General features: G+C 72.5%; 108 protein-coding genes, 3 tRNA genes and 2 pseudogenes (2 of these 113 only partly in view). 72 read left to right on the top strand and 41 right to left on the bottom strand.

The features are described 5' to 3' along the window. Positions 1–170, top strand: the 3' portion of a protein-coding gene (locus CLV56_RS05885) for an NCS2 family permease (RefSeq protein ID WP_039367968.1). Its footprint begins 1282 nt before the window's first position; 170 of the gene's 1452 nt are visible here — the last part of the coding sequence; its start codon lies off the left edge, out of view; its stop codon occupies positions 168–170. 133 nt (positions 171–303) lie between these two features. Here the strand turns inward: CLV56_RS05885 and CLV56_RS05880 are convergent, their stop codons facing one another. From CLV56_RS05880 to CLV56_RS05840, 9 genes are read right to left on the bottom strand one after another with little or no spacing between them, the layout of a single operon-like run. Then, a complete protein-coding gene (locus CLV56_RS05880) occupies positions 304–1203 on the bottom strand; it encodes an alpha/beta hydrolase (RefSeq protein ID WP_039367991.1) in 900 nt (299 codons plus the stop codon). Continuing rightward, positions 1200–1973, bottom strand: coding sequence for a 3-hydroxybutyrate dehydrogenase (locus tag CLV56_RS05875; protein ID WP_100414532.1), 774 nt, complete (start codon positions 1971–1973; stop codon positions 1200–1202). Before CLV56_RS05875 ends, CLV56_RS05880 begins: the two co-directional genes overlap by 4 nt. Further along, the gene (locus CLV56_RS05870; RefSeq protein WP_100414531.1) at positions 1973–2641 is read right to left on the bottom strand and encodes a TetR/AcrR family transcriptional regulator; all 669 of its coding nucleotides are present in this window, start codon (positions 2639–2641) and stop codon (positions 1973–1975) included. Before CLV56_RS05870 ends, CLV56_RS05875 begins: the two co-directional genes overlap by 1 nt. Next, on the bottom strand, positions 2628–4241 hold the full coding sequence (locus CLV56_RS05865) for a class I adenylate-forming enzyme family protein (RefSeq protein WP_039367971.1): 1614 nt from the start codon (positions 4239–4241) through the stop codon (positions 2628–2630). The genes CLV56_RS05870 and CLV56_RS05865 overlap by 14 nt, the downstream gene beginning before the upstream one ends. Next, positions 4238–5377: a branched-chain amino acid ABC transporter permease gene (locus CLV56_RS05860; RefSeq protein WP_100414530.1), complete on the bottom strand. Its 1140-nt coding sequence runs from the start codon at positions 5375–5377 to the stop codon at positions 4238–4240. Before CLV56_RS05860 ends, CLV56_RS05865 begins: the two co-directional genes overlap by 4 nt. Beyond that, on the bottom strand, positions 5374–6249 hold the full coding sequence (locus CLV56_RS05855) for a branched-chain amino acid ABC transporter permease (RefSeq protein ID WP_039367974.1): 876 nt from the start codon (positions 6247–6249) through the stop codon (positions 5374–5376). The genes CLV56_RS05860 and CLV56_RS05855 overlap by 4 nt, the downstream gene beginning before the upstream one ends. Then, positions 6246–7022 carry an ABC transporter ATP-binding protein gene (locus CLV56_RS05850; RefSeq protein ID WP_100414529.1) on the bottom strand — a complete coding sequence of 259 codons (777 nt, stop codon included), beginning with the start codon at positions 7020–7022 and terminating at the stop codon, positions 6246–6248. Before CLV56_RS05850 ends, CLV56_RS05855 begins: the two co-directional genes overlap by 4 nt. Next, entirely contained in the window at positions 7019–7780 is a 762-nt protein-coding gene (locus CLV56_RS05845) for an ABC transporter ATP-binding protein (RefSeq protein WP_100414528.1), read from the bottom strand. Before CLV56_RS05845 ends, CLV56_RS05850 begins: the two co-directional genes overlap by 4 nt. Positions 7781–7806: 26 nt before the next feature. Then, positions 7807–8997 (bottom strand): substrate-binding domain-containing protein, encoded by a 1191-nt coding sequence (locus CLV56_RS05840; protein ID WP_039343059.1) that lies wholly within the window; start codon positions 8995–8997, stop codon positions 7807–7809. 247 nt (positions 8998–9244) lie between these two features. Here CLV56_RS05840 and CLV56_RS05835 point away from each other — a divergent pair, with 247 nt between their 5' ends. From CLV56_RS05835 to CLV56_RS05815, 4 genes are all read left to right on the top strand, one after another. After that, on the top strand, positions 9245–9658 hold the full coding sequence (locus tag CLV56_RS05835) for a MarR family winged helix-turn-helix transcriptional regulator (RefSeq protein ID WP_039343056.1): 414 nt from the start codon (positions 9245–9247) through the stop codon (positions 9656–9658). Between the two features lie 5 nt (positions 9659–9663). Next, positions 9664–11121, top strand: a complete 1458-nt coding sequence (locus CLV56_RS05830; protein WP_245857863.1) for an MFS transporter — start codon at positions 9664–9666, stop codon at positions 11119–11121. Positions 11122–11167: 46 nt separating this feature from the next. Next, complete coding sequence (locus CLV56_RS05825; protein ID WP_039343043.1) at positions 11168–11401, top strand: ribbon-helix-helix protein, CopG family; 234 nt, start codon at positions 11168–11170, stop codon at positions 11399–11401. 482 nt (positions 11402–11883) lie between these two features. Continuing rightward, the gene (locus CLV56_RS05815; protein WP_100414526.1) at positions 11884–12789 is read left to right on the top strand and encodes a hypothetical protein; all 906 of its coding nucleotides are present in this window, start codon (positions 11884–11886) and stop codon (positions 12787–12789) included. Positions 12790–12843: 54 nt separating this feature from the next. Here the strand turns inward: CLV56_RS05815 and serC are convergent, their stop codons facing one another. Both serC and CLV56_RS20965 read right to left on the bottom strand, forming a co-directional pair. Continuing rightward, positions 12844–13956, bottom strand: a complete 1113-nt coding sequence (gene serC, locus CLV56_RS05810; RefSeq protein WP_039343040.1) for a phosphoserine transaminase — start codon at positions 13954–13956, stop codon at positions 12844–12846. Positions 13957–14063: 107 nt separating this feature from the next. Beyond that, on the bottom strand, positions 14064–14954 hold the full coding sequence (locus CLV56_RS20965) for a TetR/AcrR family transcriptional regulator (RefSeq protein WP_211287987.1): 891 nt from the start codon (positions 14952–14954) through the stop codon (positions 14064–14066). Positions 14955–15012: 58 nt separating this feature from the next. On the opposite strand from CLV56_RS20965, the gene CLV56_RS05800 reads away from it, so the two are divergent. Together CLV56_RS05800 and CLV56_RS05795 are read left to right on the top strand one after the other, a co-directional pair. Continuing rightward, on the top strand, positions 15013–16032 hold the full coding sequence (locus CLV56_RS05800) for an ATP-binding cassette domain-containing protein (protein WP_245857640.1): 1020 nt from the start codon (positions 15013–15015) through the stop codon (positions 16030–16032). Next, entirely contained in the window at positions 16029–16859 is an 831-nt protein-coding gene (locus tag CLV56_RS05795; protein ID WP_100414524.1) for an ABC transporter permease, read from the top strand. Before CLV56_RS05800 ends, CLV56_RS05795 begins: the two co-directional genes overlap by 4 nt. A gap of 99 nt (positions 16860–16958) precedes the next feature. Here CLV56_RS05795 and CLV56_RS05790 read toward each other — a convergent pair whose 3' ends face one another. Beyond that, positions 16959–17792 (bottom strand): ETEC_3214 domain-containing protein, encoded by an 834-nt coding sequence (locus CLV56_RS05790; RefSeq protein WP_157805078.1) that lies wholly within the window; start codon positions 17790–17792, stop codon positions 16959–16961. Positions 17793–18019: 227 nt separating this feature from the next. Between CLV56_RS05790 and CLV56_RS05785 the strand changes: the two genes are divergently transcribed. From CLV56_RS05785 to meaB, 3 genes are read left to right on the top strand one after another with little or no spacing between them, the layout of a single operon-like run. Further along, positions 18020–19840, top strand: coding sequence for a methylmalonyl-CoA mutase subunit beta (locus tag CLV56_RS05785; protein WP_039343030.1), 1821 nt, complete (start codon positions 18020–18022; stop codon positions 19838–19840). After that, on the top strand, positions 19837–22020 hold the full coding sequence (gene scpA, locus CLV56_RS05780) for a methylmalonyl-CoA mutase (RefSeq protein ID WP_039343027.1): 2184 nt from the start codon (positions 19837–19839) through the stop codon (positions 22018–22020). The genes CLV56_RS05785 and scpA overlap by 4 nt, the downstream gene beginning before the upstream one ends. A gap of 16 nt (positions 22021–22036) precedes the next feature. Then, positions 22037–23035, top strand: coding sequence for a methylmalonyl Co-A mutase-associated GTPase MeaB (meaB, locus tag CLV56_RS05775; RefSeq protein ID WP_100414523.1), 999 nt, complete (start codon positions 22037–22039; stop codon positions 23033–23035). Between the two features lie 69 nt (positions 23036–23104). Here the strand turns inward: meaB and CLV56_RS05770 are convergent, their stop codons facing one another. Then, positions 23105–24058, bottom strand: coding sequence for a DUF559 domain-containing protein (locus tag CLV56_RS05770; RefSeq protein ID WP_157805077.1), 954 nt, complete (start codon positions 24056–24058; stop codon positions 23105–23107). A 139-nt stretch (positions 24059–24197) separates the two neighbouring features. After that, positions 24198–25307, bottom strand: a complete 1110-nt coding sequence (locus CLV56_RS05765) for a citrate synthase 2 (RefSeq protein ID WP_039343022.1) — start codon at positions 25305–25307, stop codon at positions 24198–24200. 36 nt (positions 25308–25343) lie between these two features. Between CLV56_RS05765 and pdxH the strand changes: the two genes are divergently transcribed. Further along, on the top strand, positions 25344–25994 hold the full coding sequence (pdxH, locus tag CLV56_RS05760) for a pyridoxamine 5'-phosphate oxidase (protein ID WP_039343020.1): 651 nt from the start codon (positions 25344–25346) through the stop codon (positions 25992–25994). Between the two features lie 5 nt (positions 25995–25999). Here pdxH and map read toward each other — a convergent pair whose 3' ends face one another. Next, positions 26000–26758: a type I methionyl aminopeptidase gene (gene map, locus CLV56_RS05755; RefSeq protein ID WP_039343110.1), complete on the bottom strand. Its 759-nt coding sequence runs from the start codon at positions 26756–26758 to the stop codon at positions 26000–26002. A gap of 285 nt (positions 26759–27043) precedes the next feature. On the opposite strand from map, the gene CLV56_RS05750 reads away from it, so the two are divergent. Then, positions 27044–28303 carry an MFS transporter gene (locus CLV56_RS05750; RefSeq protein WP_039343017.1) on the top strand — a complete coding sequence of 420 codons (1260 nt, stop codon included), beginning with the start codon at positions 27044–27046 and terminating at the stop codon, positions 28301–28303. Positions 28304–28307: 4 nt separating this feature from the next. Here the strand turns inward: CLV56_RS05750 and CLV56_RS05745 are convergent, their stop codons facing one another. The 3 genes from CLV56_RS05745 to CLV56_RS05735 all read right to left on the bottom strand — a co-directional run bounded on the left by CLV56_RS05745 (position 28308) and on the right by CLV56_RS05735 (position 31468). Next, a complete protein-coding gene (locus CLV56_RS05745) occupies positions 28308–28928 on the bottom strand; it encodes a PadR family transcriptional regulator (protein ID WP_100414522.1) in 621 nt (206 codons plus the stop codon). Positions 28929–29076: 148 nt separating this feature from the next. Beyond that, positions 29077–30666 (bottom strand): glycoside hydrolase family 13 protein, encoded by a 1590-nt coding sequence (locus tag CLV56_RS05740; protein WP_211287986.1) that lies wholly within the window; start codon positions 30664–30666, stop codon positions 29077–29079. An 85-nt stretch (positions 30667–30751) separates the two neighbouring features. Then, positions 30752–31468 carry a hypothetical protein gene (locus CLV56_RS05735; protein WP_039343015.1) on the bottom strand — a complete coding sequence of 239 codons (717 nt, stop codon included), beginning with the start codon at positions 31466–31468 and terminating at the stop codon, positions 30752–30754. 71 nt (positions 31469–31539) lie between these two features. On the opposite strand from CLV56_RS05735, the gene CLV56_RS05730 reads away from it, so the two are divergent. From CLV56_RS05730 to CLV56_RS05715, 5 genes and pseudogenes are all read left to right on the top strand, one after another. Then, positions 31540–32241 (top strand): iron-dependent transcriptional repressor DtxR, encoded by a 702-nt coding sequence (locus tag CLV56_RS05730; protein ID WP_039343012.1) that lies wholly within the window; start codon positions 31540–31542, stop codon positions 32239–32241. Between the two features lie 189 nt (positions 32242–32430). Then, on the top strand, positions 32431–34626 hold the full coding sequence (locus tag CLV56_RS05725; RefSeq protein WP_100414521.1) for a putative bifunctional diguanylate cyclase/phosphodiesterase: 2196 nt from the start codon (positions 32431–32433) through the stop codon (positions 34624–34626). A gap of 41 nt (positions 34627–34667) precedes the next feature. Beyond that, positions 34668–34841: pseudogene (locus CLV56_RS21350) on the top strand (PGPGW domain-containing protein); the annotation flags it as partial. A gap of 3 nt (positions 34842–34844) precedes the next feature. Then, positions 34845–35534: a hypothetical protein gene (locus tag CLV56_RS05720; RefSeq protein ID WP_245857917.1), complete on the top strand. Its 690-nt coding sequence runs from the start codon at positions 34845–34847 to the stop codon at positions 35532–35534. Between the two features lie 65 nt (positions 35535–35599). Further along, positions 35600–36268 (top strand): protein-L-isoaspartate O-methyltransferase family protein, encoded by a 669-nt coding sequence (locus CLV56_RS05715; RefSeq protein ID WP_039343009.1) that lies wholly within the window; start codon positions 35600–35602, stop codon positions 36266–36268. Here the strand turns inward: CLV56_RS05715 and CLV56_RS05710 are convergent. Further along, positions 36222–37685, bottom strand: coding sequence for an HNH endonuclease signature motif containing protein (locus CLV56_RS05710; RefSeq protein ID WP_157805076.1), 1464 nt, complete (start codon positions 37683–37685; stop codon positions 36222–36224). The genes CLV56_RS05715 and CLV56_RS05710 overlap by 47 nt on opposite strands. A 170-nt stretch (positions 37686–37855) precedes the next feature. Here CLV56_RS05710 and CLV56_RS05705 point away from each other — a divergent pair, with 170 nt between their 5' ends. Beyond that, entirely contained in the window at positions 37856–38122 is a 267-nt protein-coding gene (locus CLV56_RS05705) for a lipopolysaccharide assembly protein LapA domain-containing protein (protein ID WP_039343006.1), read from the top strand. 3 nt (positions 38123–38125) lie between these two features. On the opposite strand, the gene CLV56_RS05700 is transcribed toward CLV56_RS05705, so the two are convergent. Then, positions 38126–38746: a TetR/AcrR family transcriptional regulator C-terminal domain-containing protein gene (locus tag CLV56_RS05700; protein WP_100414519.1), complete on the bottom strand. Its 621-nt coding sequence runs from the start codon at positions 38744–38746 to the stop codon at positions 38126–38128. 95 nt (positions 38747–38841) lie between these two features. On the opposite strand from CLV56_RS05700, the gene CLV56_RS05695 reads away from it, so the two are divergent. Beyond that, the gene (locus CLV56_RS05695) at positions 38842–39144 is read left to right on the top strand and encodes a putative quinol monooxygenase (RefSeq protein ID WP_039343090.1); all 303 of its coding nucleotides are present in this window, start codon (positions 38842–38844) and stop codon (positions 39142–39144) included. A gap of 60 nt (positions 39145–39204) precedes the next feature. On the opposite strand, the gene CLV56_RS05690 is transcribed toward CLV56_RS05695, so the two are convergent. Continuing rightward, complete coding sequence (locus tag CLV56_RS05690) at positions 39205–39651, bottom strand: DUF3237 domain-containing protein (protein ID WP_100414518.1); 447 nt, start codon at positions 39649–39651, stop codon at positions 39205–39207. Continuing rightward, a complete protein-coding gene (locus tag CLV56_RS05685; RefSeq protein WP_100414517.1) occupies positions 39648–40103 on the bottom strand; it encodes an ester cyclase in 456 nt (151 codons plus the stop codon). Before CLV56_RS05685 ends, CLV56_RS05690 begins: the two co-directional genes overlap by 4 nt. 73 nt (positions 40104–40176) lie before the next feature. Here CLV56_RS05685 and CLV56_RS05680 point away from each other — a divergent pair, with 73 nt between their 5' ends. Together CLV56_RS05680 and CLV56_RS05675 are read left to right on the top strand one after the other, a co-directional pair. Further along, positions 40177–40824 (top strand): TetR/AcrR family transcriptional regulator, encoded by a 648-nt coding sequence (locus CLV56_RS05680; RefSeq protein WP_039343004.1) that lies wholly within the window; start codon positions 40177–40179, stop codon positions 40822–40824. Between the two features lie 96 nt (positions 40825–40920). Beyond that, positions 40921–40993, top strand: a tRNA-Arg gene (locus CLV56_RS05675). A 36-nt stretch (positions 40994–41029) separates the two neighbouring features. Here the strand turns inward: CLV56_RS05675 and CLV56_RS05670 are convergent. The 5 genes from CLV56_RS05670 to CLV56_RS05650 all read right to left on the bottom strand — a co-directional run bounded on the left by CLV56_RS05670 (position 41030) and on the right by CLV56_RS05650 (position 44467). Continuing rightward, a complete protein-coding gene (locus CLV56_RS05670) occupies positions 41030–41893 on the bottom strand; it encodes an SCO6745 family protein (RefSeq protein WP_039343001.1) in 864 nt (287 codons plus the stop codon). 56 nt (positions 41894–41949) lie between these two features. Beyond that, positions 41950–42159, bottom strand: coding sequence for a DUF6186 family protein (locus tag CLV56_RS05665; RefSeq protein ID WP_157805075.1), 210 nt, complete (start codon positions 42157–42159; stop codon positions 41950–41952). Further along, the gene (locus tag CLV56_RS05660) at positions 42156–42803 is read right to left on the bottom strand and encodes a hypothetical protein (protein ID WP_039342996.1); all 648 of its coding nucleotides are present in this window, start codon (positions 42801–42803) and stop codon (positions 42156–42158) included. Before CLV56_RS05660 ends, CLV56_RS05665 begins: the two co-directional genes overlap by 4 nt. 108 nt (positions 42804–42911) lie before the next feature. Continuing rightward, a complete protein-coding gene (locus CLV56_RS05655) occupies positions 42912–43424 on the bottom strand; it encodes a GNAT family N-acetyltransferase (protein ID WP_039342994.1) in 513 nt (170 codons plus the stop codon). A 5-nt stretch (positions 43425–43429) separates the two neighbouring features. Beyond that, a complete protein-coding gene (locus tag CLV56_RS05650; protein ID WP_245857637.1) occupies positions 43430–44467 on the bottom strand; it encodes an LLM class flavin-dependent oxidoreductase in 1038 nt (345 codons plus the stop codon). 49 nt (positions 44468–44516) lie between these two features. On the opposite strand from CLV56_RS05650, the gene CLV56_RS05645 reads away from it, so the two are divergent. The 5 genes from CLV56_RS05645 (at position 44517) to CLV56_RS20820 (ending at position 48071) form a co-directional block, all read left to right on the top strand. Next, positions 44517–45317, top strand: coding sequence for an HAD-IIA family hydrolase (locus CLV56_RS05645; RefSeq protein ID WP_039342989.1), 801 nt, complete (start codon positions 44517–44519; stop codon positions 45315–45317). A 131-nt stretch (positions 45318–45448) separates the two neighbouring features. Further along, positions 45449–45823, top strand: a complete 375-nt coding sequence (locus CLV56_RS05640; protein ID WP_039342987.1) for a hypothetical protein — start codon at positions 45449–45451, stop codon at positions 45821–45823. Between the two features lie 9 nt (positions 45824–45832). Next, on the top strand, positions 45833–46867 hold the full coding sequence (gene mgrA, locus CLV56_RS05635; RefSeq protein ID WP_039342985.1) for an L-glyceraldehyde 3-phosphate reductase: 1035 nt from the start codon (positions 45833–45835) through the stop codon (positions 46865–46867). Between the two features lie 111 nt (positions 46868–46978). Continuing rightward, entirely contained in the window at positions 46979–47908 is a 930-nt protein-coding gene (locus CLV56_RS05630) for an NAD-dependent epimerase/dehydratase family protein (RefSeq protein WP_039342982.1), read from the top strand. Next, positions 47898–48071: a hypothetical protein gene (locus tag CLV56_RS20820; RefSeq protein ID WP_170224757.1), complete on the top strand. Its 174-nt coding sequence runs from the start codon at positions 47898–47900 to the stop codon at positions 48069–48071. The genes CLV56_RS05630 and CLV56_RS20820 overlap by 11 nt, the downstream gene beginning before the upstream one ends. A gap of 68 nt (positions 48072–48139) precedes the next feature. On the opposite strand, the gene mscL is transcribed toward CLV56_RS20820, so the two are convergent. The 3 genes from mscL to CLV56_RS05615 form a co-directional block, all read right to left on the bottom strand. Further along, complete coding sequence (mscL, locus tag CLV56_RS05625; RefSeq protein ID WP_039342981.1) at positions 48140–48532, bottom strand: large conductance mechanosensitive channel protein MscL; 393 nt, start codon at positions 48530–48532, stop codon at positions 48140–48142. Between the two features lie 50 nt (positions 48533–48582). Beyond that, positions 48583–49224, bottom strand: coding sequence for an SAF domain-containing protein (locus CLV56_RS05620; RefSeq protein ID WP_157805074.1), 642 nt, complete (start codon positions 49222–49224; stop codon positions 48583–48585). A gap of 82 nt (positions 49225–49306) precedes the next feature. After that, positions 49307–49684 carry an FmdB family zinc ribbon protein gene (locus CLV56_RS05615; RefSeq protein WP_039342980.1) on the bottom strand — a complete coding sequence of 126 codons (378 nt, stop codon included), beginning with the start codon at positions 49682–49684 and terminating at the stop codon, positions 49307–49309. 137 nt (positions 49685–49821) lie between these two features. On the opposite strand from CLV56_RS05615, the gene CLV56_RS05610 reads away from it, so the two are divergent. The 4 genes and pseudogenes from CLV56_RS05610 to CLV56_RS21200 form a co-directional block, all read left to right on the top strand. Beyond that, positions 49822–51174: a hemolysin family protein gene (locus CLV56_RS05610; RefSeq protein WP_039342979.1), complete on the top strand. Its 1353-nt coding sequence runs from the start codon at positions 49822–49824 to the stop codon at positions 51172–51174. After that, entirely contained in the window at positions 51171–52220 is a 1050-nt protein-coding gene (locus CLV56_RS05605) for a hemolysin family protein (RefSeq protein WP_039342977.1), read from the top strand. The genes CLV56_RS05610 and CLV56_RS05605 overlap by 4 nt, the downstream gene beginning before the upstream one ends. Positions 52221–52236: 16 nt before the next feature. Next, entirely contained in the window at positions 52237–54846 is a 2610-nt protein-coding gene (locus tag CLV56_RS05600) for a penicillin acylase family protein (protein ID WP_245857634.1), read from the top strand. A 249-nt stretch (positions 54847–55095) separates the two neighbouring features. Continuing rightward, a pseudogene (locus CLV56_RS21200) lies at positions 55096–55299 on the top strand (GIY-YIG nuclease family protein); the annotation flags it as partial. 189 nt (positions 55300–55488) lie between these two features. Here CLV56_RS21200 and CLV56_RS20810 read toward each other — a convergent pair. Then, complete coding sequence (locus tag CLV56_RS20810; RefSeq protein WP_039342976.1) at positions 55489–56052, bottom strand: 5-formyltetrahydrofolate cyclo-ligase; 564 nt, start codon at positions 56050–56052, stop codon at positions 55489–55491. Positions 56053–56082: 30 nt separating this feature from the next. Between CLV56_RS20810 and CLV56_RS20805 the strand changes: the two genes are divergently transcribed. The 7 genes from CLV56_RS20805 to CLV56_RS05565 all read left to right on the top strand — a co-directional run bounded on the left by CLV56_RS20805 (position 56083) and on the right by CLV56_RS05565 (position 61549). Continuing rightward, positions 56083–57468, top strand: coding sequence for a UTP--glucose-1-phosphate uridylyltransferase (locus CLV56_RS20805; protein WP_039342975.1), 1386 nt, complete (start codon positions 56083–56085; stop codon positions 57466–57468). Between the two features lie 10 nt (positions 57469–57478). Beyond that, positions 57479–58699, top strand: a complete 1221-nt coding sequence (gene glp / locus CLV56_RS05590; RefSeq protein WP_039342974.1) for a molybdotransferase-like divisome protein Glp — start codon at positions 57479–57481, stop codon at positions 58697–58699. Continuing rightward, positions 58699–59190 carry a cyclic pyranopterin monophosphate synthase MoaC gene (gene moaC / locus CLV56_RS05585; protein WP_039342972.1) on the top strand — a complete coding sequence of 164 codons (492 nt, stop codon included), beginning with the start codon at positions 58699–58701 and terminating at the stop codon, positions 59188–59190. The genes glp and moaC overlap by 1 nt, the downstream gene beginning before the upstream one ends. Further along, positions 59187–59681 carry a MogA/MoaB family molybdenum cofactor biosynthesis protein gene (locus CLV56_RS05580; RefSeq protein ID WP_039342970.1) on the top strand — a complete coding sequence of 165 codons (495 nt, stop codon included), beginning with the start codon at positions 59187–59189 and terminating at the stop codon, positions 59679–59681. The genes moaC and CLV56_RS05580 overlap by 4 nt, the downstream gene beginning before the upstream one ends. Positions 59682–59722: 41 nt before the next feature. Continuing rightward, positions 59723–60283 (top strand): GNAT family N-acetyltransferase, encoded by a 561-nt coding sequence (locus CLV56_RS05575; RefSeq protein WP_245857631.1) that lies wholly within the window; start codon positions 59723–59725, stop codon positions 60281–60283. 81 nt (positions 60284–60364) lie between these two features. Beyond that, complete coding sequence (gene sepX, locus CLV56_RS05570) at positions 60365–61420, top strand: divisome protein SepX/GlpR (protein WP_039342966.1); 1056 nt, start codon at positions 60365–60367, stop codon at positions 61418–61420. Positions 61421–61476: 56 nt separating this feature from the next. Continuing rightward, positions 61477–61549 (top strand) — tRNA-Ala (locus CLV56_RS05565). Positions 61550–61611: 62 nt separating this feature from the next. Here CLV56_RS05565 and CLV56_RS05560 read toward each other — a convergent pair. Further along, positions 61612–61833: a hypothetical protein gene (locus CLV56_RS05560; RefSeq protein ID WP_039342964.1), complete on the bottom strand. Its 222-nt coding sequence runs from the start codon at positions 61831–61833 to the stop codon at positions 61612–61614. 25 nt (positions 61834–61858) lie between these two features. On the opposite strand from CLV56_RS05560, the gene CLV56_RS05555 reads away from it, so the two are divergent. Genes CLV56_RS05555 through CLV56_RS05545 form a run of 3 tightly spaced genes read left to right on the top strand, consistent with a single transcriptional unit; the run spans position 61859 to position 63748 of the window. After that, positions 61859–62404, top strand: a complete 546-nt coding sequence (locus tag CLV56_RS05555) for a CGNR zinc finger domain-containing protein (protein WP_039342961.1) — start codon at positions 61859–61861, stop codon at positions 62402–62404. A 9-nt stretch (positions 62405–62413) separates the two neighbouring features. Further along, the gene (locus tag CLV56_RS05550) at positions 62414–62878 is read left to right on the top strand and encodes an SRPBCC family protein (protein WP_039342959.1); all 465 of its coding nucleotides are present in this window, start codon (positions 62414–62416) and stop codon (positions 62876–62878) included. A 42-nt stretch (positions 62879–62920) separates the two neighbouring features. After that, the gene (locus CLV56_RS05545) at positions 62921–63748 is read left to right on the top strand and encodes an aldo/keto reductase (RefSeq protein ID WP_039342957.1); all 828 of its coding nucleotides are present in this window, start codon (positions 62921–62923) and stop codon (positions 63746–63748) included. 92 nt (positions 63749–63840) lie between these two features. Here CLV56_RS05545 and CLV56_RS05540 read toward each other — a convergent pair whose 3' ends face one another. Both CLV56_RS05540 and CLV56_RS05535 read right to left on the bottom strand, forming a co-directional pair. Continuing rightward, a complete protein-coding gene (locus tag CLV56_RS05540; RefSeq protein WP_039342956.1) occupies positions 63841–65505 on the bottom strand; it encodes a dolichyl-phosphate-mannose--protein mannosyltransferase in 1665 nt (554 codons plus the stop codon). Positions 65506–65547: 42 nt separating this feature from the next. After that, the gene (locus tag CLV56_RS05535) at positions 65548–66810 is read right to left on the bottom strand and encodes a YncE family protein (RefSeq protein ID WP_039342954.1); all 1263 of its coding nucleotides are present in this window, start codon (positions 66808–66810) and stop codon (positions 65548–65550) included. Positions 66811–66989: 179 nt separating this feature from the next. On the opposite strand from CLV56_RS05535, the gene rsmI reads away from it, so the two are divergent. The 13 genes from rsmI to CLV56_RS05470 all read left to right on the top strand — a co-directional run bounded on the left by rsmI (position 66990) and on the right by CLV56_RS05470 (position 83990). Further along, the gene (rsmI, locus tag CLV56_RS05530; protein WP_245857628.1) at positions 66990–67823 is read left to right on the top strand and encodes a 16S rRNA (cytidine(1402)-2'-O)-methyltransferase; all 834 of its coding nucleotides are present in this window, start codon (positions 66990–66992) and stop codon (positions 67821–67823) included. A 37-nt stretch (positions 67824–67860) separates the two neighbouring features. Further along, positions 67861–69003: a hypothetical protein gene (locus CLV56_RS05525; RefSeq protein WP_039342950.1), complete on the top strand. Its 1143-nt coding sequence runs from the start codon at positions 67861–67863 to the stop codon at positions 69001–69003. A 99-nt stretch (positions 69004–69102) separates the two neighbouring features. After that, positions 69103–70254: a hypothetical protein gene (locus CLV56_RS05520; protein ID WP_100414513.1), complete on the top strand. Its 1152-nt coding sequence runs from the start codon at positions 69103–69105 to the stop codon at positions 70252–70254. Continuing rightward, complete coding sequence (locus CLV56_RS05515; RefSeq protein ID WP_100414512.1) at positions 70251–71426, top strand: hypothetical protein; 1176 nt, start codon at positions 70251–70253, stop codon at positions 71424–71426. The genes CLV56_RS05520 and CLV56_RS05515 overlap by 4 nt, the downstream gene beginning before the upstream one ends. A 120-nt stretch (positions 71427–71546) precedes the next feature. After that, positions 71547–72713, top strand: a complete 1167-nt coding sequence (locus CLV56_RS05510; protein WP_100414511.1) for a sulfotransferase family protein — start codon at positions 71547–71549, stop codon at positions 72711–72713. Further along, a complete protein-coding gene (locus CLV56_RS05505) occupies positions 72710–73852 on the top strand; it encodes a hypothetical protein (protein ID WP_100414510.1) in 1143 nt (380 codons plus the stop codon). The genes CLV56_RS05510 and CLV56_RS05505 overlap by 4 nt, the downstream gene beginning before the upstream one ends. Before the next feature lie 10 nt (positions 73853–73862). Continuing rightward, positions 73863–75704, top strand: a complete 1842-nt coding sequence (gene metG / locus CLV56_RS05500) for a methionine--tRNA ligase (RefSeq protein ID WP_039343067.1) — start codon at positions 73863–73865, stop codon at positions 75702–75704. Continuing rightward, positions 75701–76540, top strand: coding sequence for a TatD family hydrolase (locus CLV56_RS05495; protein ID WP_039342948.1), 840 nt, complete (start codon positions 75701–75703; stop codon positions 76538–76540). The genes metG and CLV56_RS05495 overlap by 4 nt, the downstream gene beginning before the upstream one ends. A gap of 109 nt (positions 76541–76649) precedes the next feature. Continuing rightward, positions 76650–77762: a resuscitation-promoting factor gene (locus CLV56_RS21345; protein WP_211287985.1), complete on the top strand. Its 1113-nt coding sequence runs from the start codon at positions 76650–76652 to the stop codon at positions 77760–77762. Beyond that, entirely contained in the window at positions 77723–78607 is an 885-nt protein-coding gene (rsmA, locus tag CLV56_RS05485) for a 16S rRNA (adenine(1518)-N(6)/adenine(1519)-N(6))-dimethyltransferase RsmA (protein ID WP_170224740.1), read from the top strand. Before CLV56_RS21345 ends, rsmA begins: the two co-directional genes overlap by 40 nt. Before the next feature lie 23 nt (positions 78608–78630). Then, the gene (locus tag CLV56_RS05480; protein ID WP_039342946.1) at positions 78631–79545 is read left to right on the top strand and encodes a 4-(cytidine 5'-diphospho)-2-C-methyl-D-erythritol kinase; all 915 of its coding nucleotides are present in this window, start codon (positions 78631–78633) and stop codon (positions 79543–79545) included. A 32-nt stretch (positions 79546–79577) separates the two neighbouring features. Next, entirely contained in the window at positions 79578–81494 is a 1917-nt protein-coding gene (locus tag CLV56_RS05475; protein ID WP_039342945.1) for an ATP-binding cassette domain-containing protein, read from the top strand. Positions 81495–81914: 420 nt separating this feature from the next. Continuing rightward, positions 81915–83990 carry an MMPL family transporter gene (locus tag CLV56_RS05470; RefSeq protein WP_039342943.1) on the top strand — a complete coding sequence of 692 codons (2076 nt, stop codon included), beginning with the start codon at positions 81915–81917 and terminating at the stop codon, positions 83988–83990. A 6-nt stretch (positions 83991–83996) separates the two neighbouring features. Here the strand turns inward: CLV56_RS05470 and CLV56_RS05465 are convergent, their stop codons facing one another. The 5 genes from CLV56_RS05465 to CLV56_RS05445 all read right to left on the bottom strand — a co-directional run bounded on the left by CLV56_RS05465 (position 83997) and on the right by CLV56_RS05445 (position 87249). After that, the gene (locus CLV56_RS05465; protein ID WP_039342940.1) at positions 83997–84500 is read right to left on the bottom strand and encodes a MarR family winged helix-turn-helix transcriptional regulator; all 504 of its coding nucleotides are present in this window, start codon (positions 84498–84500) and stop codon (positions 83997–83999) included. Between the two features lie 93 nt (positions 84501–84593). After that, the gene (locus CLV56_RS05460) at positions 84594–85202 is read right to left on the bottom strand and encodes a TetR/AcrR family transcriptional regulator (RefSeq protein ID WP_039342938.1); all 609 of its coding nucleotides are present in this window, start codon (positions 85200–85202) and stop codon (positions 84594–84596) included. A gap of 78 nt (positions 85203–85280) precedes the next feature. Continuing rightward, entirely contained in the window at positions 85281–85655 is a 375-nt protein-coding gene (locus CLV56_RS05455; protein WP_039342929.1) for a hypothetical protein, read from the bottom strand. Beyond that, entirely contained in the window at positions 85652–86686 is a 1035-nt protein-coding gene (locus CLV56_RS05450; RefSeq protein ID WP_039342926.1) for a serine hydrolase domain-containing protein, read from the bottom strand. Before CLV56_RS05450 ends, CLV56_RS05455 begins: the two co-directional genes overlap by 4 nt. Next, a complete protein-coding gene (locus tag CLV56_RS05445) occupies positions 86683–87249 on the bottom strand; it encodes an ArsR/SmtB family transcription factor (RefSeq protein ID WP_039342924.1) in 567 nt (188 codons plus the stop codon). Before CLV56_RS05445 ends, CLV56_RS05450 begins: the two co-directional genes overlap by 4 nt. A 134-nt stretch (positions 87250–87383) precedes the next feature. Here CLV56_RS05445 and CLV56_RS05440 point away from each other — a divergent pair, with 134 nt between their 5' ends. Further along, the gene (locus CLV56_RS05440) at positions 87384–87608 is read left to right on the top strand and encodes a hypothetical protein (RefSeq protein ID WP_039342922.1); all 225 of its coding nucleotides are present in this window, start codon (positions 87384–87386) and stop codon (positions 87606–87608) included. Between the two features lie 285 nt (positions 87609–87893). Here the strand turns inward: CLV56_RS05440 and CLV56_RS05435 are convergent, their stop codons facing one another. Then, on the bottom strand, positions 87894–88853 hold the full coding sequence (locus CLV56_RS05435) for an acyl-CoA desaturase (protein ID WP_039364393.1): 960 nt from the start codon (positions 88851–88853) through the stop codon (positions 87894–87896). A gap of 165 nt (positions 88854–89018) precedes the next feature. Here CLV56_RS05435 and CLV56_RS05430 point away from each other — a divergent pair. From CLV56_RS05430 to CLV56_RS05420, 3 genes are all read left to right on the top strand, one after another. Continuing rightward, positions 89019–89098: transfer RNA gene (locus tag CLV56_RS05430), tRNA-Gln, on the top strand. A gap of 35 nt (positions 89099–89133) precedes the next feature. Then, positions 89134–90606, top strand: coding sequence for a bifunctional UDP-N-acetylglucosamine diphosphorylase/glucosamine-1-phosphate N-acetyltransferase GlmU (gene glmU, locus CLV56_RS05425; protein ID WP_039364396.1), 1473 nt, complete (start codon positions 89134–89136; stop codon positions 90604–90606). After that, the gene (locus CLV56_RS05420; protein ID WP_039364398.1) at positions 90603–91583 is read left to right on the top strand and encodes a ribose-phosphate diphosphokinase; all 981 of its coding nucleotides are present in this window, start codon (positions 90603–90605) and stop codon (positions 91581–91583) included. Before glmU ends, CLV56_RS05420 begins: the two co-directional genes overlap by 4 nt. A gap of 18 nt (positions 91584–91601) precedes the next feature. On the opposite strand, the gene CLV56_RS05415 is transcribed toward CLV56_RS05420, so the two are convergent. Continuing rightward, on the bottom strand, positions 91602–93077 hold the full coding sequence (locus CLV56_RS05415; protein ID WP_100414507.1) for a glycosyltransferase family 39 protein: 1476 nt from the start codon (positions 93075–93077) through the stop codon (positions 91602–91604). A 239-nt stretch (positions 93078–93316) separates the two neighbouring features. On the opposite strand from CLV56_RS05415, the gene CLV56_RS05410 reads away from it, so the two are divergent. The 15 genes from CLV56_RS05410 to CLV56_RS05340 all read left to right on the top strand — a co-directional run. Continuing rightward, a complete protein-coding gene (locus CLV56_RS05410) occupies positions 93317–94024 on the top strand; it encodes a class I SAM-dependent methyltransferase (protein ID WP_039364401.1) in 708 nt (235 codons plus the stop codon). Between the two features lie 235 nt (positions 94025–94259). Next, positions 94260–94910, top strand: coding sequence for a 50S ribosomal protein L25/general stress protein Ctc (locus tag CLV56_RS05405; protein WP_039364403.1), 651 nt, complete (start codon positions 94260–94262; stop codon positions 94908–94910). Between the two features lie 50 nt (positions 94911–94960). Further along, positions 94961–95545 carry an aminoacyl-tRNA hydrolase gene (gene pth, locus CLV56_RS05400; RefSeq protein WP_039364435.1) on the top strand — a complete coding sequence of 195 codons (585 nt, stop codon included), beginning with the start codon at positions 94961–94963 and terminating at the stop codon, positions 95543–95545. A 129-nt stretch (positions 95546–95674) separates the two neighbouring features. Further along, complete coding sequence (locus tag CLV56_RS05395; protein ID WP_157805073.1) at positions 95675–97099, top strand: sugar transferase; 1425 nt, start codon at positions 95675–95677, stop codon at positions 97097–97099. A gap of 59 nt (positions 97100–97158) precedes the next feature. Then, entirely contained in the window at positions 97159–97935 is a 777-nt protein-coding gene (locus CLV56_RS05390; RefSeq protein ID WP_039364407.1) for a 3'(2'),5'-bisphosphate nucleotidase CysQ, read from the top strand. A 155-nt stretch (positions 97936–98090) separates the two neighbouring features. Then, positions 98091–99413, top strand: a complete 1323-nt coding sequence (locus CLV56_RS05385) for a nucleotide sugar dehydrogenase (RefSeq protein WP_100414505.1) — start codon at positions 98091–98093, stop codon at positions 99411–99413. Continuing rightward, complete coding sequence (locus tag CLV56_RS05380; RefSeq protein WP_211287984.1) at positions 99410–100669, top strand: glycosyltransferase family 4 protein; 1260 nt, start codon at positions 99410–99412, stop codon at positions 100667–100669. The genes CLV56_RS05385 and CLV56_RS05380 overlap by 4 nt, the downstream gene beginning before the upstream one ends. 3 nt (positions 100670–100672) lie before the next feature. Further along, on the top strand, positions 100673–102586 hold the full coding sequence (gene asnB, locus CLV56_RS05375) for an asparagine synthase (glutamine-hydrolyzing) (RefSeq protein ID WP_039364410.1): 1914 nt from the start codon (positions 100673–100675) through the stop codon (positions 102584–102586). A gap of 38 nt (positions 102587–102624) precedes the next feature. After that, positions 102625–104802, top strand: coding sequence for a bi-domain-containing oxidoreductase (locus CLV56_RS05370; protein ID WP_039364413.1), 2178 nt, complete (start codon positions 102625–102627; stop codon positions 104800–104802). Beyond that, positions 104799–106868, top strand: coding sequence for an alginate lyase family protein (locus CLV56_RS05365; protein ID WP_211287983.1), 2070 nt, complete (start codon positions 104799–104801; stop codon positions 106866–106868). Before CLV56_RS05370 ends, CLV56_RS05365 begins: the two co-directional genes overlap by 4 nt. Further along, positions 106861–108426 (top strand): GumC domain-containing protein, encoded by a 1566-nt coding sequence (locus CLV56_RS05360; RefSeq protein WP_039364416.1) that lies wholly within the window; start codon positions 106861–106863, stop codon positions 108424–108426. The genes CLV56_RS05365 and CLV56_RS05360 overlap by 8 nt, the downstream gene beginning before the upstream one ends. After that, positions 108423–110213 (top strand): YveK family protein, encoded by a 1791-nt coding sequence (locus CLV56_RS05355; protein ID WP_039364419.1) that lies wholly within the window; start codon positions 108423–108425, stop codon positions 110211–110213. The genes CLV56_RS05360 and CLV56_RS05355 overlap by 4 nt, the downstream gene beginning before the upstream one ends. Further along, complete coding sequence (locus CLV56_RS05350; RefSeq protein WP_100414503.1) at positions 110210–111424, top strand: hypothetical protein; 1215 nt, start codon at positions 110210–110212, stop codon at positions 111422–111424. The genes CLV56_RS05355 and CLV56_RS05350 overlap by 4 nt, the downstream gene beginning before the upstream one ends. Then, complete coding sequence (locus CLV56_RS05345; protein WP_039364421.1) at positions 111421–112641, top strand: glycosyltransferase; 1221 nt, start codon at positions 111421–111423, stop codon at positions 112639–112641. Before CLV56_RS05350 ends, CLV56_RS05345 begins: the two co-directional genes overlap by 4 nt. Continuing rightward, positions 112638–113398, top strand: the 5' portion of a protein-coding gene (locus CLV56_RS05340) for an MATE family efflux transporter (RefSeq protein WP_100414502.1). 562 nt of this gene lie beyond the right edge of the window; 761 of the gene's 1323 nt are visible here — the first part of the coding sequence; the start codon lies at positions 112638–112640; the stop codon falls past the right edge of the window. Before CLV56_RS05345 ends, CLV56_RS05340 begins: the two co-directional genes overlap by 4 nt.

Raw genomic sequence — 113398 nt, 5'->3', positions numbered from 1 at the left:
TGCCGTTCACCTACTCGATCAGCGTCGGCATCGGCGCCGGGTTCCTCGCGTACGTGGTGATCAAGGTCGTGCGGGGCAAGTCCGCGCAGGTCCACCCGTTGATGTGGGTCGTGGCGGCGCTGTTCGCGGTGTACTTCGCGATCGACCCGATCACCGACTGGCTCAGCTGAGGTCCGGCACATCCTGATCCGCTGGTCGAGGCGCGAGCGGAGCGAGCGATCGAGACCCGGTCGGGGCCTGCAGGGTCCCGATCGCCTCCTCGTTCCTCGTCGGCGCCTCGACCAGCGGAGTGTGCGGCACCGCTCAGGCGGGGACGGCGGCGAGCTCGCGTTCGATCCGCCCCGCGATCGCGACCGCGCCCGGAACCGACATCACCAGCGTGTAGTGGTTGAGCTCCGCGAGGTGCTCGTGGCGGACGCCGTCGCGCCCCGCGAGCAGGGCGGCGGTCCGCTCCGGCGCGTACAGCCCGGGCGCCTCGTCCAGCAGCCCGCGCCCGGCCGTGACGAGCAGCGTCGGCAGCCGCAGGGCCGCGAGCGCGTCGACCAGGGCGTTCCCGCGGTGCAGGTCGATCGTGTCCTCCGCCGTGGTCGCATAGGTCGTCGACGGACGCAGCGCGCCCGCCTCGCCGACCAGGTCGTAGCGGAAGTAGTCCTCCAGCGCCGCGTCCCAGTCCGAGGCGAAAGCCGGGTGGCGCCGCCAGAACGCGAGGTAGTCCTCGGTGCTCGCGAAGGTCATCGCGAGCCGCTCCGCCGTCGGCCCGAGCACCGTCGCGATCACCTGGTCGGCGTCGAGCCCCTCCGGCACGTCGAGTGGGAACCCGCCGTCGAGGAAGACCTGGCGCGCGACCCGGTCGGGATGCCGGTGGCCCAGCACAGCGGTCACGAAGGCGCCCATCGAGTGCCCGACCACGACCGTACGATCGACTCCGAACGCCTCGAGGACCCGCGCGAGGTCGTCGGCGTGGGCCGCCATCCCGGCGGGTCCGCGGACGCTGTTGCTGCGACCGCGCCCGCGGAGGTCGGGGGCGATCAGCCGGACGCCGGGCAGCTGCCCGGCGAGCCACGTCCAGGAGCGGTGCGAGGCCGTGACGCCGTGCACGAGCAGCGCGGTCGGCGCGTCCACCGGCAGCTCGGCGCCCCACTCGCCGACGTGCAGCGCGCCGCCGTCGACACCGACCAGGTGCGTACGGTAGGTGCCGGTCATCGCGCGGTCCACCCGCCGTCCATGGTGTACGCGGCGCCGGTGACCATCCCGGCCTCGTCGGACGCGAGCCAGCACACCAGCGCCGCGACCTCCTCCGGCTCCACGAGGCGCTTCACCGCGGTCTCGGTCAGCATGATCTTCGCGACCACCTCGTCCTCGTCGATCCCGTGCACACGCGCCTGGTCCGCGATCTGCTTCTCCACCAGCGGCGTGCGGACGTACGCGGGGTTGACGCAGTTGCTCGTCACGCCGTGCTCGCCGCCCTCCAGGGCGACGACCTTCGAGAGCCCCTCGAGGGCGTGCTTCGCGGTGACGTAGGCGGACTTGTACGCGCTGGCGCGCAGGCCGTGGACGCTCGAGACGTTGATCACCCGGCCCCAGCCGCGCTCGTACATCCCGGGCAGCGCCGCGCGGGCCAGCAGGAACGGCGCCTCCACCATCACCCGCTGGATCAGCCGGAAGTCGTCGGGCGCGAGCTCGGTGATCGGGCTGACCCGCTGGAGGCCGGCGTTGTTCACCAGGACGTCCACGTCGAGGGTGAGGTCGTCGAGCGCGGTGGTGTCCGACAGGTCCACGACCCAGTCCTCGCCGCCGACGGACTCGGCCGTACGCTTCGCCGCGTCGCCGTCGACGTCGGCGACGACCACGTGCGCACCCCGCTCGGCGAGCGCGTGGACGCAGGCGAGCCCGATGCCGCTCGCCCCGCCGGTGACCAGCGCGCGCCGGCCGCGCAGGGCGTCGCCGCCGGGGGCGTCGGTGTGCTGGCTCATCACTGCTCCTCCCGCGGCGCGAGGCCGTGGTTGATGAACTGGATCATCTGCTCGAAGACCGCGGCGGGCATGGCCTCGGGCCGGTTGCCGTCGGCGTCGCGCTCCCACAGGATGTAGCGCATCCCGAGCAGCTCGCCGAGCCCCATCAGCGCCCAGGCGGTGACCTCCGGGTCGACGTCGCGGACCTCGCCGGCCGCGCGCGCCTTCTCCAGGCCGGCGCGGTAGCCCTCGACGATCCGGGTGTAGTGAAGCCGCAGCATCTCGGGCGAGACGAACTCCGCCTCGCGCACCACCCGGTACAGCGCGGGGTGCTGCGCGGTGAAACGGAAGAACCCGGCGAACCCGGCCCGCTCCGCCTCGATCCGGTTCGGGGCGCCCTCCATCGCCTCCGCCATGGAGTGCCGTACGCGGCGGTTCAGGTCGACGACCAGCGCCTCGAAGATCGCCTGCTTGCTGTCGAAGTACAGATAGAAGGTGCCGAGCCCGATCCCGGCGCGCTCCGTGATCTTCACGATCGACGCCTCGTGGTAGCCGAGGTCGGCGAAGACGTGCTCGGCTGCCTCCAGCAGCTTGGTCCGCGTGGCGGCACCACGCTTGGTCAGCGGCTTGCCGGCCGCCGACGACGCCGGCTCGACGTCCTCCAGGCCGAAGTCTTCAGCTGCGCTCATCGGCGTCGTCCTCTGCTCGTGGGTCGGCGGGTCGTGCGTCGGCTGCACTGCCGTGGGCCAGGTCGCGCAACCGCGGGCGTACGACCTTGCCCAGGGCCGTCCGTGGGAGCGCGTCGTGGACGTGCACGTACTTCGGGATCTTGAACGCCGCGAGCGCACCGCGCAGGTACGTGCGGATCTCGTCGGGCGACAGTGCGGCGCCCGAGCGCGGCACGACGAACGCGGCGCCCACCTCGCCCCAGACGTCGTCGGGGACACCGACGACCGCGACCTCGGCGACCAGCGGATGCTCGACGATCGCCTGCTCGATCTCGGCGGGCGCGATGTTCTCGCCGCCGCTGATGTAGACGTCCTTGAGCCGGTCCACGATCCGGTAGAACCCGTCGGCGTCCCGCTCGGCCAGGTCGCCGGTGCGCAGCCATCCGGCGTCGAACGCGGCGGCGGTGGGCGCGGGCGCGTGGAGGTACTCGGTGAAGGTGCTCGGCCCGCGCACGCACAGCTCGCCGGTCGCGGCGCCGGACAGGTGGGCGCCGGTGGCCGGGTCGCGCAGGGCGACCTCGACGTACGGGTACGGGCGCCCGACGGCGCCCGGGTGCGCCGGGGCGTCGCCGGGGTGGAGCACGAGCACGTTCGGGCCGGCCTCGGTCAGGCCGTAGCCCTGGGTGATCGCGACGCCGCGGTCGGCCCAGCGCTGCCACAGGTCGGTCGGCATCGGCGAGCCGCCGACCATCGCGACCCGCAGGCCGGACAGGTCGGTGGTCGCGAAGGCCGGGTCGTCCGCGAGCATCCGGTACTGGGTGGGGACACCCATCAGCATCGTCACGCGGCGCTCGGCGATCAGCCGGAGCACCCGGCCGGGCTGGAAGGACCGCTCCAGCACCACCCGGGCGCCGGCGCGCCAGGCGAGCAGCGGCTGGATGTTCCAGGCGGCGACGTGGAACTGCGGAAGCGTCACCAGCACCACGTCGCTCGACGTCAGCTCGACGGCCTGGCCGAGCGCGAGGTTGTTCCAGAAGCACGCCTCGTGGCTCAGGACGACACCCTTGGCCGAGCCGGTGCTGCCGGAGGTGAAGATCACCAGCAGCGGGTCGGTGTCCGAGGGAGGCCTGGTCCCCGGGGTGGTCGCCGCGCCGGCAGGGGTGGGGACGTCGGTCTCCACCCCGGTCGGCCCGAGCATCGCGGTCGGCACGGAGGTCCCGAGCCGGCGTACGGCGTCGTGCGCCAGCGCCGAGTACTCGTCCTCGTACAGCACCAGCGACGGCTGCGCGGTCGTGAGCAGCTGCTCGAGCTCGCGGGGCGAGGACCGCCACGACATCGGGACCAGCGCGAGCCCGGCATGGGCACAGGCGAAGAACGCGACGACGTGGTCGGGGGAGTTGCCCGTCACCGTCGCCACCCGGTCGCCGGCGCGGTAGCCCGACCGCAGCAGCGCCGCGGCGAGGTCACGCGAGCGCCGGTCGAGCTCCGTGTAGCTCGCGGTCACGCCGAGGTAGTCGATCGCGGTCGCGTCGGGCGTACGGGCCGCGCGATCGGCCAGCCAGCGGCCGATCGTGTGCGCCCCGGTCGCGTCGACGTCGAGCTCGGTGTGCGTCGGACTCATCGGCGGACCTCGGCCGGCGTCTCGGAGTCGGCGTCCTCGAGGTGCGCGCGGGCTTCGCGCCGGGCGGCCCCGGCCGCGGACGCGGCGGCGGCGTCCGGTCCCGACCGTCGCTGCCGGGTCAGCGCACCGGCCGCGCCGGCGATGCCGCCGGGGGCGAACATCACCACCAGGATGAACAACGTCCCGAGGATGAACATCGGCTCCGACAGGGGCACGCGCAGCACGTCCGGCAGCGACTCGACGGCGTCGGAGTGGGCGACGATCGCGAGGCGCTGGTTGAGCAGCGTGTAGAGCACGGCTCCGACGATCACACCCCATCGTGCCCCGACTCCGCCCAGGACCACCATCACCAGCACCGTGATCGTGAGGTCCGCGGACACGACGTGCGGGACGGCGCCGCTCTGGAGCAGCAGGTAGAGCGCACCGGCGAGCGCGGCGAGCACACCGGCGGTGGTGAACACGACGAGCCGCGCGGCGTACGGGGTGAGTCCGAGGACCCGGACCCGCAGCTCGTTCTCGCGCGCCGCCGCGGCGACGTGCCCGACGCGGGAGCGGTCGATCCAGAGCACCACGCCGTACACGACGACGAGGACGAGCAGCGCCAGCCAGTAGAGGTTGCGTGTGTTGTCGACACCGACCATCCAGCCCGGCACCTGGTCGGAGTCCAGGCGCAGGCCCTCGTCGCCGCCGGTGCTGTCACCGGGGTTGCGCCGGACCAGCACCGATCCGGCCTGCGCGAAGGCGAGCGTGACCATCGCGAAGGGGATCCCGTCGACCCGCAGGCTGATCGCGCCGGTGACCTGCGCCAGCACGAGCGCGGCGACGAGGCTCACGACCAGCGCGGCCCACAGCGGCAGACCGGTCCGCTCGAGGACGATCCCGAGCCCGTACGCGCCGGCGCCGAACGCGAGCGCGTGTCCGAACGACAGCAGGCCCGCGGTGCCGAGCAGCAGGTTGTACGACAGCGCGAACGCGGCGAAGACCATGCAGAGCGCGAGCAGGCTCAGCGCGCCCGGCTGGTACGTCGGGGTGGGGAGCACGCCGGGGATGCTCAGGTTGAGCAGCGGCAGGACCGCCATCACGGCGATCGCGACGACGGCGACCAACAGGGGCTTGGTGCGGTTCAATAGGCTCATGCCCGGGCTCCCATCAGTCCGGTGGGTCGGACCAGCAGCACAGCGGCCAGCGCGACCACGACCACGAAGTCCCCCGTACCGCCGAGGTAGTAGTTCGCGAGCTGCTGCAGCTCGGCGACGAGCACCGACGCGATCGCGGCGCCGGGCAGCGAGCCGAGCCCACCGATCACGGTCACGATGAACGCGAAGATCAGCAGCGAGCCCCCGAGGCTCGGCGACACGTACCCGAAGTAGTGCGCGGCGAGCACGCCGCCGAGCCCGGCGGCCGCACCGCCGATGCTGAACACGAGGGTGAACGAGCGGCGGACGTCGATCCCCAGGGCGGTGACCATCGCGCGGTTCTCGACGCCCGCGCGGATGATCGTGCCGTAGCGGGTGTGCTTGAGGAACAGCACGATCGCGGCGAGCACGACGACGGCGAAGCCGATCACGAGGAAACGGTCGTTGGGGATGCGGGCCCCGAAGAGCGAGGTGGTCTCGTCGAGCCACGGCGGCCCGGTGATGAACCGGGCGTCGGAGCCCCAGATGCCCTCGAACAGCGCGACCGTCGCGAGCGACAGGCCGACCGTCACGAGCACCTGCTCGATGTGGCGTTCGTAGAGCGGGCGGATCAGGAGCAGCTCGGTGGCGACGGCGATCGCAGCGCCGACGGCGGCGCCGACGACGAGCGACAGCGCGAACCCGCCCCAGCTCTCGGCACCGAGCCGCTGCGCGGTCATCCAGCCGAGGAACGCGCCGAGGGTCAGGAAGCTGCCGTGCGCGAAGTTGAGGACGTGCATCAGGCCGTAGATCAGCGACAGCCCGGACGCGACCAGGAAGTAGAGCGCCCCGAGGCCGAGCCCGGTGACGAGCAGCAGGATCAGCGTGCTCACGGCGCCACCTCCGCGGCCTCGACGTGGACGCCGAGCAGGCGCTGGGTGAGCTCCTCGTCGTCGAGCAGCGCCTGCGCGGAGCCGGTGTGGACCACGGTCCCTCCTTCGATCACGACGGCGGTGCGGGCGAGGCGCCGCACCACCTCGAGGTTCTGTTCGACCAGCAGGATCGGCACGTCCCGCGCGGCCTCCTCCAGCGCGACGGCGACCTCGTCGACGACCTTCGGCGCGAGGCCCTTGGTCGGCTCGTCGATCAGCAGCACGGTGTTGTCGTTGAGCAGCGCACGGGCCAGCGACACCATCTGCTGCTGGCCCCCCGACAACGTCCCTGCACGCTGGTCGCGGCGGGCGGTCAGGTCGGGGAACAGCCGCTCGACCAGCTCACGACGGGGGTGCTCGTCGCGCTCGGCGAGACGGAGGTTCTCCGCGACGGTGAGTCCGGCGAAGACCTCGCGGTCCTCGGGCACGTAGCCGACGCCGCGCTGGACGATCTTGTGCGTGGGGAGCCGGTCGATCCGCTGCCCGGCGAGGGTGACCCGTCCCGTACGGTCGATCAGCCCGAGCAGGGCGCGCAGCGTGCTGGTCTTGCCGACGCCGTTGCGGCCGAGGACGGCGGTGACGCCGTGGGCCGCGACCGACAGGCTGACGTCCTCGACGACCTGCTGGCCGGCGATCGACGCGCTCAGCTGCTCGACGACGAGGACGGGGTCGTCTCCCGGTGCGTGCCCGGTGCTCGGTGCGGCGGTGGTGCCCGGCACGCTGTGGGCGCTCATGCGCTCGCTCCGAGGTAGGCCTGCTGCACGGTGGGGTTCTCCATCACGTTGACGGGGGAGTCGTAGGCGATCACGGAGCCGAAGTGCAGGACCGCGACCTTGTCGACCAGGCCGAGCAGGACGTCGAGGTGGTGCTCGACCATGACGACGGTGCAGCCGCGGTCGCGGTGCATCCGCCGGATCACGTCGACCAGCCCGGCGACGTCGCCCGACCCGACGCCGGCCATCGGCTCGTCGAGGAGCACGACGCTGGGCTCGACGGCCAGCAGCACGGCGATCTCGAGCTTGCGCTTGTCACCGTGCGAGAGGTCGCCGGCGCGGACGTGGGCCCGCTCGGCGAGTCCGACCTCGTCGAGCCGCTCGTACGCCACGGTGGTCGCGGGGTCACCCGGACCCGGGAACCGCAGCAGCGACAGGCTGTGCCCGCGGGGGACCTGCGCCGCCATCCGTACGTTCTCCAGGGCGCTGAGCCCGGCGAAGACCGTGGAGGTCTGGAAGGTGCGGCCCAGCCCGGCCCGCGCTCGACGCTGCACCGACAGTCCGGTGATGTCGCGTCCGTCGAGCTCGACGGAGCCGGTGGTCGGGCGCGCCAGGCCGGAGACGACGTTGAACAGCGTCGTCTTGCCGGCGCCGTTCGGGCCGATGATGCCGACCATCGAGCCGGTGTCGACGGTGAGGTCGACCCCGTCCAGGATGGTCGCGGCGCCGATGCGCAGCCCGATCCCGTGCAGCGCGAGCGCGGGGGATGGGTGGGTCACAGGTCCTCCTCGGTCCTCTGCCGGCCTCAGCCGGCCTCGGGCGGCGCGACCTCGTCGGCCGGCACGACCTCGATCAGCTCGGGCGCGAAGGACGAGCCGTCGGCGGCGAGCTTGGCCTGGTACATGTCCTGGATCAGCGCGTGGTCGCTGGCCCGCACCGTGGTGCTGCCCTTCGGCCCGTCGAACGTCCAGCCCTCGAGCGCATCGATCATGGAGTCGACGTCGTCACCCTCGGAGATCGCGTGCACCAGCATCTGGCCGGCGACGAAGCCGTCCGGCGAGAACAGGTCCGGCTCGTGCCCGTCGGCCTCGAGCGCCTCGACCATCGCGGCGTTCACGTCGTTGTCGGGCGCGGTGCCGAAGTAGTGGCTGAGGAAGCCGATCTTGTCCGACGCGGCGCCGTACGCCCCGTACGTCGAGATGTCGCCGAGGCCGGTCACGACCGGGGCGGCGTCGAACACGCCCTGCTGGGTCAGCGCCTGCCACATGCTGCCGGACGTCTCGCCGGCCCACGCCACGAAGACGAGGTCGGGCTCGGTGTTCAGCACCTGGCGGGCGAACGACGTGAACTCGGTGACGTCCTCGGCGACCAGCACCGGGGTGACGTTCCCGCCCATGCCGTCGGCGCCGAGCACGGCCTGGACCGCGGCGACGTTGCCCTGGCCGAACGCGTTGTCCTGCGCGAGCACGGTGATCTGCTTGCCGGCGACGTCGTCCAGGAAGGTCGCGGCGGTGGCGACGTCCTGGTAGCTCTGGCGGCCCGAGCGGAATGTGTAGTCGTTGATCCCGGTGACGGCGTCGGCCGCGGCCGGGCCGGAGATGTAGAGGACCTCGTTCTGCTCCGCCTGCTCGGCGAGCGCGAGCGCGACGCCCGAGGAGACGGTGCCGGCGAGGATGTCGACGCCGTCGCCGATGTACTCCTTCGCGAGCTGCACGGCCTTGTCGACGTCGGCGCCGTCGTCGCCCTCACGGAGCTCGATCGCGGTCCCGTCGACCTCGCCGCTGCCGTCGGTGGCATAGTCGATGCCGGCGTGCAGGCCGGCGAGGTACGCCTCGCCGTAGGCCGCGAGCGGGCCCGACTTCGACGTGATGATGCCGATCTCGATGCTGTCGCTGCCCTCGTCGGACGCAGCGCTGTCCGATGGCGCGCACCCGGCCAGCCCGGCGACGACGATCGCCGCCGCGGCCAGGCCCAGGGTGCTCCTGGTGTGCCTCATGATCCGTCCCTCTCCTCCAGAATGGGTGCAAACCTGAAACCTGATTCGGGTTGCGGAAAGGAAGGTATCCGCCGCCTCGCTGTGGTGTCAACCACACGGCACCGGTCCCGCCCCGGCGGTGCGCTGTGACGGATACGACCGCTGTCCATCCGTCACGCGCCACCGATCGCGCAGCGCCTCCACCCCGTGCTCGACATCACCCCCGCTCCGATTTGTTTAGCCAAACTCATGACCTAGGCTAAATATCGTGCCGAACACTTCCGCCCAGCAGCTCGCCGTCGCCGTCGCCCGGCTCCACCGCCGGCTCCGTCAGGAGCGCGACTCCGAGCTCACGCCGACGCAGATGGCGGTCCTCGGCACGCTGAGCACGCAGGGCCCGATGACGCCGGGCGCGATCGCGGCGCGTGAGCACGTACGGCCGCCGTCGATGACCCGCACCGTGAACTGCCTCGTCGAGGACGGCCTCGTCGAGCGTGCGCCGCACCCGACCGACGGGCGCCAGATCGTGGTGTCGCTGTCTGCCCTCGGCCGCAAGGTCCTGGACACCGAGCGGGCGCGCCGCAACCAGTGGCTCGCCGACCGCCTCGAGCAGCTGAGCGCCGAGGAGCGCGAGACGCTCCGTACGGCCGCGGCCCTGATGGAGAGGCTGGTGAGCGAGTGAGCCCGATGTTCCGCTCGCTCGCCGTCCGCAACTACCGCGTGTACGCCAGCGGGGCGATCGTGTCGAACGTCGGCACGTGGCTCCAGCGCGTCGCGCAGGACTGGCTCGTGCTGTCGCTCACCGGCAGCGGTACCGCGCTCGGCATCACGACCGGGCTCCAGCTGCTGCCCGCGCTGCTGTTCTCGCCGATCGCGGGCCTGGTCGCGGACCGGTTCGGCAAGCGTCGCGTCATGATGGTGACCCAGATGATGATGGCGGCGCCGGCCGCGTTGCTCGGCGTGCTCGCGATCACCGGGACCGTCGAGGTCTGGCACGTGTACGTGCTGGCGTTCCTGTTCGGCGTCGGGACCGCGTTCGACGCGCCGGCGCGGCAGTCGTTCGTCGTCGAGATGGTCGGCAAGGACGACCTCGCGAACGCGGTCGGCCTCAACAGCGCCTCGTTCAACTCCGGCCGGATGATCGGCCCCGCTCTGGCCGGCGTGCTGATCGCGGCCCTCGGCTCGGGTGTCGCCGCGACCGGCTGGGTGATCCTGCTCAACGCGCTCAGCTACTTCGCGGTGCTGGCGTCGCTGCTGGCGCTGCGCGTCCGCGAGCTCTTCCCCGCTCCACGTGCCGACCGCGGCCGCGGCGGCATCGTCGACGGACTGCGGTACGTACGCTCGCGGCCCGACGTCATGCTGATCCTGGTGACGGTGTTCTTCGTCGGCACGTTCGGGATGAACTTCCAGATGACGTCGGCGCTGATGGCGACCGAGGTGTTCGACAAGGGCGCCCAGGGGTACGGCGTGCTGGGGTCGATCATGGCGATCGGGTCCCTCGCCGGAGCGTTGGTCGCCGCGCGCCGCGAACGCCCGACGCGGCGGCTCGTCGTCGGGGCCGGGCTCGCGTTCGCCGGGGTCGAGATCACCGCCGGCCTGATGCCGACGTACCTCGCGTTCGCGCTCGTCCTGCCGTTCCTCGGCCTGGCCGCGCTCACGATGATCACCTCCGCCAACGCCTACATCCAGCTCACCGTCGACCCGTCGATGCGCGGGCGGGTGGCAGCGCTCTACCTGATGGTGTTCATGGGGGGTACGCCGCTCGGGGCGCCGGTGATCGGGTGGATCGGCGAGACGTTCGGGGCGCGGTGGACCCTGATCCTGGGCGGTCTCGTGACCCTCGGCGGGATCGCGGCAGCCACGATCACGTACCTCGTCCGCGGTGACCTCCACGTCCGCCTCGACGTACGTCCCCGCCCCCGCCTCCTCGTCGTCCCGCGGACACCGCGTGCGCTGGTCGGCACGGCCGGTGCGCTGTCGGCGGCCGACGAGGCCGCGCGGGTCGACGCGGGCGTCGCGGAGGCGGAGCTCCCGACGTACGAGGGGGAGCGCCCGTACGACGGGGACCAGCCGCGATCCGGCGACACACCGTCGTCGTACGAGCCCGTGGGGTGCGCGGCGACGGAAGATCGACGCGCCGGCTAACGCAGGGCCTCTTCCGTCGTCTGGGTTTTCGTCATACGATTTTCGTATGGTCAGCGAGGAGCAGATCGAGCAGTGGGCGGACGAGGCCGAGACTGGCTACGACGTCGATGAGATGAAGCGTCGCGGACGGGGTCGGCCCGGTCGTGGCGCCGAACCGATGCAGGTTGTCGCGGTACGACTCACCGCCGAAGAGCTCGCTGCGCTCGACGCGGTCGCCGAACGCGACCACATCTCGCGGTCGGAAGCGATCCGCAGGGCGCTGGCCGGCCTCGCCGCGTGAAGGTCCACGCCAGCGCACTCAGGCACGGGGTGCTGCCGGAGGATGCTGTCCAAGCAGCCGACTGGGCCCTTGGATCGAACCACTCGAAGACGATGACTGGCCGCATCGGGAGCTGCGACTTGGTTTCGACACCCAAGCGCGCCTGCTCGAGACGGTTGTTCTCCTCTTCGAGAGCGGCGATGAGATGATCATCCACGCCATGGCCGCTCGAAAGCAGTACTGGGCGCTCCTGCCCTGAGTCGCGAGCTCGGAGTCGCCCTTCTGCGGAGCCGCGATCCGCCGACACGCCGCGGCCGTACGAGGCGGTTCCGTGCACGGGGGCGGAAGATCGACGCGCCGGCTAGTGCAGGGCCGTTGCTCCGTCCGGAGGGCCACCGCTATCCTCGGAGGCCGGGGGAACGACTCCGCGCGAGGGACCGCCTCGCCGGTTGCACGGTCCGACGCACCGACGTCGGCTGATCAGCAGGAGTGACCTCGACGCGATGAACCCGCGACACCGACGTGCGATCATCCCGGGCCTGCTTGTGTGCCTGCTCGCCGTCGTCGTGGTCGTCGCCGTCGCGAACCAGGCTCGTGCGGCCGATGACGAGATCGCCGTCCCGGAGCGCGTCAGCGCGATCACCGATGCGCGCGTGCCCGAGTCGAGCGGCCTCGTGGTCAGCCAGGCCGACCCGCGCCTCGCGTACACGATCAACGACTCCGGCAACGATCCCGCGGTCTTCACCGTCCGGCTCTCCACCGGCGACGTGGTCGCGCGGACCAATCTGACCGGCGGCGACTTCGTCGACACCGAGGCGCTCACGATCGACCCCGACGGGACGCTGTGGGTGGCGGACATCGGGGACAACGACCTGGTTCGGAGCGACGTCGCGCTCTATGCCCTCGACGAGCCGCTGCGCAAGGGCGGCACCGTGGAGGCGAAGCGGTTCCGGGTGCGCTACGACGACGGCAACACCGACGCCGAGGCTCTGTTGTCCGACCCGGTGACCGGCGGACTGCTGATCGCGTCGAAGTCGATGCTCGGCGGCCAGCTCTACCGGCTGCCGGCCGACCTCGATGCCGACCGCGTCAACGTCGCCGACCCGATCGAGGGTGCCGAGGTCCCGGCGATGGTCACCGGCGGCGACTTCCTGCCGGACGGCTCGGCGATCGTCCTGCGGACCTACCTCGGGATCCACGTCCTCGACGCCGGGACGTGGACCGACGAGTGGTCGGCCACGCTTCCCGAGGTGCAGCAGGGCGAGTCGCTCGCGGTCGAGCCCGACGGGACGTCCGTGCTGATCGGCGCCGAGGGCCTGCCATCGCTGATCCGTCGGGTGGTCCTGCCCGAGGACCAGCGCGCCGGCATGCTCGCGCCGGTCGGCGGCGTGTTCGACCTCGACGACTGAGGTCCGACCCGCTCGACCGACGAAGTCTCGCGCCTCGACCATCGGGGACGATCCTCAGTCGGTGAGACGCTCGACCACCCAGTCGATGCACTGCGTCAGGCGGGTGCAGTCCTCGGGGTCGACGGCAGGGTACGTCGCGATCCGCAGCTGGTTGCGGTTCAGGCCGCGGTAGCCGTCGACGTCGACGATGCCGGCCGCCCGCAGCTCGCGGCTGAGCCGGCCGGCGTCCACACCTTCGAGGTCGATCGTCACCACGCTGGTCGACTGCTTGCCGGGATCGGTGACGAACGGCGTCGCGTACGAGGACTGCTCCGCCCACCCGTACAGCCGTGACGCCGAGTCCTCGCACCGCGACACCGACCAGGACAGCCCGCCGTTGTCGAGGATCCAGCGGATCTGCTGGTCGGTCCAGAACAGCGACGCGAGCGGCGGCGTGTTGAGGGTCTGGTCCTTCGCCGAGTTCTGGACGGCGGCGCCGAGGTCCAGGAACGCCGGAACCCAGCGGCCGGACGCGGCGATCTCCTCGACGCGCGCCAACGCGGCCGGCGACATCAGCGCGAACCAGACCCCGGCATCGGACGCGAGCGCCTTCTGCGGGGCGAAGTAGTAGACGTCGCACTGCGTCACGTCGACCGGCAGGGCGCCGGCGGCCGAGGTGCCGTCGATCACGTGGAGCGCGTCCGGGTCGGCGCCGTCGACGCGACGGACCGGGGCGCTGACGCCGGTCGACGTCTCGTTGTGCGGCCATGCGTAGACGTCGATCCCGTCCTCGGCGTACGGGTCCGGGTGCGTGCCGGGCTCGCTGCGGACGACCGTCGGGTCGCCGAGGAACGGAGCGCGCTGCGCGGCCGTCGCGAACTTCGTCCCGAACTCGCCGAACGCCAGGTGCTGGCTGCGCTCGCGGATCAGCCCGAACGTCGCCGCGTCGAAGAACGCGGTCGACCCGCCGACTCCCAGCACCACCTCGTACTCGTCGGGCAGCGTGAAGAGGGACCGCAGCCCCTCCCGTACCGACCCGACGAGGTTGCGCACCGGCGACTGGCGGTGGGACGTGCCGATCACGTGCGGGCCGGATGCGGCGAGCGCCTCCATCGCAGCGGCCGGGACCTTCGAGGGGCCGGATCCGAAGCGTCCGTCGACGGGAAGGATGTCTGCGGGGATCTGCACGCGTCCATTCTTCCGTACGGGCGCACGCCGCCGTTGCGGGACTCGGCTGCTGACGCGAGACGTCGGGCGGTACGCGACGTCCTTCCCGAGCGTCGACGTCCTCGCACCTAGCTCGGGGCTTCGCCGTCGCCCTCCAGACGTTCCATGCAGACGTCGAAGGCCGGGATGTCCGTTCCGCCTTCGGCCTGCGCCCGCTCGATCAGCAGCGCCACGGTGTCCAGCAGACTGCCGATCCGCAGCTCGAACGGAGTGGCCGCCGACTCGAAGACGCCCGTCGTCCACAGCCGGGTGATCGACGGGTAGCGGCTCGGGTCGAAGGTGTGCTCCCAGAAGGCGGTCGTGCCCTCCCAGTACGCCTGGTAGTCCGTCCCGTCCGCGCGCTGGTCGGCGTCCTCGGCGGCAGCCGATCGCGCGAACCCGACCACCGTGCTGTTGATGACGGCGATCGTCTCGACGACCTGGGTGGGTGAGAGGCCGGTGTCGATCAGGATGCGGTATCCCGCCTCCTCGGCGTCGAACACGTGCGGAGCGAGCGGGTAGCGCCAGCTGTTGAGGTCGAGCAGCCAGGGGTGCGAGCGCAGCATCGTCCATGAGCTGCGGGCGTACTGCTCCAGCGCCGGGCGCCAGGCCAGGTCGGGGTCGGGCAGGGTGAAGTCGGCGTACGCACGGTCGACCATCGCGTCCACCAGCTCGACCCGACCGGGCACGTGGGAGTAGAGCGTCATCGTGCCGACGTCGAGGGCACGAGCGACCGAGCGCATCGAGACCGCGTCCAGACCGTCGGCGTCGGCGATCGCGACGGCCGCGTCGACGATCTCGCCACGGGTGACACGGGCCGGTCGTCCGCGCCGGGACGGCTCCGGCGACTCCCAGAGCGGGACGAAGCGGTGGGCGGGGGCGGGGTCTCGATCGCTCGTTGCGCTCGCGCCTCCACCGTCGGGGGGAGGGGCTGCGCTCGCGCCTCGACCGTCGGGGGTGGCGGCTGCGTCGGGGTCCACCGCAGGCCTCCTCGGAATTCGCTTGCGATGCTTTTCCGTACAGCGTACCGTTGCTCGCATGCCAGATCCAGTACGCCGTACGAGAAAGATGGTCGAGGCTCGCGGCCTCACCAAGACGTTCACACGCAAGAAGGAGACCGTCGAGGCGGTCAAGGGCGTCGATATCGACGTCGCCGACGGGGAGCTGGTCGCGTTCCTGGGGCCGAACGGCGCCGGCAAGTCGACCACGCTGCGGATGCTCACGTCGCTGCTGCGGCCGACCGCGGGCAGTGCGACGGTCGCGGGGTACGACGTGGTGCGCAGCCCCGCCGAGGTGCGGGCGCGGATCGGGTACATCGGACAGGGCAACGCAGGCGGCTACTCGTACCGCGTCGGCGACGAGATGCGCAACCAGGGCCGGTTCTACTCCGTGCCGACGGACGTGGCCCGGACTCGCGCGGCCGAGCTGCTCGAGGCGCTCGAGCTCGGCGGTCTGGAGAAGCGCACCGTGCTCTCGCTGTCCGGCGGCCAGCGCCGCCGGCTCGACGTCGCGATGGGCCTGATGAACCACCCTGGCCTGCTGTTCCTCGACGAGCCCACCACGGGGCTCGACCCGCACGCGCGGGCCAACCTCTGGGACCACATCCTGCGTCTGCGCGAGGCCAACGGCATGACGATGCTGCTGACCACGCACTACCTCGACGAGGCCGACTCGATGGCCGAGCGGATCGTGCTGATCGACCACGGCGAGGTGATCGCCGACGCGACGCCGGCCGCGCTCAAGCGCGACCACGCCGACGACCTCGTCACGCTGCGTCTGCGCGCCGGCGACAGAGCGGACGACAGCGCCGCACGCGTCGCGGAGCGGGCGCGGTCCGTCCTCCCGCTCGGCGTCAACCGCGCCGAGGACCACCTCGAGGACGACGGCGCGGTACGGCTGGTCCTGGCCACGAACCACGGCCCGGACCTCGTACCGCCGACCCTGCGCGCACTCGAGGCGGCCGGTCTCGCCGTCGAGTCCGCCGACGTCCGCCAGGCCAGCCTGGACGACGTGTTCCTCAACCTGACCGGCCGGAGCCTGCGCGAGGAGGCCGCATGACCACCACCACCGAGACCCTCGACGACGCCGGCATCGCATCGCCGCTGCCGCAGCGCAGCGCCGTCGCCGGCTGGGTCCACGACACCGCCGCCGTGTTCACCCGCGAGATCCTCGTCGTGGTGCGCGACCCGTTCACGCTGATCTTCTCGCTGCTGCAGCCGCTGGTGTTCCTGGGGCTGTTCGGTCCGCTGCTCGAGGGGATGCTCGGCGGCGCGGACATCGGCGGCGCGTCGGCACTCCAGTGGTTCCTCCCGGGCGTGCTCGTGATGATCGCGATCTTCGGCACGGGCATGGTCGGCGGCAACCTGCTGTACGAGCTGATGACCGGGGCGTACGAACGGATCCTCGCGACCCCGCTCAGCCGGTCGTCGATCCTGGTCGGCCGCGCGCTGAAGGAGTTCGCGCCGCTGGTCGTGCAGGCGCTGCTGATCACCGTGGTCGCGATCCCGTTCGGGCTGGCGTTCTACCCGGCCCAGGTCCTCGTCGGGCTCGTGATCCTCGGGGTCTTCGGGATCGGACTCGGATCCCTCTCGTACGCCCTGGGCCTCGCGTCGAAGAACCGCGAGTGGGTGTTCTGGGGCGTGCAGCAGTCACTGATCTTCCCGCTGCTGCTGCTCGCCGGGATGATGCTGCCGCTGGAGGCCGGGCCGGGCTGGATGCAGGCCGTCGCGAAGTTCAACCCCCTGACGTACATCGTGGACGCGGAGCGGACGCTCTTCACCGGGACGCTGTGGGACCTCGACGTGGCGCAGGGGATGCTCGCGGCCGTCCTGACCTGCGCGGTCGGCCTCTGGGTCGGCATCTGGAAGGTGAAGCGCACGATCTGAGGCGACGCCCTTCCCGTCCCGACCGCGATCTGGGCGATCTGGGGAAGGAATCACCTGGGCGTTGTTCCCCAGATCGCCCGCATCGTGGCCGCGTGGGGGTCACGCGCCGGCGCCGACGCTGAGCAGCAGCATGACCTGCTCGGCGTCGTGCGCCAGCCCGCCGACGGTCCCGCCGTCGTCGCGGAACTCGCCCCAGGTGTTCGGCGTGGTCCCGGCGCGGAACGCGGCCAGGGTCCTCGTGTCGTACGGCTCGCCGGCGAGGCTCTGCGTCTGGAGCTCGTTCGCGGACTCGACGTCGAAGGCCGCGTCCGGGCCGCCGTACCCGTCGCGCGCCCAGCCGAGCAGCAGGCCGCGGTACCGCCCGGCGGCGCCCGCGGTGACGACCTCGGCGTACGCGCTCCCGCGCGGCCCCATCCACACCCAGGCCGACGTCGGCTCGACTCCGGGGGCCTCCGTCGCCTCGGCGAAGGTGACGTCGCCGAGATCCCCCAGGTCCCAGTCGAGCCAGCGCATCGGCGGGGCGAGCCGGTCGGACACCCGCGTCACCGCGTACAGCTCCAGGCTGTCCTTCTCGAAGACGCTCCGGACCACCAGGTCGTCGCTCTCGTGCACGTACATCAGCAGCGGCGGCGCCCCGCGCGGACAGTCCACGACCTGGTCCGCGCACAGGTCGACGACCTGCTTCGCGGTGCCCATCTCGCCCTCGAGGTAGGACAGCCGGCTGTCCAGGTCGAGCTGCGCGAGCTCCGCGTACTGCTCGGAGTGCGGATGGAGCCACCCGTCGATCGCGTCGTACGTCCGCGCGCCGAGGTCGACCGCGAGCCAGACGAACCCGATCGTCCCCACCACCGCGACGATCACAACCCGCACCGGGTGCGCCTTGACCCGCTCGATCACGCGCACGATCCGGGACTGCGGCTCGTCCTCCGTCATGGCGACCACCCCTGCTCCGGCTCATCCACGTTCCCAGCACCTGCTCGGTCATGCGCGCCGAATGCACCCGCGGCACCGCCCGCTCCGACCACGATTCGTCGAGTTACGGCGAGAATCGCACCGCCCATTCCGACCGGAACTCGACGAATCGTGGTCGGTGGGGGCCGCGTGTCGGGTAGATCACACCGGGTGGCTGTTACACATCGTTCATCCGTACGATGCGCCTCATGACCGACCTGTCGCTGCGCGGCGACGCGTCGTACTCCCGTGACGCCTGGGAGTCCGCCGCGGCCGCCGTCCTCCGCAAGTCCCGCCGGCTCACCGACGACGACCCGGACGACCAGGTCTGGGACAAGCTCACGACCCGCACCCTCGACGGCATCGGGCTCAGCCCGCTCGGCACCCCCGAGGCCGTCGCGGACCTCGCCGAGACCGGCCTGCCGGGTCAGGCGCCGTACGTCCGGGGCACCGACGCGGTCCGCGACGGACGCTGGGACGTCCGCGTCCAGCACGCCGACCCCGATGCCGCGAAGACGGCCGAGGCGATCCTCGACGACCTCGAGAACGGCGCCACCTCGGTGTGGCTGCGCCTCGGGCCCGACGCCGTCGCGGTCGGTGACCTGGCGACGGTGCTCGACCGGGTCTTCGTCGACCTCGCCCCGGTCGTGATCGAGGCGCGGGCGGACAGCCTCGGTGCCGCCGACGCGTTCTGCCGCTACCTCGACGAGCGCGACGTGACCCCGGCCCCCGGGACCAGCCTGGGGCTCGACCCGATCGGTGCTCTCGCCCGCGGGTACGAGTCCGGGCTCGACCTGCCGACCGTCGTCGTCGAGGGGAGCCGCAAGGCCGCGGAGCGGGGGATCGGGGCGATCGTCGTCGACGCCACCGCCGTGCACGACGCCGGCGCGTCCGACGCGCAGGAGATCGGGTACGCGCTGGCGGCCGGTGCTGCGTACCTGCGGATCCTCGTCGACGCCGGGTTCGGGGTCGACGATGCGCTGGCCGCGATCAGCTTCCGCTTCGCCGCGACCGACGAGCAGTTCCCCACGATCGCCAAGCTCCGCGCGGCCCGCCGTACCTGGAACCGCCTCGCCGAGCTGTCCGGCGGCTCGGAGCCGTCCCGCGGGCAGGCCCAGCACGCGGTCACGTCGCGGGTGATGCTGAGCAAGTTCGACCCGTGGGTCAACATGCTGCGGACCACCGTCGCGACCTTCGCGGCCGGCGTCGGTGGCGCCTCCTCGGTCACGGTGCTGCCGTTCGACCAGCCGCTCGGGCTGCCGGACGCGTTCAGCCGCCGGATCGCCCGCAACACCTCCTCGCTGCTGATCGAGGAGTCCCACGTCGGCAAGGTCACCGACCCGGCCGGCGGGGCGTACGCCACCGAGCAGCTCACCGACGACCTCGCCCGCGCCGGGTGGGAGGAGCTCGGGCGGATCGAGGAGGCGGGCGGGGTGCTGGACGCGATCGCCGACGGCTCGCTCGCCGGGCGGCACCTGGCGGTCGCCCGCGAGCGCGAGCAGCAGATCGCCCGGCGCAAGCGCCCGCTGACCGGTCTGTCGGAGTTCCCGAACCTCCGCGAGGTGCTCCCCGAGCGCCAGCCGCGGCCCGAGGGCGCCGAGCCCGTCCAGCGTTGGGGGGCGGCCTTCGAGTCGCTGCGCGACGAGCCGGCCGCGACGCCGGTCTTCCTCGCGACCATGGGGACGATCGCGCAGCACACGGCCCGCGTCACGTTCGTCGCGAACCTCCTCGCCGCCGGCGGGATCGACACCGTCGCCGCCGGCCCGACGAGCAGCACCGTCGACGTGCTCGACTCCTACGACGGGTCGCCGGTCGTGTGCCTCGCCGGCACCGACGCCGCGTACGCCGAGTGGGGCGCGGACCTGATCATGGGTCTGCGTGCGGCCGGCGCCCGCTGGGTGATCCTGGCCGGCAAGCCCGTGGCGGGCCTGGAGGTCGACGCGACCGCCGCCATGGGCGTCGACGCGCTGGCCTTCCTGCACGAGACCCGCGCACACCTGGCCGGCCCGACGAACGGAGCGAACGCATGAGCATCCCCGAGTCCTTCGCCGGGTTGCCGCTCGACCCCGACCAGCCGTACCGCCCGGACCCCGACGCGTACGCCCGCCGCACCGACGGTGCCGAGCCGTGGCTCGCGCCCGAGGGCATCGAGGTCGCGCCGCTCTACACCGCCGCCGACCTCGCCGGGGCGGACGCGCTCGACACCTACCCGGGACTCGCGCCGTTCCTGCGCGGTCCGTACCCGACGATGTACACGACGCAGCCGTGGACGATCCGGCAGTACGCGGGGTTCTCGACCGCGGAGGAGTCGAACGCGTTCTACCGACGCAACCTCGCCGCGGGGCAGAAGGGGCTGTCGGTCGCGTTCGACCTGGCGACGCACCGCGGCTACGACTCCGACAACCCGCGCGTCGTCGGCGACGTGGGCATGGCCGGGGTCGCGATCGACTCGATCTACGACGCGCGCACGCTCTTCGACGGCATCCCGCTGGACAAGATGAGCGTCTCGATGACGATGAACGGCGCGGTGCTGCCGGTGCTCGCGCTCTACATCGTCGCGGCCGAGGAGCAGGGGGTGAAGCCGGAACAGCTCGCGGGGACCATCCAGAACGACATCCTCAAGGAGTTCATGGTCCGCAACACCTACATCTACCCGCCGGCGCCGTCGATGCGGATCATCTCCGACATCTTCGCCTACACCGCGCAGCGGATGCCGAAGTTCAACTCGATCTCGATCTCCGGCTACCACATCCAGGAGGCCGGGGCGACGAACGACCTCGAGCTCGCGTACACGCTGGCCGACGGCGTCGAGTACATCCGCGCCGGGCTCGACGTCGGGCTGGACATCGATGCGTTCGCGCCGCGGCTGTCGTTCTTCTGGGCGATCGGGATGAACTTCTTCATGGAGGTCGCGAAGATGCGCGCCGCCCGCGCGCTGTGGTCGCGGCTCGTCGGGCAGTTCGACCCGAAGAACCCGAAGTCGTCGTCGCTGCGGACCCACTCGCAGACGTCGGGCTGGTCGTTGACCGCGCAGGACGTGTTCAACAACGTGCAGCGCACCGCGATCGAGGCGATGGCCGCGACCCAGGGCCACACCCAGTCGCTGCACACGAATGCCCTCGACGAGGCGATCGCGCTGCCGACCGACTTCTCCGCGCGGATCGCCCGCAACACCCAGCTGCTGCTCCAGCAGGAGTCCGGCACCACCGCGACGATCGACCCGTGGGGCGGCTCGTACTACGTCGAGAAGCTGACCCGCGACCTCGCCGCCCGAGCCTGGGCGCACATCGAGGAGGTCGAGGCCGCCGGCGGGATGGCGAAGGCGATCGAGGCCGGCATCCCGAAGATGCGCGTCGAGGAGGCCGCGGCCCGCACGCAGGCGCGGATCGACTCGGGCCAGCAGTCGGTGATCGGCGTGAACACCTACCCGGTCGACGCCGACGAGCCGTTCGAGGTGCTCAAGGTCGACAACCGCGCGGTCTACTCCGCGCAGGTCGCGAAGCTCGAGCGGCTCCGTGCCGAGCGCGATCCCGAGGCCGTACGGCGCAGCCTCGAGGCGCTGACCGAGTCCGCCGGCCGCGGCGCGTCGCGCGACGGCACCCTCGACGGCAACCTGCTCGCGCTCGCGGTCGACGCGGCCCGGGCGAAGGCGACGGTGGGGGAGATCTCCGACGCGCTGGAGCAGGTGTACGGGCGCCACAAGGCCGTGATCCGTACGATCTCGGGTGTGTACCGATCCGAGGCGGGCAAGGCCGAGAACGTGCAGCGCGTCGTCGAGGCGACCGAGGCGTTCGAGGAGGCCGAGGGCCGTCGTCCGCGGATCCTGGTCGCCAAGATGGGCCAGGACGGGCACGACCGCGGCCAGAAGGTGATCGTGTCCGCGTTCGCCGACATGGGCTTCGACGTCGACGTGGGCCCGCTGTTCTCCACGCCCGACGAGGTCGCGCAGCAGGCGGTCGACGCCGACGTGCACATCGTCGGGGTCTCCTCGCTCGCGGCGGGCCACCTCACGCTGGTCCCGTCGCTGCGCGAGGCGCTGGCCGAGCAGGGGCGCCCGGACATCATGGTCGTCGTCGGCGGCGTGATCCCGCCCGACGACGTCGCCGAGCTCGAGCGGATGGGCGCCGCGGCGGTCTTCCTGCCGGGCACCGTGATCGCCGAGTCCGCGCTGGACCTGCTCGACAAGCTGCGCACCACGCTGAAGCACTGATGGCGGGCCTGCACTGATGGCGGCGGGTACGGGTGCGTCGGCGTCGCCGGGTCCTGACCTGGCCGCGCGTGTCCTCGCCGGCGAGCGGGCCGCACTCGCGCGGGCGATCACGCTGGTCGAGTCGCGCCGTGACGACCACCGCGAGCAGGCCCGCGCGCTGCTCGAGGAGCTGACCCCGCACGCGGGCGGCTCCGTACGGGTCGGGATCTCGGGTGTGCCCGGGGTGGGCAAGTCGACCTTCATCGAGGCGCTCGGGACCTACCTGACCGGTCAGGGCAAGCGCGTGGGCGTGCTCGCGGTCGACCCGTCGAGCATCCGTACGGGCGGGTCCGTGCTCGGCGACAAGACCCGGATGCCGCAGCTCGCGGCGGACCGCGACGCGTACATCCGGCCGTCGCCGACTGCGGGGACGCTCGGCGGCGTCGCCCGGGCGACCACGCAGGCGATCCTCGTGCTCGAGGCGGCCGGGTTCGACGTGGTCCTCGTCGAGACCGTGGGCGTCGGGCAGTCCGAGGTCACGGTCGCCGGGATGGTCGACTCCTTCCTGTTCCTGACGCTGGCGCGGACCGGTGACCAGCTCCAGGGGATCAAGAAGGGCATCCTCGAGATCGCCGACGTGATCGCCGTGAACAAGGCCGACGGCGACCGCGAGCCCGAGGCCCGCTCCGCCGCGAAGGACCTCGCCGGCGCGATCCGGCTCGTGCACGCCGGCTCGAAGGGCTGGGTGCCGCCGGTGCTGACCTGCTCGGCGCTCCAGGAGCGGGAGATCGACACGGTCTGGTTGCGGCTGCTGCGGCACCGCGAGTTCCTCGGTGCGCAGGGCCTGCACGACAAACGGGCGCAGCAGCAGCTCGAGTTCACCTGGGCGCTGGTGCGTGACGACCTCGACCGGCGTCTGCGGCGGTCGCCCGGCGTCGCCGGTGTGCTCGAGGAGGTCCGGCGGGGTCTGCTCGACGGCACGATCGCGGCTCCTGCGGCGGCCGACGCGATCCTCGCGGCGTACGACGCCGACTGACCCGCCCGTACCCGCCCCGATTTGACGCGTTCTCCACCGACCTGAGGACGCGATTCGGTGGAGAACGCGTCAAATCGGGGGCGCGGGCGGGGCGGCAGGACGGGTGCACTTCCCGAACCACCGTTGCCACATCGTGTTGAAGTGCGGCGGCGGCCCGGCGTACCCGTTGTCGCGGAGTGCATGGAAGACGCGCCAGGCGATCGCGCGCTTGTCCAGCAGGTCCTCGACGAGCACGACGATGACCGTCCAGCCGGCGCGTTCGAGGTTCTCCCGACGTGTTCGATCGCGGGCCCGTTGCCGGCGCGAGCGCTCGTGCCACTCCCCGTCGTACTCGACGACGACGCGGTGCTTCCAGTAGACGAGGTCGCACCGCCCGAGGAACCGTCCACGACCGTCGAGCACGTCCGGGTTGACGTCGGGCTCGGGCAAGCGCGCGAGCACGAGGGAGAGTCTGATCAGCGTCTCCATCGGCGACTCCGCACGTTCCCGGGCGTACGGGAAGGCCCGGCGCGCCCGGACCACACCGTCGATGTGCGTGCGATGGAGGTACGCGCGGAGCTGGTCCGCAGAGGTGTGACCCGCGTACAACAGATGGTCGGCGGCCTGGACGAGCTCGACGAGGTTGAGGATCGTGGCGCAGTCGACGTACGTCCGGTCGGGGCCGAGACACGGGAAACCGTCGAGCGTCACAGGACGGAGGCGACCGCGTCTTCGATGAAGCACGATGCCGTCGCGCTCGCGGTGCGCCTGGGTGTTCGTGGAGAAGTGGAGGGGGTGCATGCCGCGCAGCTCGAGACCCCACATCCGCAGGGCCGTGAGGTGGCTGATCGCGGCGTCGGCGGGGAGAACCAGCAGCGCCGCCTGCAACCACGTACGGAAGGTGACGGCAACCGACGCCGCGACGTGGACCCCGCGGAAGAGGCGCCGAAACCGCTTGCCGTCGAGCTGTCGCGGGGTGATGCCCAGCTCGTGGGCGGCGTCGGATCTGAAGGGCTGGTTGACGGCTTCGGGGAGCGGGCGCACCACCCGTACGGTGCCGTGTCACGCCGATTCCGCGCTGCGGCCATCCACAACCCGGTGTCGCGCCCCCGATTCGACGCGTTCTCCACCGATCTGCTCAGCCAGAAGGGTGGGAAACGCGTCAAATCGCGGGCGCGGGGGGCTACTGCCAGGTCCAGGTGTCGGACCAGCCGCTGACGTCCTCCGGGGGACGCGTGCCCGGTCCGACGTAGACCGCCGAGGGGCGGATCAGCCGGCCGGTGCGCTTCTGCTCGAGGATGTGGGCACTCCACCCGCCGGTGCGGGCGCAGGTGAACATCGAGGTGAACATGTGCGGCGGGATCTCGGCGAAGTCGAGCACGATCGCGGCCCAGAACTCGACGTTCGTCTCGAGCACGCGGTCGGGCCGGCGCTCGCGCAGCTCGGCCAGGGCAGCCTCCTCCAGCGCCTCCGCGACCTGGTACCGGGGCGCGTTCAGCTCGCGGGCCGTGCGGCGCAGCACCCGGGCCCGCGGGTCCTCGGCGCGGTACACGCGGTGCCCGAACCCCATCAGCCGCTCACCGGAGTCCAGCAGACCCTTCACGTACGTCCGGGCGTCGTCGGTCTGCTCGACGTCGGCGATCATCCCGAGGACGCGCGAGGGAGCCCCGCCGTGCAGCGGTCCGGACATCGCCCCGACCGCTCCGGAGAGCGCCGCGGCGACGTCCGCGCCGGTGGACGCGATCACCCGCGCCGTGAAGGTCGAGGCGTTCATCCCGTGCTCGGCCGCCGAGGTCCAGTAGGCGTCGATGGCCTTGACGTGGTCCGGGTTCGCCTCGCCGCGCCAGCGGGTCAGGAACCGCTCGGTGATCGTCCGGGCCTTGTCGATCTCGGACTCCGGCACCATCGGCTGGCCGATCCCGCGCGCGGCCTGCGCGACGTACGACAGCACCATCACCGCGGTCCGCGCGAGGTCGTCGCGCGCCTGCTCGGCGTCGATGTCGTAGAGCTGGCGGATCCCCCACGCCGGCGCCGTCAGCGCGATCGCACTCTGCACGTCGACGCGGATGTCGCCGGAGTGCACCGGGATCGGGAACGGCTCCGCCGGCGGCAGCCCCGGTTCGTACGCGCCGTCCACGAGCAGTCCCCAGACCTTCTCGAACGGCACCCGGCCGACCAGATCCTCGATGTCGACGCCGCGGTAGCGCAGCGACGACCCTGCCTTGTCGGGCTCGGCGATCTCGGTCGCGAACGCGACGACGCCCTCGAGCCCCTCCTTCACCTCGTCAGTCATGCGGGTCACTCTGCCATCTCCGCCTAGTGTGGGGGCATGGACCCGCACGCGATCGCCGCGCTCCGCGAGGAGTACGAGGCCGCCGGACTGACCGAGAGCGACGCGGGAGGCGACCCGGTCGCGCTGTTCGAGCGGTGGTTCGAGGCCGCCGTCGCAGCCGGGCTGAAGGACCCGAACGCGATGGCGCTCGCCACCGTCGGGGCGGACGGTCGCCCCTCCGTACGGACCGTGCTGCTCAAGGGGTTCGGCGCCGACGGGGTCGTGTTCTACACGAACTACTCCTCGCGCAAGGGCGACGACCTTGCCGCCCACCCGTACGCGGCGCTGGTCATGCTGTGGCACCCGCTCCAGCGCCAGGTCCGGATCGAGGGGCCGGTCACCCGGGTCGACGAGGAGACGTCGGACGCGTACTTCGCGTCGCGACCGCGCCCCTCGCGTCTCGGTGCCGTCGCGTCGCCGCAGTCGCGCGTGGTCGCCGACCGGGTCGAGCTCGAGCGGGCGTACGACGCGGCGGAGGCGACCTATCCCGACGGCACCGCGGTGGCGCGCCCGGACGACTGGGGCGGCTACCGCGTCGCGCTGGAGACGGTCGAGTTCTGGCAGGGTCGGACGGGGCGCATGCACGACCGGCTGCGGTTCCGTGCCGACGGTCGCGGCGGGTGGGTACGGGAGCGCCTCGCGCCGTGATCTGATCAGGGCAGCGTCAGGATGCGCGGCCCGTCCTCGGTGATCGCGACGGTGTGCTCGACGTGCGCCGCGCGGGTCCCGTCGGCACTCCGCAGGGTCCAGCCGTCGGCGTCGGTGCGGTAGTCGTCACCGCCCCCGGCGATCAGCATCGGCTCGATCGCGAGCACGAGGCCGGCGCGGAGCTTCAGGCCGCGGCCGGCCCGCCCTTCGTTCGGGACGTGCGGGTCCTCGTGCATGGTGCGGCCGATCCCGTGGCCGCCGTGGTCGGCGAGCAGCCCGTAGCCGGCGGCCCGCGCCACCGCGCCGACGGCGTGCGCGATGTCGCCGAGCCGGTTGCCCGGGCGGGCCTGCTCGATCCCGGCGGCGAGCGCGGCCGCGGTGGTCTCGATCAGCGGGTCGGTCCCCCCGCCGACGACGAAGCTCGTGGCCGCGTCACCGGCCCAGCCGTCGAGCAGGGCGCCGAAGTCGATGCTCACCAGATCGCCCTCGACCAGCGGGTCGGAGCTCGGGATGCCGTGCACGATCGCGTCGTTCACGCTCGCGCAGATCGAGGCCGGGAACGGCGTCGGGGCCCACCCGGGGTGGTAGTCGAGGAACGGCGAGGTCGCGCCGGCCTTGCGGAGCACCTGGGCACCGACCTCGTCGAGGTCCTGGGGGGTCGCGCCGGGCACGGCGGCCTCGGTCATCGCCGCGAGCGCGTCGGCGACGACGCGTCCGGCTTCGCGCATGCGCTCGATCTGGGCCGGCGTCTTGATCTCGATCACCACGCCAGCGTACGCGGGGGTGCGCGGCCGGGTCCGGACACGGAACGACCCGCGGGGTTGAATGCCGAGTGGACAAGATCTCGGCCCCCGCGGGTCGGGTGACTGCGTTGGGATTCGCTGCGCGGTGGCGAGTGATCCCGTCACCAGCTGCTAGCGCGCAGCCACCTCACAAGTCCGTACGTCAATCATTGATCGGACCACCTCCTTCCCTGTGTGTCTCGACGGTACGCCGCCGGGTCGACCCGGGACAACGGGTTATCTCGTTGCAACGCACAATGGTTTTTCGTGGCAGCAGCACGTCGGCTCCTCACCGACATCCGACCCCTTCGCGAGTCCCCGGCGTACCGTCGTCTCTGGGTCGGGCAGACGATCTCCCAGCTCGGGCAGCAGATGGCGACGGTCACCGTCGCGTTCCAGGTCTACGACCTGACCGGCTCGTCGTTCGCGGTCGGCCTGGTCGGGCTCGTGTCTCTGGTGCCGCTGGTCGGGCTCGGGCTGTACGGAGGGGCGCTGGTCGACCACTTCGACCGCCGGACGGTCGCCGTCGTGACGGCGGTCGGACTGTGGCTGTGCACGGCCGCTCTGCTCGCGCAGGCCGTGCTCGAGGTCGGCTCGGTCGGCCTGCTGTACGGGATCGTGGCCGCGCAGAGCGGACTGTTCGCGGTGAACAACCCGGCCCGCTCGGCGATCCTTCCGCGGATCGTGCCGGCCCACCTCCTCCCGGCCGCGAACGCGCTCGGGATGGCGTCGTTCAACCTCGGCTTCACCGTCGGGCCGCTGCTCGGCGGTGTCATCATCGGCGCCGCCGGGGTCGGTGCGACGTACGCGATCGACCTGCTGACGTTCACAGCGGCGCTGTACGCGTTGCTGCGGCTGCCCGCGATCCCGCCCGAGGGCGCGACGGGCCGCGCGCCGGGGCTGCGGTCGGTGGTCGAAGGGCTGTCGTGGCTGCGGCGCGCTCCGAACATCCGGATGACGTTCGTCGTCGACCTGTGCGCCATGGTGCTCGCGCAGCCGCGCGCGCTGTTCCCCGCGCTCGCGGTCACGGTGTACGCCGGTGGCCCGGACATGCTCGGACTGCTCCAGGCGTCACCGGCGATCGGGTCGATCGTCGCGTTCGCGTTCTCCGGCTGGATCAGCCGGATCCACCGGCACGGCCTCGCGATCACGGTCGCGGTCGTGGCGTACGGGGTGTCGGTCGCGCTCGCCGGCGTGGCGGCGATCGGGTTCGCCGGGATCCTGTGGCTGCTCGTCGTGATGCTGGCGCTCTCCGGGTCGGCCGACATGATCAGCGCCGCGTACCGGTCGACGATGCTCCAGCAGGCCGCGCCGGACGCACTGCGCGGGCGGCTCCAGGGCGTCTTCACCGTGGTGGTGGCCGGAGGGCCCCGACTCGGGGACTTCGTCGCGGGCTCGCTCGCGCACCTCGGCGGCGAGGGACTGGCGATGCTGCTGGGCGGGGTGGCGTGCGTCGCCGGGACGCTGCTCGCGGTCGGGTTGCAGCGCGGGTTCCTCGGCTACGACTCGCGCCACCCCACCCCGTGACCGCTCACTCGGCCAGGATGCCGTAGAGGGTCTTCCGCGCCTCGTCCAGCGCCTCGGCGGCACGGGCGCGCTGGTCGTCGGTGCCGTCCTCGGCGACCTGACGGGCTGCGCGGGCGAGCTTGCGGATGCCGGAGTGCAGGTCCTCGGCGGCCTGCGAGCTCGGCTCGGTGCTCGCCCAGACCTTCGCGACGTCGTCCGCTCGGTCGGCGAGGAACGCACGGCCGGACTCGGTGAGCGAGAACGTCCCGTCCTCGTCGCTCATGACGAGGTCGCCCTCCTCGAGGCGACGCAGGACGGGGTAGATCGAGCCGGGGCTGGGGCGCCAGCGGCCGTCCGTACGCTCCGCCACGGCGCCGATGACGCCGTAGCCGTTGGTCGGCTCGTCGCCGAGCACCGAGAGGACGGCGAGCAGCACGTCGCCGCGTCGGGCACGGGGACCGCCGCGGCGCCGTCCACCGAATCCGGGAGCGCCGAACTCGGGGCCGCCGAACGGGGCACCGCCGGGACCGAAACCGGGGCCGCCGGGGCCGCGTCCACGTCCGCGTCCGTGACCGCGGTGGTCGCGTCGGCGGGTCTTCGGGCCGCTGCGGGGCCCGAACGGGGTGTCGAACTCTGTCGTACGCATGAGGGTTCCTTTCGTTCGTTGTCTCATGTGCTATCGACAGTACATCGCGATATATCGTTTTGCAACGCAGACGGATGCCGGGCTCGTCGCCCGGAGGTGAGTGGGTTCCCACCGCACCGCCCGCCCGGACGGCGAGCACGCCTCGCCGTCAGGCCAAGAACCAGGCGGCCGCGTCGGGGAGCAGAGCGCCGGTGTCCTCCGCGAGCGCAGTCGAGAGCACGATCGGGTCACCGAGATCGGCGACGGCATGGTCGGTGTCGCCGCAGTTCACGACGCAGACCAGCGCCGGGCCGCCGTCGGCCCCGTCACGCCGGAACGCCACGACGTCGTCGCCGCGCTCCAGCATCACGAGCTTGTCCGAGAGGTCGTCGACGAGACCTCGCCGGCGTGCCAGGGCGTATCGGACGAAGGCGAGGGTCGAGAACGGGTCGTGGCTCTGGTGCTCGACGGTCAGGTCCGCGAACCAGCCGGGCATCGGCAACCACGGCTCGCCCGACGAGAAGCCGAACGGCGACGTGTCGCCGTCCCACGGCACCGGGATCCGGCACCCGTCGCGCCCGACGCCGCCGCCCCGCAGCCAGGTCGGGTCCTGCCGGTCCTCGGGTGCGACCTCGACCTGCGGCAGCCCGAGCTCCTCGCCCTGGTAGACGTAGGCCGACCCGGGCAGCGCGAACATCGTGAGCAGCGCCGCCTTCGCCCGGCGCAGCCCGATCTCGCCCCCGCCGTAGTGGGTGACCGTGCGGACGACGTCGTGGTTCGACAGGACCCAGGTCGGGGACGCGCCCACGGGCGCGACCGCGGCGTACGTGTCGTCGATGACGCGTCGCAGCTCGGGGGCGCTGAACGGCGTGGACAGCCACTGGAAGTTGAAGACCTGGTGCATCTCGTCCGGACGGACGTAGCGCGCCATCGCCTCCGGCGTGCCGACCCAGGCCTCGCCGATCATCATCCGGTCGCCGTCGTAGGAGTCGAGGACCTGCCGCCAGCGGCGGTACACGTCGTGCACGCCCGGCTGGTCCCAGTACGGTCGGTCCCACTCGGAGAACGTGGCGTCCATCGTCTCGCCGGCAGGCCCCAGCCCTTCGACGTCCGGCAGACCGGGAGCCTTGAAGAGCCCGTGAGCCACGTCGACCCGGAAGCCGTCGACGCCGCGGTCGAGCCAGAACCGCAGCACGGACTCGAACTCGTCACCGACCTCGGCGTCGTCCCAGTTCAGGTCGGGCTGGCTGGCGTCGAACAGGTGCAGGTACCACTGACCGTCCGGGACCTGCGTCCAGGCCGGGCCGCCGAAGACCGACTGCCAGTTGTTCGGCGGCTCGGCGCCGTCGGGGCCCCGCCCGTCCGCGAACACGTAGCGGTCCCGCGCACGCGAACCCGGCTCGGCCGCCAGCGCCTCGACGAACCACCGGTGGTCGGACGACGTGTGGTTCGGGACCAGGTCGACGATCACCTTGAGGTCGCGCTCGTGCGCGCCCGCGAGCATCGTGTCGAAGTCCTCGAGCGTCCCGAACAGCGGGTCGACGTCGCGGTAGTCGCTGACGTCGTAGCCGTGGTCGGCCTGCGGCGAGCGGTAGAACGGGGTCAGCCAGAGCGCATCGACGTGCAGGCCGGCGAGATAGTCCAGCCGCGACGTGATGCCACGGACGTCCCCGATGCCGTCGCCGTCGGAGTCGGCGAACGAGCGGACGTAGATCTGGTAGCAGACGGCGTTGCGCCACCACGGTGCGTTCACGGGCATTCCTCGCGCGGGGTGGGGTCAGAGATCCGAGTGGCCGCGGACGCTGCACTGCGTACGACGCGACCTCTCCAGTCTACGGGCCGGATCAGCGGAACGCGGCGACGTCGACTGTGATCCAGGTCTGTTCCGAGCGGGCCACCAGCGTCCCGTCCTCGGTGTACAGAGCGGTGCCCGTGAGTCGCTTGCGGCCCTCGGTCGTACGGAGGGCGCCGACCACCACGTACGTCGTGCCGCTGTGCACGGGGCCCAGCACCTGTCCGGTCATCCGCCCGAGCACCATCGCCCGCTCCCCGGCGTCGGCCGCCCAGCTCCCCGGGCAGTCGATCGACGCCCACACCACGGGCGCGTCGACGGGATCGCCGAAGGCAGGATGGACCGTCCACAGGCCCGCCACGAGGCCGTCCTCCCCGGGGAACGGGCCCGTGAAGATCCGAAGTCCGTCCCCGGCCTCGCGTGCCGTCCCGCAGGTGAAGCACCGTGCGAACGGGTGCTCGGCGAACCCCGGGTAGTCCTCGGCGCTGCGCCGGGCGAGCGGGGGTTCGACGAAGCGCGGAGCGGGGACGTCGAAGCCGCCCTCGAGCACCGTCGCGGTGCCGACGACCGCGTCCCCGTCGCGGAGCTCCGCCCGACCCGCATCGGGATCGACCTCGTACTCCAGCGGGACCCCCAGCGGCGGCGGGACCCGCAGGGTCGACGTGGTGGGGACACCCCCGAGCCCGCTCGCGACGAGCCCGGCGACGTACCCACCGTTGCCGGACCGGTCGGGTCCGTTGAAGGCGGGGTCGATCGTGATCGTGGTCATGTCCGCATTGTCGCCGCCGGCCCGCGCCGGCGCGGTGACGGGGGACCCGGAGGTCGTGGAACAATGGGTGGGTGAGCGACCTGATCGACACCACCGAGATGTACCTGCGCACCATCTACGAGCTGGAGGAAGAGGGCATCGTCCCCCTCCGGGCGAGGATCGCCGAGCGGCTGCACCAGAGCGGCCCCACCGTCAGCCAGACGGTCGCGCGGATGGAGCGTGACGGCCTGCTCACCGTCGAGGGCGATCGTCACCTCGAGCTGTCCGAGCAGGGACGCTCCCTCGCGACCCGCGTGATGCGCAAGCACCGTCTGGCCGAGCGGCTGCTGACGGACGTGATCGGCCTGGAGATCGAGTACGTCCACGAGGAGGCGTGCCGCTGGGAGCACGTCATCTCCGAGCACGTCGAGAAGAAGCTCGTCGCACTGCTCGAGCACCCGACCGAGTCGCCGTACGGCACACCGATCCCCGGTCTCGCCGAGCTGGGCGAGGACGCGACGACGCCCGAGGCGTTCCTCGGCGACGGGGTCATGCACATGCCCGCGGCGCTCCCGCGCGACGGCGGCGCGAGCCGCCTCATGGTCCGGCGGATCGGCGAGGAGCTCCAGAAGGACACGTCCGCGATGTCGGTGCTGCGCCGTGTCGGGGTCCTCCCCGGCAACGACGTGCTGGTCTCCGGTGCGCCCGACGGCGGGATCGTCGTCGCTCGCGGTGGGGAGACCGCCGAGATCGATCCCGACGCTGCCGAGCACATCTTCGTCTCCAGGCCCTGACGCGATTCCGGCAATCGGGCACGCGGACGCCGCGCGTGTTGTTCTATTGGGTGCGGCGGTCGCGGAGCGCGACCAGGGCGGGAACGGGGGACCTGGATGGCGCGGGCGATGCGCCGGCGTCTCGGGACGGCAATCACGGGGATTCTGGTCTGTCTCGCTCTTGCCGCATGCCTGACCGCTGTCGTCGCGGTGCCGAACGAGGGCTGGGAGCAGGCGTGGTGGTGGTGGGCCGCGGTCCCCGTGGTCGCGCTCGCGAGCGCGGCGCCGTTGTACCTCGGGCGTGACCAGGTCGTCGGGGCAGAGGCCAGCGTCCTGCTGTTCCTCTCGCTGACCCTCCCGTGGCCGCAGGCCCTGGTGGTCTGGACCGTCGGCGTCGTGGCTGCGCGCCTGCTGGTCAACCCGCAGGGTCGCCGCGTCCACGACGTGGCGCTGGCCGTCGTCTGCGGTGCGGTCGCCGTCGGCGTGGTGGCGGTGCTGGACACGTCACGCACCTTCGGGGTGCAGGAGGTCGTCGCGGTCGTCCTGGCCTTCAGCGCCTACTTCGCGCTCGGTGTGGCGGTGGTCGGGCTCGGCGAGGGCGGCGGTGCCGTGGTGGGCTCGGCCCGACGCCGGGTCTGGGAGGTCGGGACGCTGTACGGCGTGTTCTTCGGCGTCGCCGCGATGGGCTACGTGTGCGTGCTGCTCTATCGCGCCGTCTCCGGGTGGGCCCTGCTGGCCGTGGCCCCGGCGCTGGTGATCGTGCTGGTCGCCGTGAACGGCGTGACCCGCCAGCGCGAGACCGCCCGTCGGCTCGACGTGCTCTTCCGTACGGCGCGCGCACTGCACTCGGCCGCGTCGGAGGACCAGATCCTCGAGATCATCGATGCCGGGGTCCGACGTCTCGGCGACCCGACCGAGTCGGGCCTGTGGACGACGATGCCGCAGGGCGACGAGGTGCGCCGCCTGTTCATCACGGGCGACCAGGTGTGCTGGCTGGTCGTGGCGCCGATGCCGGGCACGCCCGACGCGACGCTGAGCCTGGCCGAGGCGATCGCATCGATCGCCCAGCAGGCCGAGGAGGCTCTGTCGCGGATGCGGATGAACCGCGACCTCGAGGAGGCCGCCGAGCACGACCCGCTGACCGGGCTGGTCAACCGGGCGGTCTTCCTCGACACGCTGGCGGCCACCGAGGGGCGGCGCGCCGTGCTGTTCTGCGATCTGGACGGGTTCAAGAAGGTCAACGACCGGTTCGGGCACCCCAGCGGGGACGCGGCCCTCGTAAGGATCGCTCGCCGGCTGTCCGACGGGCTGCCGGACGACGTCTGCGTGGCGCGCCTCGGCGGCGACGAGTTCGCGATCCTCGTGACCGGTGACGACGCGCAGGCCCGGTCGGTGGTCGTCGCCGAGCAGGTCCGCGAGCTCGTGGCGCGTCCGATCCGTGCGGAGCAGGCGACGCTGGCGATCTCGGTCAGCATCGGGATCGCGTACGACGCGGGGCCGGACCACGTCGACGATCTCCTCCGCAACGCCGACATCGCCATGTACGAGGGCAAGCGCACCGGGCGTGACCGGACCGTCGTCTACGAGCCCGCGATGGGCACGCAGCGGCTCCGGTCGCTCGAGCTGGCCGAACGCCTCGCGGCCGCGATCTCCGACAAGCGGCTGCGGGTGGTCTACCAGCCGATCGTCTCGGCGTCGACGGGCGGTCTGCTCGCGGTCGAGGCTCTGGCACGGTGGACGGAGGACGGGGAGGTGGTCTCGCCCGAGGAGTTCATCCCGTTGGCCGAGTCGGCCGACCTGATCGAGCAGCTCGGCGAGCTGGTGCTCGATCTCGTCCGGGCGGACGTGCCGCAGCTGTCGCGTGCGCTGCCGGACGGGACCACGATCGCGGTGAACATGTCGGCACGACAGCTCGGGACGCCCCGGTTCCTCGATGCGGTCGAACGCACCCGGGTCCGGCTGGCGCCGTTCTCGCTGACGTTGGAGGTCACCGAGACGGAGGTGATCTCCGAGGACACGCTGGCGTCGGGCGTGCTCGACACGTTGCGCGCGGGCGGGATCGAGGTCGCGGTCGACGACTTCGGGATCGGCTTCTCCTCCATGGAGCGGCTGATGCGGCTGCCGGTCGACACGCTCAAGCTCGACCGGATCTTCTCGGCGGAGGTCGACGCCGACCGCCGGCGCGCCGAGTTCCTCGCGTCGATGCTGCAGATGGCCGCGGCGCTGCGTCTGCGGACCGTCGTGGAGGGGATCGAGCGTCGCAGCCAGGTCGAGGTGATCGAGTCGCTGGTCTCCGCGCAGGAGTTCGAGGCCCTGGCGATGCAGGGCTATCTGTTCGGCGGTCCGATGAGCCCGTCGACCCTGGTGCGGTGGGCCGCGGAGCAGCGCCGGAGGTCGGCTCACTGAACCCCTGGCATGCTGGGGGTGTGTTCTTCGGGAGACCGTCGATGGTGAGGAGCTTCGCGTCCTGGCTGCGCGCGACCGGTCTGGAGATGCTCGGGTGGATGCTCGTCGTCGCCGGCGTCGCGGCGCTCGTCTTGCCCGGACCCGGTCTGCTCATGATCTTCGCGGGTCTGGCGGTGCTCTCGAACCGGTACGAGTGGGCGCGCCGCCAGGTCGTCCCGATGAAGAAGAAGGCCTTCGACGCGGCGCGCTACGGGGTCGAGACGTGGGTCCGCATCGGCGCCAGCATCCTGTCGGCGTTCTGCGTCATGGCGTTCGGCGTCATCTGGTGGATCGGGCCGGAGATTCCCGAGTGGGGTCCGTTCGGGCCGCACCTGCCGTTCGAGGGGTGGGCGACCGGCACGAGCATGATCCTGTCGAGCCTGATCGCTCTGACGCTGATCGTCTACAGCGTGCGACGGTTCCGTGGCGAGGCGCTCGACGACGCCGAGGTGCTCGACGACGCCGAGGCGTTCGAGGACGCCGACGCGCTCGAGCATGGTGATCCGCCCCGCACCGGCGACCTGCTCGACGGTGACGAGGGGGGCGTCAGCTCCGGCGGAGGCCCGTCAGGTCCAGAGCACCGCGATCAGCACGTTGACGGTCGCGAGGCCGCCGATCGCGTGGGCCATCCCGACGGGAGCCTTGTCGTTCCGGCGCTGCGCGACGAACGCCAGCACGGTGACGACGATCGCCACGACGAGCTTGACGGCGATCTTGGCGTTGTTGACCTCGAGGTCGTCCATCTCGCGGACGCCGACCATGAGGAGGCCGGTGAGCAGGGCGGTCGCGGCGGCGTGCGAGACACCCTTGGCGATCGGGACCGGGGCGCGCAGCCGGCTGAGCCAGGCTCCCACCACGAACGCCCATGACAGCAGATGGATCACGAGCAGGATGCGAAGCAGCCAGTCCATGCCGTGAACGATAGTGGACACCGATGATGGTCGAGACGCGCGACCCGGTCGCCGAGGCGATGCGCAGGGTCCGGCGGGCGGACTTCCTGCCGCAGGATCTGCGTGGATCGGCGGAGTACGACGGGCCGGTCCCCATCGGGCACGGCCAGACGAACTCCCAACCTCGCACGGTCGAGGCGATGCTCCGGCTGCTCGAGGTGCCCGCTGGTGGCCGGGTGCTCGATGTCGGGTCCGGCTCCGGCTGGACCACGGCTCTGCTCGCGGTGCTGGTCGGCGCGCCGGGCGAGGTCGTCGGGGTGGAGCTCGTGCCCGATCTGGTCGAGCGTGGCGCTGCCGCCGTCGCCCGCGTGCTCGCGCGCGACGCGGCGGAGACGTCCCGCGCCGCGCGAACGGACGGCGCCGCGCGAACGGACGGCACCGCGCGAACGGACGGCACCGCGGTCGGGCGGGCACGCATCGTCCAGGCGCGCGAGGGTGAGCTCGGCTGGCCGGCCGGGGCGCCGTACGACCGCATCCTCGTCTCGGCGCAGCCACACCGCCTTCCTGAGGAGCTGGTCGCGCAGGTCGGGGCGCCGGGGATCATGGTGATCCCGGTCCGGGGCGAGATGCTTCGCGTGGTCCGCGACGCCGCTGGGGAGGTCACGGTCACGCGGCACGGTGCGTACCGCTTCGTGCCGCTGCTGGGTGGGTGACAGGTCGCCACCGGTCGTTGCGCCGTGGGCGTCGCCGGGGGTCGATCCGCGCGGGCGGCAGGAACTCGGGCAGCCCGTCGCGCGCCAACCTCACCTGCCACTCGCCTGCGTGGATCACCCGATGATGGTGACCGCAGAGCAGCACGCCGTCCTCGAGATCGGTGCTGCCGCCCTGGGACCAGGGCGTCCGATGGTGTGCCTCGCACCACGATGAAGGCCGGTCGCAACCGGGGAACGCGCACCCGCCGTCCCGCAGAGCGAGGGCGGTCCGCTGCGCCGCGCTGAACAGCCGCTGACTGCGCCCGAGGTCGAGCACCTGCCCGCGCGAGCCGAGAACGGCGGGGATGATCCGTGCGTCGCAGGCGATCCGGCGGACCTCCCTGGCTGACACGCGGGAGCCAGCCGAGGTGGTGCCCGCTCGCTCGATCTCGCCGCGGAGCGTCTCCAGATCCGTCGTCACCACCACCGTCGCCGTCGTCCCGCCGTGCTGGCGCTCGTCGCGGAACACCCGCACGAGATCGCAGAGCGCCGCGCCGAGCCGCTGCGGATAGTCCCGTGCGTCGCGGTCGGACGTGCTGGTCGAAGCCCCGACCGAGCCGGCCGTACCGCCCGCCGCGCCATCCGCACCCGCCGCGCCATCCGCACCCGCCGCGCCAACCGCACCCGCCGCGCCACCCGCCACGACCGGACTGCGCGGAGCCGTCCGCGCCTCGAGCGCCGTGCGCAGCATCTCTGCCTCGAGCTCCGGAAGACGGAAGCCACCGTTGACCATGCCGTCCCCGTCCGGCGGTCGTAGCCAGACGGCGGCACGGCGCCGGGCGGCGCGCTCCTCCCGCTCGAGCGTCGCCGACTCCTCGCGGTCCGCCGACTCCCGGTCGATGGCTTCCAGGACGCGCTTCGCCGCACGCCGAAGCGTCACCACGTCGTAGCGCCGTGCCTTCGCGAGCAGATCGGACTCGACCCGCTCTCGCTCGTCCGGGCTCAGACGCCCGTGGACGCGGCGCATCGCAGCGGCGACGACCTCGGCCTTCTCCTTCGAGAGATCGGGGTCGGCCAGGTCACGGTGCGTCTGGGGCGCGACGTCCGGGAGGTCCTCGGCGAGCCGAGCGTCCCGGCCCGCCTCCTGTCGAGACGCGCCGGTCTGCCGGCTCAACCATCCGGAGGTGGAGGTGCTGGCGTCCGCGCGGTCCGGTCGCGTCCGCGACGCGCGTCGGGTCAGGTCGAGGGCCAACGCCTGGCCGGCGCGCTCGAGGGCATGGACCGCCCGCATCAGACGGCTGACGTCGTCGCGGTCGAGGCCGTCGGTCGAGGCTCGGAGGTCGATGATCCGCCGCGTGACGTCGGCGAGGTCGTCGACCACCGCGCCCACGTCCGGCGCGCTCCGCGCGTCGCCGGCTGCGTCGACGTTCTGCGTCATCCCTGCACCTCCTCGCCGCGATCCGTCCGACTCCCTCTAATCGTACACCTGTTCGAACCTCGGGGGAAGCCCGGGACGCACATGGAACGCGACCTGGGGAGAGCCGGGCTCTGCGTGGACCGACTCGTTCTGACAGGGTGGTCCACGAGCCAGGAATGAGAGGTCAGCCCGTGAACGATCCCGCCCCGTCACAGGATCCCGAGCGCACGCCGGGATCCTCCCAGGTGACCTCGGAGCAGGTTCGCCGGTTCGGGATCCCGGCGGTCATCGCGCTCGCGGCGTTGCTCTTCATCCTGCAGAACACCGACGAGGTGAGCTTCGAGTTCCTGTGGTTCGACTTCACGTGGCCGTTGTGGATCATGCTGCTGGTGTTCAGCGGGGTCGGCGCGATCGTCTACTGGGGCGTCGAGCGCCGGATCCGCAGCCGCAGGAAGTGAGGCTCAGCGCGCCTCGTCGGACGTACGGGGTGCGTCGTCCGTGGGTGCCGTGCCGTGCTGGCTGCGCACACCGTCGAGGATCAGGTCGACGCCACGCAGGAACGCCGCGCTCGTGTACCGCTCCGTACCCTCGACGGCGTCGGGCTCTCCTCCCGGGATCGCGCCGAGGCTGGCCGCCTGGAGGTGCTGCTGCTCGTTGACGGTGTAGCCGAAGACGAAGTGGAGCAGGACCGACGCGCCGGCCTCCGCGTCCTGTCGCGTCAGGCCGCCGTCGATCAGCGCGTCGGCCAGCGCGCGGTACGGCGCCTGGGCTCCGAGTGCGAAGGCGTACGACGTGGCGACGACCTCGGCTCCGTCCCGGTACGCCAGCAGCGCGTCGCGCAGGTGCGTGCACAGCTCACGGGTCCGTACGTCCCAGGCCGTCGCGGTCGCCGGCGCCATCCGGGCGAGCAGGCGGTCGGCGACGCCGGCGAGCAGCTCCTGCTTGCTCGCGAAGTGCCAGTAGAGCGCGCTCGGCCGTACGTCCAGCCGGGTGGCGAGCCTGCGCATCGTGAGGTCGCCGAGGCCACGATCGTCGAGGATCGCGATCGCCTCACGGAGCACGTCGTACCGGCTCAGCGCCATGCCCCGATGCTCCCACGCCGGCGGCGGTGGAGCCGACGCCGGGGCCGCGACGACTGGCGGGTTCCCTGTCGGTGGCCGCGCATAACCTTCTGATCATGACGTTCGCGAACATCGGAACACTCGGCACCCACCCGGGACGACGCGACGAGCTCGTGGGGATGCTGACGCGGCGTAGCGCCGACCTGGCGGAGGCTGGGTGCCTTCTCTACGAGGTGGGCGTCAACGACGAGGAGCCGGACATGGTCTATGTCGCGGAGCTGTGGACCTCGGAGGAGGCACACCGCGCCTCCCTCCAGCTCGCCAGTGTCCAGGCGGCGATCGCGGAGGCGATGCCGCTGCTGTCCGGCGAGAACGGCGGGCTCCGCTTCGACGTCCTCGGTTCACCGTTGCGCGACTGAGGCGCAGTCACGGCCGGGGTCGTACGAGCCGGTCCGCCGGGGCGCGCCGAGCAGACGTGGTCAGAGCACGTGCTCGACGCGGTACGCGACGCCGTCGTCGACGAGGTATCCCGACCCCAGGGCGACGACCTCGTTGAGCCACGCGTACGGCTCGGCGCCGGTCTCGAAGCGCACGACGGTCCGGAAGTAGTCGCCGGCGCGGACTCCGTGGTACGTCGCCAGGATGCGGGCGCCGTCGTCGGTGACCAGAGCGAGGCGGACGTCCAGCCGCATCGTGCCGTCATCGTCGAACGTCGTCCAGTCCCCGCCGCCGGGGGAGACCGTGCCGCGCATCCGGGGGCCGACGAAGGAGCCGCCCGCGGCGCCGAAGAGGATGCGGCGACCCTGCGGTCCGCGTCCGAACGACAGCGGCTGCTCGAGGTCGACGACGATGTCGAAGAGCAGCGCGGTACTGAACGGGGCGACGTCACGGATGCGTGGGTCGGGATGGATCGTCGGCGCGGTCATGCCGCCCGCTCCGTCCCGAACAGCCGCTCCCGGACGGCGTCCGTCGACGCGCCCGAGCCCGCGCAGAGCGTGGCGAGGTCGAAGTCGAAGCGTTCGCTCGCGATCAGGCCGTCGGCGAACGTGAAGCGGATCGTCACCGGGAGGTCGACGCGCGCGCCGTCCGCCGGGACGCCCAGCCGGTCCCCGCTCATCGTGAGGTGCGCCGTGCCCCAGCAGACGAGCACGTCTGCGCCGGCGGCGTGTCCCGCCAGCTCCACGCGGTAGTCGGGGAAGACGGTGAAGAACCAGCGCAGGGCCCGCTCGTTCTCCGCCCGTCCCTGCGCTCGCCCTCCGAGTGCCGGGGCCTCCAGCTGAATCGCGGGGTGGAGCAGCTGCAGAGCCGCGTCGACGTCCTGTCGGCTCTTCGCCTCGGCCAGCCCGACGGCCAGGTCGAGCATCGCGCGTTCGTCCATGGTTCCTCCCCATCCGGAGCACTGGGTGATAACATACGTACGTTCGTACGTATTATGCAAGAGAGGTCGCACGATGAGCGAGCGAGAGGCCGCCGAGAGACGCGACGGGGCGCGCACCCCGCGGACGGACGGTCGCCGGCGTCGAGGGGATCAGACCCGGCGCAGGATCACCCGGCACGCGGTCGACCTGGCCTCCCTCGACGGTCTCGACGGGCTCAGCATCGGCCGGCTCGCGTCGGACCTCGGGCTGAGCAAGTCCGGCATCCAGACCCTGTTCACCACGAAGGAGAATCTCCAGCTCGCCACGATCGCGGCGGCACGGGACGCGTTCGTCGACGCGGTCGTACGGCCGGGTGGTGCGGGGCGTGGACTCTCCGAGCTGAGCGAGCTCGTCGACCGCTGGATCGCGTACGCGGAGGGTCCGTTGTTCGCAGGGGGGTGCTTCTGGTCGGCCAATCTGCCTGCGTTCGACAGTCGTCCCGGCCCGGTCCGCGACGCCCTCCTCACCCAGCGGCGCGCGTGGCTCGCTCTGCTCGCGTCGCACGTGCGTGCGGCCCGACCGAGGGTCACGGATGCCGACGCGGGCCTGGCCGCATTCCAGATCGATGCGATCCTGACGGCGACCAACGTGGCGATCCAGCTCGGCGAGCGCGATGCTGCCGCGCATGCGCGCCGCGCCATCGCTGCCGTCGTCGGGCCGTCGGTCCCGCCCTCACTGTGACCCGCACTTCTCGGCCGAGCCGCTGCGGATCGTGCGACCCGCCGGTGCCGCACCGGGTCGTGCTGTCAGAATGGGCGTGGGCCCGACCGGGTCCGTGCCCCCGTAGCTCAGGGGATAGAGCACCGCTCTCCTAAAGCGGGTGTCGCAGGTTCGAATCCTGCCGGGGGCGCCGAAGCTCGACCGGGGCGCCGAAGCGACCGGCCCGTCACGGCCGGGTCAGGCCGATCGGGTTGGGGACGCCGATCGCGCCGCCGTCGAAGAGCGCACGAGCGAGGCCGGTCAGAGTCCGGACGCACCAGTCGGGCTCGTCGAGGGTGCGCAGGCTCGTGGACGCGAGCCGGTCGGTCGCCTCCTCGACCTGGTGGCGGAGCGTCGCGCCGTCGGGGGTGAGCGTCCCGTCGCGCGTGAGGATGCCGCGGTCGACGAGCGCGTCCTGGGCCGTCTCCCACTCCGCGTCGCTCCACCCGCGGGCGCGCTGGAGGAGCGCGCGGGAGACCTGACCCGTCCCGACGTGGGTGAGCCCGGCCTCCAGGCCGGTGAGCCCGTGTCCGGTCGCGGCGACGACGTGCCCGTCGCCGCGGTGCTCGCGCAGGACGGCCGTCGCGAGCCACAGCCGGGACAGGACGGACTCCGGTCGCGGGACCGATCGCCAGGCTGCTGCGAGCGCGCGGCCGTCGAACGCGAGCGAGTCGATCGCACGCTCCAGACGGTCCGTGACCCGCCGCAGGTCGTCGAGGGAACCCGCGGCGGCGTGCTCCGCGAGCACCGCGTCGGCCGCGGCGAGGCGTGCCTGGACCGCCTCGCCCGGCGTGATCCGGTCCCAGACCTTCGGGACGGCCTTGGCGACCATCGCCGGGGCGAAGCTGTGGAACAGGGCGGTCACCACCTCCGGCGGTGTCGGCCCCAGCGGCGCGGCACGGCCGGCGAAGTACCCGTTCCAGGACCCGGTCAACCCGGCCTCGTGCATCGCGGAGGCGAAGCGTGGGTGGAAGTAGCAGACGGCGTGCACCGGCTCGTACGCGTGCCAGAACGTGCGCGCATCGGTCCGCGTGGCATCGGAGATCGACATGGGTCCCATCGTGGGGTGCGGCCGGGAGAACGTCGAGTCGCTCCTCGCCGATCTCGCTAGATGATCGTCGGTCCCGCGAGCACGTGCCAGCCGAGCCACCACCAGTAGGTCAGGACGACGAAGCGCAGGCCGCGGCTCGCCATCCCCACGTCGAGGACCTCCCCGAGCGGAGCCACCGCGTCGGGGCGGGTGCGACCGGCGACGGTCAGGACCACGCCGGCGGCGAGCACGGCGAGGTAGCCGGCGACGATGGCTGCGGGGCTCACCGCGGCCACCGTCCCGCCGACCCGCCGCCGCGCAGCGCGTGCCAGGCGAACCCGCCGAGCCCGAGCAGCCACACGACGACGAACACGACCCGACCGACCGGTGCGTCCGCCATCGGGTCGAGGATGTCGCTCACGGTCGGACCCGGCTCGTACGCGACGAGCTGCCACGCCCCGAACGCCGCGACCAGCACGACCCAGGCGGTCGCCGCCCGGCGGTACGGGCGGACGCGCCCGGGCGCTCGGGCGTCCAGGGCGCCCGGCAGGTCGTCCCGAGCGCCCCACGCCACCAGCAGGACGACGAGCCCGATCGCGCCGGCGACCAGCTCGATCGCCAGGCTCTCGCGCGGGGCGAGCACCAGGACGAGCACCGCCACCACGACCAGCCCGACCGCGATCCCGACGGCGAGCGGGGACCGTCTCGCCGCGAGCCGGAGCAGCCGTCGCGGGACGGCGACGCGAGGCCGGCGCAGCACCGCGCCGACGACCACGAGCAGGGTCGCGCCGGTGAAGATCGTCAGGTCGCGGGGGGACTCGCGCATCACCTGGAAGCCGGCCAGGAAGGCCAGGACGAGCGCGCTGACCGCTGTGACGGTCCACGCTGCGACGCGGTGGGAGCCGGCGGACGGTTCCTCGACGGTGGCCACGCTCCAGGATGGCACGGGCCGGCGGGGTCTCGACAGGCTCGACCGGCGGAAGGGCGGCTCGACCGGCGGAAGGGCGCCTCGACCGGCGGAAGGGCGCCTCGACCGGGGTCAGAGGCGCCGGAACATCACGTGCAGGCCGACCAGCCCGTGCTCCGGGTGGTCGAACGCCTCGGGCACCGTGCCGATCACGTCGAACCCGAGCGAGCGCCACAGCGCGACCGCTGCCGTGTTGGTCTCCACCACGGCGTTGAACTGCATCGATGCGAAGCCCGCGTCCGTCGCCCACCCCACCACGTGCTCGCCGAGCGCGCGCCCGACGCCGCGTCCGCGGGCGGCGTCGGCGACCATGAAGCTCGCGGTCGCGACGTGGGCGCCCGGCCCGGGACGGTTCGGCCCGGACTTCGCGGTGCCGAGCACGGCGCCGTCGCGGTCGTCGACCGCGACGAACGTCGCCCCCGGCGCCGGCTCCATCCAGAGCGCGCGCCCTCCCTCGGAGTCGAGGTCCGGCGGGTACGCGTAGGTCTCGCCTGCCCGTACGACGGCGTCGACGATCGGCCAGATCGCCGGCCAGTCCGCGTCGGTCGCCTGGCGGATCTCGAACCCGCGCTGCTCGCTGCTCACGGGTGTCAGTGCATCATGTCGCGCACCAGCGGGGCGACGCGCGTCCCGTACAGCTCGATGGAGCGCATCAACCGGCTGTGCGTCATCGCGCCGTTGGCGTACTTCAGGTCGAACCGGCTCACGCCGATCGCGGTCGCGTTCGCGGCGATCTTCGCGGCCACGGTCTCCGGCGCCCCCACGTACAGAGCGCCGTGCGGTCCTGCCGCGCGGTCGAACTCGATCCGCGACGGTGGCGGCCACCCGCGCTCCTGCCCGATCCGGGTGCGCTGCGCGTGCCAGTGCGGGTACAGCTCCTCGCGGGCCTGCTCGTCGGTCTCGGCGACGTGCCCGGGCGAGTGCATCCCCACCGGCAGCTCCGCAGCGCCCGACTGCTCGAGCGCCTGGCGGTACGCCCGGGCGTACGGGACGAAGTCCGCGGGTGAGCCGCCGATGATCGCGAGCATCATCGGCATCCGGTACGCGGCGGCGCGCGCGACCGACGCCGGCGTGCCGCCGACGCCGATCCAGGTGCGCAGCCGCCGGCCCGCCGCGAGCTCGGGATGCATCACGACGCCGTCGAGCGGCGGGCGGATGGAGCCGGACCACGAGACCGCGCCGCCGTCGAGCAGCGCGGCGAACAGGTCGAGCTTCTCGGTGAACAGCACCTCGTAGTCGTCGAGGTCGTAGCCGAACAGCGCGAACGACTCGACGAACGAGCCGCGTCCGAGGATGACCTCGGCCCGTCCCTCGGAGATCGCGTCCAGGGTCGAGAACCGCTCGTAAACGCGGATCGGGTCGTCGGAGCTCAGCACGGTGACCGCGGAGCCGAGGTGGAGGTGCGTGGTGCGCGCCGCGATCGCTGCCAGCACCACCTCGGGCGCGCTGATCGCGAAGTCGTCGCGGTGGTGCTCCCCGAGCCCGAGGAACGCCAGGCCGACCTGATCGGCGAGCTCGCCCTGCTCGACCACGTGCCGCAGCACCTGCGCGGCCGGGAGGAGCCGCCCGTCGTCGTCGGCGGCGACGTCGCCGAAGGTGTCCAGGCCGAGCTCGATCGCATCCTCCACGTCCCGCACTGTAGTCGCCGCGCGGCACGGCAGCGGCGATACTCGCGGCATGGACGAGCGAGCACCGGTACGCACGTGGCTGACGGACATGGACGGGGTGCTGGTGACCGAGGAGCGAGCGGTCCCGGGCGCCGCGGAGTTCCTCGAGCGGCTGAAGACGTCGGGGTGCTCGTTCCTGGTCCTGACCAACAACTCGATCTTCACGCCGCGCGACCTGCGTGCCCGGCTCGCGCAGAGCGGGCTGGAGGTGCCGGAGGAGTCGATCTGGACCTCGGCGCTCGCGACCGCGCAGTTCCTGTCCGACCAGCGGCCGGGCGGCAGCGCGTACGTGATCGGGGAAGCCGGGCTCACCACGGCGCTGCACCAGATCGGCTACGTGCTCACCAACCGCGATCCCGAGTACGTCGTGCTGGGGGAGACCCGGACCTATTCGTTCGAGGCGATCACGACGGGCATCCAGCTGATCGAGGCGGGCGCGCGGTTCATCGCGACCAACCCCGACCCGACCGGTCCGTCGCCGAACGGATCGCTGCCGGCGACGGGCTCGGTCGCGGCGCTGATCACGCGGGCGACCGGCGTCGCGCCGTACTTCGTGGGCAAGCCGAACCCCCTGATGATGCGCAACGCGCTCAACCGCATCGACGCGCACTCGGAGACGACCGTGATGATCGGCGACCGGATGGACACCGACGTCGTCTCGGGGATGGAGGCAGGTCTGCGTACGGTGCTCGTGCTCACCGGCTCCACCCGCAGCAGCGAGGTCGAGCGCTTCCCGTACCGGCCGACGCGGGTGGTCGACTCCGTCGCGGACCTGATCGACGAGGTGGTCGAGCCGCCGGAGGACGACTGAGGCGGGGTCTCGATCGCTCGCTTCGCTCGCGCCTCGACCAACGGGGAGACTCCCGTTGGTCGAGGCGGGCGGGGCACGAGCCCGATCGGGACCCGTTCCGCGCTGTCAGGGCCACCGTGCAGACTGACGGGGTGGGTGAGCGACCGGAGGTGCCGCAGGCGTGGGTACGGCGCCTCGCCGCGGTGCTCGAGCCCCTGCCCGAGTGCCGCGGCGAGGACGCGTGGGTGGGATACCGCTGGCGGGTGCGGACGGCCACCGTCGCGCACGTGTTCGGGGGCGAGGACGGGCTGTTCCGCATCACCTTCCGCGCGCCCGCCGACGAGGTCATGGCCTTCGAGCGGCTCGGCCCTCCGTACTTCAAGGCCGACTGGGGACGCGACGTCGTGGGGATGATGCTCGACGACGACGCCGTCTGGGACGAGGTCGCCGAGGCCCTCGTCGACTCCTACCTCGTCCAGGCGCCGCCGGCGCTCGCGCGGACGGTGGAGCCCGGGTCGCGGGGATAGGGTTCCCGGATGGACGTTCTCGACCAGTACGACCCCGCCTCCGACCGCTACGACGACGCCGCCTTCCGCCGGTGCGGTCGCTCCGGTCTCCAGCTGCCGGCGATCTCGCTCGGCCTGTGGCACAACTTCGGCGACGACACGCCGCTCGCGACCCAGAGGGCGATCCTGCGCCGCGCGTTCGACCTCGGCGTGACGCACTTCGACCTGGCCAACAACTACGGCCCGCCGTACGGGTCGGCGGAGAAGAACGTGGGCCGGATCCTGGCCGAGGACTTCGCGCGCTACCGGCACGAGCTGGTGATCTCGACCAAGGCCGGCTGGGACATGTGGCCGGGGCCGTACGGGTTCCTCGGCTCGCGCAAGTATCTGCTGGCCAGCCTCGACGAGTCGCTGCAGCGGATGGGGCTGGACCACGTCGACATCTTCTACAGCCACCGCTTCGATCCCCACACGCCTCTCGAGGAGACGATGGGCGCGCTCGACGCGGCCGTGCGTGCGGGCAAGGCACGCTACGTCGGGATCAGCTCGTACGGGCCGGAGCGCACCCGCGAGGCCGTCCGGATCCTGCGGGACCTCGGCACACCCTTGCTGATCCACCAGCCGTCGTACTCCATGCTGAACCGCTGGGTCGAGGACGGGCTGCTCGATGCCCTCGAGGACGACGGCGTCGGGTGCATCGCGTTCTCCCCTCTTGCGCAGGGCGTGCTCACCAGCAAGTACCTCGACGGGATCCCGGAAGGATCGCGAGCAGCGCAGGACAAGTCGCTGGACCCGGCGATGATCGAGCGCAACCTCGCGCACGTCCGGGCGCTGAACGACATCGCCTCGGCGCGCGGCCAGACGCTGGCGCAGCTCGCGATCACGTGGGTGCTCCGCGACCCCCGGGTGACGTCGGCGCTGATCGGCGCGTCGAGCGTCCGCCAGCTCGAGGACAGCCTCGCGTCCGTGCAGAATCTCGACCTGACCGACGAGGAGCTGCGAGCGATCGACGAGCACGCGGTCGAGGGCGAGCTGAACATCTGGGCCGGCTCGAGCGAGGCCTGACCGACGGCCCGGCTGGACTTTGGGCGGAGGTCCGTTACCCTTTTGTGATATCCACCCCCCGATTACGGCACGGCCGGTCCGTGCCCGAGAGAGCACCGGAGCTCGCAGATCGTGAAGGTCTTCGTGACGGGGGCGACCGGCGTGATGGGTCGCTCCGTGAGCAGCGCGCTGCACGACGCGGGCCACGACGTCGTCGCTCTCGCTCGCAGCGCCGAGAGCGAGCGCGCGCTCGCCGAGCAGGGGATCGTCGGCGTCCGGGCGAGCCTGTTCGACCGCGACGGTCTGGTGCACGCGATGGCCGGCTGCGACGCCGTCGCGAACCTCGCCACCCACATGCCGGTCGGCAACAGCACGATGCGTCCCGGCGCGTGGAAGTCCAACGACCGGATCCACGCGGAAGGTTCGCGCGCCGTCGCGTCCGCGGCCCGCGAGGCGGGTGTCGAGCGGTTGATCCAGGAGAGCGTCTCGTTCGTCTACGCCGACCAGGCTGACCGGTGGATCGACGAGGACAGCCCGATCGCGGTCTCGTGCGCCTCGGAGCCCGTCGTGCTCGCGGAGGCCCACGCCGAGCAGTTCGCCGACACCCGTAACGTCGCGGACGACCACCGGACCGCGGTCGTGCTGCGGTTCGGCACGATCGTCGGAGACGACGCCGTCACCCGTTGGCGGCTCGCGCGGGTGCGCTCCGGGCACGCGGTCGGGCTGGGCAAGCCGCGCTCCTGGACCCACGTCGTGCACCCGGACGACATCGGCACCGCCGTCCTCGCGGCGCTCGGGGCGCCCGCAGGGACGTACAACGTCGGCGCCGAGCCCGTCCGGCGCGCCGACCTCGTCGCCGCGTTCGCCGAGGCGGTCGGCCAGGAGGAGGCGGGCTTCTACCGACGGCTCGTGCTGCGGCTCGGCGGTGACCGGCTGGAGTGGCTCACCCGCTCCCAGCGGGTCAGCTCGACGCGCTTCCGCCGTCTCGCCGGGTGGGAGCCGGCGCACCCGCGGTTCGACGCCGGCTGGTTGACGCCGATGGTGATCGCCGATGCCGGCTGACGAGCGGGACCGCGAGCGCGACCGCCGCCGTCGAGCCGCCGCGATCCTGGGCGACGTCGTCCCGACGACGACACGTGACGAGTCGGGCGAGGGCTGGTCCGAGCGCGGCGGCGACCGCGACGACGACCTGCGGCGCGACGTACCACCGCACCACGGCTCCTGACCCACGCCGTACGGCGGGGTGGTCAGCCGTCCCGGCGGGGGTGGAACAGCCGTCCCGGCCCGGTTGGATCAGCCGTCCCGGCGTGCGCGGAGCTCGTCGCGGATGTCGCGCAGCAACGCGATGTCCTCCGGCGGCGGCGCCTCGTCGGTCGGCTTGGCGAACCGCTCGCGCAGCTTGTTCATCGGCATCACGATCAGGAAGTACACCACCGCCGCGATGATCACGAAGTTGATCAGCGCCCCGATGAAGGCCCCGATGTCGATGAACGTCTCGGCGTTGTCGCCGTCGATGAAGAAACCCCACCCCGGCGAGTCAGCGCCTCCGAAGGACGCGAGCAGCGGGTCGATGAAGTTCGCGGTGAACGACGTGACCAGCTGCGTGACGGCGGTGCCCATGACCACCGCGACCGCGAGATCGACGATGTTGCCGCGCATGAGGAACTCTTTGAAGCCCTTGAACATGGGGTCATCCCATCACCGTTCGGCGGTGCGCGCTCCCCGGAGCGCGCGGCTCAGCGCACCACCGCGACGGCGACGTGCCACCGTGTCGACGCCCCGGCCAGCATCGCCGCGTCCGAGCGGTCGACCGCGACGACCAGCCCGCCGCTCGTCGCAGGAGCCCCGGTCGGGCCCTCGCTCGCGGTCGGGTCCGGGACCGCCGCGACGGTGATCCGGCGTGCCAGCACGCGCGGTCGTACGAGGCCGCGTGGGTCGGTGCCGACGACGTCGACCACGTCGCCGACGCGCAGGGCCGGGAGGGCGGACGCGTCGGTGGGCTCGATCGTCACCAACGACGTCGCCTCGGGGTATCCGTCCAGCAGACCGGGGCCCTGGAGATCGAGGTCGGTCAGCACCGACCCGGCACGTCGCGGGGCCGCGACGACCCGGCCGATCAGCGCGTCCGGGTCACTCACCGCGCCCTCGGGGGCCGCGGAGACCGGCAGGTCGATCCGCTCCAGGTCCGCACCGGTCAGCACGCGACCCGACGGCAGGTCGTCGGCGGCGGCGACGACGGCACGCGAAGGCTCGGGGCCGGCCCGCGCGGCGTCGATCGCGAGCAGCACGGCGGCGGCCGCCAGGATCGCCGCGAGGGTGCGTCGGTGAATGCGGACCTGGCGGCGCAGCGAGTCGAGGAGAGCAGGTGAGGTCGGCACCGCACCAGGGTGGACGATGACGAGGACTTCGCGTCCGCGTCGTCCACAGGTCCCGGGCGGGACGCGGCGTCCGCGAGGAGGGTCAGCCGGCCGCGGTTGACGCCTTCGACCCGCTGCTCGTCGACGAGCTCGTCGACGAGCTGCCGCTCGAGGCCGAGCTCGACGACCCGCTCGACGACCCCGCCCCGGAGGAGCCGCTGCCGGACGACCCGTTGTCCGACGAGGACGACGCCGAGGACGACGAGGAGGACGACGCCGACCCGCTCTCCGACGACGACGAGGTGGAGCGGCTGTCGTTGCGGTAGAAGCCCGACCCCTTGAAGACCACCCCGACGGCGTTGAACACCTTGCGGAGGCGTCCGTCGCACGCAGGGCACACGGTGAGGGCGTCGTCGCTGAAGCTCTGCTGCACCTCGAGCGGCTGTCCGCAGTCGGTGCACTGGTACTGGTAGGTCGGCACGGGCGTTCCTCGTTCACGGGGGCCGCGCCCGGGGCACCGGGCGCGGACGTCTTCTCCTCCATTGTCGCGGGCCTGCACAAACCGCGTGACGTCGGGTCGCCGAGCGCAGCGGCGGCGCCGGTAGGATCAGCGACCTGATGACCGTCTGGTTGCTCCTGGCCCTCTCCCTCCTCCTCATGGTCGCGTGCGGCGTGTTCGTCGCTGCGGAGTTCTCGTTCGTGACCGTCGACCGTCCGTCGGTCGAGCGCGCCGCGGCCGACGGCGACCGCCGTGCAGCCGGGGTGCTGGCCGGCCTCCGGACGCTCTCGACCCAGCTCTCCGGCGCCCAGCTCGGCATCACGATCACCAACCTCGCGATCGGCTTCCTGGCCGAGCCGGCGATCGGCGAGCTCCTGCGCGGTCCGCTCGAGGCGCTCGGCATCACCGGTGCGTCCCTCTCCGCGACCGCCTACCTCGTCGCCCTGCTGCTCAGCACCTTCGTCACGATGCTCGTCGGCGAGCTCATCCCGAAGAACCTCGCGCTCGCCGTCCCGATGGGCACGGCCAAGACCGTCCAGGCGGCGCAGCGCGGATTCACGGCCGTGATGGCGTGGCCGATCCGGGGCCTGAACGGCTCGGCGAACGCCCTGCTGCGGGCCGTCGGGATCGAGCCGCAGGAGGAGCTGCGGTCCGCGCGCTCCCCGTACGAGCTGCGCTCGCTCGTCCTGCGCTCGGCTGACGAGGGGTCGCTCGAGCACCCGACCGCGGACCTCGTGGCGCGGTCGATCGCCTTCGGGGACCGCACCGCGGCCGACGTCCGCACCCCGCGGGTACGGGTGCGCTTCCTCGACGGCTCCGACACGGCGGACGACCTGCTGGGGGCGGTCCGCGACACCGGGCACTCGCGGTTCCCGGTCGTGGGGCGCGACCTCGACGACCTGCTCGGCGTCGTCCACGTCACCCAGGCCGTCGCGGTCGCGCCCGACCGGCGCCGTTCCGTGCGCCTGCGCGACCTCGCCGTGCCGGCCGTCACCGTGCCGGACTCCGTCGAGCTGGACCCGCTGCTGACCGTGCTGCGCGACGCCGACATGCAGATCGCCGTCGTTCTCGACGAGTACGGCGGCACCGACGGCGTGGTCACCCTCGAGGACCTGGTCGAGGAGATCGTCGGCGACATCGCCGACGAGCACGACCGGGCCTTCGCGCGCCTGCGGTCGCGGCCGGACGGCATCTGGGTGCTGTCCGGGATGCTTCGGCCGGACGAGGTCCAGGACCTGACGGGCGTCCCGCTCCCGGAGGGTGACGACTACGAGACCGTCGCCGGACTCCTCGTCCAGCGCCTCGGCCGGCTGCCGGAGGTCGGCGCTGTGGTCGAGCTGGCGGTGCCGGTCGCGACCGACGACCAGACGACCGACGTCGGGGTCCGGCTGCGGGTGGACCGGATGGACGGTCGGCGGGTCGATCGGGTGGTCCTCGAGATCACCTCGGCGGACGAGGGGGAGGCGCGATGAGCGGCGACCTGTGGGCCCTGGTGCTCGTCGTCGTGCTGCTCGGCCTTAACGCCCTGTTCGTGGGCGCCGAGTTCGCGCTGATCTCCGCGCGCCGCACCCAGCTCGAGCCCCAGGCCCGGGCCGGGTCGATGCCGGCCCGGTTGGCGATCCGCGCGATGGAGCGGGTGAGCCTCGCGATGGCCGCCGCGCAGCTCGGGATCACGGTCTGCTCGCTCGGGCTCGGCGCAGTCGGGGAGCCGGCCCTGGCGCACCTGTTCGAGCCGGTCTTCGAGGCGCTCGGGATCCCGCACGGCCTCGTGCACCCGTTCGCATTCGTGGTGGCGATGGGCATCGTCACGTACCTCCACGTCGTCCTCGGCGAGATGGTTCCGAAGAACGTCGCGCTCGCCGGCCCCGAGCGCGTCGTGCTCTGGCTCGGCCCGTTCATGCTCGCCGTGATCTGGCTCCTGCGACCGTTCGTCGTCGCCCTGAACGCGATCGCCAACGGCGCCGTCCGCCTGGTCCGCCTCGAGCCGAAGGACGAGGTCGGCGCCTCCTTCACCTCCGACGAGGTCGCGGGCCTGGTGGACGAGTCGCGCGCCGAGGGCCTGCTCGACGACGACGAGTACGAGCTGGTGACCGGGGCCCTCGGATTCGAGACGGCGTCGATCGAGCAGGTGCTGCTGCCGACCGGGTCGCTCGTGACGGTCCCTGCGGGGAGCACCCGCGCCGACGTCGAGCAGGTCTCGGCGCGGACCGGGTTCTCCCGGTTCCCGGTGACCGACTCCGACGGTCAGATGGTCGGCTACCTGCACCTGAAGGACGCGATCGAGGTCTCGGGGCTGACCCGGCCGATCCCCGCGAAGTGGATCCGGCCGCTCGCGTCGGTGCAGCGCAGCACCGGTCTGTACGACGCGCTGCGGCTGATGCAGCAGCGCGGCGCGCACATGGCGCGGGTCGTCGCCGACGACGGGGCCGCGCTCGGCGTCGTCATGCTGTCGGACGTGCTGGAAGAGCTGGTCGGAGAGATTCGCGAGGACGCCCGCCGTGCCGACGGGACCGGCTGACCTGGACAATGCTCGGGTGCACGTACTCGCCCGACGCCTCCGGACGGTGATGACGCGACGCCTCCTGACGGTGGTCGCGATCGTGCTGGCGCTCGCCCTGGTCGCCGCCCTCGCCGCGGCGGTGGTGACCGTACGGCGGCCGTTTCCCGACCTGAGCGGCACGGTGCAGCTGTCCGGGCTGAGCGCCGACGTCGACGTGCTGCGCGACGAGCACGGCATCCCGCAGGTCTACGCCGACACCGCCGAGGACCTGTTCGCGGCGCAGGGGTACGTGCACGCGCAGGACCGCTTCTTCGAGATGGACTTCCGCCGACACGTGACGGCGGGTCGGCTCGCCGAGCTGTTCGGGGAGGACGCGCTCGAGACCGACAAGGTCGTACGGGCCATGGGCTGGAGGCGGGTCGCCCAGGCCGAGCTGCGGTTGCTCTCGCCGGCGACGCGGCGCTACCTCGACGCGTACGCCGACGGCGTGAACGCCTACATCGACGGCCGCGATCCCGAGGCCCTCGGGCTGGAGTACGCGGTGCTCGGTCTGACCGGGACCGACGTCGAGCCCGAGCCGTGGACGCCGGTCGACTCGCTGGCGTGGCTGAAGGCGATGGCCTGGGACCTGCGCAGCAACATGACCGACGAGATCGACCGTGTCCTCGCCACCGAGAAGCTGACCCGCGACGAGGTCGACGAGCTGTATCCGGGGTTCCCGTTCCGGCGGCACGACCCGATCGTCACGCAGGGCACGGTCGTCGACGGACGGTTCGTCGCGTCCGCGGGCCGCCGAGCGAACAGCGACACCGACCGGGTCTCCGACCCCGAGGAGACGCCGGACGCCGTCGCCGCCGACGGGTCCGAGACCGCCGACGCGGCGCGCGAGGTGCTGGCCTCGATGCGCGACACCGCGTCCGTGGTCGACCGGCTGCCGACCCTGCTCGGGACGGGTGACGCGATCGGCTCCAACTCCTGGGCGCTCTCCGGGGACCGCACGACCACCGGTGCCGCGATCCTCGCGAACGACCCGCACCTGGCGCCGTCGGTGCCCGGGGTGTGGCACCAGATGGGTCTGCACTGCCGGGAGACCTCCGACGCCTGTCCGTTCGACGTCGCCGGGTTCACCTTCTCGGGCGTCCCGGGTGTCGTGATCGGGCACAACGACCGGATCGCGTGGGGACTCACGACGATGTACCCCGACGTCACGGACCTCTACGTCGAGCGGGTCTCGGGGGACGACTACCTGTACGACGGCGACTGGCTGCCGCTGCGCAAGCGGACGGAGACGTTCGAGGTCGCCGGCCGCGACGAGCCCGAGACGATCACGGTCCGCTCGACCCGCCACGGGCCCCTGCTGTCGGACGTCGACGAGACCCTCACCGAGGTCGGGCAGCGGGTCGGCAACGGGACGGAGTTCGCGGTGGCGCTGCAGTGGACCGCGCTGAAGCCGGGGCGGACCATGGACGCGCTGCTCGGGATCGACGCCGCGCAGGACTGGCGTTCGTTCCGCAAGGCCGTACGCCGGCTCGCGGTCCCGTCGCAGAACATGGTCTACGCCGATGTCGACGGGAACATCGGGTACCAGGCCCCGGGCGAGGTCCCGATCCGCAAGCGCGGTGACGGGACCTGGCCTTCCCCGGGGTGGGACGCGTCGTACGGGTGGGAGGGCACGATCCCGTACCGCGAGCTCCCGAGCGTGCTCAACCCTGCCGAGGGCTACGTCGTCACCGCCAACCAGCAGGTGATCGGTCGCCAGTACCCGTACCTGATCGGCACCGGGCAGGCCCCCGGGTACCGCAGCCAGCGGATCATCGCGATGATCCGTGACGCGGGCAAGATCTCCGTCGCCGACACGGCCGCGATGCAGAACGACACCGCGAACCCGATCGCGGCGACCCTGGTGCCGTACCTGCTGGAGATCGATCTGGGGGCGAGCTACGCCCGCGACGGCCAGGATCTGCTCGCGGAGTGGGACCTGCGTCAGGACGCGGACTCGGCCGCCGCCGCGTACTTCGCCGCCGTGTGGCGCAACCTGCTGTCGGCGACGTTCCACGACCAGCTCCCGCAGGACGCCTGGCCGAGCGGCGGCGAGCAGTGGTTCGAGGTGGTGCGGCGGATCCTGAACGACCCCGAGTCGCCGTGGTGGGACGACGTCCGCACGAAGCAGGTCACCGAGGAGCGTGACGACGTCCTGGCGATCGCGATGCGCGAGGCCCGCGACGAGCTCACCAGCCGGATCTCCCTGGATCCTGGGCAGTGGAGCTGGGGGCGGCTGCACACGCTCGAGCTCGAGAACCAGAGCCTCGGGACGTCCGGGATCGGTGTCGTCGAGGCGCTCTTCAACCGAGGGCCGTACGAGCTCGGCGGCGGGACCGGCATCGTCAACGCGAACGGCTGGGATGCTGCCGAGGGCTTCGAGGTCTTCGCCGTCCCGTCGATGCGGATGGTCGTCGACCTCGACGACCTGGACGCGTCGCGCTGGATCAACCTGACCGGCGTGTCCGGTCACCCGTTCAACCAGCACTACGTCGACCAGACCGAGCTGTGGGCCCGCGGCGAGACCCTGCCGTGGGCGTTCGGCGAGGAGGCGGTCGACGCCGCCACCGAGGACCGCCTCACCCTCAGCCCCGACCTGGACTGACCCCGGCCCCTCCGCCGGTCGAGGCCGAGCGAAGCGAGGATCGAGACCCGCCCACTCCCGCTGGTCGAGGCCGAGCCACCCTCCCGCTGGTCGAGGCCGAGCGGAGCGAGGATCGAGACCCCCGCCCCGCTTCCCGCTGGTCGAGGCCGAGCCACCCTCCCGCCGGTCGAGGCCGAGCGGAGTGAGGATCGAGACCCCGCCTGTGGACAACCGGTCCCGGACCCTCTGTCACCGCCATGCTCGAGCATCATGGCTTGGGTCTACATCCTCCGCTGCGCTGACGACACGCTGTACGTCGGCAGCACCCGCGATCTCGACAGCCGACTCGAGCAGCACACCTCCGGGTTCGGCGGTACGTACACCTCCGCTCGCCTTCCGGTCAGGCTGGTGTGGTGTCAGGAGTCGGAGAGCATCGGGGAGGCGTACGTGTGGGAGCGGCGCATCCATCGGTGGTCGCGTGCGAAGCGGGAGGCGCTCGTGCGAGGCGACTTCGGCAGGTTGAAGGAGCTGGCTCGGCGCCGTACCGGTGAGCGACGAGCGGGCGGGTCTCGATCCTCACTCCGTTCGGCCTCGACCAGCGGGAGGGGCGGTCCGGCCTCGACCTGCGGGAGGGGCGGTTCGGCCTCGACCTGCGGGAGGGGGTCAGCGGAGGTCGAGGACGCGGCGCGGGGTGACGACGACGTGCACGGGCTGGTCGTGGTCGTCGACCGGGACGCGTTCGACGAGCTCGTGGTCGTGCACGAGCGCGATCCGCAGCACCGCGGGGTCGAGCTCCGCGAGGGTGGTGTCGTAGTAGCCGCCGCCGCGGCCCAGGCGTCGACCAGCCGCGTCGACCGCGACCGCGGGAAGGATGATCGCGTCGGCGCGCTCCAGAGCGTCGGCGAGCGGATCCCCGACGGGCTCGTCGATGCCGTACCGGCCCCGGCGCAGCTCGCCGCCGACGCGATAGGGCACCCACGCGGTCCGTCGTACGGCGAGCGCGCGGGGCACGACGACCTCGATGCCGTCCTGGCACAGGGTGTCCACCAGCGGGCGGGTCGAAGGTTCGCTGCCGCTCGACAGGTACGCGGCCACGCGCCGCGTGGTCGGTGCGAGGACCGAGCGGACGCCGGCCGCGAGCCCGACGGCGTCGGCGGCGACCCGTTCGGGACCGAGCGTGGTGCGCCGGGCCAGCAGCGAGGTGCGCAGCTCGTCCTTGGTCTCCACACTCCGACGGTATTCCCTACGATGAACGACATGAGTGCGGAGGGGCTGGCAGCGGCGCGAGCGAAGATGGAGGCGGCCGGGGTGCCGCACCGGGCGATCGAGGTGTTCGCGCACTACTACGGCGAGCTGGAGGCCGGTGCGACCGGGATGATCCCGGAGGCCGACGTCGACCCGTTGGATCCACCGCCGAGACTCGCCGAGATCGACGTCGACGAGGCGACGGCCCGCGACGCCCTCGCGCAGACCGTGGTCGGCAAGCTCAACGGCGGCCTCGGCACGTCCATGGGGATGGACAAGGCGAAGTCGCTGCTCCCGGTGCGGGGGGACCAGTCGTTCCTCGACGTGCTGGTGGAGCAGGTACGCCGGGTCCGGACGCGCTACGACGTGAGCCTCCCGATGGTGCTGATGAACTCGTTCCGCACCCGCGACGACACGCTGGAGGCGCTGGGACGGCACCCCGATCTCCCGGTCGACGGGCTGCCGCAGGACTTCGTGCAGAACCGCGAGCCGAAGCTGCGGTCCGACGACCTGACGCCGGTGGAGTGGCCGGCCGACCCGTCGCTGGAGTGGACGCCTCCCGGCCACGGCGACCTGTACACCGCGCTCGACGCGTCCGGTGCTCTGCGGGCGTTCCTCGACGCCGGCTACCGCTACCTGTGCATGTCCAACTCGGACAACCTCGGCGGCTACCCGGACCCGCGGATCGCCGGGTGGTTCGCGTCGTCGGGCGCGCCGTACGCCGCGGAGGTCTGCCGGCGGACCCCGGCGGACGTCAAGGGCGGCTACCTCGTGCGGCGCAAGTCCGACGGTCGACTGGTGCTGCGCGAGACGGCGCAGACCCCGCCCGAGGACGCCGACCTGGCTGCCGACATCACGCGCCACCGGTGGTTCCACACCAACAACCTGTGGTTCGACCTGGAGGCGCTGGCGGCGGCGATCGAGGAGCACGACGGGGTTCTGGGGCTCCCGCTGATCCGCAACGTCAAGACGGTCGACCCGGCGGACTCGTCGTCGCCCGAGGTGATCCAGATCGAGTCGGCGATGGGGGCGGCGGTCCAGGTCTTCGACGGCGCCACGGCGATCGAGGTCGAGCGTGACCGCTTCCTGCCGGTGAAGACGACCGACGACCTGCTGCTGGTCCGCTCCGACTTCTACCGTCTCGACGACGATGCGCGGCTGGTCGCGGCCGAGGACGACGCGCCGCTCGTGCGCCTCGACAAGGCGCACTACAAGCTGATCGGGGACTTCGACGCGCGGTTCCCGGCGGGTCCGCCGTCGCTGGTCGACGCCCGCTCGTTCACGGTGGACGGCGACTGGACCTTCGGCGCCGACGTGCGCGTCGTGGGGGAGGTCGAGGTCGCCGACTCCGGGAGCGCCGGGCGGATCGACGACGGCACGATGCTGTCAGGCGCATAGGCTGTCGCTCATGCGTACCGTCGACGAGCACCTCGAGGCGCTGCTCGAGCTGGTGGGTCCGCTCCAGCCGTACGAGCAGCCGCTGCTGGAGTCGCTGGGCCTGCCGATGGTCGACGACGTCGTCAGTCCGATCGACCTGCCGCGCTTCACGAACTCCGCGATGGACGGGTACGCGGTCCGGGCCTCCGACGTGCAGGGCGCGAACCGCGACTACCCGGTCGAGCTGCCGGTCGTGGGGGAGCAGGCCGCCGGCTCGTCCTCTCCGACGGCGCTGACGTCGGGGACGGCGATCAAGATCATGACCGGCGCCCCGATGCCGTCCGGCGCGGACACCGTGATCCCGGTCGAGCTCACCGACGGCGGCGAGGCGACGGTCGCCATCCACCAGGCCCGGCGAGCCGGGGAGAACGTCCGGCCCGCCGGCGAGGACGTCGCGGCCGGCGAGGTGGTCGCCGAGGCCGGGAAGGCACTCGGGCCGCGTGAGGTGGGGCTGCTCGCGTCGCTGGGGTTCCCACGGCTGCGCGCGCGCCCCCGACCGCGGGTCGTGGTGATCTCGACCGGCTCGGAGCTGCGCGAGCCCGGGGCCCGGCTCGACTACGACTCGATCTACGACGGCAACAGCTACATGCTCGCGGCGTGTGCGCGGGCGGCGGGCGCGATCTCGTACCGCGTCGGGATCACGTCGGACGATCCGCGCGAGTTCGCCGACCTGCTCGGTGACCAGCTCGTGCGGGCGGATCTGGTCGTCACCAGCGGCGGGATCAGCAAGGGCAGCTACGACGTGGTCAAGGCGGCGCTGGCCGATCTCGGCTCGGTCGAGTTCTGCGAGGTCGCGATGCAGCCGGGGAAGCCGCAGGGCTTCGGCACGGTGGGTGAGGACCGTACGCCGATCGTCACGCTGCCCGGCAACCCGGTCTCGTCGTACGTGTCGTTCGAGGTCTTCGTCCTGCCGATGCTCCGGCGGATGATGGGGATGCTGCCGTACCGCCGACCGATGGTGCAGGCCACGTTGACCGAGGAGCTGCGCTCGCCCGCGGGTCGTCGCCAGTACCTCCGCGGATGGTTCGAGGTGTCCCAGCGCGGCGCTCGGGTGACGCCGGTCAGCGGACCGGGGTCGCACCTGGTCGCGGGTCTCGCCCGGGCGAACTGCCTGGTCGTGATCGAGGAGGACGAGACCGCCCTGCACGTCGGGGACACGGCGAGGGTCCTCGTGCTGGACCGGGAGTTCTGATGTCGGCCGGCAGCCAGCCCGCCGAGCCGCGTCTCACGCACGTCGACGAGTCGGGTGCGGCCCGGATGGTCGACGTGTCCGAGAAGGACGTGACGAAGCGGGTCGCGACCGCGCGCGGCCGGGTCCGGCTGTCCGCGGAGGTGGTGTCGCTGCTGCGATCCGGCGACGTCCCCAAGGGCGATGCGCTCGGGGTAGCCCGGGTCGCGGGGATCATGGCTGCGAAGCGGACCCCGGACCTGGTCCCGCTGTGCCATCCGCTCCCGATCAGTGGCGTGGAGGTGGAGCTGGAGGTCGTCGACGCGGGCGTGGACATCGCGGCGACGGTCCGCACCACCGGCCGTACGGGCGTGGAGATGGAGGCGCTGACCGCGGTCAGCGTGGCCGCGCTGACGGTGATCGACATGACCAAGGCGGTCGACAAGCACGCGGTCGTGACCGACGTGACGGTGACGTCGAAGAGCGGCGGGAAGAGCGGGGACTGGTCGTTGTGAAGGCGCTCGTGGTGACCTGCTCGAACCGTGCGGCGGCCGGTGTCTACGCCGACACCGGTGGCCCGCTGATCGTGGAGGCGCTGCGGGGCTGGGGGTTCGAGGTCGACGACCCGCTCGTCGTCCCCGACGGGCTGCCGGTCGAGGAGGCGCTGCGCGAGGCCGTCGACGTGGGCTACGAGGTGGTGCTGACGACCGGCGGGACCGGGATCAGCCCCACGGACCAGACGCCGGAGATGACCGGGTACGTGATCGAGCGCGCGATCCCGGGGATCGCCGAGGCGATCCGGGCGTACGGGGTGGCGCAGGGGGTGCCCACCGCGGCGCTGTCGCGGGGCGTCGCCGGAGTCGCCGACCGGACCGTGATCGTGAACCTGCCCGGGTCGTCCGGCGGGGTGCGCGACGGTCTCGCGGTCCTGGAGCCGATCCTGCGGCACGCGGTGGACCAGGTCGCGGGCGGCGACCACCCGCGGGGACAGGACGGTGGATCCTGACCGGGGGCTGGCCGGCGACGTTGGCGCACGGACGGGTCGGGTTGCGGCCGATCACCCGCGGCGACGTCCGGGTGTGGGCGCAGCTGCGGCGCGAGTCCGCGACCTGGCTCGGGCCGTGGGAGGCGACGATGCCGCCCGGTGCCGAGTACTCCGCTCGCTCCTACCGCTCGATGGTCCGCGCCCTGCGGCGCCAGGCTGCTCAGGGCCGCTCGCTGCCGTTCGTCTCGACCTGGGACGGGCGGATGGTCGGCCAGGTCACCGTCTCCGGGATCACCTGGGGATCGGCGCGGTGGGCTCAGATCGGCTACTGGGTCGCGCGCCCGTACGCCGGGCGTGGGATCACCACGCTGGCGGTCGCGATGGCGATGGACCACTGCTTCGAGACCGTGGGCCTGCACCGGATCGAGATCGCGATCCGGCCGGAGAACCGCTCGAGCCTGCGGGTCGTCGAGAAGCTGGGGCTCGAGCGGGTCGGGCTGGCGCGTCGGTACCTCCACATCGACGGTGCGTGGCGCGACCACGTGCTGTTCGCGGCGACGGCCGAGGACGTCGGACCCGGGGGTCTCGTCGGCCGCGTGGATGCGCACCCGGTCGAGCGCTGAGCGCGCGGCGGCTCGGCGGAGGTTGCGACACACCGAGCGAGAAGAGCGGGACGAGGGCGCGCGACACGTACCGTTCTGTCCGTGGGTACGGGCCTGATCTTCGCAGCCGTGATCGCCGTCTGGGTGGCGTACGGCGTGCCGCTCGCGCTGCGACGGCACGAGGAGGCGACCCGCGACGGCTCGATCACGACGTTCTCCCATGCGCTGCGGGTGCTGACGCACCGCCGCGACGACGAGGCCGACGACGGTGCGGACGCGCCGGCGAGCGCCTCCCGTTCGCTCGCGGTGGAGCGCGTGCAGGACCAGCCCGCGCCGCCGGTCACCGACGAGACCGCTGAGGCCGACTCCGGCGCGCCGGACGCGGACGAGAGCGAGCCGGAGGCGGCGGACGAGGCCGTCGCCGAGGAGGGCGACGAGTCCGACGCCCCCGACAGCACGGAGGGGTCCGACGCGGCCCGGGCCCCGGTGGCGTCCACCGCGACGACGACCCCGCGGCCCCGCCCGCGCAACCGCGCCGCCGCACGGCGTGCGGCCCGTCGGCGACGCCGGGTGCTCGGCGTGCTGCTCCTCGCGACGCTCGTCGTGGGGGTGCTCGCAGGCACGGGCGTCCTGCTCCCGTGGTCGGTGGCCATCCCGTCCGGGCTGGTCGTGGCCTGGCTGGTGCTGTGCCGGGTGATGGTGCGGCAGGAGCGCGGCATCACGGCGCGCCCGCGTGCCGGGCGACCCGCGCAGAAGCCGCGGTCGAGGACGCCGTCGTCGAAGAGGCCCCCGTCGAAGAAGCCCGTCGCGAAGCAGCCGAAGGCGCGTCGCCCTGGCACGGCCGCGCTGGCCGTCGATCCCGACGACGAAGCGACCGTGGTGCTGTCGGGCCAGATCGGCGACATCGAGCCGCCGCGCAAGAACGTGATGGAGGAGCAGCCGCTGCGCGAGGGCGACCTCGATCAGCAGATCGTCGACGCGGTCGCGGTGACCACGACGACCGGCACGACGCTGTGGGATCCCGTCCCCGTGACCCTCCCGACCTACGTGACGAAGCCCGCGGCGAGGACCGTACGGACGGTCGAGTTCACGTCGTCCGACGAGTCCTCCGACGACCGTGACGCAGCCCGCGAGGCGCGGCGCGCGGTCGGTGACTGAGGGCGGCCCCCCACGCTTGAGGCGGTCGGGCTGCGTGGTAGTCTCGGACGTGCTTTGGGGCTATGGCGCAGTTGGTAGCGCGTCTCGTTCGCAATGAGAAGGTCCGGGGTTCGAATCCCCGTAGCTCCACCCGCTGATCTCGCGCGAGATCGACGAAGGCCGGATCCCGTCGGGTCCGGCCTTCGTGCGTCTCAGGTGCTGCCGGCGCTGCGGATCGCGCCGATCTCCCGTGTCAGCGGTCGTGCGGCCGCGTACTCGTCGGGCTGGACGTCGACGCGACGGCGGCCGCACGTGATGCAGCGGACGTAGACGACGTACCCGTCCGACGTCGGGTGCTGCGACTCGACGACCCACGCGTGGGGGTGGGGCTCGGGCGGTGCGGGCGGCTGCTGCGGGCGCTCTCTGGTGTGCATGCCTCCAGCGTGCTGTAATGGTCTTGTGCATCTCAACCCTTACGGCGAGTACGCGGTCCTGCTCGCTGCGTCACTGGCGAACGACTGGCCGGACGACCGTCGTGGGATCGAGGCCCGCACCCGTGAGTTCGGGATGACGCTGGCGTTCTCCGAGGGCCCGGACGACCATCGCGACGTCCGGACGGTGATCGACGAGTGGCTGGGCGTGGTGGATGCCGACGAGCCCGACGAGCGTGCGCAGCTGCTGAACGCGGTGATGGCGTCCGCGGCGGCGTACCCACGGATGACCGACCACGACGACGAGGGCTGGCACCTGCACTACCGCGATCGCAACGACGCGCTCCCGCACGTGCTGCGTGCGGTGATCAGCGTGGGGACGGCCCTGCACCTGACGACCCGTGGGATGCACCGCTTGCGCCGCTGCGAGGCCGGGTCGGCTCCCGGCGACCCCTGCCGCGCGGTGGTCGTCGACGTCACGCGCAACGGGCGGCAGCGGTTCTGCTCGGTGCGCTGCGCGAACCGCGCCGCCGTCCGGCGCCACCGCGAGCGCACGCGGTCGCCGGGCCGCTAACGTCGGCGCATGCCCGAGTTCACGCTGCGACGCTCCCGCACGTACCCGCTGCCGGTCACCGACACGTACGCGGCGGTGCTGCCGCTGCCGCTGACCGATCTGTTCGCGCACCGCTACGGCGCGATCGGCCCGATCCTCGATGTCGACCAGGAGGGCGAGTGGGGGACGCCCGGCCAGGTTCGCCGGATCCGGCTGGCCGACGGGAACGCCGTGCGCGAGACGCTCACGAGCCTCGATCCGCCGACGGCGTTCGGCTACCACCTCGACGACGTCAGCGGTCCGATGGCGTGGCTGATCGCCTCGGTCGACGGCGAGTGGCGGTTCGAGCCGGCGGGGACCGGGGTCCGGATCACGTGGTCGTGGGTCGTGCGGCCGGCCGGGCAGATCGGCGCGGCGGCGCGTCCGGTGTTCGCGCGGATGTGGTCCGGGTACGCCCGGGCCGCGCTGGACCGGATCGAGGAGCTCCTGGTCTGATCCCGCGAGCGGGACCGGCGTCTCGGTGCGAGGCTCGGAGGCATGAGTGCTCCGACGATCACGCTGAACGACGGCCACGAGCTCCCGGCGATCGGGCTCGGGACGTACCCGATGGACGACCGCGAGGCCGCGAGCGCGGTGCGCGGCGCGATCGAGACGGGCTACCGGCTGATCGACACGGCGGCCAAGTACGGGAACGAGGCCGGGGTCGGCGAGGGGATCGCGACGTCAGAGGTCCCGCGCGAGGAGATCGTTCTCACCACCAAGCTGCGCGGCTACGACCAGGGGTACGAGTCGACGTTGCGGGCGTTCGCGGAGTCGCGGGAGCGGCTCGGGGTGGAGTACGTCGACCTGTTCCTGATCCACTGGCCGCTCCCGCGGATCGAGAAGTACGTCGACTCGTGGCGGGCGATGATCATGCTGCGCGACGACGGGCTGGTCCGCAGCATCGGGGTCTCGAACTTCACGGCCGACCACCTCGACCGGATCGTGACGGAGACCGGGGTCGAGCCGGCCGTGAACCAGATCGAGCTGCACCCGTACTTCGCCCAGACCGCGATGCGTGCGGCCGACGCCGAGCGTGGAGTCGTGACACAGGCGTGGAGTCCGCTGGGACGCAAGACCGACCTGCTGGCGGACCCGACCGTCGACGCGATCGCACAGCAGCACGGCGTCACGCCGGCGCAGGTCGTGCTGCGGTGGCACGTGCAGCGCGGGACCATCCCGATCCCGAAGTCGTCGGACCCGCAGCGGCAGGCGCAGAACCTCGACGTGTTCTCGTTCCGGCTGTCCGAGTCCGAGATGGCGCAGATCGGCGACCGTCCGCAGGCGCGCGTCGGCGGGGACCCCGACGAGCACGAGGAGTTCTAGCCCGCGAGCGCGCACGGATGACCCGCGGCGCCAGGGGCGACTCGCGAGGGCGCCAGGACTGACTCGCGACCACGCCGCGGGTGACTCGCGAGCTAGATCCAGCGCGAGAACCACATCCGCTGCAGCCACTCCGCGTGCTCGATGATCATGTCGGTCCAGATCGGGAAGAAGAACGCGAAGCAGGCCGCGACCGCAGCGACGTACACCCCGAGCGCGACCGGCGCGGCATTACGGCCGACAACCGTCCGGGCATCCCGGGACGACCGCAGCAGTCGACCGGCGACCAGCGCGATCGCCGCACAGGTGAACGGGATGAACGCGGTCGCGTAGAACAGGAAGATCGGCCGGTCGTCATACATGAACCACGGCAGCCACGCCGCCGCCACGACCACGAGCAGCAGCGCGTAGCGCCAGTCGCGGTCACGGATCCAGAACCACACCGACGCCGCCAGCGCAGCCGCGCCGCCCCACCACACGGCCGGGTTCCCGAGGATGAGGACCTGCCGCAGGCACGTCTCGTCCCCGGTCGCGGAGCAGCCGGCGGTGGAGGCGGCGAGGTCGTTCTGGACGTCGACTCCGACCGGGCGGTTCAGCAGGAGCCAGCCCCACGGGTCGGACTGGTACGGGTGGGTCTTGCCCGCGAGGTAGTCGCCGGTGTGGAAGGCGTAGACCATCTGGTGGTAGTTCCACAGCGAGCGCAGCGAGTCGACGACCGGCCCGAAGAGCCCGCCCGTCGGCGAGTCGACGTACGACCCCCACGGCGCCTCGTCGCCGTACCCGTGGCCGAAGCGCGCCGCGAAGACGTCATGGTGGATCAGGAACCCCATCCACGTGAGGACGTACACGACCAGGGCCACGACCACCAGCGACACGAACGCGGGAAGGCCGTCGGACAGCATCGAGCGCCACCACACCCGCCGTACGCCGATCGCGCGCCGGTCGAGCGCATCCAGGATCCAGACCGTGACACCGACGGCGGCGAGCACGTACAGGGCGCCCCACTTCGTCCCGATCGCGAGCCCGAAGCAGACGCCGGCCGCGAGCCGCCACGGCCGCAGCAGCAGCGAGCGGACCGGACCGAAGCCGGCGATGTCCTGGCTGGTCGGGTACGCCCGGGCGAGCCGGACACGTCCCCAGTCGCGGTCCGCGACGACGCACGCCATCGCACACACCAGCCAGAACGCCAGGAACACGTCGAGCAGCGCGATCCGCGACATCACCAGGTGGACGCCGTCGACGGCGAGCAGCAGCCCGGCGAGGCAGCCGAGGAACGTCGAACCGGTCATCCGGCGCACCATCCGGGCCAGCACCAGCACGGTCAGGGCGCCCACCACGGCCGCCGAGATCCGCCAGCCGAAGGCGTTCATCCCGAACAGGTGCTCGCCGACGGCGATCATCCACTTGCCGACCTCGGGATGGACGACCTGGGTCGGCTCCCCGGTCCACAGCCCGGTCACCGTGCCGGACTCCACCTGGCTGTTGGCGTTCTCCACCCAGTCCTGGGCGTAGCCGAAGTGCAGCAGCGACCACGCGTCCTTCGCGTAGTACGTCTCGTCGAACATGAGCCGCGACGGGTACTCGAGGCGCCACACGCGGGCGGCGAACGCGAGCAGAGCCACCGCGAGGGGTGCGAGCCACCCGACGACCCGCGGCGCGTCGGCGATCCGGGGCCGGAAGCGTTCGGCGATCGTCGGCAGCGCGGCGCCGGTCCGGTCGCGGCCCAGCGCCGCGCGCTCCGGGGTCACGGTCGCCGACACGCGGCCACCCTAGCCCGCGTGCCGCGACCGTGACCGCGCACCTCAGCCCGCCGTCGGGGAGGTCCAGCCGGCCGGCAGGACGGCGACGCGGACCCGCTGCGGGTGGTTGCCCACCGGCACCGAGACGATCTTCTCGCCGGTGGCGAAGTCGATCGCCGTGACCTGGTCGGCCTCGCTCTCCGAGATCACGCATGCGGTCCCGTCACCGCTGACCGTCGCCCAGTACGGCTTGGCCGCGGGGACCAGCGGGCCTTCCTGGAGCGTCTCCCGGTCGACGACCGTGGCGTAGTCGTCCATCGTGCCGGCGATGCAGAGCTTCGACCCGTCCGGGCTCATCGACATCCCGTGGTGGCGCGAGTCGTTCACGAACGTCGTCCGGTCGTCGTCGGTCGCGGGGTTCTCCGGCAGGACCTTCTCGCGGGTGATCCGGTCGGACGCGACGTCGTACTCGTAGAAGCCGTTGAAGAACGACACCTGGAAGTACAGCGTCGACTCGTCCGGCGTGAACGCGACGGGCCTGACCGCGTCCGAGGTCTTCTTGCGGCCGAAGGCGTCGAGCCGGTCGCGCATGTCGATCGTCCGGACGACGTCGAAGGTCTCGGTGTCGGCGACGGTGATCTTGCGGTCACCCTTGAGGAAGTCGAGGAACGGGGCGTCGAAGTCGTTGTTCACCTCGCCGATCGACATGTTCCACAGGTGGCGGCCGTCCGCGGAGTAGACGTTCTCGTGGGGCTTGTCGCCGGTCTCGAAGCTGCCGATCTCGGCGCCGGTCATGATGTCGAGCACGTGGACGACGTTGCCGGTCGACGCGGACACGGCGACCTCGGTCCCGTCGGGCGAGACGGCCATGTGGTCGGCGCGGTAGCCGTCGACCTTGAACCGCCAGTTGAGCTTCCCGGTGGTCGCGTCGATCGAGGCGACGTCGGCGAAGCTCGGCCGCGAGACGACGATCGCCGACCCGTCGGGCGTCGAGTACATGTCGTCGACGAACTGGTCGTTGCCCTCGCCGACGGTCTCCCGGATGCCCAGGAAGAACGCGAGCCGGATCGGGTTCAGGTAGATCTCGGTGAGCCGCTTCTTCTTGTCCGGGATCAGGTTGATCCGGCCGATCTGCGCGAAGTCGCCGACCGACTCGATCACGGTGGCGGTGCCGTCCCAGTTGTTGCCGACGAGCATCACCTCCTGGAGTCCGGGTGCGGGCTCGGTCGGTGTCGAGGCGTCGGCGGGCGCGACGGCCAGCGCCCCCGCGAGCAGGGGCGTGGCGACGGCCGCCGCGATGCGGCGTCTCCTGGTGGACGTGGTCATGTCGGTGCTCCGTTCAGGTCGGGACGGGTGTCCTGGCCGACGGGAGGGAGCGTCGAGTGCGCCCGAGTGCAGCGACAAACGTCGGTGACACCTGAGGTTATTGGACGCATGTCCTAATCCGCAAGCGTCGGGTCGCGCCGGCCCGGACGGGACGGGCCGAGCGGGACCACCCGTACGCTGTGGGGGTGCTGGTGCTGGCTGCGACCCCGATCGGGAACCCCGCCGACGCCTCGGCCCGCCTGCGCACGCTGCTCGCCGACGCCGACGTGGTCGCCGCGGAGGACACCCGGCGCCTCCGTCGGCTGGCTGCCGACCTCGGCGTCGAGATCGGCGGTCGCGTCGTCTCGTACTTCGAGGGCAACGAGGCGCGCCGTACGCCCGAGCTGGTCGCGCAGCTCGAGGCCGGCCGGACCGTGCTCCTGGTGACCGACGCGGGCATGCCGAGCGTGTCCGACCCCGGCTACCGCCTGGTCGCTGCGGCGGCGGCGGCCGACCTGGAGGTCACGAGCGCGCCGGGCCCGTCGGCCGCGCTGGCCGCGCTCGCGGTGTCCGGACTGCCGGTGGACCGCTTCACGTTCGAGGGCTTCCCGCCGCGCAAGAGCGGCGAGCGCGACCGCGCCTTCGCCGCGCTGGCGGACGAGCCGCGGACGATGGTGTTCTTCGAGGCGCCCCACCGTACGGCGGCGACCCTGGCGGCGATGGTGCAGGCGTTCGGCGCCGACCGGCCGGCCGCGGTCTGCCGTGAGCTCACCAAGACGTACGAGGAGGTCCGCCGGGGTCCGCTCGCAGAGCTGGCTGCGTGGGCGGAGCCCGCCGACGGCGAGGAGCGGGTCCGCGGTGAGATCACGGTGGTCGTCGGCGGTGCCCCGGCGCGGGAGTACGCTGCCGAGGACCTCAGGGCGATGGTCGAGGCGGCGCAGGAAGGCGGGTTGTCCCGCAAGGACGCCGTCGCGCAGGTCGCGGCCGAGACGGGCGTGCGCCGTCGTGTCGTCTTCGACGTCGCCCACGGCTGAGACCGCCGCCAACCCCGACAGCCACTGGAGACCGTCGATGACCGACGACGCGCACGGGTCGCTCGAGCTCGCCGCAGGCACCTGCCTGGTGCACATCGGACCGCACAAGACCGGGAGCACCGCCCTGCAGTCCGCGATGCACGCGGCGCGCGACGACCTGGCCGCCCAGGGGGTGCAGCTGCTGGGCCGGACGCGCCACGACGCCGCCGGGTACCGCTGGGTGACCGACCGGCTGCTCCGCCACCAGGATCCGGCGCGGGGGGAGCGACTGTGGAACGGCATCGTCCGGCAGGCGCGCGAGACCGGTGGGCGCCGGAGCGTGACGAGCAGCGAGTTCCTCTCCGACGCCCGCGGTGAGCAGGTCGCACGGATCGTGGACGACCTCGGCGGCCCGCGGGCCCACGTCGTCGTCACCCTGCGGCCGCTGTCGCGGATCCTGCCGTCGCAGTGGCAGCAGTACGTCCAGCGCGGCCTGACCATCCCGTACGAGCGCTGGTTGAAGAACACGCTCGACGGCGGGCGGACCAACCCGAGCTTCTGGGTCCGGCACCGCTCCGACGAGCTGGTCGCGCGGTGGGCCGACGTCGTCGGGTCCGACCGGATGACGATCGTCGTCGTCGACCCGTCCGACCACGGGGCGCTGCCGCGCTCGTTCGAGGCGCTGCTGGGTCTGCGCACGGGGACCCTGGAGCTGCGGTCCGACCGCGCGAACCGGTCGCTGACGGCCGCCGAGGCCGCGATGCTCCAGGCGTTCAGCCGGCGGTTCCGCAAGCACGGGCCCGGCCGGACGGGCTGGAGCGCGATCGTCACCCCGGGTGCGCTCGCGGAGGTCAAGAAGCGTCGGCCGGGACCTGACGAGGCCGCGATCGTCACCCCGCAGTGGGCGCTGGACCGCAGTGCCGAGATCGGCGCGGAGATGGTCGCGGGGCTCCGGGCGAGCGGGGCCCGGGTCGTCGGTGACCTGTCCGTGCTGTCCACCCCGGAGGTGGAGCGGCCGTCCGCGTCGGTGACCGCCCTGCCGGTGGAGGCGGCGGCGCGGCTGGCGCTCGCGATGGCGGAGTCGGGCCGCCGGGTGGAGCGGCGCGAGAGCCGGGGCACCACGGCCGTCGGGCGGGGCTCGGGTCTGCGGCGACGGGTGCCGCAGCGGCTGCGGCGCGCCGTACGGCGGGTGCGCGGTTGACCCCGCGGGCGCGCGGGCGCGGCGTGTAGCCTCTCCCTCGTCCCCACGGCGCCTCAGACCTCGTCACGGCGCCCCGTCACCGCTCCGAGGCCCTCCACGATGTCGAACGACCTGCTCATCCCGCCCGGGGCCCGCCTGGTGCACGTCGGGCCGTACAAGACCGGCAGCACGGCGCTCCAGTCCGCGCTGCACGAAGCGCGCCCCGTGCTGGCCCAGAACGGCGTGGTCCGCCTGGGCGACCGGCCGCACGAGTCGGCCGCCGTCCTGTACGCGACGGGGCGGCTGCGTGGCTACCACGACGCCGCGCGAGCGCAGCGTCGATGGGAGCGGCTGGTCCGGCAGTCGCAGCGACTGGGCACGAAGCGCGGGGTGATCAGCAGCGAGAGCTTCTCGCAGGCACGTCCGGAGGTGGTCCGGCGCGTCGTCGACGACCTCGGACCCGACGGGATCCACGTCGCCGTCACCCTGCGGCCGCTCACCACGATCCTCGCCTCGCAGTGGCAGCAGAACGTCCTGCGCGGCACGATGCCGCGCTACGGGGCCTGGCTGCGCCAGGTCTTCGACGCCTACGACGCCGGCACCCAGGACCCGCACGGGTTCTGGATGCCGCACCGCCACGACCTGCTGGTCCGCCGGTGGGCCGACGTGGTCGGTCCCGACGCCGTGACCGTGGTCGTGCTCGACCCGGCCGACCGGGGGATGCTGACGTCGACGTTCGAGTCGATGCTCGGGCTCCCGGGCGGCACCCTCGTGCCCCGACCGGACCGGCTGAACCGCTCGCTGTCCGGGCCGGAGGCCGAGCTGCTGCGCCGCTACCACCGGCAGTCGAAGGCCGCCGGGGTCTCCGGGCCGTGGCACTACCGCCTGCTCCGCGCCGGCGCGGAGGCCCACCTCAAGGCGCGCGACGTCTCCGAGGAGCCCAAGGTCGCGACGCCGCAGTGGGCTCTCGATCGTGCCCAGGAGGTCGGGAGCCAGATGGCGGACGCGATCGCCGCGTCGGGCGCCCGGGTCGTCGGCGACGTGACCCACCTCGCGCCGAGGACGGAGGCGCCCGACTCGGCACCGGTCACCGTCCCCCCTGAGCTGGCGGCCCGCTGGTCCGCCGCGCTCGCCCTCGCGGGCGAGACGATCGCGTCCCGTGCCACGGGCGGCTCCGCGTCGAGCGCAGGGCCCGACCTCGGCTCGGTCTCCGGACGCGCCCTGGTCGGCGAGCTCCGACGCAGGGCCGCGCGGCGGCTGGGCCGGCGATGACCGACGACCTGCTGCTTCCGGAAGGCACCCGGCTTGTCCACGTCGGTCCGCACAAGACCGGCACCACCGCGATCCAGCGGGCCTTCCACGACAACCGCCGAGCCGCCGCCGAGCACGGCGTCGTCTACGCCGGCACGGGACCCCAGCCGTACCGCCCGGTGCAGGAGCTCGTCGGCGGCCGCGGCCGCTACGGGTCCGGGCCGCCGCCGTCGGGCGCATGGGGGCGGTTCGCGGCCGACGTCGCGTCGTACGGGGACGCGCGGGTCGTGATCTCCAGCGAGACCCTCGCAGGGGCACGGATCGAGGCGGTGCGGCGGATGCGCGACGACCTCGGCGAGCGTGTGCACGTCGTGCGGATGGCGCGGCGGCTCGACCGGGTGCTGCCCTCGCGGTGGCAGCAGACCATGGTCAACGGTGGGCGCACCCCGTACGTGGAGTGGGTGCGCGAGGTGCTCTCGGACCCGACGGACCGGTTCTGGGACCGCCAGGGGTACGCGTCCGGGACCCGGCTCTGGGCCGACGTGCTCGGACCCGAGAACGTCACCGTGGTCGTCGTCGACGAGACCGACCGTCGGTGGCTGCTCGACGTCCTGGAGCGGATGACCGGCCTGCCCGCCGGGACGCTCGCGCTCCGCGGGGCGCCGGACAACCCCGCCCTCGGGTACGGCGAGGCGGTCGTGCTGAGGCGGCTCAACGAGATCGCCTACCGAGGACGGTGGCGCGCGGCGTCGTACCCACGGCTGGTCCGCGGCGGCGCGACCCGAGGGCTGCGCACCGGCGGTACGGGCGGGAGCACGCCGTTCCCGGCCGAGCTCGTGCCCCAGGTCGTCGCCGCCGCCTCCGAGCAGCACGACGCGCTGCTCGGGCTCGGGGTGCGGGTCGTGGGCGATCCCGCATCGCTGCTGATCAGCCCGGACTCGGTGCGCGCGGCGAGCCCGGGCGCCTTGGACGAGTCCGCCGCGTCGACGACGCCCGTCGCGGTCGCCCAGGGTGTCGGTGCCGTGGTCGAGGCCGTGCTCGCCGACGGACGACAGCCGCTGGTGGCGGCGCCGCAGGACGACGACGGCACCCGGAGCAGCGGCCGGCGGCCGGCGGACCTGACGACCGCGCAGCTGGTCCGCGAGATCGTCGCGCGGCTGCCGCGAGCCGGCACCCGTGCCCTGCGGCGGTGAGCGTCGTCGCGGCTGCGCGGAGGCCCACGGGACGCGTTGTAGTCTGTGGGCGCGTCCGTGGCCGGACGGTGTGCCGTCCGGCACCGCGGGGCGCGCTGACCTGACCGAGGAGTGCCACGCGTGAGTGACCTGTTGCCGCCCGACGGGCTCCTGCTGCCCGAGGGGACGCGGCTGATCCACGTCGGTCCTCCGAAGACGGCGACCACCTCGCTCCAGGCCGCCTTCCACGAGGCGCGCCCACGTCTGGCTCCGTACGGCGTGCACTACGCCGGGACGCGTCGCCACGAGATGCTCGCGGCGATCGCCGCGGTGGGCGGCAAGGGCTTCCTGGGCGGGCCGGAGCCGCAGCAGGACGCGTGGGCCGAGCTGCTCACCGACATCCACGGGGCGGCCGACCAGCGAGTCGTGTTCTCCAGCGAGTACCTCGCGCAGGCCAAGCCGCCGCGGGTCCGGTCGATCACCGAGCAGATCGGCGGGCACCAGCACGTCGTGCTGACCCTGCGGCCGCTGGACAAGCTGATCCCCTCGCAGTGGCAGCAGTACGTGCAGACCGGCTACGCCATCGCGTACGACGACTGGCTCGAGGCGATGTTCTCGCCGTCGCCGCCGAAGGGCCTGACCCCGACGTTCTGGACCCGCCACCACCACGACCGGCTCGCCGCGCGATGGGCGGCGGAGGTCGGCGAGGAGAACGTCACCGTCGTCGTGCTGGACTCCCGCGACCACGCGATGGTGCTGCGGGTCTTCGAGGCGATGGTCGGACTCCCGGACGGGACGCTGGCGCTCCAGGACGACCTGTCCAACCGGTCCCTCACGCTCGCCGAGATCGAGATCGTCCGCGAGTTCAACCGGATCTACAAGGCCTCGGACTGGCCGTCCGACGTCCACTTCCGTTACCTGCGCAACGGCGTCGTCCGCAACCTGCGGACGCGCCAGCCCGACCGATCCGAGCCCAAGATCGTGACGCCGACCTGGGCGCAGGAGCGGATCGCCGAGCTGAGCCAGGAGGTCGTCGACAATCTCCGGGCCAGCGGTGTCCGTGTCGTCGGCGACCTCGACGGTCTGCTCGCCGGGCCGGTCGTGCCGGCCGAGCCGCAGACCGACGACGACCGTGCCGTCTCCGCGGAGGTGGCCGCGCTGGCGCTCGCCGGGGCGATCGCGCAGACGGGGGTCCCGGCGACGGACGCGAAGGCACGCCGGGCCTGGCGGACGGTCCGGCAGACCCCGACCCGCGACCTGGTCACGCTCGCGCGCAAGCGGATGCGGCGTCGGCTCGCGAGGCGATGAGCGACGACCTCCTGCCCGAGGGCAGCCTGCTCCTGCACGTCGGGCCGCACAAGACCGGCACGACGGCGGTGCAGAGCGCCTTCTTCACCGCGCGCGACGACCTCGCGGGGTACGGGGTGGCGTACCCGGGCCGGTCGCGCACGCCGATCGAGGCGGTCGCCGCGATCACCGGACGCGGTCGCATGACCGGCGACCCGCCGACGTCGATGCGGACCTGGCGGCGCTTCGCCGCCCGCACCCGCGTACGCGGCCGGGTCGTGGTCTCGAACGAGTTCCTCTCCGACGCCGACCCGGCGGCCGTGCGGCGGATCGTCGACGACCTCGGGCGCGAGCGCGTGCACGTCGTCGTCACCCTGCGCCGGCTGGACCGGATCGCCGCCTCGCAGTGGCAGCAGTACGTCCAGAACGGGTCGGGCATCAGCTGGCAGCGCTGGTTGCGGGGCGTGCTCGGCCGGTCGAAGCGCCAGCGGACGCCGAGCTTCTGGCGCCGCCACCGTCACGACGTCGTCGTCCGTCGCTGGGCCGACGAGGTCGGGGCGGACCGGGTGCGGGTCGTGGTCGTCGACGACGGCGACCCGTCGGCGCTGCTGCGGACCTTCGAGGCGATGGTCGGGCTTCCCGCGCACACCCTCGTCCCGGAGGCCGACCGGCAGAACCGCTCCCTGACCTGGGCCGAGGCCGAGCTGCTCCGGCGGTTCAACCGGTCCTTCCGCGCGGGTGAGGGGGACCCGCGCGACTACCGGCGGCTGGTCCGGCTCGGCGCCGTCCGTGCGCTGAAGGCGGCGGAGCCGCCGCCGGACGCCGTACGACCGCCGCTGCCGGCGTGGGCGCTGCGGCGGCTGCGTCGGCGCAGCCGCCGGATCGTGCGCGGGGTGCGCCAGAGCGGCGTGGCGGTGATCGGCGACCTGGACGCGCTCGTGGTCCCGCCGCCGGGCGACCAGGCCGCCCGCAGGATCAGCGAGCCGCCCCCGGTGACACCCGACCTGGTCGCGCGGGCCGTGGCCGGTGTCGTCGAGGCGGACCGCGACCGGCCGGAGCGCGGGTGGCGGGCAGCCGCCCGGCGGGTGGTCGGGATGCGTCCGGGCGACGTCCTGGACGCTGTGCGGGCACGCCGTTACGCCCGCGGTGGCCGCACCTAGGATGGAGGCCATGTCCTCGACAGTCCTCACCGCGGTCGCCTGGCCCTACGCCAACGGCCCGCGCCACATCGGTCACGTGTCCGGGTTCGGAGTCCCCTCCGACGTCTTCGCCCGCTACCACCGGATGATCGGCGACCGGGTGCTGATGGTGTCGGGGACCGACGAGCACGGCACCCCGATCCTGGTGCAGGCCGACTCCGAGGGCACGACGGCCGTCGAGCTCGCCGACCGCTACAACCGGGTGATCGTCGAGGACCTCCAGGGGCTCGGGCTGTCGTACGACCTGTTCACCCGCACGACCACCCGCAACCACTACGCGGTCGCGCAGGAGATGTTCCGCAGCCTGCACCGCAACGGCTACGTCGTGCCGAAGGTCACGACCGGCGCGATCAGCCCGTCGACGGGGCGGACGCTCCCGGACCGCTACATCGAGGGCACCTGCCCGATCTGCGGGTACGACGGTGCGCGCGGCGACCAGTGCGACCACTGCGGCAACCAGCTCGACCCCGCCGACCTGATCGAGCCGCGCAGCCGGATCAACGGCGAGACGCCGGAGTTCATCGAGACCGAGCACTACTTCCTGGACCTCCCCGCGCTGGCCGAGGCGCTCACCGAGTGGCTCCGGACCCGCACCGAGTGGCGCCCGAACGTCCTGAAGTTCAGCCTCAACCTCGTCGACGACCTCAAGCCGCGCGCGATCACCCGCGACATCGACTGGGGCGTCCCGGTCCCGCTCGAGGGCTGGCAGGACCGCGCGGACAAGCGCCTGTACGTGTGGTTCGACGCGGTGATCGGCTACCTGTCGGCGTCGGTGGAGTGGGCGGCGCGCAGCGGGGACCCGGAGGCGTGGCGGGACTGGTGGTGCGACCCGCAGGCGCGCTCGTACTACTTCATGGGCAAGGACAACATCACGTTCCACTCCCAGATCTGGCCGGCCGAGCTGCTCGGCTACTCCGGTCGCGGGAGCAAGGGCGGCGAGCCCGGGGCGTTCGGCGCGCTCGAGCTGCCGACGGAGGTGGTCTCCAGCGAGTACCTCACGATGAGCGGCTCGAAGTTCTCGACCAGCCGTGGACGCGTGATCTACGTCCGCGACTTCCTGCGCGACTTCGGCCCGGACGCGCTGCGCTACTTCATCGCAGTCGCCGGCCCGGAGAACTCCGACGCCGACTTCACCTGGGAGGAGTTCGTCCGCCGGACCAACTTCGAGCTCGCGAACGAGTGGGGCAACCTGGTCAACCGCTCCGTCTCCATGGCGCACAAGAACTTCGGCGCGATCCCGGAGCCCGGGTCCCGGACGGAGGCCGACGAGGCGTTGCTGGCGACCGCGGCGGAGGCGTTCGAGGTCGTCGGCGCGCTGCTGGCGCGGAGCCGCTTCAAGCAGGCCGTGACCGAGGCGATGCGCGTCGTGACGGCCGCGAACCGCTACCTCTCCGACGCCGAGCCATGGAAGCTGAAGGACGACCGTGAGCGTCAGGCGACCGTCCTCCACACCGCTCTGCAGGTGGTCAGCGACGCCAACACCCTGCTCACGCCGTTCCTGCCGCACGCGGCGCAGCGGGTCTTCGAGACGCTCGGAGGGACGGGGACCTGGGCGGCGCAGCCTCAGATCCGCGAGGTCACCGACGACCTCGCGGCGGACCCGGTCGGGGTGGGTGTCCCCGAGGCGGGCCGCTCCTACCCCGTGCTGACCGGCGACTACGCCGCGGAGCAGGCGCACTGGGGCCGTACGGAGATCGTCGCCGGCACCGCGCTGTCCAAGCCGAGCCCGCTGTTCGCGAAGCTCGACGCCTCGCTCGCCGAGACCGGGCCGGCCTGGGCGCCGGTGGAGACCGAGGAGACCGCCGTCGGATGAGTCGCACCGAACGCCCGCCGGTGCCGGAGCCGCTCCCGCACCCGGTGGTGGACAACCACTGCCACCTCGACATGGACGACTCCGCTGAGCAGCTCGAGGTCGCCGAGGCGATCGCGACCGCTGCGTCGGTCGGGGTGCCGCGGATCGTGCAGATCGGCTGCGACCTGCCGGGCGCGCGCTGGGCGGTGCAGGCGGCCGAGACGCACGACGCGCTGGTCGCGGGGGTGGCCCTGCACCCGAACGAGGCGCCGCGGCTCGCCGCGGAGGGGATGCTCGACGACGCGCTGGCCGAGATCGAGTCGCTCGTGGTCTCCGGACCGCGGGTGCGGGCGGTCGGCGAGACGGGGCTCGACTACTTCCGTACGGGGGAGGAGGGCAGGGCGGCCCAGCACGCGTCCTTCCGCGCGCACATCGAGCTGGCCAAGCGGCACGACAAGACGCTGGTGATCCACGACCGTGACGCGCACGCCGACGTCCTCGAGGTGCTCGACGAGGTCGGCGCTCCCGAGCGCACCGTGATGCACTGCTTCTCCGGCCACGCGGACTTCGCCCGGGCGTGCGTGGAGCGCGGGTTCTGGCTGTCCTACGCCGGCACGGTCACGTTCAAGAACGCCCAGCCGGTCCGCGACGCGCTGGCCGTGACGCCGCTGGACCGCGTCCTGGTCGAGACCGACGCGCCGTTCCTGACGCCGACGCCCCACCGCGGGCGCCCGAACGCCTCGTACCTCGTGCCGCACACCGTCCGGGCGATGGCGCAGGTGCTGGGGGTCGACGTCGAGCCGCTGTGCGAGGCGATCGACGCCAACACCGACGCCGCCTTCGGTGGCGCCTGGTAGCGCAGCCCGTACCAGCCTGATGTGACCCAGGTCACACAGGTTTGGGCTTTTGGTCACGATCTGGTTAAGGTGCCCGGAGTTCTGTGTCCCCCGCCCCCGAGGTATTTCTGTGCGCTCCCGACTCGTCGTCGCCGCCCTCAGCGCGACCGTCGTCGCCGCGATCGTGGCCGGCGTCCTGGCCTACACCGCGGCCAGCAAGACCATCACCCTCAGCATCGACGGCAAGGCCGAGCAGATCCGTACGTTCGGCGGCACCGTCAGCGACGTGCTCGACGACGAAGGGATCGAGACCGGCTCCCGCGACGTGGTCGCGCCCTCGCCCGACTCCTCGATCAGCGACGGCACGAAGGTGACGGTGCAGTACGCCCGCCAGTTCGTCGTCGCCATCGACGGCGACGAGCAGTCCTACTGGACCACCGCGCTCAACGTCGAGGACGCGCTCGCCCAGCTCGGGATCCGTCCGCACGCCCAGGCCGAGCTCTCCACGAGTCGCAGCGCGAGCCTGCCCCGCGACGGTCTGACGCTCGAGATCACCAACCCGAACCAGATCACGCTCGTCGCCGACGGCGCCAAGCGGAAGGTCTTCACGCCCGGCGCGACGGTCCGCGACGCCCTGAACGGCATCGGGATCACGCTCGGCAAGCTCGACGAGGTCAAGCCGCGGCTCGGCAAGCAGGTCACCGACGGCATGAAGGTCAAGGTCGTCCGGATCGCGAAGAAGACCAAGACCAAGACCGAGGCGATCGACTACCGGACCAAGGTCCGCGAGGACGACTCGATGGCCGAGGGCAAGGTCAAGGTCGTCCGCGAGGGACGGACCGGCGAGGCACGCGTCACGTACGAGATCATCCGTGCCGACGGCAAGGTGCGAAGCCGTGAGGTCGTCAAGACCGTCGTGCTGAGCAAGCCCCGCGCCCAGATCGAGCGCCACGGCACCAAGTCCGAGCCGTCCACCCCCTCGGTCGACCCCGGCGGCAACTCGGTGTGGGACCAGCTCGCCCAGTGCGAGTCCGGCGGCAACTGGAGCATCAACACCGGCAACGGCTACTACGGCGGCCTGCAGTTCAACCTCAGCACCTGGCAGGCGTACGGCGGCCAGGGCTACCCGCACGAGAACTCGCGGGAGCAGCAGATCGCGGTGGCGACCAAGCTCCGCGACGCCAACGGCGGCAGCTACGGCTCGTGGCCGCACTGCGCCGCTCAGCTGGGGCTCCCCACCTGAGCACCGACGTCCGGCTCCTCGGCGCGGGTGACGTCCGTCGCCTCGCCGAGGAGCTCGGCGTCGCCCCGACGAAGAAGCGCGGCCAGAACTTCGTCATCGACGCCAACACGGTCCGGCGGATCGTCCGCGCCGCCGGCGTCGACGGCGACGACGTCGTGCTCGAGGTCGGCCCCGGCCTCGGGTCCCTGACGCTCGCGCTGCTCGAGACCGTGCGCTCGGTCGTCGCGGTCGAGGTCGACGAGCGGCTCGCCGCGGCGCTCCCGGCGACCGTCGCCGAGCACGCCCCCGTCCGCGCCGACGACCTGCACGTCGTGAGCGCGGACGCCCTCCGGGTCACCGAGCTCCCCGGTCCGGCGCCGACGGCGCTGGTCGCCAACCTCCCGTACAACGTCTCGGTCCCCGTGCTGCTGCACCTGTTCGAGACCGTCCCGACGCTGCGGCACGGGCTGGTCATGGTGCAGGCCGAGGTCGCCGACCGGCTGACCGCCGCGCCCGGCTCCCGGACGTACGGGGTGCCGTCGGTCAAGGCCGCCTGGTACGCGGAGCTGCGGCCGGCGGGACGCGTCGGCCGGAACGTCTTCTGGCCGGCCCCGAACGTCGACTCCGGACTCGTGGCCTGGACCCATCACGAACCGCCCGCGGACGCCGACCGCGCCCGCGTCTTCGCCGTGGTCGACGCGGCGTTCGCGCAGCGCCGCAAGACGCTGCGCAGCGCCCTCGCGGGGATCGCCGGCGGCGCCGACGCGGCCGAGGCGGCCCTCCGCACGGCCGGGGTGTCGCCGCAGGCCCGCGGTGAGCAGCTCGACCTCGCGGCGTACGTCGCGATCACCCGTGCCCTGGCCTGAGCGGCGACCGATAGGTTGATCCGGTGCGTAGCGTGACGGCGCGGGTCCCCGCGAAGATCAACCTGTGCCTCGGGGTGGGTCCCCGCCGGGCCGACGGTTTCCACCCGCTCGCGACCGTCTACCAGGCGGTCGACCTGTGCGACGAGGTCCGTGCCACCGCGGTCGACGACGACGGGGTCACCGTGACCGTGCACCTCGACGCCGACCGCAGCCGGGAGTCGGGCCTCGTCCCGGTCGACGCCGACAACCTCGCGGTCCGTGCCGCGCTCGCGCTCCGCGAGGCCGCCGGCACCACCGACGGCGCGGCGCTGTCGATCCGCAAGTCGATCCCGGTGATGGGCGGGATGGCCGGCGGGTCCGCGGACGCCGCTGCCGCCCTCGTGGCGTGCGACGCGCTGTGGGGCCTGGCGACCCCCCGCTCCGAGCTGGAGGCGATCGCGGCGACGCTCGGATCGGACGTGCCGTTCCTCCTGCACGGCGGGACGGCGCTCGGCGGCGGGCGCGGCGAGGAGGTCAGCCCGGTGCTCGCGCGCGGCCGGTTCCACTGGGTCTTCGCGATCGCGGGACAGGGGCTGTCGACGGCCGAGGTCTACGCCCGGTTCGACCGGCTGCACGGCGAGGACGTCGCCGAGCCCGAGGTCCCCACCGCGCTGCTGTCCGCGCTGGCGGCGGGTGATGCGCCCCGGCTCGGGCGCGCCCTCACCAACGACCTCCAGGACCCGGCGCTGTCGCTGCGACCCGAGCTGGCCGACGTGTTCGAGGTCGCCGAGGACGCCTCGGCGCTCGGCACGCTGGTCTCCGGGTCGGGACCCACGGTGATGGTGCTGGCCGAGGACGGACAGCACGCCGCCGAGATCGCACGGGCCCTGCTCGCCTCGGGGACGTGCGCGGACGCCGTCCAGGCCGATGCGCCCGAGCACGGCGCGCACCTGGTCTGAGCCGCTCCGCCACGGCTCGTAGGCTGGTCGCCGTGACCCCACCGCAGAATCTCGTCAACCTCGACGCTGTGGACAAGGCCCACGGGACCCGGACCCTGCTCGACGGGGTCAGTCTCGGCGTCGGGGCGCAGGACCGGATCGGCATCGTCGGCCGCAACGGCGGAGGCAAGACCACGCTCCTGCGGGTGCTGGCGCGGATCGAGCCCGCCGATGCCGGCCGCGTCACGCACACGCGCGGGCTGGAGGTCGGCTTCCTCCACCAGTCGGACGTCCTCCACGACACCCACACGGTGCGCGAGGCCGTGCTGGGCGGCAAGGCCGACCACGAGTGGGCCGCCGACGCGACCACGCGCGAGATCGTCACGGTCCTGCTCGAAGGGATGTCCCTCGACCGCGTGATCGAAGGGATGTCCGGCGGCGAGCGGCGGCGCGCGTCGCTCGCACGCCTGCTCCTGGGCCAGCACGACCTGCTCGTGCTCGACGAGCCGACGAACCACCTCGACATCGACGCGATCGCATGGCTCGCCCGGCACCTGGTGCGCCGCGACAGCGCGGTCGTCGTGGTCACCCACGACCGGTGGTTCCTGGACGAGGTCGTGAACCACACCTGGGAGGTGCACGACGGCCAGGTCGATGCGTACGACGGTGGCTACGCGGCGTACGTGCTGGCCCGGGCCGAGCGCGACCGGCAGGCGACGGCGACCGAGACACGTCGGCGCAACCTGGTGCGCAAGGAGCTCGCGTGGCTGCGGCGCGGGGCCCCGGCTCGTACGTCGAAGCCCCGCTTCCGCGTCGACGCCGCGAACGCGCTGATCGCCGACGAGCCGGCACCGCGCGACCGGCTGGCGCTCGAGCAGTTCGCGACGCAGCGGCTCGGCCGTGACGTGCTCGACCTCGAGGACGTCTCGCTCACCCGCGGCGACGCGGAGATCCTGGACCGGGTCACGTGGCGGCTCGGGCCGGGCGACCGCGTCGGGCTGGTCGGACCCAACGGCACGGGCAAGACGTCGGTGATGCGCCTGCTCGCCGGCGAGGTCGCGCCCGACGCGGGCCGGGTCAAGCGGGGCCGTACGATCGCGGTCGCGTCGTTGTCCCAGGGGCTGGAGGAGCTGGATCCGACCGAGCGGGTGCTCGAGGCCGTGTCGGCCCCCGAGCTGAGGGCGACGTCGTTGCTGGAGGGATTCGGTTTCACCGGCGACCTGCTGACCGCCCGGATCGGCGACCTGTCAGGCGGGGAACGGCGCCGCCTCCAGGTGCTGCGGCTGCTGGCGAGCGAGCCGAACGTCCTCCTGCTCGACGAGCCCACGAACGACCTGGACATCGACACGCTCACCGTGATCGAGGACCACCTCGACACCTGGCCGGGCACGCTCGTCGTGGTCTCGCACGACCGCTACTTCCTCGAGCGCGTCACCGACACCGTGTACGAGCTCCCCGGCGACGCGTCGATCCGGATGCTCGTCCGCGGGGTGGAGGACTATCAGCCGCGCGACCCTGCGAACCGTCGGCCAGGCGTGCAGACGGGCGCTTCCTCCCGTGGGTCGAGGCCCGAGCCGGGCGTTTCCTCCCGTGGGTCGAGGCCCGAGACGGGCGTTTCCTCCCGTGGGTCGAGGCCCGAGGCGGGCGCTTCCTCCCGTGGGTCGAGGCCCGAGCGGAGCGAGGGATCGAGACCCGACGCCGCTCCGCCGGCTCCGTCCCGCGGGTCGAGTCCCGACACCGCCCCGAGAGTCGGCGGTGCCGAGGAGCGCGCGGCCCAGAAGGAGATCGCACGGCTCGACCGGCAGATCGCGCGGCTGACCGAGCGCGCCGACGCGATCCAGGCCGAGATGGCAGCCCACGCGAGCGACGTGGACCTCCTGACCTCCCTCACCGGGGACCTGAGCACGGTCGTTGCGGAGCGGGAGACGCTCGAGGAGCGCTGGATGGAGCTTGCGGACCTGATCGGCTAGATCCCGGGGGGCGGTGAGCTGGTTCCCACGGCGGCGCTCGTTCGGGTGACGGCGGTGAGCTGGTTCCCACGGCGGCGCTCGTTCGGGTGACGGCGGTGAGCTGGTTCCCACGGCGGCGCTCGTTCGGGTGACGGCGGTGAGCTGGTTCCCACGGCGGCGCTCGTTCGGGTGACGGCGGTGAGCTGGTTCCCACGGCGGCGCTCGTTCGGGTGACGGCGGTGAGCTGGTTCCCACGGCGGTGATGCGGGTGGGAACTGACTCACCGCCGCCCCCGTGCATCCCGGCCCGGGTGGGAACTGACTCACCGCCCGGCCACCGCGGCCCGTCCCGTACGCCACCGGGCCGGGGTCGCCATCGGACAGAGGCGAGGAGCCGGTGCTACGGTCGCGTCGACTCGGGCGGTCCAACGAAGGAGCTCCAGTGCCGAAGTCGTCGCGGTCGCGGCTGTGGGTCGTTCCGCTGCTGGTGCTCATCGCGTGGCTGGTGGTCGGCGGTCTGACGGGACCGAAGGCCGGTCAGCTCTCGGAGGTCACCGAGAACGACACGGGTGCTTTCCTGCCGTCGTCGGCCGAGTCGACGAAGGTCGCCGACGTTCGGGGCGACTTCGCGGGGGACACGACGCCGGCCGTGATCGTCTGGGAGAGCGATCAGGCGCTCGGCGGGGATGCACCGCAGCAGGCCGCGGACCAGCTCGACGCCGTCGCCGGCGTCGACGGGGTGACCGGAGTCAGCCCCGTGCAGCCGTCCGAGGACGGACAGGCCCTGGTGGCCTACGCCGAGATCGAGGCGGACGACGAGGAGGTCGAGCAGGTCGTCGCCGACGTCCGCGACCAGCTGGACGACGTCGGGGACGCGACGGTGTACGTCACGGGCGGTGCGGCGTTCGCCGCCGACCTCGGTTCGGCCTTCGGCGGTATCGACGGGATCCTGCTGGTGGTCGCGCTCGTCGTGGTGCTCCTGATCCTGCTCGTCGTCTACCGCAGTCCCGTCCTCCCGTTCGCCGTCCTGCTCACCGCCGTGCTCGCGCTCGGAGCAGCGTCGTCGGTCGTCTACGCGCTGGCCGAGTCCGGCGTCCTGCTGCTGGACGGCCAGGCGCAGGGGATCATGTCGATCCTCGTCGTCGGGGCCGCGACGGACTACGCCCTGCTCCTCGTCGCCCGCTACCGCGAGGAGCTGCGTGCGTTCGACAGCCGCTACGACGCGATGCGCGCGTCGCTCGCCGAGTCCTGGAAGCCGATCGCAGCGTCCGGCGGGACGGTGATCCTGGCGCTGCTGTGCCTCCTGCTGTCCGACCTGACGTCGAACCGCAGCCTGGGACCCGTGGCCGCGATCGGAATCGCCGGCGCGATGGTGGCGGCCCTGACCTTCCTGCCCGCGCTGCTGCTCCTGCTGGGGCGCAGCGCGTTCTGGCCGTTCCGCCCGAAGTCCGGCACCACCCGCACGGAGGAGCACGGGGTGTGGGCACGGGTCGCCGGCCTCGTGTCGCGCCGCCCACGCCGGGTCTGGGTGCTGGTGACCCTCGGCCTGGTCGTCGCGGCCGCCTTCGTCCCGGCGTTCAAGGCCTCGGGTGTCCCGCAGACCGAGCTGTTCCTCGGGGAGGTGGAGGCGGTCGAGGGCCAGGCTGCGGTGGGTCGGCACTTCGCAGCCGGCTCCGGCGACCCCGCCCTCGTGGTCGCGCCGCAGGAGGACCTCGACCAGGTCGTCTCGACGGCCCAGGATGTCGCCGGCGTTGCCCGGGTGGCGCCCGTCACGTCCGGCGGACGCGGAGACGTCGAGGAGGGGCAGGCGCAGCCGGCAGTCGTCGACGGCGACGTGATGGTGGAGGTGACGCTCGCCGACGCCGCGTACAGCCGAGCAGCCGAGGGCACGGTGCGCGATCTGCGTACGGAGCTGCACGCCGTGTCCGACGACGTGCTCGTCGGCGGCCCCACCGCCCAGCAGATCGACAGCATCGAGACGGCCGAGCGGGACCGGGCGCTGATCATCCCGGTCGTGCTGGTCGTGATCCTGCTGGTGCTGATCGTGCTGCTCCGCAGCGTCCTCGCCCCCGTCCTGCTCGTGGCGACCACGGTGCTGAGCTTCTTCGCCACCCTCGGCGTCGCGGGTCTGGTCTTCGACCACCTCTTCGGCTGGCCGGGGGCCGATCCGTCGGTGCCGCTGTACGCCTTCGTCTTCCTGGTGGCGCTCGGGATCGACTACAACATCTTCCTGATGACCCGGGTCCGTGAGGAGACCCAGAAGGACGGGACCCGGCGCGGCGTCCTGACCGCCCTGATCGTGACCGGCGGAGTGATCACCTCCGCGGGGATCGTCCTGGCGGCGACGTTCGGTGCTCTCGCGGTCATCCCGCTGCTGTTCCTGGCGCAGATCGCGTTCCTGGTGCCGTTCGGCGTGCTGCTCGACACCCTGCTCGTACGGACGTTGCTCGTCCCCGCCGTCACCTACGACGTCGGCGCGAGGATCTGGTGGCCGTCGGCGCTCCAGCGGCGCGAGTGACCCCGGTCAGACGCCGGGGGCGTCGAACGGGATCAGGAGGGCGCGCAGGAGCGCCGCGAGCCGGTCGGACTCGTCGTCGGCGAGGGAGGCGAGCAGGTCGCGCTCGCGGCGCAGCAGCGCGACCAGGGCGTCGTCGACGACCCGGCGGCCCTCGTCGGTGAGGGTGACGAGAACCCCGCGCCGGTCCCCGGGATCGGGGGAGCGGACCACGAAGCCACGGGCGGCGAGACGGTCGATCCGGTTCGTCATGGTCCCGCTGGTGACCAGGGTCTCCCGCAGCAGGCGCCCGGGCGAGAGGCGGTACGGGGCGCCGGCGCGGCGCAGCGCCGACAGGACGTCGAACTCCCAGCCCTCGAGCTCGTGGTCCGCGAACGCCTCGCGGCGGGCCAGGTCGAGGTGGCGCGACAGTCGCGACACCCGGCTGAGCACCGCCATCGGGCTGACGTCGAGGTCGGGACGTTCCCGCTGCCAGGCTGCGATCAGCCGCTCGACCTCGTCGCTCTCGCTCACCCTTCGATCCTAGCGTCAAGATTCTCGACATCGAGAGGCTGCGGACGTACGCCGCGTCGCCGAGGACCGTCACCGACGGCGCCCGCCGGCCGGTCAGGCGCCCTCGTCGGCCTCGGGGATCAGCTGCGGCTTGCGCTCGAGGTCCGACAGGCCGTTCCACGCGAGGTTGACGAGGTGGGCGGCGACGACGTCCTTGGCAGGCTTGCGGGTGTTCAACCACCACTGGCCGGTGGTCCCGACCATGCCGACGAGCATCTGCGCGTACATCGGCGCGAGCTTCGCGTCGTACCCGCGCGCCTTGAACTCCGCCCCGAGGATGTCCTCCACACGGTGAGCGATGTCGCTGATGATGCTCACGTACGAGCCCATCGGCGTGCCGACCGGCGAGTCGCGCACCAGGATCCGGAAGCCTTCGGAGTGCTGCTCGATGTAGCTGAGGAGAGCGATCGCCGCCTGCTGGAGCACCAGCCGGGGTGGTCCGGGGGTGAGAGCATCGCGCATCATGCCGAGCAGCGTCTGCACCTCGCGGTCGACGACCACGGCGTACAGCCCTTCCTTGCCACCGAAGTGCTCGTAGACGACGGGCTTGGAGACGGAGGCCTTGGCAGCGATCTCCTCGACGGTCGTCGCGTCGACGCCGTGGTCGGCGAAGATCGTCCGGGCGATCGCGATCAGCTGCTCCCGGCGCTCCGCCGCCGTCATGCGTTTGCTGCTGCGCTTCGGTGAGGTCTCGGAGTTCCTGGCCACCGGTGCATTGTCGCGCACTCGGGTCCGAACGCGTCAGAGGGCGAGGGCAGCGATTGCCGCACCCACCGCGATCCCCGTGATCGAACCGGCGATCCGGCGCCGTCGGCCGTCGGCACCGGACGGGACCGGCGGCAGGCCGGGCCAGCGGACGGCGAGGCCGGCCAGGCCGGCCGCGAGCAGCCCGACGCAGGGCAGCCAGCACGCCCACGCGAGCCACGCCGGCATGGTCAGCCACGGCGCGAGGGAGCGTGCGACCAGCAGCGCGGCGACTGCCTGGACGGCCGCCGACGACAGCGCGAGCCGGTCGGCTCCGTGCGCGTCGGCCGGTCGTCGCCACGCGGCCCAGGCGAACGACCCCGCGACGACGGCCGTCACCAGGAGCAGGGCGTACCCGACGATCTCGCTCACGACGCCTCCTCGAGCACGGCGCGACCGATCTCGTCGACGCCGACCGCTGTGTCCGCGAGGACGACGACCCCGCGGTCACGGGCGGGGTCGAGGAGCACCGCCGCCTCGTATCCGCCCGTCGCGCCGTTGTGGCGGACGATGCCGTCGGAGTCGGTGAACCAGGCGAGCCCGATCCGGTCGTCGTCCGCGTCCCAGCGCGGCTCGAGCGCGCTGGTCCCGGGTGCCTCGCCGTCGAGGATCGCGCGCAGGTACGCGGCCATGTCTTCGGACGTCGACCGGACTCCGCCGGCCGGGGCGTCGCCGTCGAGCGCCCAGGGCTCCTCGGCCCGACCGCTGGCGGCGAGTCCGTGCCCGTCCACATCCTCGGCGTCGCGCGGGACCGTGGTGCCGGTGAGGTCCAGCGGCTCGAGCAGCCGTGTGCGCAGCAGCGTCCGGTAGTCCGTCCCCGCTGCGGCCGCCAGCGCCTGGCCGAGCAGGGCCGGTCCGAGGTTGGAGTACGCGAAGGTGCCCCGGTCGTCGAGCGAGACTCCCCGGGCCTCCTCCACGACCTCGGACGGCGTCGCGTCGTACGGGTTGCGATGGCGGAGGACCTCGATCGCCGAGCGGATCCGGTCGACGACCCCGCCACCGACCCGGGGAAGGCCCGAGCGGTGGCTCGACAGCTCGCCGGGCGTGACCTCGGCGACCGGGGATCCCTCCAGCGGGAGCAGGTCGCCCACCGGCTGGTCGAGGCTCACCTCGCCGCGTTCGGCGGCGTCGGCCAGCAGGAGTGCGGTCATGGTCTTCGTGACCGAGCCGATCTCGTACGCCGTGTCGGGGCTCGCCCCGAGCTGCGCGAACCGGGTCCGGTCCCCGTCGACCAGCGCGATGCTCACCGCGTGTCGGCCGGGACCCAGGTGCGGCTCCGCCACCGCGAGGATCGCCGGGTCGCCGCTCGGTTCGCCACGGTCGGGCCGGTGGGGGCCGAGCAGCACCCCGGCGAGGACGCTGACGGCCACGACTGCGGCTGCGATCGCCGTACGGCGACTCATGCGGGTGCCTCTGCCGCGCTCACCAGGGCGAGGAGCGGCACGACACGCTCGGCCGGGACGCCGTACCGACCCCGTCCGGTGCTGCTCAGCCATCCGGCGGCGACGAGCGGGTGGAGGTGGTGGTACAGCTGTCCGCTCGTGCCGCCGTCGAGCTCGGACAGCAGGGCCGTCGTCGAGTGGGCGCCGTTCAGCACAGCGCGCAGGAGGCGGAGCCGGACCGGGTGGGCCAGAGCCCCGAGCGAGGACGCCAGCTCGTCCCACCGATCGGCCAGGAGGTCGTCCGCGAGCCGCCCGTACTGCCACATCACGTGCCCGCTGCCGGGGAGGTCGAGGCGTCCGGCGAACACGACCGCGCCGTCGGCGGGGAAGCGGCGCGCGAGCCCGTCCAGGACCCAGAAGGTCTCGGGGTCGGGGACGGCGGGAGAGGTGTCCGCGTCGGCGGAAGGATCGGCGCGGGGCGGCGAGTCGGCACCGGACACGGGGCCGGCGCCCTCGAGTCGCGCCTCGAGAGCCGACACGCGTTCTTCGAGACGTCGGATCCGATCCTGGTCCTGGTCGGTCATGGCCCCATCCTATGGAAGTACGGAACTACGTACAAACATGATTTGCCGTACGGGCGACCCCGTCCGGCGGTGTGCTTGCAGATCGCGGCGAACGGGTCGACCCTGAGAGAGAAGGACGTCCCGAGGAGGTCCAGATGCACCTGAGCAACGCAGCGAAGTGGATCGGCGTCGTCGTGCTGGTCGCCGCGTTCGTGATCAGCGGGATCACCGTGCTCCTGCTCGCGCAGAACGGTGTGCTCCCGTCCCACCCCTGGCAGGAGGTCGGCACCGCCCTGGCGATCTTCGGCGCGGTCAGTGCGCTGATCGCGGGGATCGCGGAGGCCGACGTGGGGTCGCACCAGACGCGGCACACGCACTGAGGCCACGGACGCGCGTGCGCCCGTGGAATCGGGCGCACGCGGCGACGGGGTCACTCGGCTACGCAGACCCCCACCTGGCTGGGGAAACCTTCGGTGCCAGGTGCGGGTCTGCGTAGCCGGCTACGCAGACTGCCTGGTGGGCGCCGCGCGGGTTCGCGAGGGTGGAGACAGAGCGGCCCCTCGCCGGGTGGGAGACCGACGAGGGGCCTGGGATCGCGTCGGCGGACACGACCCCGTCTGTGGGACCGTCCCGAGAGCCGGTCCTGTCCGGGTGGGCGCTGCGGGCTAGCCCGCAGCCGCCGCGGTGGGCTGGACGCGCTTCGCCTCGATGCGGGACGCGACCGGCCAACGGACGTCATGGACCCAGCCGAGCTTCTCGAGGCACCAGATCAGCCGGGCGGAGATGTCGACCTGGCCGCGCAGGACGCCGTGGCGCGCGCAGGTCGGGTCGGCGTGGTGGAGGTTGTGCCAGGACTCGCCCATCGACGGGATCGCGAGCCACCACACGTTGCCGGAACGGTCGCGTGACCTGAACGGCGCCTCGCCCATCGTGTGGCAGATCGAGTTGATCGACCAGGTCACGTGGTGGACCAGGAAGACCCGGACCAGCGACGCCCAGAAGAAGGCGGTCACGGCACCCTCCCACGACCACGTGATGAGCCCGCCGAGCACCGCGGGGGTGATCAGCGAGACCGCGACCCAGAGGGGGAACCGCTTCGAGATCCAGACGATGTCGCGATCCTTGAGGAGATCCGGAGCGTACTGGCGCTGGGGAGTCTGCTCGGCGTCGAACATCCAGCCGAGGTGGGCGTAGGCGAAGCCCTTCGTGAGTGCGCCCACGGACTCGCCGTAGCGCCACGGCGAGTGCGGGTCGCCCTCGCGGTCGGAGAACTTGTGGTGCTTGCGGTGGTCGGCGACCCAGCGCGTGATCGGACCCTCGATCGCGAGGCTCGCGGCGACCGCCAGCGCGATCTTGACCGCGCGGTTGGGCTTGAACGACTTGTGCGTGAACAGGCGGTGCATGCCGACCGTCACGCCGAGAGACCCGATCAGGTAGAACACGACCAGCAGCGCCGCGTCCACGGGGCCGAACCACCCGCCCCAGGCGATCGGGATCGCCGCGACGATCGCGACGAACGGGACCGCCACGAAGATCCCGAGAGCGATCTGCTCGGGGCGGCCGGGAGGGGTCGGAGAGTCGTCCGACTCGAGGTCGCGCAGCGATCGGGAGTCGAGCAAGGTCATGGGCGGGCTCCTGTCCGGGGCTTCTGGCCGGGCTGTCCTGACCTACGGAGGCGTAAGTTACGCGCCCGTAGGTTCTAGTGTCCCCGGCGCGAGGGCCTCACGCAACCCTGGGCGGCGGCCGATGTGTGCGACGACCGCCGGGTTCCGTAGTCTGGACGCGGATGATCCCCGGTTGGTCTGTCGGCAGGGCCCGCCGCACTTTGAATGCGGATCAAGCGACGTAGGTTCGACTCCTACCCGGGGAGCTCATCCGACCAGCCGACGACTTCGGGAGTGCCACGTGACCGAGCAGCCGACGACGAGCGTGATCGTTCTGGCGGCCGGCGGCGGGACGCGGATGCGTTCGCGCCGGCCGAAGGTGCTCCATCCGATCGCCGGTCGTTCGCTCGTCGGTCACGCGATCGCGGCGGCGCGTGCGGTGCGCCCGGACCAGGTCGCGGTGGTGGTCGGCCACCAGCGCGAGCAGGTCGTCGAGCACCTCGGCGAGATCGCCCCGGACGTCCTGCACGCCGTCCAGGCCGAGCAGCTCGGGACCGGGCACGCGGTCTCGGTCGCCTTCGAGGTCCTCGGCGACGTCGACGGCACGGCGCTGGTGGTCTACGGCGACGTGCCGCTGCTGTCGGCCGAGACGCTGGAGGAGTTCCTCGCGAACCACCGCGACAGCGAGCGGGCGCTCAGCGTGCTCACGGCCCGGGTGCCCGACCCGCACGGGTACGGCCGCATCGTCCGCCGACCCGACGGCTCCGTCGAGGCGATCGTGGAGGAGAAGGACGCCTCCGACGAGCAGCGAGCGATCGACGAGATCAACTCGGGGATCGTCGCGTTCGACGCGCGCTGGGGCCGCTCCGCGCTGAGCCGGATCGGCAACGACAACGCGCAGGGCGAGTACTACCTCACCGACCTGGTTGGGATCGCGGTCGCCGAGGGCCGCCAGGTCGGGGCGTTCGTCGTGGACGACGTCGCCCAGACCGAGGGCGTCAACGACCGCGTCCAGCTCGCCCGGATGGGCGCCGAGCTGAACCGCCGGATCGTCGAGCGCCACCTGCGGGCCGGCGTCACGGTGATCGACCCCGCCACGACCTGGATCGACGCCGACGTCGCGATCGGCACCGACACCGTCATCCGCCCCGGCACCCAGCTGCACGGCGCGACCACGATCGGTCAGGACGCCGAGATCGGCCCGGACACCACGCTGACCGACATGGAGGTGGGCGACGGCGCCTCGGTCGTCCGGACCCACGCGTCGCTGTCGGTGGTCGACGCCGGCGCCACGCTCGGGCCGTTCACCTACGTCCGCCCCGGCACGCACGTCCAGGTCGGCGGCAAGCTCGGAGCCTTCGTCGAGGCGAAGAACACCCGGGTCGGGCCCGGCGCGAAGGTCCCGCACCTGTCGTACGTCGGCGACGGGGAGATCGGTGAGGGCGCCAACATCGGCGCGGGCACGATCTTCGCGAACTACGACGGCGTCGCCAAGCACCGTACGACCATCGGCCGGCACGCGCGCACCGCCTCGAACAACACCTTCGTCGCCCCGGTGACCGTCGGCGACGGAGCCTTCACCGGAGCGGGCACGACCGTACGGTCCGACGTGCCGCCGGGGGCGCTGGCGGTCTCGGCGGGACCACAGAGGACGATGGAGGGGTGGGTGGCGGCGAAGCGGGCCGGCACCCCGTCGGCCGCGGCGGCGGAGCAGGCGCTCGAGAACGACCCGACCACGGCGCAGCGCAGCGACGATCAGGAGAGCGACCAGTGACCGGTATCAAGCGGACGACCGAGAAGAACCTGATGCTCTTCTCGGGCCGGTGCCACCCGAGCCTCGCCGACGCGGTGGCCGACGCGGTCGGGACGGCGGTCGTGCCGACCTCGATCTACGACTTCGCCAACGGCGAGATCTACGTCCGCTACCAGGAGTCCGTCCGTGGCTGCGACGCGTTCGTGATCCAGAGCCACTCCGCGCCGATCAACGAGGCGATCATGGAGCAGCTGATCATGGTCGACGCGCTCAAGCGGGCGTCGGCGAAGCGGATCACCGTCATCCAGCCGTTCTACGGCTACGCCCGCCAGGACAAGAAGCACCGCGGCCGCGAGCCGATCTCCGCGCGGCTCATGGCCGACCTGTTCCTGACCGCCGGGGCCGACCGCCTGATGACGGTCGACCTGCACACCGCGCAGATCCAGGGCTACTTCGACGGGCCCGTCGACCACCTGATGGCGATGCCGATCCTGACCGAGTACGTGCTGGACCGGTACGGGAGCCAGCCGCTGGCGGTCGTCTCGCCCGACGCGGGCCGGATCAAGGTGGCCGAGAACTGGGCGGAGAAGCTGGGCGGTGTGCCGCTGGCGTTCATCCACAAGACGCGGGACATCGATCAGCCGAACGCCACCAAGGCCAATCGCGTGGTCGGCGACGTGGAGGGCCGCACCTGCATCCTGGTCGACGACCTGATCGACACCGGCGGCACGATCGTGCAGGCGTCGGAGGCTCTGATGGACGCGGGCGCCTCCGACGTCGTGATCGCGGCGACCCACGCGGTCTTCTCCGGCCCGGCGACCGAGCGGCTCGAGAAGTCGCCGGCCTCGGAGGTGATCGTCACGAACACGCTGCCGCTCACCGACGACCAGCGCTTCGACAAGCTGACCGAGCTGTCGATCGCGCCGCTGATCGCCCGCGCGATCCGGGCCGTCTTCGAGGACGGATCGGTGACCAGCCTGTTCGACGGCAAGGCCTGAGTCCGGGGCGCGACGCGGTCAGGGGCGCTCGTACAGCCAGAGCTCGTCGAGGGTGCCGTCGTAGACCAGCGTCCCGACGAGACCGAGGTCGTCGACGGCGGCGCGGTCGGCTGAGCCTGCGCCCTGGGCGTACGGACGATCGACCACGACCCACAGGCGGTCGAGCGACGCGACCCGTGGGCCGAGCTCCGTCGGGGCGACCAGGTCGTCCTGGAAGCTGCCGAGCCGCTCCGCCGACGTCGTCAGAGCCACGTCCACCAGCCCCGAGGTGCGGTCGGGGTAGAGCCGCAGCACGGCGCGGTTGGCGCGCTGCGCGCCGTCGGGCCGGTCGACGAACAGCACGCCGTCCCCGGGCCGTGCGCGCTCGTCGAGCTCGACGCTGACGGCATGCCAGTCCGTCCCCTTCGACTCGGGCGCCCGCTGCGCGAGATAGGTCGGGACCGCGCAGGCGACCAGCACGACGACGAGGACGCCCGCGAGCCAGGGCCGCAGGCTCGCGAGCCCCGCGCCGACCAGCAGCGCGAACGCCGGCACGCTGGCGATCACGTAACGGTCGAAGTACGCCGGCACGACGAGCGAGATCCCGACGAGCACCAGTGTCGGGACGACCAGCCAGGGCAGGCACAGGGTGGCGAGCCTGCCGTCGGGTGGCCGCGGCGGATCCTCCGGTCGCGTCGCGGGGACGCCCCGACGTGCGCGCACGACCGCGAGCACGACCAGGGCCCAGCACACGGCTGCGAGGACGTAGGGGAGCCAGACCGGTGCGGCGGACCACTGGTTGCCCGCGACCCACTGGTTCACCGCGACGTCGTCCAAGGTCTGCAGGCCGATCCGGGGCAGCCAGTCGACCTGGGCCCGCTGGGACACGCCCACGAGGGCGACCGGGGCCGCGGCGAGGACACCCGCCGACGCCGCGAGCGCGAACCGGCGCCAGGAGCGCCGCCACACCGGCTGGATCAGCACGGCGACACCCAGCGCCAGCACCACCAGGGCCTGGTAGACGAACATCCCGACGGTCAGCGCGGTGAGCACGGCGAACGCGACCCACCAGCGTCGCCGGCCGCCCGTCAGTGCGCGCAGCAGGACGCCGGCGAGCGTCACCGAGAGGAGGAGCAGCCACGCGTACGAGCGGGCCTCGGTCGCAGACCACAGCGCCTGCGGGTTCGCCGCGAGCACAACGCCGGCGAGCACGCCGGTGCGCAGCGTCGCCAGTCGTGTCCCGAGCACGACGGTCGCACCGACGGCCAGCCCGACCGCCGCCGCGCCCGGCAGCCGCAGGCTCCAGTCGTGGACCCCGACGACCTCGAACCACCCGTGCATCAGCAGGTAGTAGACGGCGTGCACGGCGTCGACCTCGCCGACGAGGTCGAGCAGCTGGGGCAGGGAGCGGGTCGCCGCCGAGACCGTCGCGGACTCGTCGCGCCACGCCGACGGGACGGACGATCCCGCCCAGGCCAGGACGAACGCGATCGTGCCGACCGCGGAGGCCGCCACGGCGGTGCGTCGTGCGCCGACCCTGTCTCGCGGTCCTGCGTCGCGCCCGGGAGTCGGAGTCGTGGCGGGGGCGACCAACGGCGGCCTCCAGTCCGGTGTGGGAGTCGGTGTCGTCGACCCGGTGTCTCGTACGGAGCGTCAGCGTAGTCGAGCCGGGGCCCGCGGTCTGCGTGATCCCGTTTGGACGGATTTCGTGCAATCTCCAGATTGTTTCAACATTCAACAGCTATACCGGTCCCATGACGAGCGCGGAGGTTCCGGTCCTGCGGTACTGGAACGACTGGAACGCGGAGTATCGCGAGCACGGCCAGGACTGGGCCGCGCAACGCCAGGCCGAGATCTTCGAGGCCTGGCTGGGTGGGATCGGCCGCCGTGACCTGCGGATCCTCGAGGTGGGGTGCGGTGCCGGATGGTTGTCCCGACGGCTCGGGGCCTTCGGGCACGTCACCGGGATCGACCTCGCCGACGAGGTGGTCGCCCGAGCCCGCGAGCGGCAGCCCGGGGCTCGCCTGCTCGCCGGCGACTTCATGACGACCGACGTCGGCGGACCGTTCGACGTGGTCGTCCACATGGAGACGCTGGCACACGTGGTCGACCAGCAGGCGTTCTGCGACCGGGTCGCGGACCTGCTCGCCCCCGGTGGCCGGCTGATGGTCTCGACCCAGAACCGCACCGTCCGCGAGCGCTACATGATCACCCCTCCGGCGCCGCCGGCCCAGATCCGGCACTGGGTCGATCCCGACCGGCTGCGCTACCTGGTCGGGGCGAGACTCGTCGTCGACGAGCTGTTCACCGTGAACCCGGACTCGGACCGCCTGCCCCGTCGTCTGCTGACCGCGCGGCGGGTCCATCGCCTGCTCGGGCACTCACTCAGCCAGCGGCTCGAGCGCCGGACCGAGGCGTGGGGCTGGGGTCGGACGATCATGCTGCGCGCGCACCGGGAGTAGCCGGCGAGCGAGGGCGGCCGGGCCGACCTGGTCGTCCGGCGCCGCCGGCCACCGCTTCGACAGGGGTTCGTCGCTCCCTGTAGGATGGGGAAGTTGCCTCGGCGAGGGTTGGCTCTCCGTCAGCCGTGATCGACGCGGTGCCTCGTGCTCCGTCGGATCCGGCTGTCCGAAAGACCACCGTCGTCGGGGAGGCACCGCACTCACACCTGACCCGCCGCAGAGGAGCAGCAACACCGTGTCCGAGAACAAGATCAAGGCCGAGGCGCGCACCGAGTTCGGCAAGGGCGCCGCTCGTCGTATCCGTCGCGAGGACAAGGTCCCGGCCGTGCTGTACGGCCACGGGGCTGATCCGGTCCACCTGACCCTGCCGGGTCACGACCTGATGATGGCGCTCAAGCAGTCGAACGCCCTGCTGTCGATCGAGGTCGAGGGCGGCGAGAGCCACCTCGCGCTCCCGAAGCAGGTCCAGCGCGACCCGATCAAGGGCTTCATCGAGCACGCCGACCTGCTGATCGTCCGCAAGGGCGAGAAGGTCACCGTCGAGGTCCCGGTCCACGTGGTCGGCGAGGCCGTCAGCGGCTCGCTGGTCGTGACCGAGCACGCCTCGATCGCGATCGAGGCCGAGGCGACCCACCTGCCCGAGTTCGTCGAGGCGTCGATCGCCGGTCTCGATGTCGGCTCCCAGGTGCACGCCTCCGACATCGCCCTTCCCAAGGGCTCGACGCTCGCGATCGACCCCGACACCCTGGTCGTCAACGTCGTCGCCGCCCCGACGGCCGACCAGGTCGAGGCCGAGCTCGAGCAGGCCGAGAGCGAGGCCGGCATCGAGCGCGACGAGTCGGCGACCGAGGTCGCCTCGGACGAGGCCGCCGCTCCGGCGGAGTGATCCTCCGGCGGATCTTCCGGACCCCCAGCCACGAGCAGGAGAACGACGCCATGACGGAGCCGCCGTGGCTGGTCGTCGGGCTGGGCAACCCCGGGCCCGGCTACGCAGCGACGCGGCACAACGTCGGGTACCTCGTCACCGACCTGCTCGCCGACCGGGTCGGATCCGCCTTCAAGGCGCACAAGCCCAGCCGCGCGGACGTCGTGGAAGGCCGCCTCGGCGGTGTCCCCGGCGTCCGTGCGGTGCTCGGGCGCTCCCGCGCGTACATGAACGAGTCCGGCGGAGCGGTCAAGGCGCTGGCGACCTTCTACAAGGTGCCGGCCGACCGCCTGGTCGTCGTCTACGACGAGCTCGACCTGCCGTACGAGACGATGCGGGTGAAGCTCGGGGGCGGCGACAACGGCCACAACGGGCTCAAGTCGATCCGCTCGGCGCTCGGCACCGGCGACTACTACAAGCTGCGCGTCGGCATCGGCCGACCGCCCGGGCGGCAGAGCGCCGCCGACTACGTGCTGAAGCCGTTCTCCAGTGCCGAGCGCAAGCACCTCCCGCTCGTGGTCGAGACCGCCGCCGACGCCGTGGAGACGCTGCTCACCGACGGGCTCGAGGTCGCGCAGCGGCGGTTCAACAGCTGACCTCCGGGACATTCCGGACAGTCCGCCTGAGGTGATCTCGGTCGGCTCGACCCGATTTGTGAATTCTCTGTCCACGGGTCGGCGATGTTTGTTTGAATCATCGCCGGAGTCCCAAGGGCGGGGGAAGCGGTGGCAGACATCGGCGCAGAGGCTCGGGCGGTCGTCGGATCGACCAAGCCCGCCGTCGCGTCTGCGCTCAGGGTCCACCGCGGAACGCTGCGCGACCTGCGCACCGACCTGCTCGCGATCGGTGCCACGCTGGCCGTCGCGACGTTGACCGCGAGCATCACCGCGCCCGCGTTCGGTCGGTCGGTGTGGCTGTCGGTCCTGTGCGTCGCGGTCGTCATGGTGCTCGAGTTCGCGACGATGCCGGCGTACGAGCGGGCGCGCTCGCTCCGCCCGACCCGGCACCTGGCCATCGCCGGCGCGGCGTCCCTGCTCGCGGCGACGGCGATCGGATGGGTCACCCCGACCGGTCTGCGCGGAGGGCTGGTCGTGATCGTGCCGGCGACGATCGTCACCTCCTTGGTGGTCCTCGTCCGCCGGCTCGCCCGGCCGCCCCGTGCCACGCTGCTCGTCGGCGACCGCGCGGGCGTCGGTCACCTGCTGGCCCAGTGGGGCAGCCGGACCGACGTCGACGTGCGCGGGATCTGCCTGGTCCGCGCCGACGGCGAGCTCACCGACCAGATCGAGGAGGTCGCGGGCGTCCGTGTCGTCGGCGCTCTCGCGGACGCGCCGGGTCTGGCCGCCGACCTGGGGGTCGACGACGTCGTGGTCGCGCCGGGGCCCAGCGTCACGGCGTACGACGTCCGCCGCCTCAGCTGGGCGCTGTCCGACTCGGCGATCGAGCTGATCGTCGCGGTCGAGGTCCACGGTGCGCTGCCCTACCGGATCGAGCCCCGCGTGCTCGGCCGCCGGCTCGTGCTCTCCGTGCGCCCCGGCCGGCGCCCGCCCGTGGTGCAGTGGGTGAAGGCCCTGATCGACCGGGTCGGAGCCGCGGTCCTGATCGTGGCCTTCTCCCCGGTGCTCATCACGCTCGCGGTGATGGTGCGGCGCTCCTCGCCCGGGCCGGCGCTGTTCAAGCAGACCCGCTCGGGACTCGACGGCCACCCGTTCACGATGTACAAGTTCCGCACGATGGTGACCGACGCCGAGGACCGGCTCGCGGAGCTGATGGACCGCAACGAGGGCGCGGGGCTGCTGTTCAAGCTCCGCGACGACCCGCGGGTGACGCCGGTCGGGCGCTTCCTGCGCCGGACGTCGCTCGACGAGCTCCCCCAGCTCTTCAACGTTCTCAAGGGCGACATGTCGCTGATCGGTCCGCGTCCGGGGCTGCCCGTCGAGGCGGCGCAGTACGACGACTGGATCCGGCGGAGGCTCCAGGTCAAGCCCGGGATGACCGGCGTGTGGCAGGTCAGCGGCCGCTCGAACCTCAGCTGGCAGGACTCGGTCCGCCTCGACATCGACTACGTCGACAACTGGACGCTGCGCCAGGACCTGGCGATCGCCGCGCGGACCGCGCGCGCGGTCATCCAGCGCGACGGCGCCGTCTGACGGCGGGGCGCGCCGGACTAGGCTGTCCGGGTCCGCCCGTCACCGTCCGAGAGGGTGTCATGACCAGCTCCACGCCCCCGCCCGCGTCCGACCACGATCTGGCCGTGTGGCTCGCCGAGCAGGCCGGCGCCGCCCTGCTCGAGGTCCGTACGCAGGGGCTCGAGGGCAAGGCCCTGAAGGACGCCGGCGACCTCGCGAGCCACGAGCTGCTGATGCGCCTGCTCTCCGAGGTCCGTCCCGGTGACGCCGTGCTCAGCGAGGAGGGCGCGGACGACCACGTCCGGCTGTCGAGCGAGCGGGTCTGGATCGTGGATCCGCTGGACGGCACGCGCGAGTTCTCCGAGCCTCCGCGCGACGACTGGGCGGTGCACGTGGCGCTGTGGCAGGGCGGCGACCTCGTCGCCGGCGCCGTCGCCCAGCCGGCGCTCGGCGAGACCTTCAGCACCGCCGCGCCGCGCGCCGTCCCGGAGCGTGCGGAGGGCCCGATCCGGATCGCCGTCAGCCGCAGCCGCCCGCCCGAGTTCGTGAAGGCGCTCGCCGAGGAGGTCGGGGCCGAGCTCGTCCCGATGGGGTCGGCCGGTGTGAAGGTGATGTCGGTCGTGCGCGACCTCACCGACGTCTACGTGCACGCGGGCGGCCAGTACGAGTGGGACTCGGCGGCGCCGGTCGTCGTCGCACGCGCCGCGGGGCTGCACACCAGTCGCGCCGACGGCGCCGAGCTGGACTACAACCGGGAGAACCCGTGGCTTCCCGACCTGCTCGTGGCGCGCCCGGAGTTCGCCGGCACGGTCGCCGCGTTCGTCACCCGGTGGTGGGACGAGCACGGTCAGGACTAGGTCGTTCTGGGTGCATTCTGCACCTGGTCCGTACCCGCCCGAGGATTGCCTCCGAACTTCCGACATTTCCCGTACGACGGACCTCGCTGCTCCGTAAGGTAGGCCGCGATCGGCGCCCGAAACCACGGGCGCGGCTCGTCGAATCGGGGTTTGAGATGAAGGTCGCTGTCTTCGGACTGGGGTACGTCGGCACGGTGACGGCCGCGGGGCTGGCATCGGCCGGCCACGACGTGGTCGGCGTCGATGTCGACACGATGAAGGTCGACGCGATCAACCGCGGGGACAGCCCGGTGGTCGAGCCGGGGATCGGGGAGCTGCTCGGCGACGCGGTCCGTGCCGGACACCTCCGTGCGACCTGCGAGGCCCGTGAGGCGGTCGCCGCTGCCGACGTGTCGCTGATCTGCGTGGGGACGCCGTCGGGCTCGCACGGCGAGACCGACCTGACCTACGTGTCGCGCGCGCTCCTGGACCTGCGCTCGGCGATGGCCGCCGTGGAGCCGCCGGCCGGCGGGCACCACGCGGTCGTGGTCCGCAGCACGGTGCCTCCGGGCACGGTGACGAACGTCGTCGCCCCGGTGTTCACGCCGGACGTGGTCCCGCAGGGCTGGCGGGTCGGTGCCGCGATGTGCCCGGAGTTCCTCCGCGAGGGCTGCAGCGTCCAGGACTTCTTCGACCCGCCGTTCGTCGTGGTCGGGACCGGCGACGACGAGACCGCCGCCGCGGTCCGCACGCTGTTCGGGTTCCTCGAGGCGGAGGTGGAGCACGTGGCGGTCGAGACCGCCGAGGCGCTCAAGTTCGCCTGCAACGCCTTCCACGCGACCAAGGTGTCGTTCGCCAACGAGATGGCGCGGGTGTTCCGGCCGTACGGCGTGGACTCGCGCGAGGTGATGGAGATCTTCGTCCGCGACACCAAGCTCAACATCGCGCCGACCTACCTGCGCCCGGCGTTCGCGTACGGCGGGTCGTGCCTGCCGAAGGACCTGCGGTCCCTCCAGCACCTCGCACGCAGCCAGGACGTCGACGTCCCGCTGCTCGCCGGCACCGCGCTCACGAACGAGCTCGTGGTCCGCGACATCGTCGAGCGGGTGATCGCGATCGGCGACCGCCGGGTGTGCCTGCTCGGCCTGAGCTTCAAGTCCGACACCGACGACCTGCGGGAGAGCCCCAACGTCGAGCTCGCGGAGCGGCTCCTCGGCAAGGGCTTCGACGTCCGGATCTACGACCCGATCATCAACCCCGAGCGTCTCGTCGGCGCCAACCTGCGACATGTCGAGGCGAAGCTGCCGCACCTGAACCGCCTGCTCGCCCGGAGTCCGCAGGAGGCACTGGACGGTGTCGGCGTCGCGATCGTGACCACGGCGGACGACGAGGCGCTCGCCGCGCTCGCCGCGACCCCGCCCCCGCACGTGCTGGACCTGCACGGGCGGCTCGGCGCCGGTGTCGAGCAGCTCGCCGGATACCAGGGGGCCGGCTGGTGACCCGGCTGCGCCGACGCCGTCGACCCGACGCTGGTCGGCCACGCGTCCTCATCATCATCCAGAACCTGCACGTCCCGTTCGACCGGCGGGTGTGGCTCGAGTGCGGCTCGCTGCGACGGGCCGGCTACGACGTGACGGTGGTCTGCCCGCGCGGCAAGGACTCGCTGCCGTACGAGGTGATCGACGACGTCGCGATCCACACCTACCGCCCGTACGCCCCGGGCGGGAGCGCGCTGGGTTTCGTGCTGGAGTACGCCTACTCGTTCCTCGCGACCGCGTGGCTCGTGCGGAAGGCCCGTCGCGCGGGGCGCTTCGCGGTCCTCCAGGCCTGCAACCCGCCCGACATCTTCTGGCCGATCGCGCGCTGGCTGCGCCTGGTCGACGGCACGCGGTTCGTCTTCGACCACCACGACCTGTGCCCGGAGCTGTACGAGTCGCGCTTCGCCGACGGTGCCCGGCTGCCGTTGCGCGGCCTGCTGCTGCTCGAGCGCGCGACCTTCCGTACGGCCGACCGGGTCACGTCGACGAACGAGTCGTACGCCGCGGTGGCGCGCGAGCGCGGCGGCAAGAGGGCCGAGCACGTCACGGTCGTCCGTACCGGCCCGGACCCCGACCGGCTCCGCAAGCAGGCCGAGGACCCGGGGCGCCGCCGCGGACGCGACCACCTGGTCGCCTACCTCGGCGTGATGGGGCCGCAGGACGGCGTCGACCTCGCGCTCGCCGCCGCCGACGTGGTCGTGAACGAGCTCGGGCGCGACGACATCGCGTTCACCTTCATGGGGGCCGGCGACTCCTACGACGACCTCGTCGCGGAGCGCGACCGGCTCGGGCTCGGCGACGCCGTCGAGCTGCCCGGGCGCGTGCCCGACGCGTACGTCGCCGACGTGCTCTCGACCGCCGACGTCGGGCTGTGCCCCGACCCGCGCAACCCGCTCAACGACGTCTCCACGATGAACAAGACGATGGAGTACATGGCCTACGAGCTCCCGGTGGTCTCCTTCGACCTCCGTGAGACCCGGGTCTCGGCGGCCGACGCCGCGGTCTACGTCCGGCCGAACGAGGTCGACGCCTTCGCGCGCGCGATCGTCGATCTCGTCGACGCGCCGCAGCAGCGTGCGGCCATGGGACGCTACGGGCGCGAGCGGGTCGAGAAGGAGCTCGCCTGGGAGCACCAGCAGCACGGCTACGTGGGGGTCTTCGACGAGCTCACCGACGAGCTCGCGGCGTCGCGTGGCACGTCCGCACGGGAGGGCTGAGTCGTGTGCGGCGTGGCAGGCGCCTACCAGCAGCCCGACGGCAAGGTCCTCGCCGGTGTGATGTCGGAGCGGATCGCGCACCGAGGTCCGGATGCCTGCGGGCTGCGGGAGATCGTCCTGCCGGAGGTGTCGGCGGCGCTGGCGCACCGCCGGCTGTCGATCATCGACCTCTCCGACGCCGCTGACCAGCCGATGGTGAAGGACGGCCTGACGCTCGCGTACAACGGCGAGATCTACAACTACCTCGAGCTGCGCCGTGAGCTCGAGGGTCGTGGCGTCCGGTTCGTGACGCGCTCCGACACCGAGGTCGTGCTCGAGGCCTGGCGGATTTGGGGCGACGCGGGCTTCGCGCGGCTGCGCGGGATGTTCGCGCTCGCTCTGCACGACGAGCGGACCGGCTGCCTCACGCTGGCCCGCGACCCGCTCGGGATCAAGCCGCTCTACACGATGCGCCGCGGCGACGGCGTCGTCTTCGCCTCCGAGCTGAAGGCGATCGTCGCCGCCGTCGGGCCGGAGCTGAGCATCGACCCGGCGGGGATGGTCGCGTCGATGCTCTACTACTGGATCCCCCAGGACTTCGAGGCCGTACGGGGCGTGCGGAAGCTGACCCCCGGCACGTGGACGCGCTACCGCCCGGACGGTACGACGGACGGGGGCGTGTTCTTCGACCCCTCCGCGGTGGCGTCCGAGGCGGCCGCCGGGCCCACCCGCGACGTCCGGCGCACGCTCGAGGAGTCGGTCGAGGCGCACCTGGTCGCCGACGTGCCGGTGGCGTCCTTCCTCAGCGGCGGTCTCGACTCGAGCATCATCACCGCGCTCGCGCACCGTCACGACCCGGGGATCGAGGCGTACACGATCGCGTTCCGCGCGTCCGACCAGCGGATGGAGGCGATGCCGGACGACGCGCTGTACGCCCGGAAGATGGCGTCCCACCTCGGGATCCGCCTGCACGAGATCGAGATCTCTCCGGACGTGGTCGACCTGATGCCGCGGATGGTCGACATCCTGGACGAGCCGATCGGCGACCCGGCCGCGATCAACACGCTGCTGATGTGCGATGCCGCGCGCGAGGCCGGCGTGAAGGTCCTGCTGTCGGGCATGGGTGCCGACGAGCTGTTCGGCGGCTACCGCAAGCACCTCGCCTGCCTGATCGGCGAGCGCTACCAGCGGGTCCCGCGCCCGCTGCGCTCCGGTCTGATCGAGCCCGTGGTGTCGCGACTGCCGGTCGCCGTCGGCGGACGTGGCCTCCGCACCGTGCGGTGGGCCCAGCGCTTCCTGACCTTCGCCGAGCTGGAGGAGGAGGAGGCGTTCCGCCGCAGCTACACGATGTACGACGCCGACGAGCTGGTCGGGTTGCTCGACCCGCGCCTGGCGCACCACGTCGACGACGTCGTCGCGCAGCACCGTGCGGTCTACTCCGAGAACGACCTGACCGACCGGGTCAGCCGGATGTGCCTCGCGGACAGCAGGATGTTCATGGCCGGTCTCAACCTCACCTACACCGACCGCGCCAGCATGGCCGCGTCGACCGAGGTCCGGGTGCCGTTCGTGGACCCGGAGGTGTTCCGCACGGCGTTCTCCCTGCCCGGCGACGCGAAGATCTCGGGCCGGACCCAGAAGGCCGCGCTCAAGCAGGCGGCCCGCGCGTGGATCCCCGACGAGATCATCGACCGCCCGAAGGCGTCGTTCGGCGCGCCGCTGCGGGCCTGGGTGACCAACGACCTGCGCGAGCTCGTCGACGACGTCCTGCTCGGCGGCGAGCTGGTCGGCAGCGGGTTCCTCCGCCGTGATCCGCTGGACGCGCTCGTTCGTGACCAGCGCTCCGGACGGCGCGACACCTCCAAGCAGATCTGGCAGCTCCTCAGTCTCGAGCTGTGGTACCGCAACGCCCGCGCCGCCGGCGTCGGTGCGGCCTGACCCGGGGCACGGCCCCGTCGCAACGAAGGAAAGACGACATGCTCCAGGTGGCTCAGAACTACAAGTCGGGCGAGCTGACGGTGCTCGACGTGCCGACGCCGGCGTGCAAGCCCGGCGGCGTCCTCGTGCGCTCCCTGTACTCGCTGATCTCGACCGGCACCGAGATGATGAAGGTCACCGAGGCGCGGCTGTCGCTCGTCGGCAAGGCCCGGGCCCGTCCCGACCAGGTCAAGAAGCTGGTCGACTCGGTCGCACAGCAGGGACCGGTCGCGACGTACAAGAAGGCGATCAACAAGCTCGACAGCTACACCCCGCTCGGCTACTCGGTGTGCGGCGTCGTCGTCGAGGTGGGCGACGGCGCGGAGGAGTTCGCGGTGGGTGACCTCGTCGCCGCGGCGGGCAACGAGTTCGCGCTGCACGCCGAGGTCAACTGGGTGCCGACCAACCTGTGCGTGAAGGTCCCGGCCGGGGTCGCACCCGAGCATGCGGCGTTCGCGACCGTCGGCGCGATCGCGATGCAGGGCGTACGCCGGGCCGAGCCGCAGCTCGGCGAGACGGCGTGCGTGATCGGGCTCGGCCTGGTCGGTCAGCTCGTCGTCCGCCTGCTGGTCGCGGCCGGGGTCCAGGTCGTCGGCGTGGACACCGTCGAGGCCCGCTGCCGGATGGCGGAGAAGGCCGGCGCGATCCTCGCTGCCGGGCCTGATCCCCAGGGCGCCGCGGACGTGGAGGCGGCCCTGCGGGGGGCGACCGGCGGTCTCGGCGCCGACCACGTGCTGCTGTCGGCCGGCGGCGCGACCAACGGCCCGGTCGAGCTCGCCGCGCGGGTCGCGCGGGATCGCGCGCGGGTCGTCGACATCGGCAAGACCAAGCTCGACCTGCCGTGGAACGACTACTACGAGAAGGAGCTCGACGTCGTCTTCTCCCGGTCCTACGGCCCGGGCCGCTACGACGACCGGTACGAGCTGGAGGGGATCGACTACCCGGCCGGGTACGTCCGGTGGACCGAGCGCCGCAACCTCGGCTGCTTCCTCGACCTGATCGCCGCGGGCTCGCTGGACGTCGCGTCGCTGGTCTCCGGGATCCATCCGATCGGGGAGGCCGGCGCGCTGTACGACGGGCTGCGCACGGGCGACGTCCAGGGGGTCGGGTTCCTGCTCGAGTACCCGGAGCCGGCCGGTGGCGCCGCGGCGCCGGTCGAGCGTGAGACGCGGACCGTGACGACCCCCAGCGCCCCGCGGCCGGCCCGCGGCTCAGGAGACGTCGCGCGGATCGGGTTCGTCGGGGCCGGCAACTACGCGTCGTCGATGCTGCTGCCGCACCTCGCACGCAACGACGCGGCTCGCCTGGTCTGCGTCGCCACCACCCGGTCGCTGTCCGCCGTCAACGCCCAGCGCAAGTTCGGCTTCGCCACGGCCTCGACCGACGACGCGAGCGTCCTCGAGGACGACTCGCTCGACGCGGTCTTCGTGGTCACCCGGCACCACTCGCACGCCGACCTGGTCTGTCGTGCGCTGGAGGCCGGCAAGGCGGTCTTCGTGGAGAAGCCGCTGGCGATCACCGGTGACCAGCTCGATCGCGTGGTCGACGCGGTCGAACGGACCGGCAACGACCGCCTGATGGTCGGCTTCAACCGGCGGTTCGCGCCGATGCTCACGGACCTGCGCGAGCGGTTCGGTGATCCGGGCGGCCCGGTCAGCGCGCGCTACCTGGTCAACGCCGGCGCGCTCGAGGCGGGCAGCTGGTACCTCAACGACGACCTCGAGGGGTCGCGCTTCGTCGGTGAGGGCGGGCACTTCGTGGACACGCTCAGCGCCTGGATCGGCTCCGCGCCGGTCGAGGTGGTCGCGCGCCAGACCCCGGGCGGCGGGGACCTGCACGTGATGCTCACCTACGCGGACGGGTCGCTCGGCACGATCACGTACGCGACCGGCGGCGACAGCCGCTTCCCGAAGGAGACGCTCGACGTGTCCGGCGGTGGTCGCAACGCGCGGCTGGACAACTTCGCCCGCGCGACCGTGTGGGGGCGCAAGGGCAAGGACACCAAGCGCTCGCTCGCGGGTCAGGACAAGGGCCAGCGTGCCCAGCTCGCCGCGTTCGTCGAGGCCGTCCGGACCGGCGCGCCGATGCCGATCGGACTCGACTCCCTGGTCGCGACCACCCGGGCGACGCTCGCGGTGGAGACCAGCCTGCGGACTCAGGAGGCCGTCGCGCTGTGAGCAGGAGTCTCGGGTGGTACGCAGCACGGCTGCGTCGGATGTCGCCGACGGAGGTCGCGGGGCGGGTCCGCGACCTCGGCCGGCGCACGGCCTGGCGGCGTCGGCAGGTCCGGCCCGGTGACGCGGCCGGCACGCCGGCGGGGCTCCGGCCCGAGCGCTCGTTCGCCTCGAGGCTTCCGGACAGCGCTCGCGACGACGTGGACCCCGGTGCTCGGGCCGCCACGCTCGCGGCTGCCGACGCGATCCTCGAGGGCCGCTGGGACGTGCTCGGCACCCCGTGCCCCGCGATCGCCGACCCGGACTGGTTCCACGACCCCGTCACCGGCCGGCGGGCCCCTGCCGAGCCGTACGCCTTCAGCATCGACCACCGCGACGAGGCCGTCACCGGCAACGTCAAGGCGGTGTGGGAGATCTCGCGGCACCACCACCTGACCGTCCTCGCGAGCGCGTACTGGCTCACCGGCGACGGCCGCTACGCCGAGACCGTGGCGGCGCAGCTGCGGTCGTGGTGGTCCGCCAACCCGTACCTCTCGGGCATCCACTGGACGAGCGGCATCGAGGTCGGCGTGCGGCTGATCAGCTGGGTCTGGATCCGCCGGCTGCTGGACTCCTGGGAGGGTGCCGGAGACCTGTTCGAGCACAACCCGCAGGCCCTGCACCAGATCCGCTGGCACCAGGAGTACCTCGAGGCCTTCCGCAGCCACGGCTCGTCTGCGAACAACCACGTGATCGCCGAGGAGGTCGGCCGGCTCGTGGCGGCGTGCGCCTTCGCGTGGTTCGACGAGAGCGAGCGCTGGCGTGACGACGCGCGTGCCGGCCTCGATCGCGAGCTCGCCGCGAACACCTTCGACTCCGGGATCAACCGCGAGCTGGCCACCGACTACCACCGGTTCGTCACCGAGCTCGGCCTGCTCGCGCTGGTCGAGGCCGACGTCGCCGCCGCGCCGCTGGGCGACGGGACCCGGCGCCTGCTCGCGGCGTCGCTGGACGCGGCCGCGGCGGTCGTCGACGTGACGGGGGCGCCGCCCCGGCAGGGCGACGGAGACGAGGGGCGCGGTCTGGTGCTCGACGACCCGGCGTCCGATCCGTGGGGTGCGATGCTCGGGTGGGGCGCGGCCGTGCTCGGGGCGCGACCGTGGTGGCCCGCCGTCCGCCCCGGCGTCGCCGCTGCTGCCCTGGGCGCCCTGGCGGTGAGCCGCGTGGTGCCGGACCGGCCCGAGCGGAGGCCGGACGTGTTCGACGACGCCGGCATCGTCGTGCTGCGGACCGACCCGGCCGAAGGACCCGAGATCTGGTGCCGCTGCGACGGCGGGCCGCACGGCTTCCTCGCGATCGCCGCGCACGGCCACGCCGACGCGCTGGCGGTCGAGGTGCGCCACGACGGGGTGGAGGTGCTCGTCGACCCGGGCACGTACTGCTACCACGGCGAGCCGCAGTGGCGGAGCTACTTCCGGGGCACGTCGGCGCACAACACGGTGCTGGTCGACGGCGCGAACCAGTCGGTCGAGGCCGGCCCGTTCATGTGGGCGGCGCAGGCCGAGACGACCACCACCGAGGTGGACCTGGGCGGTCGGACCCAGCGCTGGTCGGCGCGGCACACCGGCTACGCGCGCCACGACGGCAGCGTGATCCACCAGCGGACGGTCACGCTGGACCACGATCGTCGCGAGCTGGTCGTCGCCGACACCGTGCGGACCGGCGAGACCCACGAGGTGCGGGTGTCGTTCCACCTCGGCCCGCAGGTCGACGTCGCGCTCGAGCCCACGTACGCCGTCCTGCGCTGGCGCGGGCCGGACGGCGAGGTCACGGCCGAGGCGGCGCTGCCCGCGGAGCTCGCGTGGTCGGCGCACCGAGGCGAGACCGACCCGGCCCTGGGGTGGTACTCGCCGCGGTTCGGCGAGCGTGTGCCGACGACGACCCTGATCGGTCGCGGCAGCGTCTCGTCGGCGACGACCTTCACGACGCGATTCGCCTTTCCGAACACATTCTGGTCAATTCCTGCGGGCGAGGAGTCTGCGGAAATACCCTCGATGAGAAGGGCGTCGACGGGGAGGTCCGATGGGTGAGCAGGCACTCGACGTGCGTTCCGCGGTGGCCGGACTCCGGCGACACCGCGGGGCGCTGCTGGGCGCCGGTCTGCTGGGCGCCGGGGCGGGCCTGGCACTGGTCGTCCTCCAGCCACCGATGTACGCCAGCACGAGCCAGGTGCTGCTCCCTCCCGCCAAGGACGCGACCGGCCAGCCGATCAGCCGGGAGGTCGCGACCGAGATCCGCGTCGCCGGGAGCGACCTGGTGCTCGCTCCGGTCGCCCGCTCCCTGACGCCACCCGAGTCGGTGGCGGCGCTCTCCAAGCGGGTCGACATCGAGGCCCCCACCCGGGACGTGCTCGAGTTCACGGCGATGGCACCGTCGGCCGGGGACGCCGAGTCGCTCGCCCGGGCGCTCGCCGAGTCCGAGGTCGAGCACGCCAACGACGCGAGCGACACGCTCTCGCAGGTCCAGCGGGACGCGCTGAAGGACCGCCGCAAGACCCTGCGCACCAGCCTGAAGCAGGTGAGCGAGCAGATCGAGGAGACCAAGACCCGGCGGGAGACCGAGGACCCGGCGAGCGTGGAGGGCAAGGCCGACGCGGCGGCCCTGGCCCAGCTGACCGCGGAGCAGGCGAACCTCGTGCTCCAGATCGACCAGGTCAACGACCGGCTGGAGACCACCGAGACCGGCTCGACGGCGACGATCATCCAGGACGCGACACCCGCCGAGCGGCCGGCGCTGCTCGCCAGGGCCGGCGTCCTCGTGGCCGCGGGGCTCCTCCTCGGTCTCCTGCTCGGAGCGACCGTGATGATCGTGCTCGGCCGGCGCGACCGGCGGCTGCGCTACCGCGACGAGATCGCCGATGCGATCGGGACCGCCGTGGTCGGCTCCGTGCACACGATCCGTCCTCGCGACGCCGCCGGGTGGGGCGCGCTCCTGTCGGACTACACACCGGAGACGGTCGACTCGTGGGCGCTCCGTCAGGTCCTGCGGCACCTCGCGGACCCCGACGCCGAGAGCGAGGCGGTCAGGCGCACCCCGGTGGCGCACCCGGGATCCCTGACCGTCCTGTCGCTCGCCGGAGACCAGCGCGGGCTGGCGGTCGGCCCGCTGCTCGCCAGCTACGCCGCGTCGATCGGGATCGAGACGGAGCTCGTGGCCGCACAGGGACACGACGCGGCGGCCACGCTCTGGGCGATGATCGGGCAGAACGCCGGGCAGGAGCTGCGCGAGGGGCTGACGGCCGACAACCGGCTGGCCGAGCGGTCGGTCGACCTCACGGTCGTCCTGGTCGTCGTCGACCCCAGCGACGCCCGCCTCGACAGCCGACCGGGGACGGACGCGACGGTGCTGGCGGTCTCGGCCGGGTCGTCGACCGCCGAGGACCTGGCTCGCGTCGCGATGACGGCTGACGACGCCGGCGGCCGGATCGACGGCATCGTGGTGGCCGACCCCGACGACCTGGACCGTACGACCGGGCGGCTGCTGCAGCGCGAGCGAGCCATCCAGGCCTCGCTGCCGGTCCGCCTGACCGGTGTGCCGTCCGGGGACGCCCGCGGCGACATCGCCGACCTGCGCCGGGGACAGCGGTGAGCAGGCGCCGCTTCGACGAGGCTCCGGGACCCAGCGAGGCGGTCCCGGGGGCCACCTCGTCGGTCCTGGTCAGCCTGCACTACCTGCGGTCGGCCCTGCGGCGGCGCTGGCGGGTGTGGGTCGGAGCCGGAGTCGTCGGCTTCCTCCTCGGGATCGCGGCCACGGTCGTCGTCCCGGCCTCGAGCGCAGGACGTACGACGGTGTTCCTCGAGCACGACGCCACCGTCGAGCCGTCGTTGGCGATGGCCACCGACCTCAACCTGCTGCAGACCCGGACGGTCGCCGCGCGCACCATCGACGAGCTCGGGCTCGACATGACCCCGGAGGACTTCCAGGCGACGATCAAGGCCGAGCCGCTCACCTCCGACCTGATGGTGATCTCGGTCTACGCCGCCGACGACGCCACCGCGAAGCTGCGGGCGAAGACCCTGACCGAGGTCTTCATGGACTTCCGCGCCGACCAGATCGTCGCGCAGTCCGACGCGCTGGTGGAGGGCTACCAGGACCGGGTCGACACCCTCCAGCGGCAGTCCGACCGGTTCATGAAGCAGTACGAGGTCGTCTCCGCCACGCCCGACAGCGGCAGCCAGGCGGCGGACCTGCTCACGCAGCGGACCCAGACCGACGAGCAGATCGGCCAGCTCCAGCAGCAGATCGCCGACGCCCAGCTGCAGTCGGCCTCCATCGTGCAGGCCAGCCAGGTCGTGGACGAGGCCAGCCTGGTCCCGCGCCACCCACGGCGCCGTACGGCCCTGGCCGGGCTCTCGGGCATGGTCGGCGGGGTCGCGGTCGGCATGGGCTTCGTGCTCGCCGTGGCGATCACCTCCGACCGCCTGCGCCGCCGCGAGGACGTCTCCCGCGCGCTCGGCGTGCCGGTGCGCATCGGCGTCGGCGAGATCACGGCGTCGCGCTGGGCTCCGTGGCACGGGAGGCGGGCGCGGCACGCGACGACGCTCCTCGTGCACTCCCTCGAGCACGCCCTGGACCACCTGCCCACGCGGCCGCTGCGGGTGGCGCTCGCGGCCGTGGACAACGTCGACGACACCGTCGCCCTCGTGGCCGCCCTCGGAGTCGACCTCCATCGGCGGGGGACCGCGGTGCTGCTGGTCGACCTCAGCAGGGCGGGGGTCCTCGAGGACGCCGTCGAGCGCCGCGCGGCTGCGGAGGAACGACGGGTCAGCCAGCAGCACCAGGCCGCTGAGCAGGAGGCGGAGGAGCTGCTGCGGACCGCCGTCGCGCTGGAGGAGGAGGCGCTCGCCGACGGGACCATCCGGCGCACCGACAACGGTCTGGCGACCGCGCTCCGGCTGCGCTCGCACGCGGAGCGGGAGGCGGAGGAGCTCCTCCAGACCGCGGTCGACCTGGAGGAGGACGCCGCGCGATCGGACGGAGTCGTGTCGCCGGCGCAGGCGGCGCCGGGACCGGTCGTGTTCCGTTCGGAGTCCGCCGCGCAGCTCGCACGCGGCCCGCTCGACGGAGCCGGGGACCTGCCGGCCGGCGACCGGCGGCGGGCGGCGTGGGACGACGCGGAGATCACGCTGACCCTCGTCGAGACGGTGCCCGACGGTGGGCTCGAGTCGCTCGCGAGCTGGGCGGACCTGGCGATCCCGGTCGTGACGACGGGGAGGTCGAGCGCCGAGCGCCTCCGGACGACCACGGAGCTCGTCCGCGCCGCCGGGCTGCAGCTGCCGTTCGCCGTCATGGTCGGGTGCGACCCGACCGACGAGAGCATCGGCCGCGAAGGAGCCTCCGACGAGCCGCCCGGCGTCGAGCGGAGGACCGGGTGAGCCCAGCGGCGGTCGTCCCGCTGTCCCGGGCCGCCGCGGAGTCCCGGCACTGGCGGGCCAGCGGTGTCCTGGTCCTGGCGGCCTGGGGCGCGCTGATCCTCAACGTCCTGTCGTTCAACGCCAGCGTCGCGCTGGTGCCGGTGCCGCAGTCGCTCGGTCAGATGATCACGATGGGCGCGCTCCCGTTCGCGCTCCTGTTCGCGCTGATGGCGAACCCTCGCGTGATCGTCCGGCCACACATGTTCATGCTGCTGGTGACGCTGCTGGCCGTGGTGGCGCTGATGGTCAGCCTGCACAACGACTTCATGGTCGGTTCCACGTTCCGCGCCGTCCGGATGCTCGGCTTCGTCGCCGTGCTGTGGCTGCTGACACCGTGGTGGGGCCGCCGCGACATGCTCCTGCTGCGGTGCCACCGCACCTGGCTGTGGGCCGTCCTCGCGTCCGTCGTCCTCGGTGCGCTGGTCGCGCCCGGCAAGGCGTTCGAGTTCGAGGGCCGGCTGGCCGGCGTGCTGTGGCCGATCTGGCCGACCCAGGTGGCGCACTACGCCGCCGTGCTGTTCGGGACGACGGCGCTGCTGTGGCTGTGCCGGCTGATCAGCGGCCGCTACGCCGTGTTCGCCCTGACGGTCACCGGCGCGATCCTGATCCTCACCCACACCCGCACAGCGTTGCTCGCCGTCGGCGTCGGCCTGACGCTGGCCGCGGCGACGCTCTTCCTCGGTCACGCCCGGGTTCGGCGGACGTCGTTGCTCGGGGTCGTGACCGTCCTCCTGCTGGCGACCGTCTTCGCCTCGCAGCTGACGAGCTGGGCGCTGCGCGGGCAGACGCCCGAGGAGGCCGGGAACCTGACCGGCCGGACCAAGGTCTGGGAGGCCGTGGTCGACCAGCAGCGCTCGATCGTCGGCGACCTGTTCGGCTCCGGCATGTCGGACCAGTCGTTCGAGGGCCTGCCGATCGACAGCAACTGGGTCGCGACCTTCTTCGACCAGGGATGGTTCGGCGTCGTGATCGAGGTCGTGATCATCCTGCTGCTCCTGCTGATGGCGGCGACCCGTGAGCGCGGACCCCACCGCGCGATCGCGCTGTTCCTCGTCGTCTACTGCATGATCGCGTCCATCACCGAGACCGGCCTCGGGATCCCGTCCCCGTACCTGCTCGAGCTCACGATCGCCGCCTCCCTGCTCACCTACCAGCCCCGCGGGCCACGATGAGGGTCGTCGTGGTGCACGGGCGCTACCGGTCCGCGGCGCCGAGCGGGGAGAACGTCGTCGTGGACCAGGAGTCGGCTGCTCTGGCCGAGGCCGGGCACGAGGTGGTGCTGTTCCAGCGCGAGAGCGACGAGATCGCCGGGTGGTCGCTCGCCCGCAAGGCGATGCTGCCCTACCGCAGCGTGTGGAACCGGCCGGTCCGCGACGACCTGGGGCGCCTGCTCGCGCGGGTACGGCCGGACGTGGTCCACGTCCACAACACCTTCCCGCTGCTCAGTCCGAGCGTGCTGCACGCGTGCGCCGACGCCGGGGTGCCGGTGGTGGCGACCCTGCACAACTACAAGCTGCTGTGCGCCAGCGGCGACTTCTTCCGTGACGGCGCGGTGTGCCACGCCTGCGCGGACGGGTCGGTCCTCCCGGGGCTGCGCCACGGCTGCTATCGCGGCTCGAGGATCGCCACGGCCCCGGTCAGCCTCTCGCTCACCGCGCACCGCACCGCGTGGCGCGAGCTGGTCTCGGCGTACGTGTTCATCTCGACGGCCCAGCGCGACGCGATGCGGGCTCTCGACCTCCCGGCCGAGCGGGTCTTCGTCAAGCACAACCACGTCCCGGAGCCTCCGGTCGCGCCGGCCGGCGAGGGCGACCGGGACCGTACGGTCGCGTTCGTCGGCCGGTTGGACGCCGTCAAGGGCGTGCCGTTCCTGATGCGTGCCTGGGACGCGTTCCGTGCCGCGCGACCGGACTCGGGGCTGCGGCTCGTCGTGGTCGGAGGCGGACCGCTCGAGGACACCGTGCGGACGTGGGCCCGCGGCCACGGGTCGGTGGACGTCCTCGGCCTCCTGGCACGCCCGGAGGCGATGCGTCGGCTGGGCCGCTCGCTCGCCGCGGTCGTGCCCTCGCAGTGGGAGGAGACGTTCGGACTGGTCGCCGTGGAGGCGATGGCGGCCGGTGTCGCGCCCCTCACCCCCGACCGCGGTTCGTTCCCGGAGCTGGTCGACGACGGCCGCACCGGAGCGCTGTACCCGGCCGAGTCGGTCGCCGGCCTCGCCCGGCTGCTCGCCGACGTCGACGACGACCCGGCCCGCTTCGCCGGGTACGGGCGGGCGGCGCGCGGCGCGTACGAGAAGCGGTTCGCGCCCGAGGCAGGACTGCGTGCCCTCCTCGACGTGTACGACTTCGCGCGGAGCAACCGCGCGGTCCGAGCCGGGAGCCGACGGTGAGCGCCGGCCGGCACCGGGCCCCGACCCGCCTCGAGAACGGCGGGTACGCGCTGCTGCGGCGACTCGGCTGGGGGATCGGCGACCAGGCCGTGTCCAGCCTCAGCAACTTCGTGCTCGGGATCGTGGTCGCGCGGTCGCTCGGCTCGGAGGACTTCGGCGCGTTCAGCCTCGCGTACCTCACCTACGGCGTGGTGATCAACGCGTCCCGCGGGCTCGCCACGGACCCGCTCGTCGTCCGCCACAGCGGACGGACGCCCGGCGAGCTGCGGCCGGCGATCGCGTCCGCGACGGGGACGGCCCTCGTCGTCGGCGTGGTCTGCGGCATCGCGTGCGCCGGCGTCGCCCTGGTGGCGCCGGAGGCGGTCGGACCGGCGTTCCTGGCGCTCGCGGTCGGCCTGCCGGGACTGATGCTCCAGGATGCGTGGAGGTTCGCCTTCTTCGCCTCCGGGAAGCCGCAGAAGGCCTTCGTGAACGACCTCGTCTGGGGCGTCGTCCTGATCGGCACGCTCGTCGCTCTGCACTCGGTCGGGCGCCTGACCGTCGAGACGAGCGTGCTGGCGTTCGGCGGCACCGCGACGCTCGCGGCCCTGTTCGGTCTGCTCCAGAGCCGCGTGCTGCCCCGGGTGTCGACGTTCTGGCGCTGGATGGTCGACCACCGCGACCTCGGGACCCGCTACCTCCTGGAGAACCTCAGCATGGGCTTCGCCCGGCAGCTGCGGTTCGTCGTCCTCGGCGCGGTCGCGGGCCTGGCGGCGGT

This window comes from Mumia flava, assembly GCF_002797495.1.
Taxonomy (GTDB): domain Bacteria; phylum Actinomycetota; class Actinomycetes; order Propionibacteriales; family Nocardioidaceae; genus Mumia; species Mumia flava.
The sequence above is the reverse complement of the archived record's forward strand: the minus strand, read 5'-3'. Positions and strand labels throughout refer to the sequence as shown.

What these genes read in the sequence shown, in the direction of transcription:
- CLV56_RS05880 (WP_039367991.1), bottom strand. Translation starts at nt 1,203, where the DNA reads ATGACCGGCACCTACCGTACGCACCTGGTCGGTGTCGACGGCGGCGCG.
- CLV56_RS05875 (WP_100414532.1), bottom strand. Translation starts at nt 1,973, where the DNA reads ATGAGCCAGCACACCGACGCCCCCGGCGGCGACGCCCTGCGCGGCCGG.
- CLV56_RS05870 (WP_100414531.1), bottom strand. Translation starts at nt 2,641, where the DNA reads ATGAGCGCAGCTGAAGACTTCGGCCTGGAGGACGTCGAGCCGGCGTCG.
- CLV56_RS05865 (WP_039367971.1), bottom strand. Translation starts at nt 4,241, where the DNA reads ATGAGTCCGACGCACACCGAGCTCGACGTCGACGCGACCGGGGCGCAC.
- CLV56_RS05860 (WP_100414530.1), bottom strand. Translation starts at nt 5,377, where the DNA reads ATGAGCCTATTGAACCGCACCAAGCCCCTGTTGGTCGCCGTCGTCGCG.
- CLV56_RS05850 (WP_100414529.1), bottom strand. Translation starts at nt 7,022, where the DNA reads ATGAGCGCCCACAGCGTGCCGGGCACCACCGCCGCACCGAGCACCGGG.
- CLV56_RS05840 (WP_039343059.1), bottom strand. Translation starts at nt 8,997, where the DNA reads ATGAGGCACACCAGGAGCACCCTGGGCCTGGCCGCGGCGGCGATCGTC.
- CLV56_RS05830 (WP_245857863.1), top strand. Translation starts at nt 9,664, where the DNA reads ATGTTCCGCTCGCTCGCCGTCCGCAACTACCGCGTGTACGCCAGCGGG.
- CLV56_RS05825 (WP_039343043.1), top strand. Translation starts at nt 11,168, where the DNA reads ATGGTCAGCGAGGAGCAGATCGAGCAGTGGGCGGACGAGGCCGAGACT.
- CLV56_RS05815 (WP_100414526.1), top strand. Translation starts at nt 11,884, where the DNA reads ATGAACCCGCGACACCGACGTGCGATCATCCCGGGCCTGCTTGTGTGC.
- CLV56_RS05800 (WP_245857640.1), top strand. Translation starts at nt 15,013, where the DNA reads ATGCCAGATCCAGTACGCCGTACGAGAAAGATGGTCGAGGCTCGCGGC.
- CLV56_RS05795 (WP_100414524.1), top strand. Translation starts at nt 16,029, where the DNA reads ATGACCACCACCACCGAGACCCTCGACGACGCCGGCATCGCATCGCCG.
- CLV56_RS05790 (WP_157805078.1), bottom strand. Translation starts at nt 17,792, where the DNA reads ATGACGGAGGACGAGCCGCAGTCCCGGATCGTGCGCGTGATCGAGCGG.
- CLV56_RS05785 (WP_039343030.1), top strand. Translation starts at nt 18,020, where the DNA reads ATGACCGACCTGTCGCTGCGCGGCGACGCGTCGTACTCCCGTGACGCC.
- scpA (WP_039343027.1), top strand. Translation starts at nt 19,837, where the DNA reads ATGAGCATCCCCGAGTCCTTCGCCGGGTTGCCGCTCGACCCCGACCAG.
- meaB (WP_100414523.1), top strand. Translation starts at nt 22,037, where the DNA reads ATGGCGGCGGGTACGGGTGCGTCGGCGTCGCCGGGTCCTGACCTGGCC.
- CLV56_RS05765 (WP_039343022.1), bottom strand. Translation starts at nt 25,307, where the DNA reads ATGACTGACGAGGTGAAGGAGGGGCTCGAGGGCGTCGTCGCGTTCGCG.
- pdxH (WP_039343020.1), top strand. Translation starts at nt 25,344, where the DNA reads ATGGACCCGCACGCGATCGCCGCGCTCCGCGAGGAGTACGAGGCCGCC.
- CLV56_RS05745 (WP_100414522.1), bottom strand. Translation starts at nt 28,928, where the DNA reads ATGCGTACGACAGAGTTCGACACCCCGTTCGGGCCCCGCAGCGGCCCG.
- CLV56_RS05740 (WP_211287986.1), bottom strand. Translation starts at nt 30,666, where the DNA reads ATGCCCGTGAACGCACCGTGGTGGCGCAACGCCGTCTGCTACCAGATC.
- CLV56_RS05735 (WP_039343015.1), bottom strand. Translation starts at nt 31,468, where the DNA reads ATGACCACGATCACGATCGACCCCGCCTTCAACGGACCCGACCGGTCC.
- CLV56_RS05720 (WP_245857917.1), top strand. Translation starts at nt 34,845, where the DNA reads ATGAAGAAGAAGGCCTTCGACGCGGCGCGCTACGGGGTCGAGACGTGG.
- CLV56_RS05715 (WP_039343009.1), top strand. Translation starts at nt 35,600, where the DNA reads ATGATGGTCGAGACGCGCGACCCGGTCGCCGAGGCGATGCGCAGGGTC.
- CLV56_RS05710 (WP_157805076.1), bottom strand. Translation starts at nt 37,685, where the DNA reads ATGACGCAGAACGTCGACGCAGCCGGCGACGCGCGGAGCGCGCCGGAC.
- CLV56_RS05700 (WP_100414519.1), bottom strand. Translation starts at nt 38,746, where the DNA reads ATGGCGCTGAGCCGGTACGACGTGCTCCGTGAGGCGATCGCGATCCTC.
- CLV56_RS05695 (WP_039343090.1), top strand. Translation starts at nt 38,842, where the DNA reads ATGACGTTCGCGAACATCGGAACACTCGGCACCCACCCGGGACGACGC.
- CLV56_RS05690 (WP_100414518.1), bottom strand. Translation starts at nt 39,651, where the DNA reads ATGACCGCGCCGACGATCCATCCCGACCCACGCATCCGTGACGTCGCC.
- CLV56_RS05685 (WP_100414517.1), bottom strand. Translation starts at nt 40,103, where the DNA reads ATGGACGAACGCGCGATGCTCGACCTGGCCGTCGGGCTGGCCGAGGCG.
- CLV56_RS05680 (WP_039343004.1), top strand. Translation starts at nt 40,177, where the DNA reads ATGAGCGAGCGAGAGGCCGCCGAGAGACGCGACGGGGCGCGCACCCCG.
- CLV56_RS05670 (WP_039343001.1), bottom strand. Translation starts at nt 41,893, where the DNA reads ATGTCGATCTCCGATGCCACGCGGACCGATGCGCGCACGTTCTGGCAC.
- CLV56_RS05645 (WP_039342989.1), top strand. Translation starts at nt 44,517, where the DNA reads ATGGACGAGCGAGCACCGGTACGCACGTGGCTGACGGACATGGACGGG.
- mgrA (WP_039342985.1), top strand. Translation starts at nt 45,833, where the DNA reads ATGGACGTTCTCGACCAGTACGACCCCGCCTCCGACCGCTACGACGAC.
- CLV56_RS20820 (WP_170224757.1), top strand. Translation starts at nt 47,898, where the DNA reads ATGCCGGCTGACGAGCGGGACCGCGAGCGCGACCGCCGCCGTCGAGCC.
- mscL (WP_039342981.1), bottom strand. Translation starts at nt 48,532, where the DNA reads ATGTTCAAGGGCTTCAAAGAGTTCCTCATGCGCGGCAACATCGTCGAT.
- CLV56_RS05610 (WP_039342979.1), top strand. Translation starts at nt 49,822, where the DNA reads ATGACCGTCTGGTTGCTCCTGGCCCTCTCCCTCCTCCTCATGGTCGCG.
- CLV56_RS05605 (WP_039342977.1), top strand. Translation starts at nt 51,171, where the DNA reads ATGAGCGGCGACCTGTGGGCCCTGGTGCTCGTCGTCGTGCTGCTCGGC.
- CLV56_RS20805 (WP_039342975.1), top strand. Translation starts at nt 56,083, where the DNA reads ATGAGTGCGGAGGGGCTGGCAGCGGCGCGAGCGAAGATGGAGGCGGCC.
- glp (WP_039342974.1), top strand. Translation starts at nt 57,479, where the DNA reads ATGCGTACCGTCGACGAGCACCTCGAGGCGCTGCTCGAGCTGGTGGGT.
- moaC (WP_039342972.1), top strand. Translation starts at nt 58,699, where the DNA reads ATGTCGGCCGGCAGCCAGCCCGCCGAGCCGCGTCTCACGCACGTCGAC.
- CLV56_RS05560 (WP_039342964.1), bottom strand. Translation starts at nt 61,833, where the DNA reads ATGCACACCAGAGAGCGCCCGCAGCAGCCGCCCGCACCGCCCGAGCCC.
- CLV56_RS05550 (WP_039342959.1), top strand. Translation starts at nt 62,414, where the DNA reads ATGCCCGAGTTCACGCTGCGACGCTCCCGCACGTACCCGCTGCCGGTC.
- CLV56_RS05545 (WP_039342957.1), top strand. Translation starts at nt 62,921, where the DNA reads ATGAGTGCTCCGACGATCACGCTGAACGACGGCCACGAGCTCCCGGCG.
- CLV56_RS05535 (WP_039342954.1), bottom strand. Translation starts at nt 66,810, where the DNA reads ATGACCACGTCCACCAGGAGACGCCGCATCGCGGCGGCCGTCGCCACG.
- CLV56_RS05525 (WP_039342950.1), top strand. Translation starts at nt 67,861, where the DNA reads ATGACCGACGACGCGCACGGGTCGCTCGAGCTCGCCGCAGGCACCTGC.
- CLV56_RS05520 (WP_100414513.1), top strand. Translation starts at nt 69,103, where the DNA reads ATGTCGAACGACCTGCTCATCCCGCCCGGGGCCCGCCTGGTGCACGTC.
- CLV56_RS05515 (WP_100414512.1), top strand. Translation starts at nt 70,251, where the DNA reads ATGACCGACGACCTGCTGCTTCCGGAAGGCACCCGGCTTGTCCACGTC.
- CLV56_RS05505 (WP_100414510.1), top strand. Translation starts at nt 72,710, where the DNA reads ATGAGCGACGACCTCCTGCCCGAGGGCAGCCTGCTCCTGCACGTCGGG.
- metG (WP_039343067.1), top strand. Translation starts at nt 73,863, where the DNA reads ATGTCCTCGACAGTCCTCACCGCGGTCGCCTGGCCCTACGCCAACGGC.
- CLV56_RS05495 (WP_039342948.1), top strand. Translation starts at nt 75,701, where the DNA reads ATGAGTCGCACCGAACGCCCGCCGGTGCCGGAGCCGCTCCCGCACCCG.
- CLV56_RS05460 (WP_039342938.1), bottom strand. Translation starts at nt 85,202, where the DNA reads ATGACGGCGGCGGAGCGCCGGGAGCAGCTGATCGCGATCGCCCGGACG.
- CLV56_RS05450 (WP_039342926.1), bottom strand. Translation starts at nt 86,686, where the DNA reads ATGAGTCGCCGTACGGCGATCGCAGCCGCAGTCGTGGCCGTCAGCGTC.
- CLV56_RS05445 (WP_039342924.1), bottom strand. Translation starts at nt 87,249, where the DNA reads ATGACCGACCAGGACCAGGATCGGATCCGACGTCTCGAAGAACGCGTG.
- CLV56_RS05440 (WP_039342922.1), top strand. Translation starts at nt 87,384, where the DNA reads ATGCACCTGAGCAACGCAGCGAAGTGGATCGGCGTCGTCGTGCTGGTC.
- CLV56_RS05435 (WP_039364393.1), bottom strand. Translation starts at nt 88,853, where the DNA reads ATGACCTTGCTCGACTCCCGATCGCTGCGCGACCTCGAGTCGGACGAC.
- CLV56_RS05410 (WP_039364401.1), top strand. Translation starts at nt 93,317, where the DNA reads ATGACGAGCGCGGAGGTTCCGGTCCTGCGGTACTGGAACGACTGGAAC.
- pth (WP_039364435.1), top strand. Translation starts at nt 94,961, where the DNA reads ATGACGGAGCCGCCGTGGCTGGTCGTCGGGCTGGGCAACCCCGGGCCC.
- CLV56_RS05390 (WP_039364407.1), top strand. Translation starts at nt 97,159, where the DNA reads ATGACCAGCTCCACGCCCCCGCCCGCGTCCGACCACGATCTGGCCGTG.
- CLV56_RS05385 (WP_100414505.1), top strand. Translation starts at nt 98,091, where the DNA reads ATGAAGGTCGCTGTCTTCGGACTGGGGTACGTCGGCACGGTGACGGCC.
- CLV56_RS05370 (WP_039364413.1), top strand. Translation starts at nt 102,625, where the DNA reads ATGCTCCAGGTGGCTCAGAACTACAAGTCGGGCGAGCTGACGGTGCTC.
- CLV56_RS05360 (WP_039364416.1), top strand. Translation starts at nt 106,861, where the DNA reads ATGGGTGAGCAGGCACTCGACGTGCGTTCCGCGGTGGCCGGACTCCGG.
- CLV56_RS05345 (WP_039364421.1), top strand. Translation starts at nt 111,421, where the DNA reads ATGAGGGTCGTCGTGGTGCACGGGCGCTACCGGTCCGCGGCGCCGAGC.